At 68.8% G+C, this 104,324-nt stretch carries 102 protein-coding genes, 1 other RNA gene and 1 riboswitch (1 of these 104 only partly in view); of the genes, 51 read left to right on the top strand and 52 right to left on the bottom strand.

The genetic code is table 11. From position 1 onward, the window contains the following. From sucC to zapE, 6 genes are all read right to left on the bottom strand, one after another. On the bottom strand, positions 1 to 828 hold an 828-nt coding region (gene sucC / locus OZ671_RS04010; RefSeq protein ID WP_268859522.1), incomplete at its 3' end, for an ADP-forming succinate--CoA ligase subunit beta. Between the two features lie 113 nt (positions 829 to 941). Then, positions 942 to 1,907: a malate dehydrogenase gene (mdh, locus tag OZ671_RS04005; protein WP_038308681.1), complete on the bottom strand. Its 966-nt coding sequence runs from the start codon at positions 1,905 to 1,907 to the stop codon at positions 942 to 944. Positions 1,908 to 2,252: 345 nt separating this feature from the next. Then, positions 2,253 to 2,975, bottom strand: a complete 723-nt coding sequence (locus OZ671_RS04000) for a carbonic anhydrase (RefSeq protein ID WP_268859521.1) — start codon at positions 2,973 to 2,975, stop codon at positions 2,253 to 2,255. A gap of 230 nt (positions 2,976 to 3,205) precedes the next feature. After that, positions 3,206 to 3,844, bottom strand: coding sequence for a TetR/AcrR family transcriptional regulator (locus OZ671_RS03995; RefSeq protein WP_268859520.1), 639 nt, complete (start codon positions 3,842 to 3,844; stop codon positions 3,206 to 3,208). Continuing rightward, on the bottom strand, positions 3,828 to 4,556 hold the full coding sequence (locus OZ671_RS03990) for a DUF1003 domain-containing protein (protein WP_268859519.1): 729 nt from the start codon (positions 4,554 to 4,556) through the stop codon (positions 3,828 to 3,830). Before OZ671_RS03990 ends, OZ671_RS03995 begins: the two co-directional genes overlap by 17 nt. A 140-nt stretch (positions 4,557 to 4,696) precedes the next feature. Then, a complete protein-coding gene (gene zapE, locus OZ671_RS03985) occupies positions 4,697 to 5,872 on the bottom strand; it encodes a cell division protein ZapE (protein ID WP_268859518.1) in 1,176 nt (391 codons plus the stop codon). Positions 5,873 to 6,089: 217 nt separating this feature from the next. Between zapE and sdhC the strand changes: the two genes are divergently transcribed. The 4 genes from sdhC (at position 6,090) to OZ671_RS03965 (ending at position 9,550) form a co-directional block, all read left to right on the top strand. Next, complete coding sequence (gene sdhC, locus OZ671_RS03980) at positions 6,090 to 6,497, top strand: succinate dehydrogenase, cytochrome b556 subunit (protein WP_038308684.1); 408 nt, start codon at positions 6,090 to 6,092, stop codon at positions 6,495 to 6,497. A 26-nt stretch (positions 6,498 to 6,523) separates the two neighbouring features. Further along, on the top strand, positions 6,524 to 6,919 hold the full coding sequence (gene sdhD / locus OZ671_RS03975) for a succinate dehydrogenase, hydrophobic membrane anchor protein (protein ID WP_038308708.1): 396 nt from the start codon (positions 6,524 to 6,526) through the stop codon (positions 6,917 to 6,919). A gap of 81 nt (positions 6,920 to 7,000) precedes the next feature. Next, the gene (gene sdhA, locus OZ671_RS03970) at positions 7,001 to 8,821 is read left to right on the top strand and encodes a succinate dehydrogenase flavoprotein subunit (RefSeq protein ID WP_268859517.1); all 1,821 of its coding nucleotides are present in this window, start codon (positions 7,001 to 7,003) and stop codon (positions 8,819 to 8,821) included. A 174-nt stretch (positions 8,822 to 8,995) separates the two neighbouring features. Further along, on the top strand, positions 8,996 to 9,550 hold the full coding sequence (locus OZ671_RS03965) for a hypothetical protein (RefSeq protein ID WP_268859516.1): 555 nt from the start codon (positions 8,996 to 8,998) through the stop codon (positions 9,548 to 9,550). 7 nt (positions 9,551 to 9,557) lie between these two features. Here OZ671_RS03965 and OZ671_RS03960 read toward each other — a convergent pair whose 3' ends face one another. From OZ671_RS03960 to OZ671_RS03940, 5 genes are all read right to left on the bottom strand, one after another. Next, positions 9,558 to 10,727 carry an ABC transporter substrate-binding protein gene (locus OZ671_RS03960; RefSeq protein WP_268859515.1) on the bottom strand — a complete coding sequence of 390 codons (1,170 nt, stop codon included), beginning with the start codon at positions 10,725 to 10,727 and terminating at the stop codon, positions 9,558 to 9,560. Positions 10,728 to 10,773: 46 nt separating this feature from the next. Further along, positions 10,774 to 12,453, bottom strand: a complete 1,680-nt coding sequence (locus OZ671_RS03955) for a hydantoinase B/oxoprolinase family protein (protein WP_268859514.1) — start codon at positions 12,451 to 12,453, stop codon at positions 10,774 to 10,776. Between the two features lie 5 nt (positions 12,454 to 12,458). Then, positions 12,459 to 14,495, bottom strand: a complete 2,037-nt coding sequence (locus tag OZ671_RS03950; RefSeq protein ID WP_268859513.1) for a hydantoinase/oxoprolinase family protein — start codon at positions 14,493 to 14,495, stop codon at positions 12,459 to 12,461. Positions 14,496 to 14,615: 120 nt separating this feature from the next. After that, positions 14,616 to 16,085, bottom strand: coding sequence for an aldehyde dehydrogenase family protein (locus OZ671_RS03945; protein WP_268859512.1), 1,470 nt, complete (start codon positions 16,083 to 16,085; stop codon positions 14,616 to 14,618). Then, the gene (locus OZ671_RS03940; protein WP_268859511.1) at positions 16,082 to 17,302 is read right to left on the bottom strand and encodes a saccharopine dehydrogenase family protein; all 1,221 of its coding nucleotides are present in this window, start codon (positions 17,300 to 17,302) and stop codon (positions 16,082 to 16,084) included. The genes OZ671_RS03945 and OZ671_RS03940 overlap by 4 nt, the downstream gene beginning before the upstream one ends. 141 nt (positions 17,303 to 17,443) lie before the next feature. Between OZ671_RS03940 and OZ671_RS03935 the strand changes: the two genes are divergently transcribed. Then, positions 17,444 to 18,304, top strand: coding sequence for a LysR substrate-binding domain-containing protein (locus OZ671_RS03935; RefSeq protein ID WP_268859510.1), 861 nt, complete (start codon positions 17,444 to 17,446; stop codon positions 18,302 to 18,304). Positions 18,305 to 18,361: 57 nt separating this feature from the next. Here OZ671_RS03935 and OZ671_RS03930 read toward each other — a convergent pair whose 3' ends face one another. The 9 genes from OZ671_RS03930 to OZ671_RS03890 form a co-directional block, all read right to left on the bottom strand. Beyond that, complete coding sequence (locus tag OZ671_RS03930) at positions 18,362 to 19,618, bottom strand: M20/M25/M40 family metallo-hydrolase (protein ID WP_268859509.1); 1,257 nt, start codon at positions 19,616 to 19,618, stop codon at positions 18,362 to 18,364. After that, positions 19,615 to 20,652, bottom strand: coding sequence for an ABC transporter ATP-binding protein (locus OZ671_RS03925; protein ID WP_268859508.1), 1,038 nt, complete (start codon positions 20,650 to 20,652; stop codon positions 19,615 to 19,617). The genes OZ671_RS03930 and OZ671_RS03925 overlap by 4 nt, the downstream gene beginning before the upstream one ends. Continuing rightward, positions 20,649 to 21,665: an ABC transporter ATP-binding protein gene (locus OZ671_RS03920; protein WP_268859507.1), complete on the bottom strand. Its 1,017-nt coding sequence runs from the start codon at positions 21,663 to 21,665 to the stop codon at positions 20,649 to 20,651. The genes OZ671_RS03925 and OZ671_RS03920 overlap by 4 nt, the downstream gene beginning before the upstream one ends. 5 nt (positions 21,666 to 21,670) lie before the next feature. Further along, positions 21,671 to 22,561 carry an ABC transporter permease gene (locus tag OZ671_RS03915; RefSeq protein WP_268859506.1) on the bottom strand — a complete coding sequence of 297 codons (891 nt, stop codon included), beginning with the start codon at positions 22,559 to 22,561 and terminating at the stop codon, positions 21,671 to 21,673. Then, the gene (locus OZ671_RS03910) at positions 22,554 to 23,531 is read right to left on the bottom strand and encodes an ABC transporter permease (protein WP_103167827.1); all 978 of its coding nucleotides are present in this window, start codon (positions 23,529 to 23,531) and stop codon (positions 22,554 to 22,556) included. The genes OZ671_RS03915 and OZ671_RS03910 overlap by 8 nt, the downstream gene beginning before the upstream one ends. Positions 23,532 to 23,543: 12 nt before the next feature. Then, positions 23,544 to 25,184 (bottom strand): ABC transporter substrate-binding protein, encoded by a 1,641-nt coding sequence (locus OZ671_RS03905; protein ID WP_268859505.1) that lies wholly within the window; start codon positions 25,182 to 25,184, stop codon positions 23,544 to 23,546. Between the two features lie 406 nt (positions 25,185 to 25,590). Then, positions 25,591 to 26,574 carry a tyrosine recombinase XerC gene (locus OZ671_RS03900; protein ID WP_268859504.1) on the bottom strand — a complete coding sequence of 328 codons (984 nt, stop codon included), beginning with the start codon at positions 26,572 to 26,574 and terminating at the stop codon, positions 25,591 to 25,593. 76 nt (positions 26,575 to 26,650) lie between these two features. Next, positions 26,651 to 27,136 (bottom strand): bacterioferritin, encoded by a 486-nt coding sequence (gene bfr, locus OZ671_RS03895; protein WP_038308731.1) that lies wholly within the window; start codon positions 27,134 to 27,136, stop codon positions 26,651 to 26,653. A gap of 179 nt (positions 27,137 to 27,315) precedes the next feature. Then, a complete protein-coding gene (locus tag OZ671_RS03890) occupies positions 27,316 to 27,561 on the bottom strand; it encodes a (2Fe-2S)-binding protein (RefSeq protein ID WP_146052960.1) in 246 nt (81 codons plus the stop codon). A 240-nt stretch (positions 27,562 to 27,801) separates the two neighbouring features. Between OZ671_RS03890 and OZ671_RS03885 the strand changes: the two genes are divergently transcribed. Next, positions 27,802 to 29,979, top strand: a complete 2,178-nt coding sequence (locus tag OZ671_RS03885) for a primosomal protein N' (protein ID WP_268859503.1) — start codon at positions 27,802 to 27,804, stop codon at positions 29,977 to 29,979. A gap of 12 nt (positions 29,980 to 29,991) precedes the next feature. Here OZ671_RS03885 and ygfZ read toward each other — a convergent pair whose 3' ends face one another. After that, a complete protein-coding gene (gene ygfZ, locus OZ671_RS03880) occupies positions 29,992 to 30,852 on the bottom strand; it encodes a CAF17-like 4Fe-4S cluster assembly/insertion protein YgfZ (RefSeq protein ID WP_268859502.1) in 861 nt (286 codons plus the stop codon). Positions 30,853 to 31,013: 161 nt separating this feature from the next. Here ygfZ and OZ671_RS03875 point away from each other — a divergent pair, with 161 nt between their 5' ends. Together OZ671_RS03875 and OZ671_RS03870 are read left to right on the top strand one after the other, a co-directional pair. Next, positions 31,014 to 32,354: a dihydroorotase gene (locus tag OZ671_RS03875; protein WP_268859501.1), complete on the top strand. Its 1,341-nt coding sequence runs from the start codon at positions 31,014 to 31,016 to the stop codon at positions 32,352 to 32,354. After that, positions 32,351 to 32,965, top strand: a complete 615-nt coding sequence (locus OZ671_RS03870; protein WP_268859500.1) for a class I SAM-dependent methyltransferase — start codon at positions 32,351 to 32,353, stop codon at positions 32,963 to 32,965. The genes OZ671_RS03875 and OZ671_RS03870 overlap by 4 nt, the downstream gene beginning before the upstream one ends. Before the next feature lie 19 nt (positions 32,966 to 32,984). On the opposite strand, the gene OZ671_RS03865 is transcribed toward OZ671_RS03870, so the two are convergent. The 6 genes from OZ671_RS03865 to OZ671_RS03840 all read right to left on the bottom strand — a co-directional run bounded on the left by OZ671_RS03865 (position 32,985) and on the right by OZ671_RS03840 (position 36,109). Then, positions 32,985 to 33,317: a YegP family protein gene (locus tag OZ671_RS03865; RefSeq protein ID WP_268859499.1), complete on the bottom strand. Its 333-nt coding sequence runs from the start codon at positions 33,315 to 33,317 to the stop codon at positions 32,985 to 32,987. A gap of 105 nt (positions 33,318 to 33,422) precedes the next feature. Continuing rightward, positions 33,423 to 34,229 carry a hypothetical protein gene (locus tag OZ671_RS03860; RefSeq protein WP_268859498.1) on the bottom strand — a complete coding sequence of 269 codons (807 nt, stop codon included), beginning with the start codon at positions 34,227 to 34,229 and terminating at the stop codon, positions 33,423 to 33,425. Positions 34,230 to 34,255: 26 nt separating this feature from the next. Further along, a complete protein-coding gene (locus OZ671_RS03855) occupies positions 34,256 to 34,516 on the bottom strand; it encodes a hypothetical protein (protein ID WP_268859497.1) in 261 nt (86 codons plus the stop codon). A gap of 145 nt (positions 34,517 to 34,661) precedes the next feature. Continuing rightward, a complete protein-coding gene (locus OZ671_RS03850; protein ID WP_268859496.1) occupies positions 34,662 to 35,078 on the bottom strand; it encodes a TIGR02301 family protein in 417 nt (138 codons plus the stop codon). Positions 35,079 to 35,133: 55 nt separating this feature from the next. Then, entirely contained in the window at positions 35,134 to 35,583 is a 450-nt protein-coding gene (locus OZ671_RS03845) for an NUDIX hydrolase (protein WP_268859495.1), read from the bottom strand. Between the two features lie 13 nt (positions 35,584 to 35,596). Further along, the gene (locus tag OZ671_RS03840) at positions 35,597 to 36,109 is read right to left on the bottom strand and encodes a hypothetical protein (protein WP_103167822.1); all 513 of its coding nucleotides are present in this window, start codon (positions 36,107 to 36,109) and stop codon (positions 35,597 to 35,599) included. Between the two features lie 136 nt (positions 36,110 to 36,245). Between OZ671_RS03840 and OZ671_RS03835 the strand changes: the two genes are divergently transcribed. After that, positions 36,246 to 37,001 (top strand): SOS response-associated peptidase, encoded by a 756-nt coding sequence (locus OZ671_RS03835; RefSeq protein WP_268859494.1) that lies wholly within the window; start codon positions 36,246 to 36,248, stop codon positions 36,999 to 37,001. 67 nt (positions 37,002 to 37,068) lie between these two features. On the opposite strand, the gene OZ671_RS03830 is transcribed toward OZ671_RS03835, so the two are convergent. Beyond that, complete coding sequence (locus tag OZ671_RS03830) at positions 37,069 to 38,547, bottom strand: FAD-binding oxidoreductase (protein ID WP_268859493.1); 1,479 nt, start codon at positions 38,545 to 38,547, stop codon at positions 37,069 to 37,071. Between the two features lie 170 nt (positions 38,548 to 38,717). On the opposite strand from OZ671_RS03830, the gene ssrS reads away from it, so the two are divergent. From ssrS to ribB, 5 genes are all read left to right on the top strand, one after another. After that, positions 38,718 to 38,873, top strand: a non-coding RNA gene (ssrS, locus tag OZ671_RS03825) — 6S RNA. Positions 38,874 to 38,900: 27 nt separating this feature from the next. After that, positions 38,901 to 39,488, top strand: coding sequence for a 5-formyltetrahydrofolate cyclo-ligase (locus tag OZ671_RS03820; protein ID WP_268859492.1), 588 nt, complete (start codon positions 38,901 to 38,903; stop codon positions 39,486 to 39,488). Then, positions 39,488 to 40,297, top strand: a complete 810-nt coding sequence (locus OZ671_RS03815; RefSeq protein WP_268859491.1) for a TIGR00282 family metallophosphoesterase — start codon at positions 39,488 to 39,490, stop codon at positions 40,295 to 40,297. Before OZ671_RS03820 ends, OZ671_RS03815 begins: the two co-directional genes overlap by 1 nt. 52 nt (positions 40,298 to 40,349) lie before the next feature. Next, positions 40,350 to 41,435: a chorismate synthase gene (gene aroC / locus OZ671_RS03810; protein ID WP_268859490.1), complete on the top strand. Its 1,086-nt coding sequence runs from the start codon at positions 40,350 to 40,352 to the stop codon at positions 41,433 to 41,435. Positions 41,436 to 41,516: 81 nt separating this feature from the next. Further along, positions 41,517 to 42,842: a 3,4-dihydroxy-2-butanone-4-phosphate synthase gene (ribB, locus tag OZ671_RS03805; protein WP_268859489.1), complete on the top strand. Its 1,326-nt coding sequence runs from the start codon at positions 41,517 to 41,519 to the stop codon at positions 42,840 to 42,842. A gap of 95 nt (positions 42,843 to 42,937) precedes the next feature. Here ribB and OZ671_RS03800 read toward each other — a convergent pair whose 3' ends face one another. The 3 genes from OZ671_RS03800 to OZ671_RS03790 form a co-directional block, all read right to left on the bottom strand. After that, positions 42,938 to 43,819, bottom strand: a complete 882-nt coding sequence (locus OZ671_RS03800; RefSeq protein WP_268859488.1) for an SDR family oxidoreductase — start codon at positions 43,817 to 43,819, stop codon at positions 42,938 to 42,940. A gap of 68 nt (positions 43,820 to 43,887) precedes the next feature. Further along, positions 43,888 to 44,634 carry an enoyl-CoA hydratase-related protein gene (locus tag OZ671_RS03795; RefSeq protein WP_268859487.1) on the bottom strand — a complete coding sequence of 249 codons (747 nt, stop codon included), beginning with the start codon at positions 44,632 to 44,634 and terminating at the stop codon, positions 43,888 to 43,890. Between the two features lie 53 nt (positions 44,635 to 44,687). Continuing rightward, complete coding sequence (locus OZ671_RS03790) at positions 44,688 to 46,469, bottom strand: acyl-CoA dehydrogenase (protein WP_268859486.1); 1,782 nt, start codon at positions 46,467 to 46,469, stop codon at positions 44,688 to 44,690. 495 nt (positions 46,470 to 46,964) lie between these two features. Between OZ671_RS03790 and OZ671_RS03785 the strand changes: the two genes are divergently transcribed. Further along, on the top strand, positions 46,965 to 47,945 hold the full coding sequence (locus OZ671_RS03785; protein ID WP_268859485.1) for an L-threonylcarbamoyladenylate synthase: 981 nt from the start codon (positions 46,965 to 46,967) through the stop codon (positions 47,943 to 47,945). 36 nt (positions 47,946 to 47,981) lie between these two features. Here OZ671_RS03785 and OZ671_RS03780 read toward each other — a convergent pair whose 3' ends face one another. Then, positions 47,982 to 48,887, bottom strand: coding sequence for a LysR substrate-binding domain-containing protein (locus OZ671_RS03780; RefSeq protein ID WP_268859484.1), 906 nt, complete (start codon positions 48,885 to 48,887; stop codon positions 47,982 to 47,984). A 132-nt stretch (positions 48,888 to 49,019) separates the two neighbouring features. Here OZ671_RS03780 and OZ671_RS03775 point away from each other — a divergent pair, with 132 nt between their 5' ends. Then, entirely contained in the window at positions 49,020 to 50,267 is a 1,248-nt protein-coding gene (locus OZ671_RS03775; protein ID WP_268859483.1) for an MFS transporter, read from the top strand. After that, entirely contained in the window at positions 50,264 to 50,887 is a 624-nt protein-coding gene (locus OZ671_RS03770) for a glutathione S-transferase family protein (protein ID WP_268859482.1), read from the top strand. The genes OZ671_RS03775 and OZ671_RS03770 overlap by 4 nt, the downstream gene beginning before the upstream one ends. A gap of 17 nt (positions 50,888 to 50,904) precedes the next feature. Here the strand turns inward: OZ671_RS03770 and OZ671_RS03765 are convergent, their stop codons facing one another. Further along, positions 50,905 to 51,162 (bottom strand): winged helix-turn-helix transcriptional regulator, encoded by a 258-nt coding sequence (locus tag OZ671_RS03765; protein ID WP_268859481.1) that lies wholly within the window; start codon positions 51,160 to 51,162, stop codon positions 50,905 to 50,907. A 171-nt stretch (positions 51,163 to 51,333) separates the two neighbouring features. Here OZ671_RS03765 and OZ671_RS03760 point away from each other — a divergent pair, with 171 nt between their 5' ends. The 6 genes from OZ671_RS03760 (at position 51,334) to OZ671_RS03735 (ending at position 57,193) form a co-directional block, all read left to right on the top strand. Further along, the gene (locus OZ671_RS03760) at positions 51,334 to 51,987 is read left to right on the top strand and encodes a hydrolase (protein WP_268859480.1); all 654 of its coding nucleotides are present in this window, start codon (positions 51,334 to 51,336) and stop codon (positions 51,985 to 51,987) included. 2 nt (positions 51,988 to 51,989) lie between these two features. Further along, on the top strand, positions 51,990 to 52,826 hold the full coding sequence (locus OZ671_RS03755) for an alpha/beta fold hydrolase (RefSeq protein ID WP_268859479.1): 837 nt from the start codon (positions 51,990 to 51,992) through the stop codon (positions 52,824 to 52,826). Between the two features lie 69 nt (positions 52,827 to 52,895). Next, positions 52,896 to 53,174 (top strand): XapX domain-containing protein, encoded by a 279-nt coding sequence (locus OZ671_RS03750; RefSeq protein WP_268859478.1) that lies wholly within the window; start codon positions 52,896 to 52,898, stop codon positions 53,172 to 53,174. Further along, positions 53,174 to 55,150, top strand: a complete 1,977-nt coding sequence (locus OZ671_RS03745) for an amidohydrolase (protein WP_268859477.1) — start codon at positions 53,174 to 53,176, stop codon at positions 55,148 to 55,150. The genes OZ671_RS03750 and OZ671_RS03745 overlap by 1 nt, the downstream gene beginning before the upstream one ends. Positions 55,151 to 55,157: 7 nt before the next feature. Continuing rightward, positions 55,158 to 55,571 carry a DoxX family protein gene (locus OZ671_RS03740; RefSeq protein WP_328286338.1) on the top strand — a complete coding sequence of 138 codons (414 nt, stop codon included), beginning with the start codon at positions 55,158 to 55,160 and terminating at the stop codon, positions 55,569 to 55,571. Continuing rightward, the gene (locus OZ671_RS03735; RefSeq protein WP_268859475.1) at positions 55,568 to 57,193 is read left to right on the top strand and encodes an MFS transporter; all 1,626 of its coding nucleotides are present in this window, start codon (positions 55,568 to 55,570) and stop codon (positions 57,191 to 57,193) included. Before OZ671_RS03740 ends, OZ671_RS03735 begins: the two co-directional genes overlap by 4 nt. A gap of 51 nt (positions 57,194 to 57,244) precedes the next feature. Here the strand turns inward: OZ671_RS03735 and OZ671_RS03730 are convergent, their stop codons facing one another. The 7 genes from OZ671_RS03730 to OZ671_RS03700 form a co-directional block, all read right to left on the bottom strand. After that, the gene (locus OZ671_RS03730; protein ID WP_268859474.1) at positions 57,245 to 58,465 is read right to left on the bottom strand and encodes a class I SAM-dependent RNA methyltransferase; all 1,221 of its coding nucleotides are present in this window, start codon (positions 58,463 to 58,465) and stop codon (positions 57,245 to 57,247) included. Continuing rightward, positions 58,462 to 59,256, bottom strand: coding sequence for a TlyA family RNA methyltransferase (locus OZ671_RS03725; protein WP_268859473.1), 795 nt, complete (start codon positions 59,254 to 59,256; stop codon positions 58,462 to 58,464). The genes OZ671_RS03730 and OZ671_RS03725 overlap by 4 nt, the downstream gene beginning before the upstream one ends. After that, positions 59,253 to 61,187 carry a 1-deoxy-D-xylulose-5-phosphate synthase gene (gene dxs, locus OZ671_RS03720; RefSeq protein ID WP_268859472.1) on the bottom strand — a complete coding sequence of 645 codons (1,935 nt, stop codon included), beginning with the start codon at positions 61,185 to 61,187 and terminating at the stop codon, positions 59,253 to 59,255. Before dxs ends, OZ671_RS03725 begins: the two co-directional genes overlap by 4 nt. Positions 61,188 to 61,432: 245 nt before the next feature. After that, positions 61,433 to 62,350, bottom strand: coding sequence for a pirin family protein (locus OZ671_RS03715; protein WP_268859471.1), 918 nt, complete (start codon positions 62,348 to 62,350; stop codon positions 61,433 to 61,435). A gap of 66 nt (positions 62,351 to 62,416) precedes the next feature. Then, positions 62,417 to 63,205: an SDR family oxidoreductase gene (locus OZ671_RS03710; protein WP_268859470.1), complete on the bottom strand. Its 789-nt coding sequence runs from the start codon at positions 63,203 to 63,205 to the stop codon at positions 62,417 to 62,419. A gap of 105 nt (positions 63,206 to 63,310) precedes the next feature. After that, the gene (locus tag OZ671_RS03705; protein WP_268859531.1) at positions 63,311 to 63,928 is read right to left on the bottom strand and encodes a LysE family translocator; all 618 of its coding nucleotides are present in this window, start codon (positions 63,926 to 63,928) and stop codon (positions 63,311 to 63,313) included. A 129-nt stretch (positions 63,929 to 64,057) separates the two neighbouring features. Continuing rightward, positions 64,058 to 64,897, bottom strand: coding sequence for a DUF1194 domain-containing protein (locus OZ671_RS03700; protein WP_268859469.1), 840 nt, complete (start codon positions 64,895 to 64,897; stop codon positions 64,058 to 64,060). Positions 64,898 to 65,112: 215 nt separating this feature from the next. Here OZ671_RS03700 and OZ671_RS03695 point away from each other — a divergent pair, with 215 nt between their 5' ends. Next, the gene (locus OZ671_RS03695) at positions 65,113 to 66,042 is read left to right on the top strand and encodes a histone deacetylase family protein (protein WP_268859468.1); all 930 of its coding nucleotides are present in this window, start codon (positions 65,113 to 65,115) and stop codon (positions 66,040 to 66,042) included. A gap of 110 nt (positions 66,043 to 66,152) precedes the next feature. Then, positions 66,153 to 66,401 (top strand): exodeoxyribonuclease VII small subunit, encoded by a 249-nt coding sequence (locus OZ671_RS03690; protein WP_038308810.1) that lies wholly within the window; start codon positions 66,153 to 66,155, stop codon positions 66,399 to 66,401. A 15-nt stretch (positions 66,402 to 66,416) separates the two neighbouring features. On the opposite strand, the gene OZ671_RS03685 is transcribed toward OZ671_RS03690, so the two are convergent. Continuing rightward, positions 66,417 to 66,824, bottom strand: coding sequence for a type II toxin-antitoxin system VapC family toxin (locus tag OZ671_RS03685; RefSeq protein WP_268859467.1), 408 nt, complete (start codon positions 66,822 to 66,824; stop codon positions 66,417 to 66,419). A gap of 332 nt (positions 66,825 to 67,156) precedes the next feature. Next, positions 67,157 to 67,717 (bottom strand): carboxymuconolactone decarboxylase family protein, encoded by a 561-nt coding sequence (locus tag OZ671_RS03675; protein ID WP_268859466.1) that lies wholly within the window; start codon positions 67,715 to 67,717, stop codon positions 67,157 to 67,159. 66 nt (positions 67,718 to 67,783) lie between these two features. On the opposite strand from OZ671_RS03675, the gene OZ671_RS03670 reads away from it, so the two are divergent. After that, entirely contained in the window at positions 67,784 to 68,131 is a 348-nt protein-coding gene (locus tag OZ671_RS03670; protein ID WP_268859465.1) for a winged helix-turn-helix transcriptional regulator, read from the top strand. A 25-nt stretch (positions 68,132 to 68,156) separates the two neighbouring features. Here the strand turns inward: OZ671_RS03670 and OZ671_RS03665 are convergent, their stop codons facing one another. Beyond that, positions 68,157 to 68,840: a DUF3060 domain-containing protein gene (locus OZ671_RS03665; RefSeq protein WP_268859464.1), complete on the bottom strand. Its 684-nt coding sequence runs from the start codon at positions 68,838 to 68,840 to the stop codon at positions 68,157 to 68,159. 273 nt (positions 68,841 to 69,113) lie between these two features. Between OZ671_RS03665 and OZ671_RS03660 the strand changes: the two genes are divergently transcribed. The 3 genes from OZ671_RS03660 to OZ671_RS03650 all read left to right on the top strand — a co-directional run bounded on the left by OZ671_RS03660 (position 69,114) and on the right by OZ671_RS03650 (position 72,767). Further along, complete coding sequence (locus OZ671_RS03660; RefSeq protein WP_268859463.1) at positions 69,114 to 70,721, top strand: ABC transporter substrate-binding protein; 1,608 nt, start codon at positions 69,114 to 69,116, stop codon at positions 70,719 to 70,721. Positions 70,722 to 70,817: 96 nt separating this feature from the next. Next, positions 70,818 to 71,795 carry an ABC transporter permease gene (locus OZ671_RS03655; protein ID WP_038308820.1) on the top strand — a complete coding sequence of 326 codons (978 nt, stop codon included), beginning with the start codon at positions 70,818 to 70,820 and terminating at the stop codon, positions 71,793 to 71,795. A gap of 12 nt (positions 71,796 to 71,807) precedes the next feature. Further along, positions 71,808 to 72,767, top strand: coding sequence for an ABC transporter permease (locus OZ671_RS03650; RefSeq protein ID WP_268859462.1), 960 nt, complete (start codon positions 71,808 to 71,810; stop codon positions 72,765 to 72,767). 10 nt (positions 72,768 to 72,777) lie between these two features. Here OZ671_RS03650 and OZ671_RS03645 read toward each other — a convergent pair whose 3' ends face one another. After that, positions 72,778 to 73,674, bottom strand: coding sequence for a LysR family transcriptional regulator (locus OZ671_RS03645; RefSeq protein ID WP_268859461.1), 897 nt, complete (start codon positions 73,672 to 73,674; stop codon positions 72,778 to 72,780). Positions 73,675 to 73,800: 126 nt separating this feature from the next. Here OZ671_RS03645 and OZ671_RS03640 point away from each other — a divergent pair, with 126 nt between their 5' ends. Further along, positions 73,801 to 74,142: an Atu4866 domain-containing protein gene (locus tag OZ671_RS03640; protein WP_268859460.1), complete on the top strand. Its 342-nt coding sequence runs from the start codon at positions 73,801 to 73,803 to the stop codon at positions 74,140 to 74,142. 52 nt (positions 74,143 to 74,194) lie between these two features. Further along, a complete protein-coding gene (locus OZ671_RS03635) occupies positions 74,195 to 74,935 on the top strand; it encodes an SDR family oxidoreductase (RefSeq protein ID WP_268859459.1) in 741 nt (246 codons plus the stop codon). Between the two features lie 36 nt (positions 74,936 to 74,971). Here OZ671_RS03635 and OZ671_RS03630 read toward each other — a convergent pair whose 3' ends face one another. Continuing rightward, positions 74,972 to 75,397, bottom strand: coding sequence for a hypothetical protein (locus OZ671_RS03630; protein ID WP_268859458.1), 426 nt, complete (start codon positions 75,395 to 75,397; stop codon positions 74,972 to 74,974). A 189-nt stretch (positions 75,398 to 75,586) separates the two neighbouring features. Between OZ671_RS03630 and miaB the strand changes: the two genes are divergently transcribed. The 12 genes from miaB (at position 75,587) to OZ671_RS03570 (ending at position 88,764) form a co-directional block, all read left to right on the top strand. Further along, complete coding sequence (gene miaB, locus OZ671_RS03625; protein WP_268859457.1) at positions 75,587 to 77,032, top strand: tRNA (N6-isopentenyl adenosine(37)-C2)-methylthiotransferase MiaB; 1,446 nt, start codon at positions 75,587 to 75,589, stop codon at positions 77,030 to 77,032. Between the two features lie 25 nt (positions 77,033 to 77,057). Beyond that, positions 77,058 to 78,143 (top strand): PhoH family protein, encoded by a 1,086-nt coding sequence (locus OZ671_RS03620; protein WP_442957051.1) that lies wholly within the window; start codon positions 77,058 to 77,060, stop codon positions 78,141 to 78,143. A gap of 24 nt (positions 78,144 to 78,167) precedes the next feature. Then, positions 78,168 to 78,677, top strand: coding sequence for an rRNA maturation RNase YbeY (gene ybeY / locus OZ671_RS03615; RefSeq protein ID WP_268859456.1), 510 nt, complete (start codon positions 78,168 to 78,170; stop codon positions 78,675 to 78,677). After that, positions 78,670 to 79,932 (top strand): hemolysin family protein, encoded by a 1,263-nt coding sequence (locus OZ671_RS03610; protein WP_268859455.1) that lies wholly within the window; start codon positions 78,670 to 78,672, stop codon positions 79,930 to 79,932. The genes ybeY and OZ671_RS03610 overlap by 8 nt, the downstream gene beginning before the upstream one ends. 123 nt (positions 79,933 to 80,055) lie before the next feature. Beyond that, positions 80,056 to 81,657: an apolipoprotein N-acyltransferase gene (lnt, locus tag OZ671_RS03605; protein WP_268859454.1), complete on the top strand. Its 1,602-nt coding sequence runs from the start codon at positions 80,056 to 80,058 to the stop codon at positions 81,655 to 81,657. Positions 81,658 to 81,869: 212 nt separating this feature from the next. Then, on the top strand, positions 81,870 to 82,286 hold the full coding sequence (locus OZ671_RS03600) for a helix-turn-helix domain-containing protein (protein WP_103167815.1): 417 nt from the start codon (positions 81,870 to 81,872) through the stop codon (positions 82,284 to 82,286). A gap of 280 nt (positions 82,287 to 82,566) precedes the next feature. Then, positions 82,567 to 83,778, top strand: a complete 1,212-nt coding sequence (metK, locus tag OZ671_RS03595; RefSeq protein WP_268859453.1) for a methionine adenosyltransferase — start codon at positions 82,567 to 82,569, stop codon at positions 83,776 to 83,778. Positions 83,779 to 83,928: 150 nt separating this feature from the next. Then, the gene (gene trmB, locus OZ671_RS03590; RefSeq protein ID WP_268859452.1) at positions 83,929 to 84,624 is read left to right on the top strand and encodes a tRNA (guanosine(46)-N7)-methyltransferase TrmB; all 696 of its coding nucleotides are present in this window, start codon (positions 83,929 to 83,931) and stop codon (positions 84,622 to 84,624) included. A 259-nt stretch (positions 84,625 to 84,883) separates the two neighbouring features. Next, positions 84,884 to 85,861: a FecCD family ABC transporter permease gene (locus OZ671_RS03585; RefSeq protein ID WP_268859451.1), complete on the top strand. Its 978-nt coding sequence runs from the start codon at positions 84,884 to 84,886 to the stop codon at positions 85,859 to 85,861. Beyond that, entirely contained in the window at positions 85,858 to 86,634 is a 777-nt protein-coding gene (locus tag OZ671_RS03580) for an ABC transporter ATP-binding protein (protein WP_268859450.1), read from the top strand. The genes OZ671_RS03585 and OZ671_RS03580 overlap by 4 nt, the downstream gene beginning before the upstream one ends. Positions 86,635 to 86,726: 92 nt before the next feature. Then, positions 86,727 to 87,452 carry a helix-turn-helix transcriptional regulator gene (locus tag OZ671_RS03575; RefSeq protein ID WP_268859449.1) on the top strand — a complete coding sequence of 242 codons (726 nt, stop codon included), beginning with the start codon at positions 86,727 to 86,729 and terminating at the stop codon, positions 87,450 to 87,452. 139 nt (positions 87,453 to 87,591) lie between these two features. Beyond that, a complete protein-coding gene (locus OZ671_RS03570; RefSeq protein WP_268859448.1) occupies positions 87,592 to 88,764 on the top strand; it encodes a M20 aminoacylase family protein in 1,173 nt (390 codons plus the stop codon). Positions 88,765 to 88,773: 9 nt separating this feature from the next. Here OZ671_RS03570 and OZ671_RS03565 read toward each other — a convergent pair whose 3' ends face one another. Next, on the bottom strand, positions 88,774 to 89,160 hold the full coding sequence (locus tag OZ671_RS03565; RefSeq protein ID WP_268859447.1) for a RidA family protein: 387 nt from the start codon (positions 89,158 to 89,160) through the stop codon (positions 88,774 to 88,776). A gap of 198 nt (positions 89,161 to 89,358) precedes the next feature. On the opposite strand from OZ671_RS03565, the gene OZ671_RS03560 reads away from it, so the two are divergent. Continuing rightward, positions 89,359 to 92,100, top strand: a complete 2,742-nt coding sequence (locus tag OZ671_RS03560) for an autotransporter domain-containing protein (protein WP_268859446.1) — start codon at positions 89,359 to 89,361, stop codon at positions 92,098 to 92,100. A gap of 19 nt (positions 92,101 to 92,119) precedes the next feature. Here OZ671_RS03560 and OZ671_RS03555 read toward each other — a convergent pair whose 3' ends face one another. Further along, positions 92,120 to 93,214, bottom strand: a complete 1,095-nt coding sequence (locus tag OZ671_RS03555; protein ID WP_268859445.1) for a 2'-deoxycytidine 5'-triphosphate deaminase — start codon at positions 93,212 to 93,214, stop codon at positions 92,120 to 92,122. Between the two features lie 77 nt (positions 93,215 to 93,291). Beyond that, a riboswitch (SAM riboswitch) is annotated at positions 93,292 to 93,370 on the top strand. A 117-nt stretch (positions 93,371 to 93,487) separates the two neighbouring features. On the opposite strand from OZ671_RS03555, the gene OZ671_RS03550 reads away from it, so the two are divergent. Together OZ671_RS03550 and OZ671_RS03545 are read left to right on the top strand one after the other, a co-directional pair. Continuing rightward, positions 93,488 to 94,714, top strand: coding sequence for an O-succinylhomoserine sulfhydrylase (locus tag OZ671_RS03550; RefSeq protein WP_268859444.1), 1,227 nt, complete (start codon positions 93,488 to 93,490; stop codon positions 94,712 to 94,714). Positions 94,715 to 94,779: 65 nt separating this feature from the next. Beyond that, positions 94,780 to 95,853, top strand: a complete 1,074-nt coding sequence (locus tag OZ671_RS03545) for a quinone-dependent dihydroorotate dehydrogenase (protein ID WP_442957052.1) — start codon at positions 94,780 to 94,782, stop codon at positions 95,851 to 95,853. A gap of 49 nt (positions 95,854 to 95,902) precedes the next feature. On the opposite strand, the gene OZ671_RS03540 is transcribed toward OZ671_RS03545, so the two are convergent. Then, positions 95,903 to 97,246 (bottom strand): MATE family efflux transporter, encoded by a 1,344-nt coding sequence (locus OZ671_RS03540; protein WP_268859442.1) that lies wholly within the window; start codon positions 97,244 to 97,246, stop codon positions 95,903 to 95,905. Between the two features lie 57 nt (positions 97,247 to 97,303). Continuing rightward, positions 97,304 to 98,191 (bottom strand): bifunctional helix-turn-helix domain-containing protein/methylated-DNA--[protein]-cysteine S-methyltransferase, encoded by an 888-nt coding sequence (locus tag OZ671_RS03535; protein WP_268859441.1) that lies wholly within the window; start codon positions 98,189 to 98,191, stop codon positions 97,304 to 97,306. Positions 98,192 to 98,376: 185 nt separating this feature from the next. Here OZ671_RS03535 and OZ671_RS03530 point away from each other — a divergent pair, with 185 nt between their 5' ends. From OZ671_RS03530 to OZ671_RS03520, 3 genes are read left to right on the top strand one after another with little or no spacing between them, the layout of a single operon-like run. Further along, entirely contained in the window at positions 98,377 to 99,081 is a 705-nt protein-coding gene (locus tag OZ671_RS03530; protein WP_268859440.1) for a glutathione S-transferase N-terminal domain-containing protein, read from the top strand. Continuing rightward, positions 99,078 to 99,791, top strand: a complete 714-nt coding sequence (locus OZ671_RS03525; protein ID WP_328286337.1) for a glutathione S-transferase family protein — start codon at positions 99,078 to 99,080, stop codon at positions 99,789 to 99,791. Before OZ671_RS03530 ends, OZ671_RS03525 begins: the two co-directional genes overlap by 4 nt. A 16-nt stretch (positions 99,792 to 99,807) precedes the next feature. After that, entirely contained in the window at positions 99,808 to 100,239 is a 432-nt protein-coding gene (locus tag OZ671_RS03520; protein ID WP_268859439.1) for an acyl-CoA thioesterase, read from the top strand. A 9-nt stretch (positions 100,240 to 100,248) separates the two neighbouring features. Here the strand turns inward: OZ671_RS03520 and OZ671_RS03515 are convergent, their stop codons facing one another. Then, the gene (locus OZ671_RS03515; protein ID WP_268859438.1) at positions 100,249 to 100,626 is read right to left on the bottom strand and encodes a VOC family protein; all 378 of its coding nucleotides are present in this window, start codon (positions 100,624 to 100,626) and stop codon (positions 100,249 to 100,251) included. A gap of 291 nt (positions 100,627 to 100,917) precedes the next feature. Between OZ671_RS03515 and OZ671_RS03510 the strand changes: the two genes are divergently transcribed. Next, positions 100,918 to 102,369 (top strand): NAD-dependent succinate-semialdehyde dehydrogenase, encoded by a 1,452-nt coding sequence (locus OZ671_RS03510; RefSeq protein WP_103167811.1) that lies wholly within the window; start codon positions 100,918 to 100,920, stop codon positions 102,367 to 102,369. A gap of 293 nt (positions 102,370 to 102,662) precedes the next feature. Here OZ671_RS03510 and OZ671_RS03505 read toward each other — a convergent pair whose 3' ends face one another. Next, complete coding sequence (locus tag OZ671_RS03505) at positions 102,663 to 103,130, bottom strand: YbaK/EbsC family protein (RefSeq protein ID WP_268859437.1); 468 nt, start codon at positions 103,128 to 103,130, stop codon at positions 102,663 to 102,665. Positions 103,131 to 103,165: 35 nt separating this feature from the next. After that, positions 103,166 to 103,711 (bottom strand): DUF2244 domain-containing protein, encoded by a 546-nt coding sequence (locus OZ671_RS03500; RefSeq protein ID WP_268859436.1) that lies wholly within the window; start codon positions 103,709 to 103,711, stop codon positions 103,166 to 103,168. 22 nt (positions 103,712 to 103,733) lie between these two features. Here OZ671_RS03500 and nth point away from each other — a divergent pair, with 22 nt between their 5' ends. Continuing rightward, positions 103,734 to 104,324: the 5' portion of an endonuclease III gene (gene nth / locus OZ671_RS03495; protein WP_103167810.1), read on the top strand. The gene runs 201 nt beyond the window's last position; 591 of the gene's 792 nt are visible here — the first part of the coding sequence; it begins with the start codon at positions 103,734 to 103,736; the stop codon falls past the right edge of the window.

The raw sequence follows: 104,324 nt of genomic DNA, 5'->3' as shown, positions 1-104,324 counted from the left end.
AGCGCCGTTGACCATGCAGCCGATCGTGCCGTCGAGCGCGATATAGGCGAGGTCGTATTTCGACGCCTCGATCTCCTTCTCGTCCTCCTCGGTGATGTCGCGCAGTTCCATCACGTCGGGATGGCGGTAGAGCGCGTTGGAGTCGAACGACACCTTCGCGTCGAGCACCTTCAGCTTGTCGTCCTTGGTGACGATCAGCGGGTTGATCTCGAGCATCGCCATGTCCTTGGCGACGAAGGCCTTGTAGAGGATGCCCGCGACCGTCTCGGCTTGTCTTGCGAGGTCGCCGGACAGGCCGAGCGCCTTGGCCACGGTGCGGCCGTGATGCGGCATGAAGCCGGTCGCCGGGTCGATCGAGAAGGTCTTGATCTTCTCCGGCGTCTTGTGGGCGACCTCCTCGATGTCCATGCCGCCCTCGGTCGAGACGACGAAGGCGGTGCGGCCGGTCTCGCGGTCGACCAGCATCGACAGGTAGAATTCCTTGGCGATGTCCGAGCCGTCCTCGATGTAGAGACGGTTGACCTGTTTGCCGGCCGGGCCGGTCTGGATGGTCACGAGCGTTGCGCCCAGCATCTGCTTGGCGAAGGCCTCGACCTCCTCGATCGACTTGGCGAGCCGCACGCCGCCCTTGTCGCCCGCCGACTTCTCCTTGAACTTGCCCTTGCCGCGGCCGCCGGCATGGATCTGGGACTTCACCACCCAGAGCGGGCCGCCGAGCTTCTTGGCGGCGGCCTTGGCCTCCGACGGCTTGAAGATCGCAATGCCGTTGGAGACCGGCGCCCCGAACTCCTTCAGGAGCGCTTTCGCCTGGTATTCATGGATGTTCATCGCATCTCTCGCTTGGCGGTCCTGCCGCGTGGGTTTTTGAGGAGCCGGCCGCGGCAGCCCGAGCCGGCCGCCGCGTCATACCGAGGTCTTCAGTAACCGGCTTGCGTGACGTCTTATTTCGCCAGGTCCGGGGCGATGGTCTTGCAGGCCTCGACGAGGCCCTTCACCGAGGCGACCGACTTGGCGAACATCTCCTGCTCGCCCTTGTCGAGGTCGAACTCGACGATCTTCTCGACGCCGCCGGCGCCGATCAGCACGGGCACGCCGACATACATGTCCTTCACGCCATACTGGCCGGTGAGATAGGCGGCCGACGGCAGGACGCGCTTCTTGTCCTTCAGGTAGCTCTCGGCCATGGCGATGGCGGAGGCGGCCGGCGCATAGAAGGCCGAGCCGTTGCCGAGCAGGGCGACGATCTCGCCGCCGCCCTTGCGGGTGCGCTCGACGATGGCATCGAGCTTGTCCTGGGTCAGCCAGCCCGACTTGACGAGCTGCGGCAGCGGCACGCCGCCGACCGTCGAATGGCGCACCATCGGCACCATGTCGTCGCCGTGGCCGCCGAGCGTCCAGGCGTGGATGTCCTTGATCGACACGCCGGTCGCCTCGGCGAGGAACAGCTCGAAGCGCGAGGAGTCGAGCACGCCGGCCATGCCGACCACCTTGTTGGCCGGCAGGCCGGAGAACTTCTGCAGCGCCCAGACCATGGCGTCGAGCGGATTGGTGATGCAGACCACGAAGGCGTTCGGGGCATATTTCTTGATGCCGGCGCCGACCTGTTCCATGACCTTCAGGTTGATGCCGAGCAGGTCGTCGCGGCTCATGCCCGGCTTGCGCGGCACGCCGGCGGTGACGATGCAGACGTCGGCGCCCTCGATGGCCTCATAGGTGCCGGTGCCGGAGAGCTGGGCGTCGAAACCCTCCACCGCGGAAGCCTGCGCGATGTCGAGCGACTTGCCCTTCGCGGTGCCTTCGGCGATGTCGAACATCACGATGTCGCCGAGTTCCTTGATGCCGGCGAGAAGTGCCAGGGTGCCGCCGATCTGGCCGGAGCCGATCAGTGCGATTTTCTTGCGCGCCATGGGGAGGTCTTTCGATGGACTGGTTACCGGGGCGGGAGGTCCCGCATGACCGCTTCGATATCCACAATCTCAGGCCGGATTCAAGCTGGGTATCCGGATGATTTGCAGGATATTGCAGCGGCGGCGAAAGGCAGGTGCGGCGAACCGCGGCCGGGATGTGAAAGACCAAAGATGGCAATGATTTGGTGCGGCGCAGCGCGACCGCGCCGCACGCCTTGCGCATCGCAGGCGCGGCCGTCAAAAGATCGTGACGGCCGGTTGGTCGGCAGGATGTCTGCGGAAATGGCGTCTGACAAATTTCAAAAAATGTAAATTGTCAGAGACGAGACCGCCCGTTCGACGGGGTCAGGCCAGGAACTCGACCTCGCCCTTGGCCAGCCGGTAATAGGCGCCGACGATGGCCACGCGACCGGTCCGCACCAGTTCCGCGACGACCGGACCCGCGGTCCGGAGACGGTCGACGGTCCGGCGCACATTTTCGCGTCCGGCATTGTCGATGAAATCGCCGGCATGGCCGTGCGCGGCGATCGCCGCCGGCAGGATCGGCTCGATCATCCGGCCGATGGCGCCGGGAAAGGTGGCGTTCCGGGCGACGACGTCGCAGGCGGCGGCGACCGCGCCGCAGCGCTCGTGGCCGAGCACGACGATCAGCGGCGATTTCAGCACGGCCGCTCCATATTCGAGCGTTCCCATGGCCGCGGTGTCGACCATGTTGCCGGCGTTGCGGACCACGAAGAGTTCGCCGAGCCCGAGGCCGCCAAAGACGAGCTCGGGCGGCACGCGGCTGTCCGAACAGCTGAGGACCGTCGCCCAGGGGGCCTGCGCGGTGCTGAGCTCCTGCCGCCGCGTCGCAAGGTCAGCCACGCAGGACTGGGGCGTGTCGACGAAGCGGCGATTGCCGGCCTTCAGCTGATCCAGCGCCCGGTCGGGGGTGATGCCCGTTGCCGGTCCCTCGGCCGCCCTGGCCGCGGCCGGCGACAGGTGATGAAGTGCCGCCAGCGCGCCCAGGGCGCCGAGACCGAGGACGTTGCGGCGGGTCTGCCTGAAGGTGGCGCAGGTTTCGCACATGATGGTATCCGGGTTGCCCATGCGGGGCGGCGCGTCGACCGTCGAGCGCTGGCAAATTGTGGCGGATGCAACCTTACCGATAGGTGAGCGCGCACCGCATCCGATCAGCCCGGAACACCGGACTTGCCGCCGCCGCGCGCCGGCCGGATCGCGCGGCGTTCGGCGCCTGCCGGCCATCCCGCCGAGCCTGTTCTTGGGGCGGGATGTCGGCCGCGGCTGACAGCCTGGCCTCACACGGCGCCGGCGACGAGCGCGCGCACCACGACGCGGGCCATCAGCGCCGCCCGGGCCTCGACCTGGGCGCGGGTCAGGTCACGCGTCTCCATCACCAGGGCCGGGTGGATGAAGCGCTGCATGGCGTCGGCGACGAAGGCGACCGCCTTTTCCTCGTCGCGGATGCGGAACGGCCCGGGCTCCAGTCCCTCGTCGACGATGGCGGCCAGAAAGGCGCGCAGGCGCGCCCGGTGGGCCATGATGCTGTCGCGCCGGCCCTCCCAGAAGCTGGCATAGGCGCCATAGATGGCCGAGTCCCGGTCGAGGCCGTCGCGCTGGGCCTTGGCCCAGGCGGTCAGGAACCGTTCCAGCTTGTCGTCGGCAGGGTCTGGCGCATTGGCGATGTCGCCGAGCGTCAGTTCCACCGAACGCGCCCAGGCCACGACGACGGCCTCGACGAGGCCGGCTTTCGAGGGAAAGAACCGGTAGACGTTGGCATGGCTCATGCCGGCCTCGCGCGCGACCGCCACCACCGTCACCTTGTCCGGTCCGAACCTGCGGATGTGCTCGGCGGCAATGGCGATGAGCCGGGCCTCGACCCGGTCCTCGGCGGGCGGCGCGGCGGGGCGCCGGTAGCTGTCAGCGCGGCGTGCCACGGGCCGCCTTCAGGTCCTGGATGAGGTCGATCTGCATGGTCTGGATTTCGGCGAGCCGCTCCCATTGCCGGTTCAGGAGATGGTCGATCTTTTCGTGCAGGTTGCGGATTTCCAGCTCGGCCTTCAGGTTGACCCGATAGTCGTTTTCCGAGCGCTTGCGGTCCTTGGCCTCCTGCCGCTGCTGGCTCATCATGATGATCGGCGCCTGGACGGCTGCGACGCAGGACAGGACGAGGTTGAGGAGGATGAACGGGTAGGGATCGAAGGCGCCGGTGCCGATGGCGACATTGGTCGCCATCCAGATGCCGAGTACGGCGAAGAAGACGATGATGAAGGTCCACGAGCCGCCGAACGAGGCCACGTGATCGGCGACGCGCTCGCCGAAGGTGCGGCCGGCCTCGATGTCGGTCTCGACATTGACCGACAGGATGTCCTGGTTCTTCAGGCTCGCCACCACCTCGCTTTCGAGCCTGGTCAGTTCGTTCCGCTCGGCCCGCAGCAGATCCTCGACATAGCGGCCGCGATAGGCGGCGAGCGCGGTGCGGTCGACGAAATCGTCCGGCCTGATGCCGGGAAAGTCCTTCAGGATCCGCTCGGCCAGGCCCGGCCGGATCAGCGCGAAGCGAACGGCGTTGCCGCGCGCGATGCGGTGGCCGGTGATCGGGCAGACCTGGCCCGGGGGCGGTGCGTCCTGGTCGGTCGTGCGGCTCATGGATCCCCCGAATCGCGCGGGCGCCTGGCGACGGGTATAGCGCGCCGAGCATCCGTCGGCTGCAAGCCCCCCGGGACGGGCCCCGCGCAAGGACCGGCGGGCTCGGCGGGAAAAACGCCGCAGCCCGGGCATCGGATCCGTCAGGTCTCGACGAGACCGCCGGTATCGGCGGAGGGTTCGGCACGCCGGCCATGCGGCGCGGCGAGATAGTCGTCCGAGCGCATTTCGATGAGCCGCGAGGCGGTCCGGTTGAATTCGAACACCTCGAAGCCCTCGTCGGAGAGATAGAGGCCCGGCGGCTCGGCATCGGCGCTCGCCACCAGCTTGACGTGGTTGTCGTAGAGCGCGTCGATCAGGGTGATGAACCGTTTGGCTTCGTTGCGCCGGCCAAGGCCGCGCATGACCGGAATGCCGTCGATCAGCACCGTGTGATAGGCGTGGGCGATGGCGAGATAGTCGGAAGCGCCGAGCGGCTTCTCGCAGAGGTCGGAGAACGAGAAGCGGGCGACCCCGTGGGCCTGGCGCGGTACCGGAACGTGCCGGCCCTTGACGATCAGCTCGCCCGCCGTCGCGTCGGCGCCGCCGATCAGCTTGGTCCAGGCCTCGTCCATGGCCCGATCGGCCGCGGGCCCCGTCGGCACGGTCCAGACCGGCTGGCCGGCGAGCTTTTCCAGGCGGAAATCGGTGCGCGATTCCAGCTTGATCACCGCCATCTTCTGTTCGAGCAGGGCGATGAAGGGCAGGAACAGCGCCCGGTTCAGGCCGTCGCGGTAGAGCTCGGAGGGCACCACGTTGGAGGTTGCGACCACCACCACGCCCTCGGCGAAGAGGCGTGTGAACAGCCGGCCGAGGATCATCGCGTCGGCAATGTCGGTGACGGCGAATTCGTCGAAACAGAGGAGCCAGGCCTCTTCGGCCAGCTCGGCGGCGACCGGTCCGATCGGATCGTCGCCCTTGACCTCGCCCGTCTTCAGCTTCTGGCGATAGGCGTGGATGCGCTCGTGCACATCGGCCATGAATTCGTGGAAATGGGCGCGGCGCTTGCGGCGGACCGGGCTCGAGGCCATGAACAGGTCCATCAGCATGGTCTTGCCGCGGCCGACTTCGCCCCAGATGTAGAGGCCGGTCACCGGCTCGCGCTTTTCGCCGCGCGAGAACAGCCAGGCCAGCGCCGAGGACTTGCGGCGCGTCAGACGGTAGTCGGCAAGCTCTTCGTTGAGACGGTTGAGCCGCTTCGCCACCGCGGCCTGCGCTGCGTCGAACGAGATCTCACCGGCATCGACGAGCGCCTGGTAGCGGGACAGCGTATCGGCCATGGGCCCCAGCCAATAGCGGGCCGGGAAAAGCGCCGCAAGTCACGGCCGCGCGAAGCGCCAAATCATTGTGCTGCAGGGCAGGATTGCCTATTTAAGAAGTGTTCTACCTCTTTTGTCGGACACGGCCTCCGTTGCGTCGCGGCGCGCGGTTTCGTAAACAGGCGCCTGAATTCAGGTGGCCGTCCGATACGGCCAGCGATGAGGACCTTGAGCTGCCATGGCCGAACCGAAGCCGATCACCGTGCGCCCGCTGTCGCCGCACCTGCAGATCTACCGGCCGATGCTGACGATGATGATGTCGATCGTGCACCGCATCACCGGCGGCGCACTGTTCTTCGGCACGCTCATCCTGGTCTGGTGGCTGGTCGCCGCCGCCTCGGGTCCGGCGGCCTATGCCACCTTCCAGTGGTTCGCCGGCTCGTTCATCGGCCGCCTCGTGCTGTTCGGCTATACCTGGGCGCTGTTCCACCACATGCTGGGCGGCATCCGGCACTTCATCTGGGACACCGGTCGCGGCTTCGGCCCGCAGGAGCGCGAGTGGCTGGTGCGCGCCAACCTGATCGGTTCGGTGGTGCTGACGATCCTGACCTGGATCGTCGCCTATGCGGTGCGCGGCGGATTCTGAGGGAAAAAGCGATGTCCGACGAAATCATGTCGCAGCTCAAGCCGTCCATGCGCACTCCGCTCGGCCGCGTGCGCGGCCTCGGCTCGGCCCGGTCCGGCACCGAACATTTCTGGCTGCAGCGGGTCACCGCGGTCGCCAACATCCCACTCTCGCTGTTCGTCGTCGGCCTGATCATCGCGACGGCCGGCAGCAACTATTCGGCGGTGAAGGCGACGCTCGGCGCGCCGATCGTGGCGATCCCGCTGATCCTGTTCATCATTTCGGCCGCCTACCACATGCGCCTCGGCATGCAGATGATCATCGAGGACTATGTGCCGGCCGAGGGCCCGCGCATCGTCCTTCTGCTCGCCAACACCTTCTTCTCGGCGATCGTGGGGCTCGCTTCGATCTTTGCCGTGCTGAAACTGTCCTTCGGCGTCTGATCCGCCGCCGCATCTCTTCGTTATCAAGGGGCCGGGCGCCGCTCGCGCCGGCCCTTGTGCCGCCACCAGGAGCATCGTGCCATGGCCGAAGCCGCCGCAGCCGCCATCAATGGCCGCGCCTACGACATTACCGACCACACCTATGACGTCGTCATCGTGGGCGCCGGCGGCGCGGGCCTGCGTGCTGTCGTCGGCTGCGCCGAGGCCGGGCTGAAGACCGCCTGCATCTCCAAGGTGTTCCCGACCCGCTCGCACACGGTCGCGGCCCAGGGCGGCATTTCCGCCTCGCTCGGCAATATGGGCGAAGACGACTGGCGCTGGCACATGTACGACACCGTCAAGGGGTCGGACTGGCTCGGCGACCAGGACGCGATCGAATATCTGGTGCGCAACGCCCCGGCCGCGGTCTACGAGCTCGAGCACTGGGGCGTGCCGTTCTCGCGCACCGAGGCGGGCAAGATCTACCAGCGCCCGTTCGGCGGCATGACCACCCATTACGGCAAGGGCACGGCCCAGCGCACCTGCGCCGCCGCCGACCGCACCGGCCACGCCATCCTGCACACGCTCTACGGCCAGGCGCTGCGCCACAATGCCGAGTTCTTCATCGAATATTTCGCCATCGACCTGATGATGTCCGAGGACGGCCGCTGCCTCGGCGTCGTCGCGCTGAAGATGGACGACGGCACGCTGCACCGCTTCCGCGGCCGCCAGACGGTGCTCGCCACCGGCGGCTATGGCCGCGCCTATTTCTCGGCGACCTCGGCCCATACCTGCACCGGCGACGGCAATGCCATGGTGCTGCGTGCCGGCCTGCCGCTGCAGGACATGGAGTTCGTGCAGTTCCACCCGACCGGCATCTACGGCTCGGGCTGCCTGATCACCGAGGGGTCGCGCGGCGAGGGTGGCTATCTCACCAATTCCGAAGGCGAGCGCTTCATGGAGCGCTATGCCCCCTCGGCCAAGGACCTCGCCTCGCGCGACGTCGTCTCGCGCTCCATGACCATGGAGATCCGCGAGGGCCGGGGCGTCGGCAAGAACAAGGACCACATCTACCTGCACCTCGACCATCTCGACCCGAAGATCCTGCACGAACGCCTGCCGGGCATTTCGGAAAGCGCCAAGATCTTCGCCGGTGTCGACGTCACCAAGGAGCCGATCCCGGTCATCCCGACCGTCCACTACAATATGGGCGGCATCCCCACGAACTATCACGGCGAGGTCTATACCAAGAAGGGCGGCGATCCCGACGCCATCGTCCCCGGCCTGATGGCGATCGGCGAGGCGGCCTGTGTCTCCGTGCACGGCGCCAACCGGCTCGGCTCCAACTCGCTCATCGATCTCGTCGTGTTCGGCCGCGCCGCCGGCCTGCGCGCCGCCGAGACGGTGGTGGCGGGCGAGAAGCACCAGGACCTTCCGAAGGACGCCTCCGAGCTGGCGCTGTCGCGCCTCGACAAGCTGCGCCACGCCTCGGGCGGCACGCCGACGGCCCAGCTGCGCGCCCGCATGCAGGGCATCATGCAGTCGAACTGCGCGGTGTTCCGCACCGGCGAGGTGCTGGAAGAGGGCCAGAAGCTGATCCACGAGGTCTGGCAGGGGGCGTCCGACATCCGCACCACCGACCGGTCGCTGGTCTGGAATTCCGACCTGATCGAGACGCTCGAATTCGACAACCTGATCTCCCAGGCGGTCGTGACCATGGATTCGGCGGCCAACCGCAAGGAAAGCCGTGGCGCCCATGCGCGCGAGGACTATGCCGAGCGCAACGACAAGGAATGGATGAAGCACACCCTGGCCTTTGCCGACGACGCCGCCAAGACGGTGACGATCGACTATCGGCCGGTGCATACCTACACCATGACCAACGACATCCAGTACATCGAGCCCAAGGCCCGCGTGTACTGACATTCTCCGCATCCTGCGGCTTTGACGTTATCGGGCTGGCCGGATGGCCGGCCCGATGGCTTTCCGGGGCCGGCCCGCGGCATTGAAACAGCCCGGCCATGAGCGGCCCGCGCGCGTGCCGTCATTGGGACATATTGGCACGGCGAAATGGATGCGACCGACCTCGGAGCGCCCATGCGCCGTTTCGCCCGCCCCTTCATCGTCCTGGCCGCCCTCGTCATCCTGGTCGAGACCTGGCTCTGGGAGCGCATCGGACCCTGGCTCTGGCGCCTCGTCGCGCTCCTGCCCTTCGCCCGGCTGAAACAGGCCCTGCACGACTGGCTGACCCGGCTGCCTCCCTATGCGACGCTCGGCGTCTTCGTCGTGCCGGTCCTGGTGCTGATCCCGTTCAAGCTGGCGGGCCTCGCGTTGATCGCGCGCGACCATTTCATCCTCGGCTGCGGCGTGTTCTTCCTCGCCAAGGTGGTCGGGGTCGGCCTCGAAGCCTTCCTGTTCGAGGCCTGCAAGCCGAAGCTCCTGGAGATCCCGACCTTCGTGCGGCTCTACGACATGTGGAACCGCTGGGTGGTCTGGGCCCACGGGCTGGTCGACCCGGTGAAGCGCCGGCTGCAGGCCTATACCCGGGTGATCCGGGGCGGCCGCGGCGGGCGCGCGTTCCGTCTGCTCCTGCGCTTCCGCCGCATCCGCCGCGAGCGGGCTCACCTGGCCGGCGCGGCCGGCCAGGCTTGAGCCGGCTTTACCGGATCAGCGGGCAGCCGCCGTCGGCGGCGGGCCGGAAGGCATCGTCCGGCCGGATATGCTCGATCGGCTTGTAGTAGTCCCACGGACGGGTGCTCTCGCCGGGCGACTTCACCTGGAACAGGGTGAGCGGATAGAGCACGCGCCCGTCGGCACGGATCGAGCCGGTCTGTCCAAAATATTCGACCGGACGGGCGCGCATGCGCGCGGCGACCGCGTCGGCATCGAGCGAATCCTCGGCCTGGACGGCTTTCAGGTAATGCATGATCGACGCATAGACGCCGGCCTGTTCGGTGGTCGGCATGCGCTGCGTCCTGGCGAAGAAGCGCGCCGACCAGGCGCGCGTCGCCTCGTCCCGGTCCCAATAGAAGCTGTCGGCGAGCAGCATGCCCTGGGTCACGCCGAGCCCGATGGAATGGACGTCGGAGAGGTAGACGAGGAAGGCGACGAGCTTCTGCCCGCCTGAGACGATGCCGAACTCGTTGGCCTGCTTGATGGAATTGATCAGGTCCGAGCCGCTGTTGAGGAGTGCGACGACCTGTGCCTTGGCGCTCTGGGCGGCGAGCAGATAGGAGGCCATGTCGCCGGCATTGAGCGGATGGAAGGCGCTGCCGACGATCTGTCCGTCCGAGCCGGCGATGAAGGTCGTCGCGTCGCGCGCCAGCGCCCGTCCGAACGCATAGTCCGCCGCGATGAAAAACCAGGTCTTGCCGCCCGTGCCGGTGACGGCGCGCGCGATCGCCTTCGACAGGGCATAGGTGTCGGCGTGCCAGGCGGTGCTGTAGGGCGAGCAGGCCTTGCCGGTCAGGTCCGAGGTTGTGCCCTGCATCAGCGTGATGCGCCGGGCGCTGCGGCCGATCTCCTGGACGGCGAGGGCGACCGAGGAGACCGGCACGTCGGCGATCGCGTCGACGCCGTCCTCGTCGAACCAGCGCCGCGCCAGCGCCGCTCCGATATCGGGCTTGTTCTGGTGGTCGCCGGAGACGATCTCGATCCGCACGCCGTTGACGGCGCCGCCCATGTCCTCGACCGCAAGCTGCGCGGCGACCACCGATCCCCGGCCGCCGAGATCGGCGTAGGGGCCGCTCATGTCGTTCAGCACGCCGATGCGGATCGTCGGCTTGTCGATGCGCGCGGCGGCCGGCGCGGCCGCGGCCGCCGCCAGCATGAACGCGCATGCAACGAGAGATGCCAGTTTTCGCCTTCTCATGTCTTCAGTCCCCCTTGGCTTGGTTGGCTCTGTATTCGGCCGCCTGGCGCGCATCGATGAGGCCGTCGGCCAGCTCGCGCGCAACCAGGGCGGGGTCGCGCTTTGACGGATCGCCATAGCCGCCGCCGCCGGCCGTCTCGATGATCAGGCGGTCGCCGGCGCGAAGCGGGAAATTGCCTTTCGAGGGCAGGGAGAGAGACTCGCCGGCGCGCTCGACGGTGAACCGCGACGGCTCGCCCGGCTGGCCGCCGAACAGCCCCCAGGGCGCGATCTTGAAGCGGTCCGAATAGGAGTTGAACGAGACCTCGTCGTCGAGGATGCGGTAGACGCGGCGCGCGCCCATGCCGCCGCGGCGTTCGCCGGCGCCGGCGGAGCCGCGGCGCAGCGCATATTCCTCGACGCGCAGGAAGGGGTAGTCCAGCTCGAGCGACTCGACGGGCACGTTGGAGCAGTTGCCGACATAGCCGTCGACGACATCGGCGCCGTCCGCGCCGGCCGAGGCGCCCCAGCCGCCGCCCACCACCTCCATGTAGACGCGGTAGCGATCGGCGGACATGTGGCCCATGCCGATCGCGTTGGTCGTGTCGTGGCCCGAGCACAGCACGCGATCCGGCACCACCTCCGCCATGGCCCGCATGATGACGTTGTAGACCCGGTGGCAGGCATTGTTCCTGGCGCGCACCGCCCGCGGCTGGCTCGGATTGAGGAAGCTGCCATAGGGCACGTCGACCGTGCGGATCGGCCGATAGAGCCCGTCATTGACCGGGATGTCGCCGCCGCCGAGCAGGATGCCGATGGCGCCATAGGCGGCGGAGATCGTCGAGGCGAGAGGGGAATTGATGATCCCCTTGGTCTGGTCGGCGCTGCCGGCGAAGTCGAGCGTCAGGTTGTCGCCGTCGACGACGATCTTCACCGCGACCTTCAGCCGCTCGTCGGTGAAGCCGTTGTCGTCGACGAAATCCTCGGCCCGATAGGTGCCGTCGGGGATCGCCAGGATCGCCTGCCGGGCCAGCCGTTCCGAATAGTCCTGGAGCTCGCCGACGCCGGCGAGCACCATGTCCTCGCCGAAGCGCTCGATCATTTCGATGAAGCGCGCCTCACCGGTCCGGTTGGCGGCGATCTGGGCGTAGATGTCGCCCATGACGTCGTCGGGCGGGCGCACATTGATGCGGATGAACTGCTCGAGCAGACCGTCGCCGAGATCGCGGTCGAAGTCGAAGCGCGTCAGCGGAATCCGCAGCCCCTCGGAATAGACGTCGGTCGCACCGGCATTGGGGCCGGCGGCGCCGCCACCCACGTCGATATGGTGGCCGAGCGAGGCGCTGAAGGCGACCAGCCTGTCGCGATAGAAGATCGGCGTGAACAGGACGATGTCGTTGAGATGCTGCGCGCCGCTATAGGGATCGTTGGTGATCAGGCCTTCGTTCGGGCGGATCGTCGACAGGTCGAAGCGCCGGGCGAAGGCCTGGAACACCATGCCGAAGGAGTTCATGTGGATCGGGCAGAACTGCGCCTGCGCGACGATCCGCCCGTTGCGGTCGAGCAGCGAGGTGGAGCAGTCGCGCGCCTCGCGGATGATCGTCGAATAGGCCGATCGAACCAGCCTTTCTCCCATCTCCTGGGCGATGCCGTGCAGTCCGTTGCTGATGATGTTGAAGCTGGCCTGGTCGATGGATGCGGACATCGGCATCACCTTTCGTCGGCAAGAATGAGGGCGCCGCTGGCGTCCACCGTCGCCGTCCAGCCGGGCGGCACCAGGGTCGTGGCCGTGGGCTCTTCGATGATGGCCGGCCCCGCGACGGTCGCCTGTGGGCCGAGGTCCGCGCGCCAGAAGAACCGGCAATCGATGCTGGCGCCGCGGTAGTGAATGGTGCCGTTGTCGGCGCGGGATCCGGCCTCCCCCTGGCCCGGCGGCCGGGTGAGCAGCCCCATCACGCCGTTGCCGGTCGGCACCGTGCTGGTGAGCTGCAGCGTGACGATCTCCACCTTGCCGGAGGCCGCGGCCGTGCCGTAGCGCGCGGCATGGGCGGCCCTGAACAGGTCCAGCACATAGGCGTGCCCTTCCGTGGCGAGACGCTCGAGGTCGAGCACCGAGACGAGCTCGAAGCCCTGGCCGGTGAAACGCATTTCCAGCTCGTGCTGGAAGACGATCTCGTCCGTGCGGCGGCCAAAGCCGGCGAATTCGACGACCGCCTTGTCCTTCATCCGGGCGAAGGCGGCGGCGACATCCCGCGCGACGGTGTCGGTCACCGGGATGAGGTTGGTCTCGCGATAGACCCGCTTGAGATCCGCGACCAGCAGGCCGAGCGCGGAGAACAGGCCGGGATAGGGCGGCACGACGACGCGCCGGACCTTGAGCTCCTCGGCCGAGAGGGCGCCGATCATCGGTCCCATGCCGCCGAAGGCATAGATCGCATAGTCCTTGGGATCATGGCCGCGCTGCACCGAGACGAGCCGGATGCCGCGGCTGACATGTGCCACGCCGATGTCGATCATGGCCTGCGCCATGGCCTGGGGCGGGGTCGTCGTCGGTGCCCCCAATTCGCGCAAGGCTGCGCGCGCCCGGTCGGGATGCAGCGTCATGCGTCCGCCGAGGAACCGCTGCGGCCGGATCCAGCCGAGCTCGACCAGCGCGTCGGTCAGGGCGGGTACGGCGCCGCCATGGCCATAGCAGGCCGGTCCTGGCCGGGCGCCGGCCGACCGCGGGCCGACCTGCAGCATGCCGCCCGCGTCGATCCAGCCGAGGCTGCCGCCGCCGGCGCCGACATTGGCGATGTCGATTCCAGGCAGCCCGACCGGCAGGCCATCGACCGCCGTCTCCGTGGTCATGCCGGCGGTTCCGCCCGAAATCAGGCAGATGTCGGAGCTCGTGCCGCCGACATCGAGAGTGATGACGTTGCGGTCGCCGATCACCTCCGCCATGCGGACGGCACCGATCACGCCGGCCGCCGGTCCGGAATTCAGCATTTCCACACCGCGGGCGCGCGAGACCTTGCTCGGCAGGACGCCGCCCGAGGATTGCATGACGAAGAGGTTGCAGGCCGGCGCGCCGGTCGTCAGATGCCGCTCGAGCCGCTCCAGATAGCGCCCGACCAGCGGAACGAGATAGGCCGCCATGGCGGTGGTGGAGGCGCGCTCATATTCCCGGAAGGTCGGCAGGACCTCGGCGGACAGCACGACCGGCAGGTCCGGATAGCGCGCGGCGATGATGTCGCGGATCCGGGTCTCGTGGGTCGCCGAGCGATAGGCATGCAGCAGGCAGACCGCGAGCGCTTCCGGCCGTTCCTGCTCCATCAGCCGGTCGACCGTCGCGATCAGGGCGGCCTCGTCGAGCGGCTGGACGATGCTGCCGGTGTGGTCGATCCGCTCGACGGCCTCGATGGAGAGGTTCGGCGGAACCAGCGGCGTCGGCTTCCGGCAGGCGATCGCATAGACGTTCGGGCGCAATTGCCGCTGCAGCGCGAGCACGTCGCGGAAGCCGGCGGTGGTCATGAGCGCCGCCTTGCAGCCCTTGCGCTCGATCACCGCATTGGTCGCCACGGTCGAGCCGTGAAACAGCTCGTTCAACTGCGTCAGATCGGACTTCAGCGCCTCGCCGAGACCGTTGATGACGCCAGCCGAGGCGTCATGGGGCGTCGAGGGCACCTTGTGGCTGTGGACCACGCCGTCCTCTATCCAGATGAGATCGGTGAACGTTCCCCCGACCTCGATCGCCATCTTGACCATCGTTTGCCTTCCAGATTCTGGGCACTCAAAGGGATTGCGGCCGCGCGCGCTCGCGGCCGCTCGCTTCAGCCGATCGCGGTCGCGCCGAAGGCTCGTGCAGGCACTGCGTGATCCGCGCGGCTAGGACCGGTACCAGTCCCAGGCGGCGGCGGAGCGGTAGCGGGTGATCTGCTTGACATCGAGATAGCCGGCGAGGCCCCAGCGCCCGAGCTCGCGGCCGAAGCCGCTGTGCTTCCGGCCGCCCCAGGGCGCCTCGACGAAGGTCGGCTGCGAGCAGTTGATCCAGACGATGCCGGCATCCAGCGCCTCGGCGACGCGGTCGGCCCGGACGGTGTCGGCCGTCAGCACGGCGGCGGCCAGGCCGAAGCGGCTGTCATTGGCGAGCTGGATGGCTTCGCTCTCCGCCGCGAAGGTGCGCATCGCCAGGACCGGCCCGAAGATCTCCTCGATCCACACCTCGTGATCGACCGGCACGTCGGCGAAGATGGTCGGCTCCAGGAAGAAGCCGCGCGCGAGATGTGCGGGGCGCCCGCCGCCGGCCACCAGTGCCGCGCCGTTCCTGGCGCGCTCGATGAAGCCGAGCACCTTGCCATATTGCTCGCGGCTGACCAGCGGGCCGAGTCTGGTCGCCGGCTCGAGCCCGCTGCCGATCGGGATCGCGGACGCGGCCTCGATCAGCCGGTCCGTGAGGCGGGGGGCGATGCTGCGCTCGACGATCAGGCGCGACGTGGCCGAGCAGACCTGGCCCTGGTTCCAGAAGATGCCGAACATGATCCAGGCGATGGCATGGTCGATGTCGACATCGTCGAAGACGATGATGGCCGACTTGCCGCCGAGCTCGAGGCTGACCGGCCTGGTGCCTTCGGCGGCGGCGCGCATGACGCGCTGCCCCGTGGGCACGCTGCCGGTGAAGGCGATCTTGCGGATGTCCGGGTGCGCCACAAGGGCGGCGCCGGCCTCGTGGCCAAAACCGGTGACGACGTTCAGGACGCCGGGCGGCAGGCCGGCCTCGGCGCAGATCTCCGCCAGCCGGATCGCGGAAAAAGGCGTCACTTCCGATGGCTTGAGGACCGCGGTGCAGCCGGCGGCAAGGGCGGGGGCAACCTTCCAGGCGGCCATCAGCAGCGGATAGTTCCAGGGCACGATGAGGCCGCAGGGGCCGATCGGTTCCTGGCGGGCGCGGCTCTCGAAGCGCTGGTCGGGCAGGGCGATGTCCGTGCTGCGCGCGTCATCGAGCTCGTCGGCGAGATCGGCGTAGAACTGGAAGCAGGCGGCGGCATCGTCGACGTCCCACTGGGCTTCGGCGAGCGGCTTGCCGTTGTCCTGCACTTCGAGGCGCGCCAGCGCCTCGCGCTCGCTGGCGATCGCCGCCGCGATGCGGCGCAGCAAGACCGCCCGCTGGGCACCGGTGGTCCGCCGCCAGTCGCCGGCGAAGGCACGGACGGCGGCTGCGACCGCCCGGTCGATATCGGCCTTATCGCCGGCGGCGGCCATGCCGAGCACGGCTTCCGTCGCCGGATCGATGCTCGCCAGGGTCCGGCCCGCATGGGCGTCGACGAAACCGCCGTCGATGAAGAGTTGCGTCCTCATGCCGGCCTGCCCGTGCCGTCCGGCCGCCCGACGGGAATGTCGGTCGCGACGGTGAAATGGCGCGCCGTGAGCTCGCGCAGGAAGGCCTCGACGTCGAAATATTCCTCCGGCCCCCACACGCCGGGCTTGAGGGCGCGGTCGCCCATGAGCTGAACGCCGATCGACAGGCCCATCGATGTCGCCGGGTCGACATAGCCCTCATAGAGCGGATCCTCGCTCGAACCGAGCACGGCGCAGTTCACGGTGGCGGGCTTGCCGTGCCGCTCGCCGCGGCCGATGGCGAGATGGATGTCGCTGACCGTGGAGGCGGGAATGCGCGCGTGGTTGCGCTCGACGTTGCGGCGGATGAGCGCGTCGAGAAACCGGCCGGGCGTCAGCGCATGGCCGTCGACGACGAGCGGATCGTCGAACTCGCCGAATCCCGCCTTGACCAGGCCGATCCAGGCTTCGTGCTCGCGCTCGGGCAGGTGGAGTTTCCAGGTGAACTGCCGGATGCCCTTGTCGCGGATGCCGTCGGCGAAGGGAACGGTGAGCGGCTCGGAATGCTGGCTGAACATGAACTGCGTCGGCCCGAACGGCTCGGGCAGAACCAGCGTCTCGTGCCCGGACTGGGCGGCGACGTCGACCAGGGCGCCGTCGATGAACTGGCGCGAGGGATTGGCATATTCGGCCAGAACCGTCGAAACCGCATAGGGCGGCACCAGGACCGGGCTCTCCGGTCCGAACCGGCGCGCGGCCCAATAGAGGTTGATCGCGTCGATCCGGTCGAGCCGTTCGGCGACGGCCTTGCAGATGACGTTGGAAATGCCGGGATCGGCTCCCAGGCCGAGGATCGCGGTGAGCCCGGCCGCCTGCCAGCGCGCGTGATGCGCCTTCTGCTCGACGGTGACGACGCCCATGCCGCCGAAGTCGACATAGGCGACCCCGGCTTCGTAGCAGGCCTCGAAGATCGCCATCTGATGGCCGGCGAAGGTCGGGATGGCGTTGATGCAGAGATCGGCGCGGCGGAGCGCGGCGCCGAGGCTGGCCCTGTCGGTGATGTCGAGAACGGTGGCGCTGACGCGCGGATCGCCGATCGCCGCCGTCAGGCGCTGCAGCGGCTCGGCCGAAATGTCGGCCAGCACGATGTCGGTGACATTGCGCGAATAGCGCGCGGTCAGGTCCTTCACCGTCCCGCTAGCCATGGCTCCGGCCGCTCCAAGAACCAGGATCTTCACGCCGCATCCCTCCTCTGCCGTTGCTCTTCTGGCGGCTCGTTCGGGAGCCACAATCGGCAGAGGGAAGGATATGTGGGAGGTAGATTGACGCAAGCGAACAATATTCGCAGAGTTCGTCAATTCATTTGACGGAATCTGGCCATGCTCAACCTGACGGCCCTGCGGTCGTTCCATCAAGCCGCAAGCTCCGGCGGCATCGCCGCGGCCGCCCGGCAGCTCAACGTCACGCCGGGTGCCATCCGCTATCAGATCCGCCAGCTGGAGCAGGAGCTGGGTGAACGGCTGGTCGTCCGCAGCAAGCGCGTGCTGCAGCTCACCAAGGAGGGCTCCCTCCTGCACGACCGGCTGAGCCATGCCTTCCACGACATCCGCAATGCCTGCCGTTCGGTCGCCGCGGCGGAACAGATGGAAGGCGAGCTCTACGTCGCCTGCGCCCCCGCGCTCGCCGCCTCGCGCCTCAACGGCATCGTCAGGGCCTATTGCCGGAAATATCCGCGGATGACCGTCCGCCTGTTTCCGATCGACGCCGCGAATGAAACGATGGACGTCGTCATCTCCTATGGCGAACGCGCGATCCCGGGGGCGCGGGTCGCCATTCTCGGGGCCGAGACCTATTTCGCCGTCTGCGCGCCGGAGCTCAAATACGAGCTCTCGATCGAGGGCGTCGACGATCTCGAACGCTGCGTCGGCCTGCACGCCGATGCCGGTGGAGACTGGATGCGGGTTCTGAGCGCCGCCGCGCCGCGCGACATCCAGTTCGCCCAGCAGATCTATTTCCCGAATGCCGCGGCATCGCTGATGGCCGCGCGGGACGGCTGCGGCGTCGCCGTGGGCACGTCCATCCTGTGCGCCGAGGATCTCAGGCGCGGCACGCTGGTCAGGCTGTTCGACGTCTCGGTGCCCGCGCCGAACCCCTATTTCGTCATCTGTCCCGGGCCCTCGGCGCGTGCGAGCGCCGAGAGCTTCGTCGAGATGTTCGTCGCGCAGATCGGTGCAGCATAGGCAGACCTGCCCGACCGGACAGCGCCGGCACCGCGTCTCGGGGCTGGATCGCGGCCCCTATCGTGCGAGATAGCGCGCCGACGCAAGGGCGTGCGTGCGCACCATGTGCAGATATTCCTCGATGCTGACCGCTTCGTCCGCCTTGGCCATGCCGGTCGGCGTGCAGCCGTAATAATAGGCGGGGATGTTCGCCTTGCGCCAATAACGGGTATCGGTCGCCCCGAGGCTGACGGCCGGCACCGGCGCCGGCCAGCCGAGCGCGCCGACCACGTCCTTGAGGATCCCGACCATGCGGTCGTCGGGCGGGCTGGCGGTCGGATCGCTCGAATGCGCGTCGAGCCGGGTCACCTTGGCGGCGGGATAGCGTCCGAGGATCGTCTCGATCTCGGCCATCACGGCCGCTCCGGTCATGCCGACCGGCAGGCGGATGTCGACCTCGAATTCGCAGTGGCCGGGCAGCATGTTGACCTTCAGCCCGCCCTTGATCGTGCCGATCGATACGGTGACCCGGTTCAGGATGGTCGAGGTTCCCTGGCCGACCGCCTTGTCCATGGCCGGAAAGCTCGCTTCGATGGCGCGCGCGATCGCGTCCGGCTGCACCACCGGCATGTCGGTCAGGCGGTAGAGGTCGAGGATCAGTTCGCTCGCCACCCGGATCGCGTTGGGGCTCGCATGGGTATAGGCGCCGTGCGCGCCGGGCGTATCGACCTCGAAGCGCAGCCGCAGCGTGCCCTTCTCGCCGAAGCGGATGGTGGCGGGTGTCGACGGCTCGCCATTGAGGCAGCAGTCGCCGAGGAAGCGGTCGGGGAAACTGTCGAGCAGCCATTTGGTGCCCCATTGGCCGCCCGTCTCCTCGTCCGATACGCAGGTCAGGCTAAGCCGTCCGGCGAGCTGGTCGCGCAGGCGGTGCAGATAGATGAAGGTCCAGATCGAGGCGGCCGTGCCGCATTTCATGTCGACCGCGCCGCGGCCATGGATGCGACCGTCGGCGATCGTGCCGCTCCAGGGATCGCCCGAGGCCCAGATATGATCGGGGCCGGCGGGGAAGACGTCGATATGGCCGTTGAGCACCAGGTGCGGCGCGCCCGTGCCGAATTCACCGACGACGTTCGGCAGGTCCGCGCGGGCATGGAGCACCTCGCAGGGCGCGCCCTGGCCTCGCAGATGGTCGGCGACGAAGGCGGCGACCGCCCGTGTGTCGCCGGGCGGGTTGGGGCTCGGGATGCGGATGAACTCGGAGAGGAAGCGGACGAGCGCATCGCGGTCCTCCTCGATCCAGGCGAGGATCTGCTGTTCGATCGCTGATTGGGTCATCGCTGAAGGTCCATCATGTCGTCGATTGGCCGGGGCCGACCGGCCGTTCCGGCGGTCTCGGCATGGAAGCAGGCGACCGCATGCCCGGCCGGATCGGGCCGGAGCGCGGGCATCGAGGCCCGGCAGGGCGCGAAGGCGAGGTCGCAGCGCGGCGCGAAGCGGCAGCCGGTCTCCGGCGTTTCCTCCGATCCCGGCTTGAGCAGGAGCGGCGGTGGCTCCCAGTCGGGGTCGGGCACGGGCACGGCGTCGATCAGCTGGCGCGTATAGGGGTGGCGCGGTGCGCGCATCACCGCCTTGGCCTCGCCGCTTTCCACGACGCAGCCGCGATACATGATGATCACCCGGTCGCACATGGTGCCGATCAGCGAGAGGTCGTGGGTGATGAAGACCAGCGACATGCCGTGGCCGCTGACCAGCTTGCGCAGCAGGCGCAGGATGCCGGCGCGCACGGAGACGTCGAGCATCGACACCGGCTCGTCGGCGATCAGGATCGACGGCCGGAGGATCACCGCCCGGGCGATCGCGACGCGCTGGCGCTGGCCGCCCGAGAGCTCGTGCGGAAAGCGTTCGGCGAAATGCTCGGCGGGCTTCAGCTCGGCCTCTTCGAGCGCCGCGAGCATGCGCCGGCGCCGTTCGGCCGCGTCGCCGAGCCCGTGGATGACGAGCGGCTCCTCGACCGTCCGGCCGATGGTGAAGCGCGGGTTGAGCGAGCCCGACGGATCCTGGAAGATCATCTGCACGCGGCGGCGGAAGGCGAGGCGGTCGCCGCGCCTCAGGCCCTGGCCGGCCTTGCCGTCCACCAGCATGGTGCCGGTGGTCGGCTGTTCGAGGCCCAGGATGATGTTGCCGAGCGTCGACTTGCCGCTGCCGCTCTCGCCGACGACCCCCAGGATCTCGCCGGCGCCGAGCGCGAGCGACAGGTCCTTGAGCGCCGAGACCGGCCGCCCGCCGCCGCCGATCAGCGAGCGCAGGCCGCCGCTCGAGGCGAAGACCTTGGAGATGCCGCTGAGCTCCAGGACCTGCCGGGTGGTCATGCTGCCTCCATGGGATAGATGGCGGCGCCGGACATGATGCTGGCACGCATGGCCTCGGCCTGTTCGGCGAAATGGCAGGCGACGCGCCGGCCGTCGGGCATGGCGCGCGGCATCGGCTTCTCGGCCCGGCACCGCTCCCGCGCGAAGGGGCAGCGCGCGGCGAAGACGCAGGCGCGCGGCGGATCGGCGAGCGAGGGCGGCTGGCCGGGAATGCTGTGCAGCTCGTGGTCGGGATGGCGGATGTCGGGAAAGGCGCGCTTCAGCGCGATCGTATAGGGATGCCAGGGCTCCGGGATGATCGCGCGCGTCGCGCCGAATTCCACCAGTTCGCCGGCATACATGACGGCGAGGCGGCTGCAGAGCTCGGCGATGACGCCGATATCGTGGCTGACGAAGACCAGCGTGGTGCCATGCTGCCGCTGTACCTTCTTGATCACGTCGAGCACCTGGCGCTGGACGATCACGTCGAGGCCGGTGGTCGGCTCGTCGGCGACCAGGAGGCTTGGCTCGAACAGGAGAGCGAGGGCGATGATGGCCCGCTGGCGCATGCCGCCCGAGAACTGGTGCGGGTAGGCGTCGAGCCAGCGCGGCGACAGCTCGACGTCGCGGAACAGCTGCTCGGCGCGTTCGCGCAGGCGCTGCCGGTCGGGCTTGGCGTGAACGTTCCAGGCCTCGACGAACTGGGTGAACAGGGTCGTCACCGGCGACAGCGAGGTGGCCGCGCTCTGCGGTACGTAGGCGATCTCCTTCCAGCGCTTCAGCCGCATGGTCTCGGCGTCGACGCTTGCGATATCCGTGCCGTCGAGGCGGATCTCGCCCGAGGCGATCCGGCCATTGCCGGGCAGGAGGCGCAGGATGGCGGCGGCGAGCGTCGACTTGCCGCAGCCGGATTCGCCGACGAGGCCGAGCGATTGGCCGCGCTCGATGTCGAGGTCGATGCCGCGCAGCACCCTGAGCGTGGCGCCGCGCGTTGCATAGTGCACATCCAGTCCGCGGATGGAGAGAAAGGACACCGGGCTCACCTGATCTTCGGGTTGGCGTAGCGCTCGTATTCGCGGCCGATCAGGAACACCGCCATGACGAACAGGGTGATGCAGAGGCCGGGGGGCACGGTCCACCACCAGGCCGACCGGATCGAGGCCGAGGCATAGGCGTGGTTGAGCATCTGGCCCCAGCTGACCATGTCGGGGTCGCCGAAGCCGAGAAAGGCGAGGCTTGCTTCGGACAGGACGGCCCAGGACACGCCGAACACCACATAGAGCAGGGCGAGCGGCAGGACGTTCGGGAAGATGTGGAGATAGATGATGCGCGCATCGCTCGCGCCCGCGACGCGCGCCGCCTTGATGAAGGTGCGCTCCTTGATGCTCAGCACCTGGCTCCGGATGATCCGGGCGGTCGAGCGCCACATCAGGCAGGAGATGGTGAAGATGATGTTCCAGATCGAGGGCTGGAGCAGCGCCACCAGGATCACCGCGAAGGGCAGGAACGGCACCGCGAAGGCAAGGTCCGTGATGCGCATCAGGACGCGGTCGGCGCGCCCGCCGTAATAGGCCGAGACGAGGCCGATATTGGTGCCGACGATCGTCATGCACAGGGTGGAGATGGTGCTGACGATGATTGCCGTGCGGGTGCCGAAGACGAGCTGGGAGAAGATGTCGCGGCCGTAGAAGTCGGTGCCGAGCGGGGCGTGCTCGGCGGGCGAGAGCAGGCGCGCGACGCTGCCGTCGGCGAGATAGAGGATCTGGAACGGATCGGTCCGCGCGATCAGCGGCGCCAAGGCCGCGGCGAGGCTGAACAGCACGAGGATGATCGTGCCGACGATGCCGCCGGCAGAGCCGAGGGGCACGGCGAGGATCTCGGGCAGGACCAGGCGCCGGCCCGGGCGGTGGAGCGGGGCAGCGTCACTCATAGCGCACCCTCGGGTCGACCACGATGTAGATGAGATCGGTCAGGAAGTTCATGAAGATGACGACGAAGGCCATCAGGAAGAAGGCCGCCTGCGCGACCGGATAGTCGCGGTTGTTCACGGCATTGACCATCAGCTGGCCCATGCCGGGCCAGGAGAAGACATATTCGAGCAGCACCTGGCCGCCGAAGGCGAAGCCGATCATGATCGCCGAATAGGTGATGATCGGCATCAGCGCGTTGCGCTGGGCGACCGCTTGCACCTGGCGCTCGGTCAGCCCCTTGGCGCGGGCATAGGTCAGATAGTCCTCGTTGGCCACCTCGATCATGCTGGTGCGCATGACGAGCAGCGGGTCGGACACCGAGTTCAGCACGGCGACCATGAGCGGCAGCGCGAGATGCTGGGCGAGATCGAAGCCCGGGAGCTCCTCCCACCAGGTCTCGGGGATGAAGGCCATGGTGCGCATGCCGCCCATGGGGAACCATTCGAGCTGGTAGGAGAAGATCACCACGACGATGATCGCGAGCCAGAACACCGGCAGGGTGCGCGGCACGAGCAGCGCCAGGCTGATCCAGGATTCGGCGCGGGTGCCGCGCCGCCAGCCGAGCCAGGAGCCGCCCTTGACCGCCAGGCTGATCGACAGCGCCATGGCCGGCGCCATCAGGATGACGGTGTTCAGGAGCGGCTCGGCCAGGACCTCCAGGACCGGCCGCCGGAACGCGAAGGAGAGGCCGAGGTCGCCGGTCAGGAAATTGGCGATATAGGACAGGTATTGCTGCCAGAGCGGCCGGTCGAGCCCCCAGGCCCGGCGCAATTGCTCGAGCTGCTCGGGCCCGAGCTGGCCCTGGCCGAGAAACACCACGAGGGGGTCGCCCGGTACCAGGCGGAACAGCGCCCACATCATGGTCAGCACCAGGAACAGCGTGACCAGCATGTGCATCAGGCGCCGGGCGATGAGCCGCAGGCCGTCCACCGCGCTTGCCTCCTATTTGGGGTAGCAGAGCCGGCCTTCGCCGTCCCAGCTGTAGCCGGCCTTGGCGAGCACCTCGCGCGCTTCCTCGATGCTGAAGCGGGCCGGCGGGATCGCCGGGTCGGAAATGGCCAGCGCCGGCGAGATATAGCTGTCGTTGCCCGGCGTCGCGGCGCCGTCGAGCAGGGTGTTGACGAGCTGCGGTCGATCGGTCGCGAGTGCGATGGCGGTGCGCATCGCGGGATCGTCGAAGGGCGGTATTTCCAGGTTGAAGCGCAGCTCGCGCGGGGCATGGCTGCCCGATTTGCCCACTTTGATGTTCGGATTGGTCAGGCGCTTGGCCTGCGACGGCGTGATGTTCCAGGCCATCACGTCGGCCCGGCCGCTTTCGAGCATGCCGATCATGGTGTCGACGCTCGGCACGGCGAGCCAGTAGATCTCGCTGAAGTTCGACGGCTTGAACCAGGACGGATTGGCGGCGAGCCGGACATATTCGCCCTTGCGCCACTCCTTCAGGCTGAACGGCCCGCAGCCGACCGGCGTGTCGTTCGGCCAGTCGGCCGGCGAGCTCAGGCCCTGTCCGGGGCCGACCTTCTCCCAGATGTGCTTCGGCACGATGAAGGCGGCGGCGAGAATATTGCCGACGAAGGGTGCGAAGGGCTGCTTCAGCTTGAAGCGCAGCGTCCGTTCGCCGACCACTTCCGTCTCGACGATATTGTCGGTGAACCGTCCGAACAGCGGGAATTTCCACTTCGCGATATAGTCGAAGGTGAACTTGAAATCCTCGATGGTGACCGGCTTGCCGTCATGGAAGGTCATGCCGGCGCGCAGCGTCACGTCGGCCGTCTTCGGATCGGGGAAGGTCCAGCCCTCGGCCGCCCAGGGGATGAGGTTCAGGTTGCGGTCGCGGATCGCCAGCGGTGCGTAGAACCAGCGCAGGATGCCGGCATTCTGCACCTCGGTCGTGGCGAACGGATTGAGCGTCGCGATGTCGTACTGGAAGGTGACCTTGAGGATCTTCGAGCGGCCGGCCGGCTTGCCCTCCAGATAGGTCCAGGGCAGGTAGGAGAAGGCGACACCCGAGCCCATGACCGGCACGACATCAGTGATCTTGTCGGCCCGGTAGGGGTTGTTGAGGTCCATGTAGTAGAGCACGAGGCCCGGCCGGTCGTTCTGGATGATCCGCTGCGCCTGGTGGATCATGGCCGCGCGCTTGGCCTCGTCCATCTCGCCGCGCTGGGCATCGACCAGGGCGTCATAGGCGGGGTTGCGGTAGTTGCCGAAGTTCTGGCCGCCCTTGCGGGCCCGGCTCGAATGGAAGAACTCGGTGAGGAAGAAGTCGGGATCGATGCGGTCGGGCGCGCCGCCCCAGGCGCCGATCGACATGTCCGGCGCATTGTGCTCGCCGGTGGTCTGCGCGGTCATGCTGTTCTGCGAGGCCTGCTGCGGCATCACCTTCAGGCCGAGCTTCTCCCAGTTCGGCCTGAGGATGCGGAAGAGCTCGGTCATTTCCGGCCAGTCGCCCATCATCGCCTTGATCGGGCCGATCGGCTCGCCCGCCCGGCGTCCGGTCTGTGCGCCGGCCGGGCCGGACAGCAGGATGGCTGTGCTGGCGGCGCCCGCCAGAACGCTGCGGCGCGACAGTGTCGATACCATGGTCATCCTCACCTGTTGGTTCTGGTTTTTTCGGAAAAGGCATTTTTCAAAGCTATTGAAGAAAATTGGCAAACATCATCCATGCCACGTCTTGCGACGCGACATGGGTCTTCCGGGGTTTTTTTCGATATCTCCCGCTCAAGACTGGCGGCGACGAAGCGTCACGGGCGGCGTTGTTGTTATATCCGCCACACTGCCAGGGTTTCCTCTCGTCCTGATCTTGCCGGCGAGCGGCTGCATGTCAAGTCTGATATGTCAGGCCTCCTATACTGATATGTCAATCAGCCATAACCCCGGCGCATTGTGTGGCGCGGGGGGCATGCCGGCAGACGCGTCCGGCACGGCTCCGCATGGCTCGAGAAGACCTGCCATGCCGAATGCATGGCCGCTGCGGGGGGAGGCCGGCTCAGGCGCGCGGATGTGCGCTCTCATAGACCTTCATGAGCGCGGCCGTGTCGATCTCGGTATAGATCTGCGTCGTCGACAGCGAGGCGTGGCCGAGCAGTTCCTGGATCGAGCGCAAGTCGCCGCCCCGCCCGAGGAGATGGGTCGCGAAGGAATGGCGCAGCGCATGCGGCGTCGCGCTGTCGGGCAGGCCGAGCGCGCCGCGCAGCCGCTCCATGGTGAGCTGGATGATCCGCGGCGACAGCGGGCCGCCCTTGACCCCGACGAACAAGGGGTCGCCCGGACCGAGGCTCCACGGGCAGAGCCGGCGATACTCGGCGATCGCATCGGCGATCCTGGCGATGACCGGCACCTGGCGCACCTTGCTTCCCTTGCCGGTCACGGTCACCTCGCCATTGGTGCCGGGCGGTGGCGCGTCGGCCTGTTTCAGGCCCAGGGCTTCGGAAATGCGCAGGCCCGCGCCGTAGAGCAGCCCGAGCACCGCGGCATCGCGCGCCGCGACCCAGGGCGGCACGTCCTCATGGGCGCGGGCATCGGTCGAGGCGACCTTGCGCGCCTCAGCGACCGGCAGCGGCCGCGGCAGGCGGCGGCCGGCCTTGGGCGAGCGGATCGCGGCGAAGGCGGCCATCCGGCCCTGGCCGTCGCGTTCGAGGAAGCGGGTGAAGGAGCGGATCGCCGCCAGCGCCCGGCCGATCGAGCTCGGATCGAGATCGTCGGCGCGCCGGCGGGCCATGAAGGCGCGCACGTCGCGCGGCGCTATGGCGCCGAGCGTGTCGAGCGAGACGGCGCCGCCCATATGGTCGGAGAGGAAGGTGAGGAAGCCCCTGACGTCGCGCCCATAGGCTTCGAGGGTCTTCGGCGACAAGCGCCGCTCCGTGCGGAGATGGCGCAGCCAGCGCCCGACCGCGGCGACCGTGTCGGCCGCCGCGCCGGGCATCAGGAGATCGGCTGGACCATCGATGGCGGGCTGGGTCTTGGCGGACATGGCCTCATGTCCTGCCATGCCGCCCGTTCACATCGGGTGAACGCGCCGGGACGCGGACGGCCCCGGGCGCCGGCCGTCAGTGGCCCTCGTCCAGCTTGCCGATATGCTTCTGGGCGTAGAGCTGGATGCCGACGGTCTTGATCACGTCGAGCTGGGTTTCCAGGAAGTCGATATGGCCTTCCTCGTCGGTCATCAGTTCGATGAACAGGTCGCGCGAAGGATAGTCCTTCACGGTCTCGCAATAGGCTGCCGCTTCCTGATAGAGCGCGCGGGCGCCGATCTCGGCCTTCAGGTCGCAGCTGATGACCTCCTTGATGTCCTGGCCGATCTGCAGCGGATCCAGCACCTGCAGGTTCGGATGGCCCTCCAGGAACAGGATGCGGTCGATGAACTTGTCGGCATGGACCATCTCCTCGATGGACTCCTTGCGCCAGGTCTTGGCCAGCTCCTTGAAGCCCCAGTTGTCGAGCATGCGGTAGTGCAGCCAATATTGGCTGACCGCGGTCAGCTCGCTGCGCAGCCCCTTGTTGAGATACTCGATAACCTTCTTGTCGCCCTTCATGAGCCTCGTCCTTTTGCTGATCGGGTCCGCTGGCCGAACACGAGGCTAGTTTATAATCATTCCAGACAAGAGCGCAAGGCGTGCGCGGTCACGACGCGGCAAATGGTGCGCGGCGCAGCATGAAGCGCCCGCAACGGCGCAACCAGCCGGCAGGCACGGAGATCAGGAATGGAAAGAAGCTATTCGGCGGCGACGAGAGCGGGGGCGTCGTGGTGGCTGCACTGGCCCATCGGGCAGGCCGAGCAGCCCTGCTCGACACCGCTCTCGCGCATGATCGCGAGGATGGTGCGCGCGCAGCGGCCGCAATTGGGGCTGCAGCCGAGACAGGTATAGACTTCACCTACGGCCCGCGGACATTCCGGGCCGTCGCCGAGACAGGCACGAACGTCGTGGTCACTGAACACATTGCAATGGCAAATGATCACTGCCGGTCTCCGCCCGCCCCGCGAAAATCACGCCGCGAGGCCTCGTGGGCCCTTGCTTTCTATCGCGAAACGCATGTGTTTTCAATGACTTGTAATGAATTTAGCGGAATTCTAAAGAATCCGGCAAGTGGCAGAAGTGCTGACGTTTTTCGCGAAGAAACGAATCGTTCCAAACTGGCTTGGCGGGCTTGCGGGGCGTCGGCCTTCCCTTCCGGGCCGCCTTCGCGCTAGGGCTTCGCCATGTCCCCGCCGCGCTATGCCGACGTCCTGATTCCGGTCGCCGTCGACCGTCCCTACAGCTACCGCGTCCCCGATGGATTGGCGGTGGCTCCGGGCGATATCGTCGCCGTGCCGCTCGGCAACCGCGTGGCGATCGGCGCGGTCTGGCACCTGCGCGACGAGCCGGGCGGCATTTCGCACAACCGGCTGAAGGACATTGCCGGCCGCTACGACGTGGTGCCGGTGCCGCACGAGGTGCGGCGGCTGGTCGACTGGATCGCCGACTATACGCTCGCCCCCCGCGGCATGGTGCTGCGCATGGCGATGCGCGATCCCGAGCAGCTCGCGCCGCCGCGCCCGCGCATCGGCGTGCGCGTCACCGGCCAGCCGCCGAGCCGTCCGACGCCCTCGCGCGCCAAGGTGCTGGCGCTGATGGCCGACGGCCTCGCCCGGCCGAAATCGGAGGCCGCGCGCGAGGCCGGGGTGTCGGTCGGCGTCATCGACGGGCTCGTCGACGACGGCGCCCTGGAGGCCATCACGCTGGCGCCGGAGGCGGCCGGCCTGCCGCTCGACCCGGCCCACGCGCCGGCCGCGCTCAATCCGGCGCAGAAGGATGCCGCGCTCGCCATCGAGGACGCGGTGGCCGCCGGCGGCTTCGAGGTCTTCCTCGTCGACGGCGTCACCGGCTCCGGCAAGACCGAGGTCTATTTCGAGGCGGTCGCGGAGGCGCTGAGGCAGGGACGGCAGACGCTGATCCTGGTGCCCGAGATCGCGCTCACCACCCAGTTCCTCGACCGGTTCGCCGCGCGCTTCGGCCACCGCCCGGCAGCCTGGCATTCGGGCGTCGGCGCCACCCGCCGCGCCCGGGTCTGGACCGGGGTCGCGACCGGCGAGGTCAAGGTGGTGGTCGGCGCGCGCTCCGCCCTGTTCCTGCCCTTCGCCGCGCTCGGCCTCGTGGTCGTCGACGAGGAGCACGAGCAGGCCTACAAGCAGGATGACGGCGTGCACTACCATGCCCGCGACATGGCGGTGGTGCGTGCCAGGCTGCACGACATTCCGGTCGTGCTCGCCTCGGCGACGCCCTCGGTCGAATCGCGGGTCAACGCCGATCGCGGCCGCTACCGGCGGCTGATCCTGCCCGAGCGCTTCGGCGGCTTCGACATGCCGGCCATCAGCACGGTGGACCTCAAGACGCGCGGAGCGCCGACCGGCCGCTGGATCTCGCCCGCGCTGGAACTCGCCATGCGCGAGACGCTGGCCGCTGGCGACCAGTCGCTCCTGTTCCTCAACCGGCGCGGCTATGCCCCGCTCACGCTCTGCCGCACCTGCGGCGAGCGCGTGCAATGCCCGAACTGCACCGCCTGGCTGGTCGACCACCGCTTCCGGCGCCGGCTGATCTGCCACCATTGCGGTTTCTCGATGCCGCCGCCGACCGAGTGCCCGAAATGCGAGGCGGCCGATTCCTTCGTCGCCTGCGGTCCGGGCGTCGAGCGGCTCGCCGAGGAATGCGCCACGCTGTTTCCCGGCACGCGGCTGCTCATCCTGTCCTCCGACATGGCCGGCGGCGTCGAGCGCATCCGCCAGGAGATCGAGGCCGTGGCCAAGGGCGAGGCCGACATCGTCATCGGCACGCAGCTCGTCGCCAAGGGGCACAACTTTCCCCATCTCGCCCTGGTCGGCGTGATCGATGCCGATCTCGGCCTGTCCAACGGCGACCCGCGCGCCGGCGAACGCACCTTCCAGCTGCTGCAGCAGGTGGTCGGCCGTGCCGGCCGGGCCAAGGACGGCTCGCGCGCTCTGATCCAGACGCACCAGCCGGCGCATCCGATCATCGACGCGATCGTGCGCGGCGACCGCGAGGCCTTCTACGCTGCCGAAATCGCCATGCGCGAGGAGGCGGGCCTCCCGCCCTATGGGCGGCTGGCGGCCCTGGTGGTCTCGGCTGAAGCCCAGGCCGACGCCTTCGGTTATGCCCGCGCCATCATGCGTGCCGCGCCTGCCGGCACCGATGTCAGGCTGCTCGGCCCGGCCGAGGCGCCGCTCGCCCTGGTGCGCGGACGTCACCGCGTGCGGTTGCTGGCGCGGTCGGCTCGGGCTTTCGACATGTCCGGCTGGCTGCGCGCCTGGCTATCCTCGGTCGAGGCGCCGCGCGGCAATGTCCGGCTGGAGATCGACGTCGATCCGCAGAGCTTTCTCTGAGCGGGGCTTGGGTCAGGCCTGGCCGTCGCCCGGCCAGGCGAAGCGCGCCCAGTCGGGCCTGACCGGCGTCAGCACGATGCCGCCGGCGACCAGGGGCTCGCCCGCCGCCATGGCGTCGGCGATCCGGTCGAGGCGGAGCTTGGCGAGCCCGCGGCCGGGCAGACCCGAGCCCATCGTGCCGACCGGCTTGTCGCCTGCGGTCACCTCCGCGCCCGCCGGCGGCGGCGCGCCGTCGAAGGCGACCGGGACGATGCGGGTGCGTGCCGTGCCGCGATGCTGCATCCGGCTGACCACCTCCTGGCCGACGAAGCAGCCCTTGTCGAAGGCGACGCCGGCGAGTTGGTCCATATCGACCTCGTGCGGGAAGGCGTCGCCATAGGCGAAATCCTTGCCGCCCTCGGGAATGCCGAGCGAAATGCGCAGGGCCTCATAGGCGGCGGCATCGGCCGCGCGGCCCTCGGCGCGCGGGCCGATCGCCCGCCGGCCGAGGCCGGCATGGCGCGGATCGCGTGCGACCACGAGGCTCGCTTCCGGAGCCGGCGTGTCGTCCCACAGCGCGGTGACGCCGAGGCTCGCCGACAGGTCCTCGATCGCCACCTTGGCGCGCAGGCGATAGAAGGTGAGCTTGCGCGCAAGGTCGCCTGCCAGCTGCAGCGGCACATCGAGGACAAGGCCGCCGCCCGCCGCCTCCGGCAGGGCGATGATGAAAAAATCCGCGACGATCTTGCCCTGCGGCGTCAGCAGCGCCGCAAAGCCGGCGGCTGCGCCGGTGGCGACCGCGACGTCCTGCGTCACCAGCCCCTGCAGGAACCTTTCGGCATCCTCGCCGGTCAGCTTGATGACGCCGCGGTCGGGCAGCACGGCCGATCCCATGACTTCAGTCTCCTGCGCCTGTCGTCGCATGCGCATCGCCGCGGCCGCAGCATTGCGTCCGCGTCGATGCGGTTCTCTTGGCACTCCGGCCGTTCTCCGACATAAGCGTGTCGGCACGCGGCCGAAAGGCCGCGCCTCTCAGCACGCCGGAGATAGCAGCCATGTCCCAGACCTTCGATACGATCTTCAAGGGCGGCACGGTGGTCAACCAGGACGGCACCGGCCAGCGCGATATCGGCGTCGCGGGCGGCCGCATCGTCGCGATCGGCGATCTCTCGCGCCAGGCCGCCGGCGAGGTGGTGGATTGCACCGGCCTGCATGTCCTGCCCGGCGTCATCGACAGCCAGGTGCATTTCCGCGAGCCCGGCCCGGTGCACAAGGAGGATCTGGAGACCGGATCGCGCGCGGCCGTGATGGGCGGCGTCACCAGCGTCTTCGAAATGCCCAATACCGACCCTCAGACGACGAGCGAGGCGGCGCTCGCCGACAAGGTGGCCCGCGCCACCGGCCGCATGCATTGCGACTTTGCCTTCTGGGTCGGCGCGACGCACGGCAATGCCGCCGAGGTCGCCGAGCTCGAGCGCCTGCCGGGCGCGGCCGGCATCAAGGTGTTCATGGGCTCCTCCACCGGCTCGCTGCTGGTCGAGGACGACGAGGGCGTCGCCGCGGTCCTCCGGCGGACGCGCCGCCGGGCCGCCTTTCATTCCGAGGACGAGTACCGCCTGCGCGAGCGGGCCGGCCTCAGGATCCCGGGCGATCCGCGCTCGCATCCAGTCTGGCGCGACGAGATCGCCGCGCTCACCTGCACCGAGCGGCTGGTGGCGATCGCCCGGCGCTTCAACGCCAAGATCCACGTCCTGCACATTTCGACGGCCGAAGAGATCGACTTCCTGCAAGGCCACAAGGATGTCGCGACCTGCGAGGCGACGCCGCACCACCTGACGCTGGTCGCGCCCGACTGCTACGAGCGGCTCGGCACGCTCGCCCAGATGAACCCGCCGGTACGCGAGGTGCGCCATCGCGACCGCATCTGGCACGGCATCGGCCAGGGCATCGTCGACGTGCTCGGCTCCGATCATGCGCCGCACACCCTGGAGGAAAAGGCCAAGACCTATCCGGCCTCGCCCTCGGGAATGACCGGCGTCCAGACGCTGGTCCCGACCATGCTCGACCACGTCAATGCCGGCCGCCTGAGCCTGGAGCGCCTGGTCGATCTCACCAGCCACGGTCCGGCGCGGATTTTCGGCATTGCCGGCAAGGGCCGGATCGCCGCCGGCTACGATGCCGACCTCACCATCGTCGACCTGAAGCGCCGGCAGCGGATCACGGCGTCCTGGATCGCCTCGCGCAGCCAGTGGACGCCCTATGACGGCGTCGAGGTGACCGGCTGGCCGGTCGGCACCGTCATCCGCGGCCGGCGCGTCATGTGGGAGGGCGAACTTGCCACCCCATCGGGCGGCGCGCCGGTGCGCTTCCAGGACGCCGCGGGGCCGGGGCTGTGACGGGCCGGGCCCGTTCGACCGACGGCTATGCCGCCGAGGCGGCGACCCTGGCGGTTCGCTACGAGAGCATCCGGTTCGAGGATGTCCATGCCGATATCCTCCACCTCGTTCCGGCCGCGCCAAAGCGGGTCATCGATATCGGCGCCGGCACGGGCCGGGATGCCGCGGCGCTCGCCGGCCGCGGCCATCGCGTGCTGGCCGTGGAGCCGACGGCCGAGCTGCGCGCCGCGGGCGAGCGCCTGCATCCGGAGGCTGGCATCACCTGGCTCGACGACGGCCTGCCCGATCTCGCGCGGGTGCGTGCCGCGCCCGACCGGTTCGATCTCGCCTTCCTGACCGCCGTCTGGATGCATCTCGACAGGGCCGAGCGGCAGGTGGCGATGCGGGCGCTGGACGATCTGGTGGTTCCCGGCGGCCGTGTCTTCATGACGCTGCGCCACGGGCCGGTGCCGCCGGGCCGGCGCATGTTTCAGGTAACGGCCGGGGAGACGGTCACGCTCGCGGCCGCCAGCGGTTTCGCGCCGGTCCATGAAAGCCGCCGCGGCGACATGCTGGATCGCGACGCCGTGACCTGGACCATGCTCGTTCTCGAAAAGGCCGAGGCGGCCTGAGCACGTCCGCCGCGCGCGCTCAGCTCTTGTCGTCGAGCTTGGCGTCCGGCGCATTGGCCTTGACGCTGGCGATGCCGGCGTCGCGCGCGCTCGCCGAGGAATAGGTCTCGCTCGTGCCGATCACCTGGCCGTTGGCGGCCTTGAGATTGAACATGGGCTGGCCGTTCTTGGCCTCCTTGCGCTCGTAGCGCGCGTCGTTGGGCGCATTGGTCCGCACCGAGGCAATGCCGTTCTCGGCCGCTGCCTTGGTCGTGTAGAGCTCGCTCGTCAGGATGGTCTGGCCGTTGCCGGCCTTGAGCACGAAGCGGAACTGGCCATTCGTCGCCTTGGACAACACGAATGTTCCGGCCATGAGCTGTCTCCGAGGTTCGCTGCGAATCGGTGCGGATCGCTTGCCGGCAAAGGTTAGCGTGGCGGATCGCCGGTTCAACCCGGAGCCGTCCGGCCCGGCGCCGGATCATTCGCCGGCGAGGAAATAGTGCAGCGTGCCGTCGGGCCCGATGCCGAGGCGCCAGAACACCCAGGCGTTGAGCGCGCGCATGTCGCGCACGTCCTGCGCGGTCATCAGCCGGTAGAGATCGACCGACTGGCGCGGCGTGAGCCGGTCCAGCGGCACATGGGCCAGATAGGGCCAGACCGTCATTTCCTGCGGCGTGCCCTTGTTGATGACGGCCGGCGGCAGGTCGAGAATGTTGAGGAGGATGGCGAGGATCTCATGGCCCTGGCCGTCGCCAGAGGCCTGTTTCCAGAAGGCGATCGGGTCGCGCTCGCCGCCGCGGCTGAACACCGGCATGGTCTCGTTCATCTGGAACACCACGCCGAGGCGCTCGATATCGCCCGAGCGGGCGGCGAGGATGAGCTTCTCGCGCATATGGCCGACCCGATCCTTCAGGTCCTCGTTGTCGGGCAGGATCTCGACCGAGACAGGCGCGGGCCGGCGCGGACCGGCTGGCCGCGCCGGAGCGGCGGGGCCCGGGGCCGCGGAACGGGATGGCGGCGTCGCCCCTGCGGGCGCGGGAGCCGGCGGAGTTGCGGGAGCGGATGCCGCCGGCGGGGCGGTTTCGGCCGCTGCCGGGGGTGTTTCCCGGGCCTGGGGCGTGACGTCGCGAATGGTCGGGCGCAGCGGCGTCGCATTGTCCTGCGCGGGCGGCACCGTGCCGGCCGGCAGGCGCGCGCGATCGGCGGGCATGATCTGGGCGAGGGCGACGCCGAGAACGGTCACCGAGATGACGGCTGAGACGATGGCGACGGTCCGTGGGGTCAACAGGATCACCCTCGCAGCCGGCCCCGTCAGTGCGCCGAGCGGTCCACCGTGAATTCTCCGGCGCGTACGCGCTCGGCCAGCCGCTCGGCAAAGCCGGCGGCGGCTTCCTCGCCATAGGTCGCGACCATCTCGACGAAGGAGGCGAAGACCGCGGCCTGTGCGATGCAGTCGACGTCGAGCCCGTCGAGGCGGGCCTCGGCAAAGGCTTCCGACACATAGCCCATGGCGGCCTGCCGCTGGTCTTCGGCTTCGACGGCACGGGCTGAAATCGCGGGAGCAAACTGCATCGTCATGTCCTGAAGGGGGACCGGTCGACCCGATTTGCCCCATGAAGGGACACTAGCACGTGAGTCGGCCGAGGGCAGCCAATTCTCACCGGAAGGTTAACACCTGTGAATTAATCTTCAGTGATCCCAAAATGACACGCAGGATCTAGTTTACGAAACGGCTGGTGATGTCGGCGACGATGCGCTGGCCCTCGTCCAGATAGCGGCGGGTGGCGACCTGCGCGGCCGGCGTGCAGGAGCGATGGGTCTGCTCGAAACCGGCATAGCCGCGGTTGAAGCGCTGGATCAGCCGTTCGCGCCGCTCGGCGCTGCCGGCCTCGGCATCGATCAGGGCCTGCATCTCGCGCCGCCAGGCGCCCGTGTCCGGCGCGGTGCAGACCGTGCGCAGATAGTGCAGCGCCCCCATGATCTCGGCGAGCCGCAGGAGCTGAGGTTCATAGGGCGCCTGCATCAGCGCTTCGGGCACGGCCGGCGGGGCCGGCGGTGCCGTGGCACGCTGCGCTGCCGCCGGCCCGGCAAGGGCGACCTGCACAGCGAGGACCGGGATCAGCGCGCGAACCATGGTGAAGCTATGCGCCAGCCGGCCCGCCGCCGCAACCGGCGGGTCGCGACAGGGTTTATGCCGGCCCCGGAGTGCCGCGGGCGAGCGCGAACGCCGCCCGCGCCACCTCGGTGAGGCCCTCGGTCGTGGCAAGGCCCGCCATCTCGTCGAGATCGACCCAGCGGATGTCGGAGGCTTCCGGCGTCAGCTCGCCGTCACCGGCGAGCCAGCGGGCGGCATAGGTGACGACGACGAAATGACGCTCGACCCGGCCCTCGCCGTCGCGGCCGATAATGTCGCGGGCGCCGACGAGGCCGATCGGCTCGGCCTTGACGCCGACCTCCTCCATGAGTTCGCGCGCGGCCGCTTGGCCGAGCGTCTCGCCGACCTCGACGAGGCCGCCGGGCAGGCTGTAGAGCCCGCGTCCGGGCGGATTGGCGCGCTGGGCGACCAGCATCTTGCCGGCGCGGATCACCGCGGTCGAGACGGCGAGGATCGGCCGGAGCGGGTAGGAGCGATCGGACATGGACGGAAGGCTATCAGCGCCGCATCAGGGCGTCGATGGCGTCCTGGGCGGAGGCGGGCAGGGCGAGATCCTCTTCCGTTTCGGTCGCGGCGTTCATGATGCCGGCGGCGCGCGCGGCGAGCCGCTTCAGGATCAGCCCGGCCTCCTCCGCGACAATGGCCGTGGCAGGTCCCGGCCCGACCACCTTCAGGCTGTCGATGGCGGCGGTCATGAGCTGGTTCATCTGGTCGATCACGGCATGGAAGCGCGCGAGGACCTCGGGCGGCACATGCCGGTAGACGGCGAGCACCAGCTCCTTGTCGCGATAGCTGGAGGCGAGGAAATGTTCCTCGTAGGTGCGCGGCTGCCAGGCGAGCACGTCCTCCATGCAGTCGGGCATGGACGGGATCAGCTCCAGAAGCATGATCGCTTCGTTGAAATGGTTGAGATAGTCGGTCGCCAGCCGCGTTTCCGGATGAATATTGGCCGCGCGCAGACGCTCCGGCGTCAGCGTCAGTTCCGCGTTCTGTAGCTCCGCTGCGAACATCGGCTATGATCGTGTCCTTCTGGGCCCGGCCAACAAGCCATGCCCAGCGTGAAGGAAGACTTAAAAGCTCATGGACCAGGCGGGTTTCGACATCTTCGCGGCGGCCACCACGACGTTGCGGCAGCCGGGCTGAGCCATGTGCGGCCGCTTCGCCATCACCCTGGCGCCGGAACTGCTGCGCGAAGAGTTCGGTTATTCCGACCGGCCGAACTTTCCGCCGCGTTTCAACATCGCGCCGACCCAGCCGGTGCCGGTCGTCACCATCATCAACGGCGCGCGGCGTTTCGTGCTGATGCGCTGGGGTTTTCTGCCCGGCTGGGTCAAGGATCCCGCCGACTATCCGCTGGTCATCAATATCCGGGCCGAAACCGTGCGCGAGAAGGCCTCGTTCCGGGCGGCGTTCCAGCGCCGGCGCGGGCTGATGCCGGTCGACGGCTTCTACGAATGGCGGCGCGAGGGCCGCGTCTCGACGCCGCATCTGATCCGCCGCCCGGACGGGGCGCCCTTCGCCTTTCCCGCCCTGTGGGAGACCTGGGCCTCGCCCGACGGCTCGGAGGTCGACACGGTGGCGCTGATGACGACGGCGGCGCAGCCGCCGCTCGATGCCATCCATCCGCGCGCACCGATCATCCTCGACCCGCAATCCTGGGAGGAATGGCTCGATCCGGCGACGCCGCCCGATCGGGCCGAGGCGCTGATCGCGGCACCGCTGCAGGGCGAGCTCGAGCTCAGGCGCATCGGCCCGGCGGTGAACAAGGTCACCAATGACGGGCCGGAGATCCAGGACGAGGCGACCGATGCGCCGGCCGAGCCGGCACGGCCGGCGCGGGCGCCGCGGCAGAAGCCGGCGCCGAAGCCGCCGGACGACGGCGGGCAGGGGAGCCTGTTCTGAGCGGCAGGTGGGTCTTGCGGCAAGCGCCGTCGTGGTTCGCGGCCCGCCGCGGCGCAATGGGCGGGCGTCAGCGATCGGCCTCGACGCCATGCGCCGGCATCGACAGGACCTTGCCCGGATTGAGGATGCCCTTCGGGTCGAGCAGGGCCTTCACGCTGCGCATCAGGTCGAGCTCCACCGGGTCCTTCACCGCCGGCAGCAGGTCGCGCTTCATCCGGCCGATGCCGTGCTCGGCCGAGATGGAGCCGCCGAAACGGGCGACGATGCCGTGCACCAGTGCGTTCACCTCGTCATAGCGGGCAAGGAAGCCGTCCTTGTCGGCACCGACCGGCTGGCTGACGTTGAAGTGGATATTGCCGTCGCCGAGATGGCCGAACGGCACTGGCCGGCAGCCGGGGATCAGCGCCTCGCAGGCCGCCGAGGCCTCGGCGATGAAGGCCGGCACGGAGGCGACCGGCACCGAGACGTCGTGCTTGATCGATCCGCCTTCCGGTTTCTGCATCTCGCTCATGCCTTCGCGCCAGCGCCAGAAGGCCTCGCGCTGGGCGCTGCTGTCGGCGACCGCCGCATCCGCGACGAGACCGTCCTCCAGCGCCGAGGCGAGGATGTCCTCGAGCATGTCGCGCAGGCCCGCCGCCGCGGGCGAGGCGAGTTCGACGAGGCAGTACCAGGGCGCGGGCGCGCCCAGGGGATCGCGCGCGCCGGGCATGTGACGCAGCACGAATTCGAAGAGGTTGCGCGGCATCAGTTCGAAACCGGTCACCGCGAGGCCGGCACGCTCCTGCGCGCGGGCGAGCAGGGCCAGCGCCGCGGCGGGCGAAACGAGGCCGACCCAGGCGGCCTCCACCGCCCGTGGCGCCGCGACCAGCTTCAGCGATGCCGCGGTGATGATGCCGAGCGTCCCCTCCGCGCCGATGAACAGGTGCTTCAGGTCGTAGCCGGTATTGTCCTTCTTCAGCGTCCTCAAGCCGTGCCAGATCCGTCCATCGGCGAGCACCACTTCGAGGCCCAGCACCTGGTCGCGGGCGAGCCCATAGGCGACCGCCTGGGTGCCGCCCGCATTGGTGGCGAGATTGCCGCCGATGGTGCAGGAGCCTTTCGAGCCGATATTCAGGGGGAACAGCCGGCCGACCGCCGCGGCGGCATCCTGCGCCTCCTGCAGCGTCACGCCGGCTTCGGCGATCAGGGTGTTGCCGGCGGGGTCGACGGCCCGGATCGCCTTCATGCGGGTCAGCGAGACGATGATCTCGCCGCCTTCCGCGAAGGGCAGGTGGCCGCCGACGAGGCCGGTGGCGCCGCCCTGCGGCACCACCCGCGTTCCGGTTTCGCTGGCGAGCCTGAGGATCGCCGCGACCTCCTCGGTCGCCGCCGGCCGCAGCACGAGCTGCGTGCGCGCCGGATAGAGGTCGCGCCAGTCCTTCAGATAGGGCGCCTGGTCGGCGGGGTCGGTCAGGGCATGGCGCGCGCCGACGATCGAGGCGAAGCGCTCGATCAGCGCGGGCGCGAGCGGCGGGACGGGCGGCGGCGGGAGCGGCGAATGCGGCATGGCGGGCGCTGTCGGCTGGAGGGCGGCCGGCCATCTTTCCGCCGGGCCGCGTTGTCCTGTCAAATGGCGTGGCGGCAGCGCTCTGCGCGGGCCGTCCGGCGGACGCGAATTTCCGGTCGGGCAGGCCTGCGAACCCCTTCCTCTCGGGCGGCGCAGAGCCTATGTTCGTGACAGAGCTGCGACGCCCGTCAGGACCATAATTCCCCGGGGCCTTATCGATCTCAACGGGAGCTGTCCCTGACCCGGTCCCTGGACTGGGACATATGGCGCCCACCTACTTAGGTAGGTTCCCGGGATCGAGCGTCCAACGGCGGAGCGGCTCTACCGTTTCATTCGCTCGCCTTGCGGGGCCGATGCAGACATTGTCCGAAGCCGCGGCCTTATCCAAAGCTGCCCTGCGCGATGCGGCGCTTGGCCGCCGCGACGCCCTGTCCGTCGAAGCCCGCATCGAGGCATCTCTCGCGGTCGCGGCCCTGTTCCCGCTCGACCGGATCGCGGTTGCCGGCAAGGTCGTTTCCGGTTTCCTGCCGATCCAGTCCGAAATCGACGTCCGGCCGCTGATGGACCGGCTGCGCGCCGCAGGCGCCCGGCTGGCGCTGCCGGCCTTTCCCTCGCGCTCCACGCCCATGGTGTTCCGCCTGATGGAGCGCGGCGCGCCGCTGGTTCCGATGGGCTTCGGCACGTTCGGGCCGGATGCGCGCGCGCCGGAGGTCGAGCCCGACATCCTGATCACGCCGCTCGCCGCCTTCGACGCCGCCTTCAACCGCATCGGCTACGGCAAGGGCCATTACGACCGGGCCTTCGCCAGGCTCGACGCGACGGTTCGCCGGCTCGCCATCGGGGTTGCTTTTTCCGTCCAGCAGGTCGAAGTCATTCCGGTGGAGCCGCACGACCGCAGGCTCGACGCCATCCTGACCGAGACCGGATATAGGGCCCCCTGATGCGCCTCCTGTTCCTCGGTGACGTCGTCGGCAAGGCCGGCCGGGTCGCCGTCACCGAAAAGCTGCCGGGCCTCGTCGCCGCCTTGAAGCTCGATTGCGTCGTGATCAACGGCGAGAACGCCGCCCATGGTTTCGGCATCACCGAAGCCATCTACCAGGAACTGCTCGACGCCGGCGCCGACTGCGTCACGCTCGGCAATCATTCCTGGGACCAGCGCGAGGCGCTGGTCTTCATCGACCGGGCGCCGCGCCTCGTCCGGCCGGTCAACTATCCCTCCGGCACGCCCGGCCGGGGCGCCGCGCTGATCGAGACGCGCAAGGGGGCGCGCGTGCTGGTCGTCAATGCCATGGGCCGGGTGTTCATGGACGCGATGGACGACCCTTTCGCGGCGGTGGAGCGCGAGCTCGACGCCGCCCCGCTCGGCCGGGTCGCCGATGCCGCGGTCATCGACATCCATGCCGAGGCGACCAGCGAGAAGCAGGTCTTCGGCCATCTCTTCGACGGGCGTGCCTCGCTCGTCATCGGCACCCACACCCATGTACCGACCTCCGACCACCGGGTGCTGCCGGGCGGCACAGCCTACATGACCGATGTCGGCATGTGCGGCGATTACGATTCGGTCATCGGCATGGACAAGGCCGAGCCGCTGCGCCGCATGCGCGAGAAGACGCCGGGCGGCAAGTTCGAGCCGGCCGGCGGCCCGGCGACCTTGTCGGGCCTGGTGGTCGACATCGCCGATGGCGGGCTTGCGACGCGCTGCCAGCCGCTGCGCCTCGGCGGCCGGCTCGACCAGGTCATGCCGGAGTGACGGGCGCCCGCCGCCCTTGACCGCATCGGGGCTTTGCGCCTAACGAACCGCCATGTCGCACAATACTTTCGGCCATCTGTTCCGCGTCACCACCTTCGGCGAGAGCCACGGGGTGGCGCTCGGCTGCGTGGTCGACGGCTGCCCGCCGCGCATTCCGCTCACCGCCGAGGAGATCCAGGCCGATCTCGACCGCCGCCGGCCGGGCCAGTCGCGGTTCACCACCCAGCGGCGCGAGCCCGACGCGGTGAAGATCCTCTCCGGGGTCATGGTCGACGATGACGGCGTCCAGGTCACGACCGGCACGCCGATCGCGCTGCTGATCGAGAACACCGACCAGCGCTCCAAGGACTATTCCGACATCAAGGACAAGTTCCGGCCGGGCCATGCCGATTTCACCTATGAGATGAAATACGGCATTCGCGACTATCGCGGCGGCGGCCGGTCCTCCGCGCGCGAGACGGCGGCGCGGGTCGCGGCCGGCGCCATCGCCCGCAAGATCGTGCCCGGGCTGGACGTGCGCGGTGCCCTCGTCCAGATGGGCCCGCATGCCATCGACCGCGACAAGTGGGACTGGGACGAGATCGGCAACAACCCGTTCTTCTGCCCGGACCGGGACAAGGCCGCCTTCTACGAGACCTATCTCGACGGCATCCGCAAGGCCGGCTCGTCGATCGGCGCGGTCCTGGAGATCGTCGCCGAAGGCGTCCCGGCCGGCCTCGGCGCCCCCATCTATGCCAAGCTCGATGCCGACATTGCCGCCGCCCTCATGGGCATCAATGCGGTCAAGGGCGTCGAGATCGGCGCCGGCTTCGGCGCCGCCGCGCTGTCGGGCGAAGAGAATGCCGACGAGATGCGCATGGGCAATGACGGCGAGCCGCTGTTCCTCGCCAACCATGCCGGCGGCATTCTGGGCGGCATTTCCACCGGCCAGCCGATCATCGCGCGCTTCGCGGTCAAACCGACGTCCTCGATCCTCAATCCGCGCCTGACCATCGACAAGCATGGCGGCGAGGCCGATATTCTGACCAAGGGGCGGCACGATCCCTGCGTCGGCATCCGCGCCGTGCCGGTGGGCGAGGCGATGGTCGCCTGCGTCATTGCCGACCATTACCTGCGGCACCGCGCCCAGAACGGCTGATTTCAGTCCTGCTGAAAGACAGATCTGGAATGTGTGGATTTCAGTTTGACTGAAGGCCTCGGCTTCCCCATTTTGGGGAACATGAAGCTCGACATCTGGCTCTCCCGCGCCGGCATCACCCGGCAGGCCTTCGCCCGCAGCCTCGGCGTTTCGCCCGCGACGATCACCGCGCTGTGCAACGGCGAGGCGCCCTGGATGTCGCGCGAAACCGCGGCGCGCATTGCCGAACTGACCGCCGGCGCCGTCACCCCCAACGATTTCATCGGCCTCAAGGGGCCGCGCGATGAGGAAAATGCCATGCTGGAAGCCACCGAGCGCGTGAAGGCGGCCCTCGACGCCTTCGCCAGGGGTGAGATCGTCGTGGTCACCGACGACGACGACCGCGAGAACGAAGGCGACCTGATCGTCGCCGCCTCGCTCTGCACGCCGGAGCAGATGGCCTTCATCGTCCGCCACACCTCCGGCATCGTCTGCACGCCCCTGTCGATCGAGGAGGCGCGGCGGCTCCGGCTCGATCCGATGGTGTCCTCGAACGACAGTCCGCACGGCACGGCCTTCACCGTCTCGGTCGACTACCGCCATGGCACGACCACCGGCATTTCGGCCGACGACCGCACCGCGACCGTCCGGGCGCTCGCCAATCCCAATGCCGGCGCCGTCGATTTCGTGCGCCCGGGCCACATCTTCCCGCTGATCGCCAAGGACGGCGGCGTGCTGATGCGCTCCGGCCATACCGAGGCGGCGGTCGATCTCTGCAAGCTCGCCGGTCTGCCGCCGGTCGGCGTCATCTGCGAGCTGGTCAATGACGACGGCACGGTGACGCGCGGCCCGCAGGTGACGGCCTTCGCCGAGAAGCATGGTCTCGCCAAGGTATCGGTCGCCGATCTCATCAAATACCGCCAGGCGCGCGACCGTCTGGTCGAGCGTGCCGGCGAGTTCGCGATCGAGACGCCCTATGGGCCCGCCCGCGGCATTGCCTATCGCACGCCCTACGACAAGGTGGAGCACCTCGCCGTGGTGTTCGGCGAGGTCGAGGACGGCGCCACGACGCTGGTCAGGCTGCACCGCGAGACCGTGCTGCGCGACGTCTTCGGCAAGAACCCGGTGCTCGACTGCGCCATGAAGCGCCTCGCGGAGCGCGGCGGCGTGATGATCTATCTGCGCGACGGCACCGCCGGCGTGCCCAGCCAGTCGCTCGCCGCGACCGCCCCGCCGCCCGACATTCACGAGAGCCACGGCTCGGCGCGCCTGCGCGACGAGCAGTGGCGCGAGATCGGCCTCGGTGCGCAGATCCTGCGCGATCTCGGCGTCAACTCGATCTCCCTGCTCGCCTTCAAGAACCGCCGTTATGTCGGCCTCGGCGGCTTCGGCATCGAGATCAAGGAAACCGAAATGCTCGACGGCTGAGCGCGGCCCTCGGCCCGCTGCTTCAGGGCCGATCTGCGGCGGCGCAGGCGATGCAGCGGCGCGCATGACATGCAGGGCGGAGCGGCCGGGCGGGGTCAGCCTTTCGGCGTCAGTGGCCCGTAGCTTGCCGTCGCCGGCGGCTTGATCGCTTCGGGCACGAAGAAATCCGGTGCCAGAGCCTGGCTCGGATCCATCCGGTAGACGTCGAAATCGGTGACGCCCTCGCCGGCCAGGAACGTGTCGTCGACGAGGAAATGGCCGGTGAAATCGGACGGCTTGTTGAAGATGCGCCAGGCCGCGTCGGCAAGGATCTCCGGCGACCGGCTCTGGCGCATCAGGCTGTCGCCGCCGAGCAGATTCTTGATCGCCGAGGTTGCGATGGTGGTGCGCGGCCAGAGCGCGTTGACGCCGACCTCGCCCTTCAATTCGCCCGACAGGCCGAGCACGACGAGGCTCATGCCGAACTTGGCCATGGAATAGCCGGTGGTGCCGGCGAACCATTTGACGTTCATGTCGAGCGGCGGCGACAGCGCCAGGATATGCGGGTTGCGGCCGGCCGCCGCGCTCTCCCGCAGATGCGGGATAGCGTATTTCGAGACGAGATAGGTGCCGCGGGCATTGACCTGGTGCATCAGGTCGAACCGCTTCATGTCGAGCTTGTCGACCGGCGCGAGGTTGATCGCCGAGGCGTTGTTGACGACGATGTCGAGGCCGCCGAAATGCTCGACCGTCCTGGCGATGGCGCCGGCGACGCTCTCCTCCTCGCGCACGTCGACCACCAGCGGCAGGGCATTGCCGCCGGCGGCCTTCAGTTCCTCGGCTGCGGTATGGATGGTGCCGGGCAGCTTCGGGTGGGCGGTCTCGGTCTTGGCGGCGACCACCACATTCGCGCCGTCGCGCGCCGCTCTGAGGCCGATTGCAAGGCCGATGCCGCGCGAGGCGCCGGTGATGAACAGCGTCTTGCCTTTCAGGCTCATGATCTCCTCCCCTGGATCGCGATCACCGAGCCTGGCATCGGCGCGGCTTCAGGTCTTGCGTCCTGTCGTCATTTGCGGGTCATGAAGGCGGCGAAGGCCTTGCGCGCCTCGTCCGACATCAGCTGCTGGCCGAACAGCACGCCTTCCTCGTCCATCCGCCGGCGCAGCGCCTCGGCGCCGCCCCGGATCAGCCGGCGGGTATGGGCGAGAGCCTGGGGCGGCTTGGCGGCGAGGCGCGCCGCCGCGTCGAGAGCCTTCGCCTCCAGTTCGGCTTCCGGCACTTCGGCATTGATCATGCCCATCTCGACCGCTTCGCGCGCGCCGAAGCCGTCGGCGAGCATCAGATATTCGCTCGCCTTCTTGAAGCCGGCGAGCTGCGGCAGGAGGAGCGAGGACGCCGCTTCCGGCACCAGGCCGAGGTCGACGAAGGGCATGCGGAACTGCGCCCTGGGGCTCGCATAGGCAAGGTCCATGTGCAGCACCATGGTCGTGCCGACGCCGATCGCCAGGCCGTCGATGGCGGCGATCATCGGCACTTCGACAGTGGCGAGCGCCTTGATGAAACGAAAGGCCGGCGAGGCGCCGTCGCCGCCCGAGGAGCGCGCCATGAAGTCGGCAATGTCGTTGCCGGAGGTGAAGACGCCGGGACCGCCGGCGAAGACCACGGCTCGCGTGCCCTCGGCCGGCGCATTCTCGATCACGCCGCGCATCCGGTCGTACATGTCGCCGGTCAGCGCGTTCTTCTTGTCGAGCCGGTTCATGCGAACCAGCACGACGCCATTGTCGTGCCTTGCGATGGAAACGTGATCGGTCATGCCAGGTCCTCGGCCTCATCTCGACAAGGTTGGGGCCGCGCCGCCGGCTGGACTCATCCAGCAGGCTGCAGGGCCAGATCGTTGACGCTCTCCGCGCCCTCCGTCACCGCGGCTTCGAGGCCCGGGGCGGCGGGGCTCAGGTTCTCGGCGAAGAAGCGCGCCATGGCGGTGGCGGCCTGCGCCGCTTCGCCGCCGCCGTCCTCGCGCTCGGCCAGGGCCTTCTCGGCGAGCGCGGCGCCGCCGAGGGCGAGGCCGAACAGCCGGGCATAGGGCGTCGCGCCGGCCAGCGCGTCGGCCGGATCGGATTTCAGCGCGGCGAGCAGATGCGCCGTCGCCCGTTCCAGGCTGTCGATCGCTTCTGTCAGACGCGAGGCGGTGCGGCCGAAGCCGGAGGCGTTGGTGCCGACCACCTTGGCGACGATCGCCCGCATGCGGGCGATCTCGTCGGCGACCAGCTTGCCGCCTTCGAGGCCGATCTTGCGGGTGACGAGATCGATCGCCTGGATGCCATTGGTGCCTTCATAGATGGCGAAGATGCGGGCATCGCGCATGTGCTGGGCGGCACCCGTCTCCTCGACGAAACCCATGCCGCCATGCACCTGCACGCCGAGGGAGGCGACCTCGTTGCCGATGTCGGTGGAGAAGGCCTTGGCGATCGGGGTGAGCAGCGAGGCGCGCGCCTGGCCGGCCGCGCGCTCGGCCTCGGTCCGGCCGAGATGGGCCCGGTCGATCTCGGCGGCCAGCATGTAGCAGATGGCGCGGGCGCCCTGCGTGTAGCCGCGCATCGTCGCCAGCATGCGCCTGACGTCGGGATGCAGGATGATCGGGCTCATGCCTTCGCCGGCATAGCCGGGCGCGCGGCCCTGGCGCCGCTCCTCGGCATAGGCGAGCGCCTGCTGGGTGGCGCGCTCGGCAATGGCGACGCCCTGCAGCGCCACCGCGAGGCGGGCATTGTTCATCATGGTGAACATGGCGGCGAGGCCGCGGTTCTCCTCGCCGACGAGATAGCCCACCGCGCCGCCGGCATCGCCATAGACCATGGTGCAGGTCGGCGAGCCGTGGACGCCGAGCTTGTGCTCGATCGAATGGCAGCGCACGTCGTTGCGCGCGCCGAGCGAGCCGTCGGCATTGACCAGGAACTTCGGCACGATGAACAGCGAGATGCCCTTGGTGCCGCCGGGCGCATCCGGCAGCCTGGCGAGGACCAGGTGCACGATATTCTCGGTCAGGTCGTGCTCGCCATAGGTGATGAAGATCTTCGAGCCGGTGATCCGGTAGGTGCCGTCGGCGGCGCGGGTCGCGCGCGTCCTCAGGCCCGCGAGATCCGAGCCGGCCGACGGCTCGGTGAGGTTCATCGTGCCGGTCCACTCGCCCGACACCATTTTCGGCAGGTAGATTGCCTTCAGCTCGTCCGAGGCATGGGCCGATATCGCTTCGATCGCGCCCTGGGTCAGGAGCGGGCCGAGGCCGAAGGCGCTCGAAGCCGCGTTCCACATTTCGAGGCAGGCCGCGTTGATGACGCAGGGCAGGCCCTGGCCGCCGAAGGCAGCGTCCGCCATCAGGCCGTTCCAGCCGGCGGCCGCCCAGTCGGTATAGGTCTCCTTCCAGCCGGCCGGCATGGTCACCTTGCCGTCCTTGAAGGGCGTGCCGGTCCTGTCGCCGACCGTGTTCAGCGGTGCGATGCGGTCGGCGGCGAATTTGGCGGCCTCTTCGAGCACGGCATCGACGAGATCCGGCGTCAGCTCGCCATAGAGGCCGTCGGCCAGGGCGCGATCGAGGCCCGCGACGTGTTTCAGTGTCTTGGCGATGTCGGTGACGGGCGCGCGATAGCTCATTGGTCTCCTCCGCGCGGCCGTCCTCGGTCCAGTCGCCTGTGGCCGCGAGAATGCCCGGCACCATGGCGAAGCCGCGTCCGTCGTGCAACGGCACGGCGCGCGATCTGGACGAACGAGGGATAGAATCGTTTGACGTTTACGTCAACGGAAGATGGTGCTGATGCCGTGCCGGTGACCAGTTGTATCCGGTGTCTTCTATTGTCCGCCGTTTTTGGGATACAGGTGGGATACACGCCTTGCATGACGCTTGGCCGTGGTTCGAGGCTGGCTCCGCTCGCACCTCACCGCGAGGGTGGCTGGTGAGTGGCGGCAGCGGGCTTCACGAAGCTCTGCGGGCGTTGCAGCACGGGCAGTGCGAAGTGCTCGCAATGCGCAAGGCATCGTGAGCGACGCTGATGCGGTCCACGTCCCTCCCTCATGGTGAGGTGCGAGCGGAGCCAGCCTCGAACCACGGCCGTCCCTGATGCAGGGTTCAAACAACGCAAGTTCGCCGCCATGACCTCGCGCCAGACGTTACGCCTCGCTCCCGACGCCGCCGGGCTCGCCGAAGCCGGCCGGCTGCTGCGCGCGGGCGGTCTCGTCGCCTTCCCGACCGAGACCGTCTATGGCCTTGGCGCGGACGCGACCGACGGCCGGGCGGTTGCCGGGATCTACGAGGCCAAGGGACGGCCGAGCTTCAATCCGCTGATCGCCCATGTCGCGACGCGCGAGGCGGCGCTCGCGCTCGGCCGGTTCGATGCGGCCGCCGAAGCGCTCGCCGAGGCGTTCTGGCCGGGACCGCTGACCCTGGTCGTGCCGCTCGCCGCCGGCAGCCCGATCTCCGAGCTCGCCCGCGCCGGGCTCGACACGGTCGGCCTGCGCGTACCCGACCATCCGGTGGCGCATGCCCTGCTGGAGGCGGCCGGCAGGCCGATCGCCGGGCCCTCGGCCAACCGGTCGGGCCATGTCAGCCCGACCGATGCGGATCATGTCCTCGCCGATCTCGACGGCCGGATCGACGCGGTCCTCGATGCCGGCCCGACCCTGGTCGGGGTCGAATCGACCATCGTCGCCTGCCTCGACGGCGGGCCGGTCCTGCTGCGTCCGGGCGGAGTGTCGCGGGCCGCTCTCGCCAAGGTCCTCGGCCGGCCGCCGGGAACGGCGGCCAAGGCGGCGCGGGCCGAGGCGGCGCCGCTCGCGCCGGGCATGCTCGCTTCGCATTATGCGCCGCGTGCCCATGTCCGGCTCGACGCGGTCTCGGTCGCGCCGGGCGAGGCCCTGCTCGCCTTCGGCGCCGCGATGCCGCCGCATGACGGACCGGTTCTGAACCTTTCGGCTGCCGGCGACCTCGCCGAGGCCGCGGCCAATCTCTTCGGCCACCTGCGCGCCCTGGACGCGGCCGGGGCGACAGGCATCGCGGTCATGCCGGTGCCCCATGACGGGCTCGGCGAAGCCATCCGCGATCGCCTCGCTCGCGCCGCGGCGCCGCGCGACTGACCGGCAGAGGGCGCCGGTCGCGTCTCGGGGCCGGCATCAAGCCGCCTCCTCCTCTTGAGACTTCGCCTCGCGCTGCAGCCAGGCGCTGAAGGCGGCGACCGCCGGCCGGTTCGCCGCCTCCGGCGCGGTCACGATGTAATAGGCGAAGGCGGTCGGCCAGGGCCGGTCCAGCGCCAGGGCAAGGCGCCCGGCGGCAATCTCGCCGGCAGCATAGATGTCGCGCACCAGCGCCAGCCCCTGACCCGCTTCCGCGGCGCGGATCAGGAGGAAGTCGTCGTCGAAGCTCGGCCCGCGCGTCGCCCGGCCGCCGGGCTCGACATCCCCGCCGGTCATGCCGTGGGCCCTCAGCCAGAGCGGCCAGTCGGCGCGGTCATTGTCCTGCAGCAGGGGATAGGCGAGGCAGTCGCCAGGGGTGGCGATCGGCGGGCCGGCGGCGATGAGGCCCGGGCTGCCGACCGGCACCATTGCCGGCGCCATCAGGTGCACCGCCTCGAGCCCTGGATAGCGGCCGAGGCCATGGCGGATTGCCATGTCGACGCGGCCGCTGCGCAGGTCGACCACCTCCTGCGCCGCCTCCACCCGGACCTCGATCTCTGGATGCGCGGCGGTGAAGCGGCCGAGCCGCGGGATCAGCCATGAGGCCGCGAAGGATGGGGCCGTGGTCACCGTCAGCGTCCTGCGCGCTGCGGACGCTTCCAGCGTGCCGAGCGCTTCGGCAAGCTGGTCGAAGGCGCGCAGCACCTGGCCATGGACCCTGGCTCCGGCCTCGGTCAACTGCATGCCGTAGCGGGTTCGGCTGAACAGGGCCGTGCCGGTCCGTGCCTCCAGCAGCCGGATCTGCTGGCTGACCGCCCCCGAGGTCACGCCCATCGTTTCGGCGGCCTGTTTGATGCTGCCGCGCCGGCCGGTCTCGGCGAAGGCGCGGAGCGCGAGCAGGGGCATGACCGGACTCATCAGAATTTAGCCTACCTAATGCCAGAGGGGAGAATGAATCGTTTCTGCAATGCAGTGTAAGTCACTATTGTACTGCACTGTATCTGTTTAGGAAATCTCCCTTCATTCGTGAGGCGCGATATGCAGGTTGCGACGCGATCGGGGCCCTGGCTCCTGGTGCTGGTGGGGTTTGCGGCGCTCGCCATCGCCTTTTCCGTGCGGGCGGTGCTCGGCCTCGCCATGCCGGTCATCGAGGCCGAGTTCGGCTGGTCGCGCTCGTTCATCTCCGGCATCGGCGCGCTGGCCCTGCTGGTCATGGCGACGGCGGCTCCCTTTGCCGGCGGCCTCACCGATGCGCGCGGGCCGCGCCTGCTGCTGACCGGCGGACTGACGGCGATCGGGCTCGGTGCCGGCCTCGTCGCGGTCACCGGCTCTGCAGCGCTGTTCATCCTCGGTTTCGGCGTCGTCGCCGCCCTCGGCTTCACCGCGGTGGCCACCAATGTCGTGGCGGCGGCGATCGCCAAGACCTTTGAGGCCGGGCGGGGGCTGGCGACCGGGATCGGCACGTCGGGCGCGACCGCCGGCCAGCTGCTCGTTGTGCCGATGGTCGCGCTGCTGATGCAGAGCGCGAGCTGGCGCTATGGCTTCGCGGCGCTTGCCGTGCTCGCCTTCGTCCTGGCGATCGCGGCCTTCCGTCTGCTGCCCAAGAACCAGCCGCGCACGGTGGGCACGGCCGCCGCGGGCGACTGGCGCCAGGATGTCCGGCTGCTCGTCCGCGCACCGGTCTTCCATGTCCTGTTCTGGAGCTTCCTCGTCTGCGGCTTCACCGCCACCGGCGCGATCGAGACCCATCTTCTGCCCTATGCGGCCTTCTGCGGGTTTCCGCCGCTGCCGAGCGCTGCGGCCTATGGCGTGCTCTCGGCGGTCAATTTCGCCGGCATGGTGGTGTCGGGCTATCTCTCCGACCGCGTGCACCGCCCGACGCTGCTCGGCACCATCTATGTGGTGCGCGCCGCAAGCTTCGTGCTGCTGCTCTACGTCGCCCCCGACATCCGCCTGCTCTATGTGTTCGTCGTGCTGTTCGGCCTGGTCGACTATTCGACCATTCCGGTCACGGTCGGCCTTGCCGCCAGCCATTTCGGGGTCCGGCGCATCGGCCTCGCCATGGGGCTCATTTCCAGCGGCCATGCCCTCGGTGGCGCGCTCGGCGCCCTCTCCGGCGGGCTTCTGTTCGATCTCGGCCGATCCTATGGCGCGCTCTGGATCGGTTCCTTCGTTCTCTCGCTCTTGGCCGGGCTCGTCGTCCTGACGCTGAAGGACCGGCCCGGCGAGACGGACGATGCCAAGGAGGCCGGGGCGCCGGCCAAGGTCAGCGAGGCCCTGTCATGATCCGTCTCTATACCGACGCGTCGCCAAACGGCTTCAAGGCGACGATCGCGCTCGAGGAGCTGGAGCTCGCCTATGAGCTGCACCATGTCCGCATCGGCGCGGGTGAGGCCCGACGGCCCGACTTCCTGGCGCTCAATCCCCATGGCCGCATCCCTGTCATCGTCGATACCGAGGCCGACGTCACGCTGTTCGAATCCGCGGCGATCCTGCTCTATCTCGCCGAGCGCGGCGGCCGGCTCCTGCCGTCGGCGACGAGGGCCCGCTGGCAGGCGATCCAGTGGCTCGCCTTCCATGCCGCGAGCGTCGGGCCGCTGCTCGGCCAGCGCGTGCATTTCGAAATGTTCGAGAAGCAGCCCCTGCCGCCGGCGATCGCGCGCTACAGGCGTCTCACCGAGGAGGCCTTCGCCACCATGGACGGTCACCTGCAGGCGAACCGCTATTTCGCCGGCGCTGACTATTCCATCGCCGATATCGCGACCTTCGGCTGGATGCATATCGCCGCCATCTGCGGCTTCGATATCAGCGCCTTCGCCCATCTGAGCCGTTGGTACGCCGAAGTGGCGGCGCGGCCGGCCGTCCAGCGCGGCATTGCCCTGCCGGAGCCGGCCCCGGGACCGTAGGGCGGATCAGCGGGCCGCTAGCCCCGGCTGTCGGGCGCGTGCAGCGCCTCCGTGCGCGCGAGCGCGGCATCGACCTCGCGCCCCCGCGGCGTCAGCGCATATTCGACATGGCGGATGCGCCCGCTCAAGTCGCGCCGCGCGACATAGCCGGCCGCCTCCAGGGCCTTCAACCGGGCGGACAGGACGCGAGCGGAAATACCCGGCGGCAGGGCGCGGCGCAGCGCGCCGAAACGCAAAGTCTCGTGACGGGCGAGCGCCAGGACGACATGGCTCATCCATTCCTGCGCGAAAAACTTGAGGAACGGCTCCGCTAAACAGGAATCGTCTTGGATTTTATTGGCCTGAACAAGATCGTGCATGGTTCTGGGTAGTATCCCGCGCGTAACTAATGGCTATCGCCCTTGAGCGGCATTAGCTTGCCGGTATTCTAACCGGAGAGCTTCCTCATGTCCCAGGCCGCCGCGACGCCCGGCAAACTTTTGCTGACCCCGAAAGACCACGCGCTGATCCTCATCGATTTCCAGTCACAGATGGCTTTTGCGACGAAATCGATCGATGCGGTCGCGCTGCGCAACAACGCGGCCCTCATCTCCCATGCGGCGGCCGGTTTCGGAGTCTCGACCATTCTCACCACCGTCGCCGAGAAGAGCTTTTCCGGCCCCATGTTCGACGAGATCAGCGCCGCTTTCCCGGGGCAGGCGATGCTCGACCGAACGTCGATGAACACCTGGGAAGACGCGGGCGTCATCGCCAAAGTCAATGCGATCGGCAAGAAGCGTCTGGTCATGGCCGGCCTGTGGACCAGCGTCTGCATCGTCGGCCCGGCTCTTTCGGCGCTCGACCAGGGCTTCGAGGTCTATGTCGTCACCGATGCCTGCGGCGATGTCTCCGAGGAGGCCCACCGCAGCGCGGTCGACCGCATGGTCCAGGCTGGCGTGCGCCCCCTGACGTCGCTGCAATATCTTCTCGAGTTGCAGCGCGATTGGGCGCGGACCGACACCTATGAACTGACGACCGGCATCGCGCGCAAGTTCGGCGGGGCCTATGGCCTCGGCATCGTCTACGCCAAGACGATGTTCGGCGCGCAGGAAGGTCACTGACCATGCCCACCGTCACGACCAGGGACGGGGTCGAGATCTTCTACAAGGATTGGGGGCCCCGTGATGCGCAGCCCGTCATGTTCCACCATGGCTGGCCGCTGTCGTCGGACGACTGGGACGCCCAGTTGCTCTTCTTCCTGTCGAAAGGCTATCGCGTCGTCGCCCACGACCGGCGGGGGCATGGGCGCTCGACGCAGGTTGCCGACGGCCACACCATGGACAATTACGCCGCGGACGCGGCGGCGGTGGTGCAGCATCTCGACTTGCGCAACGCGGTCCATATCGGCCACTCGACCGGCGGCGGCGAAGTCGCGCGTTACGTCGCCCGGCACGGCGAGCCGCAGGGGCGCGTGGCCAAGGCCGTTCTGGTCAGCGCCGTGCCGCCGCTGATGCTCAGGACCGCGGGCAATCCCGGCGGCCTGCCGATCGAGACCTTCGACGGCCTCCGCAAGGCGCTCGCCGGCAACCGGGCCCAGTTCTTCCTCGACCTGCCGGCCGGGCCGTTCTACGGCTTCAATCGGCCCGGTGCGAAGGTCGACCAGGGTGTCATCTGGAACTGGTGGCGCCAGGGCATGATGGGCGGCGCGAAAGCGCACTACGATGGCATCGCGGCCTTCTCTGAGACCGACCAGAGCGAGGACCTCGAGGCCATCGGCGTGCCGACCCTGGTCCTGCATGGCGAGGACGATCAGATCGTGCCGATCGACGCCAGCGCCAGGCTGTCGGCAAGGCTCCTGAAGCAAGGGAGGCTGAAGACCTATCCCGGTCTGTCGCACGGCATGCTGACGGTCAATGCCGACCAGCTCAACGCCGATCTCTTCGCTTTCGTCAAAGGCTGACGGCGGCCCCGGCGGCCGGCCGCCATGCCGGCTGCCTCCTCCATTCAAGGCGATCATGGAACACGCGCGATGAAACCCTATCTCGTCTCGCTGGCCGCCGGCCTCCTGGTCGGCGTCATTTACGGGCTCATGAATGTCCGCTCGCCGGCGCCGCCGGTGATCGCGCTGGTCGGCCTGCTCGGCATTCTCGTCGGCGAGCAGATCGTGCCGATCGCCAAGCGGCTGGTGGCGCGCGAGAGTCTGACCCTCGGCTGGCTGCAGCGCGAATGCGGCGAGCACGTCTTTGGCCATCTGCCGCGCGGCGGCGGAGCCATGCGCGGCGAGGCTGCGAACCGGGAGCAGGTGTAATGCCGACTCGTCGTACCGTCGTCGGCGGACTTGCCCTGCCTGGTCTCGCCTTTCCTTCCTTCGCCCAGGGCCAGCCGCGGCCATCCGGAGACACGTCCATGACCGCCGATCTCATCCTCCACAACGGCCTCGTCACCACGCTCGACCGGACCAAGCCGGTGGCGAGCGCGGTCGCGATCAAGGACGGCAAGTTCCTGGCTGTCGGCGGGCAGGCGGAGGTGATGGCTCATGCCGGCCCGGCCACGAAGGTCGTCGATCTCGAGGGCAGGCGGGTTCTTCCCGGCCTCATCGACAACCACCTGCACATCATCCGCGGCGGCTTGAACTTCAACATGGAGCTGCGCTGGGACGGCGTGCGCTCGCTGGCCGACGCGATGGACATGCTCAAGCGCCAGGTCGCGGTGACGCCACCGCCGCAATGGGTGCGCGTCGTCGGCGGCTTCACCGAGCACCAGTTCGCCGAGAAGCGCCTGCCGACGATCGAGGAGCTCAATGCGGCGGCGCCGGATACGCCGGTCTTCATTCTGCATCTCTACGACCGCGCCCTGCTGAATGCCGCCGCCCTGCGGGCCGTCGGCTACACGAAGGACACGCCCCAGCCGCCCGGCGGCGAGATCACCCGCGACGCCGGAGGCCAACCGACCGGCCTGCTGCTGGCGCGACCGAACGCCAATATCCTCTATGCGACCCTGGCCAAAGGGCCCAAGCTGCCCTTCGACTATCAGCTCAATTCGACCCGCCATTTCATGCGCGAGCTCAACCGGCTCGGCGTCACCGGCGCCATCGATGCCGGCGGCGGCTTTCAGAACTATCCCGACGACTACGCCGTCATCCAGAAGCTCGCCGACGACAATCTTCTGACCATCCGCCTTGCCTACAACCTGTTCACGCAGAAGCCGAAGCAGGAGAAGGAGGACTTCCTCAACTGGACGCGGACCTCGCAATACCGGCAGGGCACCGACTATTTCCGCCACAACGGTGCAGGAGAGATGCTGGTCTTCTCGGCCGCCGATTTCGAGGATTTCCGCGAGCCGCGCCCGGACATGCCGGCCGAGATGGAGAGCGATCTCGAGGGTGTTGTGCGGATCCTCGCCGAGAACCGCTGGCCCTGGCGCCTGCACGCCACCTATGACGAGACGATCTCGCGGGCTCTCGACGTGTTCGAGAAGGTCCATCGCGAGATCCCGCTCGACGGCCTGAACTGGTTCTTCGATCATGCCGAGACGATCTCGGAGCGCTCGATCGATCGCATCGCGGCGCTCGGCGGCGGTGTCGCCGTGCAGCATCGCATGGCCTATCAGGGCGAATATTTCGTCGAGCGCTACGGCCCAAACGCGGCGGAGGCCACGCCCCCGGTCGCGCGCATGCTGGACAAGGGAGTGAAGACCTCCGCCGGCACCGATGCGACGCGGGTTGCCTCCTACAACCCTTGGGTTTCTCTGGCCTGGCTGATTACCGGCCGCACGGTCGGCGGCCTGCGCCTCACGCCGCAGCGCAACTGCCTCGATCGCGAGACCGCACTTCGGATGTGGACCGAGAAGGTCACCTGGTTCTCGAACGAGGAGGGCCGCAAGGGCCAGATTGTGGCCGGTCAGTTCGCCGATCTGATCGTGCCCGATCGCGACTTTTTCGCTTGTCCCGACGACGAGATCTCCCACATCACCGCCGACCTGACGGTCGTCGGCGGCAGGATCGTCTATGGCGCGGGAGCTTTTTCCAGCCTCGACGAGAGCGCTCCGCCGCCGGCCATGCCGGACTGGTCGCCGGTCAGGACCTTCCGTGGCTATGCCGCCTGGGGCGAGCCGGAGGGCGCGGGGCGGAACGCGTTGCGCCGGGCTGCCATGGCCACCTGCGGCTGCGCCAGCTCCTGCAACGTCCATGGCCATGACCATGCGGGAGCCTGGTCGGGCAGGATACCCGTGGCAGACCTCAAAAGCTTCTGGGGCGCGCTCGGCTGCGCCTGCTGGGCGGTGTGAGATGGCGGTGAACGACAGTCTCCGCGCCGGGCCGGCGTGGCCGGCCGCGCGGTTCCTTGGCCTGCTCCTGCTCTGCGCCGCCTATATCCAGGGGCCGATAACCAAGATCCTCGATTTTCCGGGCGCCATTGCCGAGATGAACCATTTCGGCCTGGCGCCGGCGCCGCTCTTCGCCGTCGCCGTCATCGTGTTCGAATTGACGGCGAGCGCCATGATCCTCGCCGGCATCAAGCGCTGGCTGGCCGCGCTCGCGCTCGCCATTTTCACTTTGGCTGCGACCGTCATTGCCCTACGCTATTGGGACATGCCGGCCGGCCAGGGGCGGATGATGGCGATGAATGCCTTCTACGAACATCTCGGCCTGATCGGAGCCTTCCTGCTGGTCGCCCTCGACGACCTCGCGCGACCGAGGCCGACGTGAGCGAAAATCCACGGGTCGATTCGACGTCCGGTTTCGCGCCCCTGCGCCAGAAGGTTTTCGCCGTCCTCTGGACGGCGACCATCATCGGCAATATCGGCAGTTTCATTCGCGACGTCGCCAGTGCCTGGCTCGTTGCCGATCTCTCCAATGCGCCCGCGGCCGTGGCGCTCGTCCAGGCGGCCGCGACCTTGCCGATCTTCCTGCTCGCCATTCCCGCCGGCGTGCTGTCGGACATTCTCGACCGGCGCAAATTCCTCATTGCCATCCAGGTGCTGCTCGGCTGCGTCAGCCTCAGCCTGATGGCCCTGTCGATCAGCGGATGGCTCAGCGTCGGCTCGCTGGTGGCCCTGACCTTCCTCGGCGGCGTCGGCGCCGCGCTGATGGCGCCGACCTGGCAGGCGATCGTCCCCGAGCTCGTCTCAAGATCCGACCTGAAAAGCGCGGTTGCGCTCAATTCCCTCGGCATCAACATTGCGCGCGCCATCGGACCGGCGCTCGGCGGGCTGATCCTCGCCGCCTTCGGCGCGGGCGTGACTTATGGAGCCGATGTCGCGAGCTATGTCGTCGTCATCGCCGCGCTGTTCTGGTGGCGCCGTCCACTGGGCGCCGACGATGCCCTGAGCGAGCGTTTCGCCGGTGCCTTCCGTGCGGGACTGCGCTATGCCAAGGCGAGCCGAGAATTGCATGTCGTGCTGCTGCGCGCGGCGATCTTCTTCGCCTGTGCGAGCGCGGTCTGGGCGCTGCTCCCGCTGGTCGCACGCAACCTGCTCGGCGGTGGCGCCGGCTTCTATGGCATTCTGCTCGGGGCGGTCGGCGCCGGCGCGATTGTCGGCGCGGTCCTGCTGCCACGTCTGCGTGCGCGGTTCGATCCGGACAGGCTGCTGCTGCTGTCGGCGGTCATCACGGCACTCGTCATGGCGGCGCTCGCGCTTGGGCCGCCTCAGGCTGCCGGCGTCGCGATCCTGTTGGTGCTCGGCGTTGCCTGGATCATCGCGCTGACCACGCTCAACGGTGTCGCCCAGGCCATCCTGCCGAACTGGGTGCGCGGCCGGGCGCTCGCCGTCTATCTCACCGTGTTCAACGGCGCGATGACCGCCGGCAGCCTCGGCTGGGGAGCGGTCGCCGAAGCCGCCGGCATCCGCGGCACGCTGCTCATCGCGGCGCTGGTCCTCGCAGTCGCGGGCTTCGTCATGCACCGGGTCAGGCTGCCGGCGGGGGAGGCGGATCTCGCCCCGTCCAACCACTGGCCCGAACCTCTGGTCGCAGCCCCCATCGACAACGACCGCGGCCCGGTGCTGATTCTGATCGAATATCGGGTACCTGCGGCCCAGCGCGATGATTTCCTGCGCCTCGCTCACGCGCTGTCCATCGAGCGCCGGCGGGACGGCGCCTATGGCTGGGGCATGACCGAGGACACCGCCGATCCAGAAAAGCTGGTCGAGTGGTTCATGGTCTCGTCCTGGGCCGAGCATCTCAGGCAGCATCGGCGCGTTTCGAAGGCCGATGCCGATCTCCAGAAGGAGCTGGCCCGCTTCCACAGCGGCCAGGGCGAGCCGGTGGTCCGGCATTTCCTTCATGTCGAGCCACCGACGCAGGCGCCCGGCCGCGCCGGTCCGGCGTAACCAAGGCTCGGCGGTCGCGCGTCGGCCGGCCGGCACCGCTCGGCACACCGCTCAGCGGGTGAAGCGCGCGACCAGCTCGACATGGGCGGACCAGCGGAACTGGTCGACCGGCGTCACATCGGTCAGTCGCCAGCCGCCGCCCGCGAGGATCGCGGCATCGCGCGCGAAGGTCGCGGGGTTGCAGGACACGGCGACGATCCGGCCGACATCGGCTTTCGCCAGCACCTTGGCCTGGGCCTCGGCGCCGGCGCGCGGCGGATCGAACACCACCGCGTCCAGGCCCTTGAGATCGGCGGCCGTCAGCGGCCGGCGGAACAGGTCGCGGGTTTCCGCCGTGACCGGCTTCAGGCCGGAGCCATGGCGCAGTGCCGCGGTGAGCGAGGCGACCGCGCCGGCATCGGCGTCGGCCGCGCGCACCTTCATCCGCTGGGCGAGCCTCAGCGCGAAGGGGCCGACGCCGCAGAAGAGATCGGCCGCGCTCTTCGCCTTGCCGACACCGTCGAGCACGAGGCGCCCGAGGGCCTCCTCGCCGGCAGCGGTCGCCTGCAGGAAGGCGCCGGGCGGCAGTTGGACCCTGAGGCCGGCCATGCGGACCGAGGGCGGCTCGCGCTGCATGACGAGATCGCCGTGATTGGTGAGACGGACGAGATGCGCGGCGCCCGCGGCGGCGATCAGCTCCTGGCGCAGGCGCTCGGCGAGCCGCCCGGCGCCACGCAGTTCCATGTCCAGGCCCTGGTCGGTCAGCGTCACCTGGATGTCGAGCGGCTTGCCCGCGGGTTCGAGCGCCCGGGCGATGGCGCGGGCCGCCGGCAGGGCGGCCTCGAGCGCGGGCTCGAGCACCGGGCAGGCGTCGATCGCCACGATGGCATGGCTGCGCGCTGCCGCGAAGCCGACCGCCAGCTTCGGCCCGTCGCCGCGCCGCGCATGCAGCGTCACCCGGCGGCGGCCGGTGCCATGGGCATCGATCGTGTCGGCGATCTCGGGCTGCAGGCCGCGGGCGGACAGCGCGGTGGCCACCAGGTCGCGTTTCCAGCGCAGATAGGAGGGCGGCGCCCAATGCTGCAGGGCGCAGCCACCGCAAGTGCCGAAATAGCCGCAGGCGGGAGCCACGCGCTCCGCGCTCGGGGTGACGATCGCGGTCGGCAGCACGCGCTCGCCGTCGCCCTCGATCTCGACCACCTCGCCGGCCAGCGTGAACGGCACGAAACGGCCATCCGCGACCCCGTCGCCACGGTGCCCGACATGACTGATGGTCAACCGCTCGGCGCTCATGGCATCGCTCCCGGCCCAGGCGACGGCGCGCCGCCGCGGCGGGCGTACATCAGGAATTCGCGGTTGCCTTCGCCGCCGGCGATCGGGCTGTCGATGACGCCGACGACCTGCCAGCCGAGAGCCTCCGTCGCCGCCTTGATCCGCTCGACGGCGGCGGCCTGAGCCGCGGCATCACGCACCACGCCGTTCTTACCGACGGCGGCGCGGCCGACCTCGAACTGCGGCTTGATCAGTGCGATCAGGTCGGCGGTCGGTGCGGCGAGCGCCGTCATGGCCGGCAGCACCAGTGCGAGCGAAATGAAGCTGACATCGGTGACGACGAGGTCGGGGGCGGGGGCCGGTGCCTCCAGCGTCCTGATGTCGGTCGCCTCGAACAGGCTGACGCGCGGATCGGCGCGCAGGCTCCGGTGCAGCTGGTCGCGGCCGGTATCGACCGCGGTGACCCGGGCCGCACCGCGTGCCAGCAGCACCTCGGTGAAGCCGCCGGTGGATGAGCCGACGTCGAGGCCGATGCGGCCGCCGGCATCGATGCCGAAGCGGTCGAGGGCATGGGCGAGCTTGACGCCGCCGCGCGACACCCAGGGATGTTCGGGGCTTGCTTCCAGCGTCGCATCGGCGCGGATCTCGTCGGAGGCCTTCCGCACCGGCTGTCCGTCGGCGCTGACCAGGCCGGCGGCGATCGCCGCCTGCGCCTTGGCGCGGCTGTCGAACAAGCCGCGCGCGACGAGCAGGACATCGGCCCGGCGCCGGCCCCCGGCGCGCGGCGAAGCAGGCTGATCGGGACCGGTCACGCCCTCAGCGCACCCGCACCGTGCTCGGCGCCGATGGCGCCGCGGCCGAGCGCCTCGAACACCTTGGCGACGATGCCCTTGGCGTCGAGGCCGGCACGGGCATACATGGCTTCGGGCTTGTCGTGGTCGACATAGGCGTCGGGCAGCACCATCGGGCGCACCTTGCAGCCCTGGTCGAGCAGGCCGGCATCGGCGAGCGCGTGCAGCACGAACGAGCCGAAGCCGCCGATCGAGCCTTCCTCGATGGTGATGAGCACTTCGTGGTTGCGGGCGAGCCGCGCCACGAGGTCGACGTCGAGCGGCCGGGCGAAGCGGGCATCGGCGACCGTCGTCGAGAGGCCGAGCGCCCCGAGCTCTTCCGCCGCCTTCAGGCATTCGCCGAGCCGCGTGCCGAACGACAGGAGCGCGATGCGCGTGCCTTCCCTGACGATCCGGCCCTTGCCGATGGCAAGCGGCACGCCCTCGGCGGGCAGATCGACGCCGACGCCTTCGCCGCGCGGATAGCGGAAGGCGATCGGGCCTTCGTCATGGGCCGCGGCGGTCGCCACCATGTGGACGAGCTCGGCCTCGTCGGCGGCCGCCATCACCACGAAGCCGGGCAGGCAGCCGAGATAGGCGACGTCGAACGAGCCGGCATGGGTGGGCCCGTCGGCGCCGACGAAGCCGGCACGGTCGATCGGGAAGCGCACCGGCAGGCCCTGGATCGAGACGTCGTGGACCACCTGGTCGTAGGCGCGCTGCAGGAAGGTGGAATAGATCGCGCAGAACGGCTTGTAGCCCTCGCTGGCGAGGCCCGCGGCGAAGGTCACGGCATGCTGCTCGGCAATGCCGACATCGAAGGTGCGCTCAGGGAATGCCTTGCCGAACAGGTCGACGCCGGTGCCGGACGGCATGGCCGCGGTGATCGCGACGATCCGGTCGTCCTTCGCCGCCTCCTTCACCAGGCTCTCGCCGAACACCTTGGTGTAGGACGGCGCATTGGCCTTGGACTGCACCTGGGTGCCGGTGATCACGTCGAAGCGGGCAACCGCATGCAGCTTGTCGGCCGTCGCCTCGGCCGGGGCGTAGCCCTTGCCTTTCTGGGTGACGACATGAACCAGGATCGGCCCGAGGTCGGCGTCGCGGACGTTCTTCAGCACCGGCAGCAGGTGGTCGAGATTGTGTCCGTCGATCGGCCCGACATAATAGAAGCCGAGCTCCTCGAACAGCGTGCCGCCGGTGACGAAGCCGCGGGCGTGCTCGACCGCCCGCGTCACCGTGCGGTCGATGGTTGCGCCGAGCCGGCGGGTCAGCTGCTTGCCGATGTCGCGCAGCTTCAGATAGGTCTTGCCGGAGGCGAGCCGGGCGAGATAGGCCGACATGGCGCCGACCGGCGGGGCGATCGACATGTCGTTGTCGTTGAGGATGACGATCAGCCGTTCGCCGCGTGCGCCGGCATTGTTCATGGCCTCGAAGGCCATGCCGGCCGACATGGCGCCGTCGCCGATCACCGCGATGACATGGTTCTTGCCGCCCTTCAGGTCGCGCGCCACGGCCATGCCGAGGCCGGCGGAGATCGAGGTCGAGGAATGGGCCGCCCCGAACGGGTCGTAATCGCTTTCCGAGCGCTTGGTGAAGCCGGAAAGCCCGTCCCGCTGGCGCAGCGTGCGGATGCGGTCGCGCCGGCCGGTCAGGATCTTGTGCGGATAGGCCTGGTGGCCGACGTCCCAGATCACCCGGTCGCGCGGCGTATCGAAGACATAGTGCAGCGCCGTGGTCAGCTCGACCACGCCGAGGCCGGCGCCGAGATGCCCGCCGGTGACGGAGACGGCCGAGATGGTCTCGGCCCTCAGCTCGTCGGCGACCTGTCGCACAAGATGTTCCGGAACCTTGCGCAGGTCCTCGGGTGTCTTGATCGTGTCGAGTAGGGGCGTTGCGGGGCGATCTGTCACGATGTCACCGGCTGGCGCGGGCGGTGGAAAGGGCGAAAAGGCGGTTTCCGGCCGGCCCGCGCGAGTGCAGGAATGATCCAGTCAGGTGCGGCAGGATAGCCGACACCAAGGTGTGAGCGTTACACCAGGGATCTGATGCGTGCAATGCAGTAAAGCCAGGGCCAACCCTGGGCGACCGATTGGCGCAGGCGCGGCGAAATCACGTAAAATTGTCGATGGAACGCCGCCCGCCGGGCACCGGGCGACTATTCCGGCAGCGGGATATAGTCCTGTTCGTCGCCGGGAACGATGTCGAAGCGGCGCTGGCGCCAATTGTCCTTGGCCTGTTCGATCCGCTCCTTGGAGGACGAGACGAAGTTCCACCAGATGAAGCGCGGGCCGTCCATGACGGCGCCGCCGCACAGAATGATCCGGGCCGGCCGCGTCGCGGTGAGCGTGATCCGGTCGCCGGGTCTGAGCACCAGCATCTTGCCTTCGCCGAACAGGTCGCCCTGCACGTCGATCTCGCCGCTCGCGACATAGATCGCCCGTTCCTCGGTTTCCGGGTCGACCGGCAGCCTGGCGCCGGCTGCCAGCGCGACATCGGCGTAGATCGTGTCCCAGGTGGTCGGCACCGGCGAGGTCTTGCCGTAGAGCGAGCCGATGACCAGCCGGATCGTCTTGCCCTCCGCCTCGATGACCGGCAGCCCGTCGCGGTCGACATGGTCGAAGCCCGGCGCGGTCTCCTCGTGTTCCCTGGGCAGGGCGAGCCAGCTCTGGATGCCGTGCAGCTCCTGGCCCTGCGCCTTCAGCACCGGATCGGTCCGTTCGGAATGGACGATGCCGCGTCCGGCGGTCATCAGGTTCACCTCGCCCGGATTGATCGGCACATAGGTGCCGAGCGAGTCGCGGTGCTGGATCTGGCCGGCGAACAGATAGGTGACGGTGGCAAGGCCGATATGGGGATGCGGCCTGACGTCGATGCCGTTGCCGTCACGGAAGACGGCCGGCCCCATATGGTCGAAGAAGATGAACGGCCCCACCATCCGCCGCTTGGCGAAGGGCAGGGCGCGCCGGACGGTGAAGCCGCCGAGATCGTGCGTGCGCGGCACGATCACCATTTCGATGGCGTCGCAGGCGAGCTTGTCGCCGAGTTCCGGGTCGGGCGTGGGCGAAAACGACATGGCCGAACTCCTTGATCGTCGATGGCGACAGGGCCGGCCCGGGCATCGCTCCCACGCCCGCCTTGCTCAGACGTTGCGGGTGGCGCCGCCGTCGACCCGGATCTTCGAGCCGGTAATATAGCCTGCCTGGTCCGAGCACAGGAAGGCGGCCGTCGCGCCGAATTCCTGGGCGGTACCGAGCCGGCCGGCAGGGATGCTGGCGACCGACGCCGCCTCGATCTCGGCGAGCGACTTGCCGCTGCGCTGAGCATTGGCGCTGTCGAGTTCCTTGATCCGGTCGGTGGCGATGCGGCCCGGCAGGATCATGTTGACGGTCACGCCGTCCTTGGCGACTTCCGAGGACAGCGTCTTGGACCAGCCGACGATCGACGAGCGCAGTGCGTTCGACAGGGCAAGGTTCGGAATCGGCTGCTCGACGCCGGACGAGGCCACCGTGACGATGCGGCCCCATTTGCGCTGGCGCATGCCGGGCAGAAGCTTCGCGGTCATGGCGAAGACCGGCTCGACCATCGTCTTGAAATATTTCGCCCATTCGTCCTCGCCGACCTCGGTCGCCGGCTTTGCCGGCGGGCCGCCGGTATTGTTCACGAGAATGTCGATCTGGCCGAGCGTCTGCTCGGCGATCGCCACGATCTCGTCCACCGCCCCGGGCGCGGCGAGATCGGCGGCAATGCCATAGGCCTTGCCCTTGCCGCGCGCGGTGATCTGCTCGGCATTGGCCTTGATGCGCTCGGCGGTGCGGCCGACCAGCATGACGGTGGCGCCTTCGGCGGCCAGCGCCTCGGCAATGCCGAGGCCCAGGCCGCGGCTCGATGCCAAGACCAGGGCTTTCTTGTTGGAAAGGCCGAAATCCATCTGTGTTCTCCTTGAGTGCCCGGGCTTAGGGCTCGGGCGCGTGAGACAAGCCCGAAGCCGCCGCGGGCGCAAGAGGCTGGCCTGCGGGACAGCCCGGCTTTTTGCTCATCTGGCCCGCGACACGGCGAGCCAGACGCCGCCGCCGATCAGGAAGCCGCCGCCGATGCGCGACATCAGCCGCGCGCGGGCTTCCGACAGGCTGTGTCCGCTGCGCCCGCCGATCAGCGCATAGGCGCTGTCGGAGACGGCCGCGCAGGCGAGCGCGGTGGCGCCCATGATGACGATCTGCAGGGCATAGGGCCGGTTGGCGTCGATGAACTGCGGGAAGAAGGCGCCGAAGAAGATCAGCGTCTTGGGATTGGACAGGGCGACGATGACCCCCTGCAGCACGAAGCCGCCGCGCGGCCGGCTCGACGCCGATCCGGCCTCGGCAACGGCGCGGCTGTCGCGGATCATCTTGCAGCCGAGCCAGATGAGATAGGCGGCGCCGGCAAGCCGCAGCCATTCGAACCAATGTCCCATGGCGGCGATGGCGGTGGTCAGGCCGATGCCGGCAATGGCGATCAGGACAGCGAGGCCGATCTGCGTGCCCAGCACATTGGCGAGCCCGGCGCGGGTGCCGTGCCGGAGGCTGTTGGCGACGATCAGCGTGACGGTCGGGCCGGGCACCAGCACGATCACGATGCAGGCGATGAAATAGGCGAGAAAGACATCGGGCGACATGCGGGCTGACCTCTCGTGCAGCGGGTTCGACATCCGTGCCGCTCCCGGCGCCGGTCCGGACAAGCGGATGCCGGCGCAAGGCTCCAACAGAAAGCGCGAAATTGCTAGTGGCGCGCAGCTCGCGCCGTCCTAGTTGCGGTCCCAGCGCTCGCGCCACATGCGTTCGCCGATCAGGCAGTCGACCCTTTCGCTCTGGGCGGGCACGAAAGTCGCCCCCGGCAGAGGGATGGAGGGGCCGGGAGCTGCCACTTCCAGGATGAGCTTGCGGCGGGTTGCGGGGGAGAATTCCTCCGGCGCCTTGATCGGGATGACGAAGGCGCCGGGGCCGCCGATGACGCAGTCGTGGTAATAGGCGTCGAGATTGTCGATATCCATCGTGCGGGCGTCGGGCCGCTTCAGCATGATCGGCAGGCCGTTGATGGTGATGCCGCGGGCGAGCGCCGCATCGCGCGCCGGCTCGACCAGGTCGCCGTTGTTGTTGGCGCCGTCGCCCGAGACGTCGATGACCCGCCGGTGCGATCTCAGGTTCGAGGTCTCGAACAGGGCTGCGCCTGCGGTGATCGCCCCGGATATCGAGGTGCGGAAGGCGCGACGGATCGGCTTCGACTGCAGTTCCGCGGCGAAGGCCTCGGCACTGGCTGGGCTGTCGATGATGCGCCAGCCGACCACAACCTGCTGGTCATGGGCGCCGGCCCATTCGAGATAGGTGACGGCGATCTTGCCGAGCAGGCCGCGCCTGATGGCATCCATCACCTCGGGCGCGACGATCGCCTGGATATAGCCTTCGCGCTGCAGGCGCTGCTCTTCCGGATCCATGGAGTAGGAAATGTCGACCGCCAGGACGAGCTGCAGGTCGACCTCGTCGCCGCCGGGGCGGCCCTGCGGCGCCAGCGAACCGGTTCCGGCGAGCATGGCCGCGAACGCCAGCGCCAAAGCGCGGATCAGGGTGCGGATCGAGGCATGGACCATGGTCATCCCCCGGACGATGCCAGAGCCTGACACAGCATCGCGGCGCGGGAAACCGTCATTTCCCTGACCAGCCCGCGCATGCCGCGGCGGCGTGGCGCGCGGGGCTTGGTCCGCGGCGGGGATCCAGGTTAGGGTTGGCCGGCAGGAACCATGGGCCCGGACCATGGACGGCGGGCCGCACGAGCCCGCGCGAGGCGGGGAAGGAATGGCTTGAATTGACCACGCTTGTGCTGTCGCATCCCAAATGCCTCGATCACCTCACGCCCTTCGGCCACCCGGAGCGCCCGGACCGCCTGCGCATGGTCACCCATGTGCTGGAGCACGAGCGCTTTGCCGACCTCGCCCGCGACGAGGCGCCGCTTGCCAGCATCGAGGCGGTTGCGCGCGTGCATCCGCCCGAATTCATCGAGCGCATCGAGAACGCCACCCCGATGGTCAATTTTGTCCATCTGGATGCCGATACCACCCTGTCGCCCGGCTCCTACGAAGCGGCGCTCAGGGCGGCAGGCGGCGCCGTCTTCGCCGTCGACGAGGTGATGGCCGGCAAGGCCGCCAATGCCTTCGTCGCCACCCGCCCGCCCGGCCACCATGCCGAGACGGCCACCGCCATGGGCTTCTGCCTGTTCAACAATGCCGCGATCGCCGCCCGTCACGCCCGCGCCGTTCACGGCGTCGACCGCGTGGCGATCATCGATTTCGACGTCCACCACGGCAATGGCACGCAGGAGATCTTCTGGTCCGATCCGAGCGTGATGTATCTGTCCACCCACGAGATGCCGCTCTATCCCGGCACAGGGGCCGCACGCGAGCGTGGCGCCTACGATCAGGTGGTCAACGCGCCGCTGCCGCCGGGGGCCGGGTCCAGGGAGTTCCGCGAGGCCTTCGACCTCGCCATCCTGCCCCGCATGCGCGACTTCAACGCCGATCTCGTCATCATTTCCGCCGGCTTCGACGCCCATGAGCGCGATCCGCTCGCCAATCTCAACCTGACCGAGGCCGATTTCAGCTGGGCGACCAAGGAGATCATGGCGATCGCCGACAGGAGCGCCGGCGGCCGCCTCGTTTCGGTTCTCGAAGGCGGCTACGACCTCGAAGGCCTCGGCCGCTCGGTGGCGGCCCATGTTCTCGCGCTCATGCGCGGCTGAGACGGGACCCCGGGGCTTTTTGCGCCGCAATGGGCTATGAGAGGGGCGCCGTGATTCCTTGGGTCCCGGGTCACGGCCCTGACAGCAGCACCGCATCCGGAGGGCATTCCATGGCTGACAAACATGCCGACGTGGCGGCGCTTCCCTTCGAGAAGGCGCTGGCCGAGCTCGAATCGATCGTCCAGAAGCTGGAGGGCGGCAACGTGCCGCTCGAGGATTCGATCGCCATCTACGAGCGCGGCGAGGCCCTGAAGAAGCGCTGTGAGGCGCTCCTGCGCGATGCCGAGGCGCGCGTCCAGAAGATCACGCTCGCCGCCGATGGCACGCCCGCGGGGACGGCTCCGCTCGATCCGCGCTGACCCCGATGGAGGGCGTCAAGGTCTGGTCTTGAGAAGGTGCGTCGCGAAGCCCTCGGCCTTGATCCTGGCGACCGCCCTTTTGTCGAATGTCACAAAAATCTCGCTGCCGAGGCCGCGCCCCTGATGGGCGATGACACCATCGGCGAAATCGCCGCCGGTCTGCAGAGTGCGGAGGCCGGCTTCGACGGCCCTGTGATCGGCTTGAACGGCAGGATTGTCGGTCAGGCGCCGGATCGCCCCGGCGATTTCGGGCGCGGTCTTCTTGTAGCCGCTGCTCAGGACCCAGGCGAATTCGCACAGGACCGGCAGGGTCACGGCGATGAGCTCCGCCTTCTGCAAGGCCGCCTGCGCCACCTGGGCTTCGTCCGGATCGTCGAGCGTTGCGAGGCGGACCAGGACATTGGTGTCGACGGTGACTTTCATTTGCGGCCGGCCCATGCCCGGCGGCCGCTTCGCTGATTTCCTCGATCGAGAGCCGCTTCGGGGCCGGAGCCAGGCAGCCGGCGAAGTCGGCAATGGAATTTGCAGGTTTGGCCGCCCGTATCGCTGCCTTGCCGTCCGGCAGGATATCGACGGCGAGCTTGTCGCCGGGCCGGACGCGGAGATGGTCCAGCAGCTCCTTGCGCAATGTCACCTGGCCCTTGGCGGTCACGGTCAGGAGGCTCGTCATAGGTCACCTGTCCGGATTACGGCTCCTCCAATGTAAGGCATCTAAGCCTTACCAACACTATCCGCAGCGGGACCGGCACGGGGCCTCAGGCCGGAAACCGGGCTGCGAAAGCCTCTGGCGCGAGCCTCAGGGCATTGGTGAGATAGCTCACCATCCGGTAGAAACCGGCCAGCATCAGGATTTCGAGGATCGCTGCCGCGCCGAAATGGGCCGACAGCGCCTGCCAGGCGGCCTCGTCGAGGTCGCAGTGCGCATGCAGCTGGTCGACCGCCGCCACCAGGGCCTGCTCGTCGGCGCTCCAGACCGGATCGTCGGCGCCGCCGGTGACCGTCGCCGCGATTTCGGCCGGCCCGAGACTGGCCCGCGCGGCAAACAGGGCGACATGCACGCCCCACTCATATTCCGAACCTGCCCGCGCGGTGACCCGGTCGATGACGATTTCGCGCTGGCGCAAGGTCAGGTGGCCGCGGTCGAGCAGGCTGGCATTCATGAAGCGTTCGAACAGCCGCTCGTCGCGGGCAAGGGTGGTGAACAGCGTGAGCGGCGGCACGCCCGGCGGCATGATGCGGGCCAGCCGCTCGGCGATGGCGGCGGGGTAGGGTGCCTCGGCCGGCGTCACGCGCGCGGCAGGATGGGGCATCGGCATCGACGGTCTCCTTGCTATGGATTAGATAGCAATAGATCAACCCCTGCGCTATGGAAAGTATAGCAAATGGTCCCAGCTCCCGGTGAACCCGCGCGGGGCTCGCGTTCCGGCCGGCCGATCATGGTCCTGCTCGACCTGCTCGGGCGGCGCATGGCCCTGCGCATTCTCTGGGAGCTCAAGGAGGCCGGCCGGCCCCTGACCTTCCGGGCGCTGGCGGCCGCGGCGGAGACCAATCCGAGCGTGCTCAACGCGCGGCTGAAGGAGCTGCGAGCCGCCGGCCTCGTGGCGCATGGCGCGGAAGGCTACCGGCTCGGCGCCGATGGCCTTGCGCTCGTCGCGCTGGTCCTGCCGCTGCACCAATGGGCGGAGGATTGGGCGGCGCGCCGTCCGGCGGCCGGCGGCGAGCCGGCTTAGGGACCGGCGGTCGGCGAAGCCGCCTTCAGCGCGGCGCCGGAGGGGCCGGCGTCACCGCGCTGCCGCTGCCGCTGACCCTGACGGACGGCGCCGGGCCCTCGCCCTTGACCGAATAGGTGATGGCCACATTGTCGCCGCTGACCAGGATCGAGCTGCCCGGCGACATCTCCGCCTGGATCACGTTGGAATCGCCGCTCACCACCAGCGTCCGGCAGCCGCCGGCGAGGCGCAGCCGGTTCGAATCGCCGCGCACCGCGACGCCGCGGCCGGCGCAGTCGACCTGCCGGTCCTCGCCGTCGTCGGCCACCTCGATCGTGTCGATGGCGGCCGCATCATTGGCCGTCGTCCGGTCGGCCTCGACCTTGTTGTCCGCGCCGATCAGGTTGACGACCGGTGGCGTGCGGCCATCGACCAGCCGGTAGACGATCTGGTTGGCACTGCCCATCACGTTGATCGGCTGGCCGGCCTGCAATTCGACCTCGACCCGGTTGCCGTCGCCCGAGACGTTGAGGATATGGCACCGGCCGGTCAGGACGATGCGGTTGTTGGCGCCCGAGACATTGGCGACACCGCCGGCGCAGTCGAAGGATCTTTCGAGGCCGTCGCCGATCGCCGCCGCGCCGGCCGCCGCGCGTGCGGGCGGCGCGGCCGGGACGGCTCCGGCCAGGATCGTCGCGGCGAGACCGAGCAGGCGAATGGTCGGAAACATGCGTGCGGCTCCTGTGGCCAGAGATGAATCGGGAGCGGCGGAACCTCCACGGCGAAAGTGACGACCTTGTGTCGCCCCGGCGGCCTGTTCAGCGCGACGGCGGCCGAGAACCGGTCCGATCGTTGCGCACGGGCCGGTGCACAATCGCTGTGCACCCCTCTTTCCCGATCGCGACTCTCCTGTCTAAGGTAGCCCCCGGCCGGCCGGGGGGAGAAACCCCTCACAGCAACAATGCATGGCCGCGGGATACCTCGACAGAGGGGGACAAACAGGATGAAGCTGAAGCTTGCGCTCATCGCCGGCGCATTGGCCCTTGCTTTGGGAGCCGCCAGCGCGAGCGCCCAGACGCTGCGCTATGCGTTCCAGGGCAATCTGAACACGCTCGACCCTTACGGGATCAACGAGACCACGACGCTGGCCCTGCAGGGCAACGTCTACGAGGGACTGACCAAGCGCGACCGTGACCTGAAGATCATTCCGGGTCTCGCCGAGCGCTGGGAGGTCCTCGACAACGGCCTGACCTGGCGCTTCCACCTGCGCCGTGGCGTCAAGTTCCACAACGGCGAGGATTTCACCGCCGATGACGTGGTCTTCTCGGCCAACCGCGTGCGCGCCGAAACCTCGGACCTGCGCTCGCGCATCGACGCCAACGTCCAGGTCGTCGCGGTCGATCCCTACACGGTCGACTTCAAGCTGAAGACGCCGAACCCGATCCTGCATTACGAGTGGGATACGTGGTACATCATGTCGAAGAAGTGGGCGGAGGCGAACAACGCCGTGGCGCCCAGCGCTCCGGCGGCGACGACGCCCGGCTATGCCGTTCTCAATGCCAACGGCACCGGCCCCTTCAGGATCACCCAGCACCAGATCGGCGTGCGCACGGTCTTTGCGAAGAACCCGGCCTGGTGGGGCAAGGTCGAGCATAACCTCCAGGAGGTGATCTTCACGCCGATCACCTCCGCGCCGACGCGCGTCGCCGCGCTCCTCTCCGGCGAGGTCGACGTGATCGACCCGGTGCCGCTGCAGGACATTCCGCGCATCAATGCCAGCCCCAATGCCCGCGTCATGGAAGGGCCCGAGCTGCGCACCATCTTCATGCAGGTCGACCAGCGCCGCGACGAGCTGCTCGGCTCGTCGGTGAAGGGACGCAATCCGTTCAAGGACGTCCGCGTCCGCCGCGCCTTCTACCAGGCGATCGACATCGAGGCGATCCGCCGCCAGGTGATGCGCGGCGCCGCCGCGCCGACGGCGCTGCTGATCTCGCCGCTCCTGTTCGAGCGGTCGAACGAGTTCCAGCGTCCGCCGGTCGATCTCGCCGCGGCCAACCGGCTGATGGACGAGGCCGGCTATCCGCGCGGCGCCGACAACACCCGCTTCGAGGTGACGCTCGACTGCCCGAACGACCGCTACGTCAATGACGGCGCGATCTGCCAGGCTGTCGTCGCGATGCTCGCCCGCATCGGCGTGAAGATCAACCTGCAGGCCGTGCCGCGCGCCCAGTTCTTCGCCAAGGTGCTGGCCTCGGGCGGCTACCAGAGCTCGTTCTACCTGCTCGGCTGGACGCCCGGCTCGTTCGACTCCTGGAACATCCTGCAGAACCTCGTCCGCTGCCGCGACGACACCGGTTCGGGTGGCAATGGCGCCACCAATCTCGGCGGCTACTGCAATCCGCGCGTCGACGCCCTGACCGACCAGATCCTGGTGGAAGCCGACACGGCCAAGCGCAACGACCTGATCGCCCAGGCCTATCGGATCATCACCGACGAGGTCAGCCATTTCCCGCTGCACCAGCAGACGCTGGCCTGGGGGGTCGCCAAGAATGTCGAGCTCGTTCAGCGCGCCGACAACCAGTTCCTGTTCCACTGGGTGACCAAGCGCTGATCACCTGTCCGGCCGGACGTTCCCTCGTCCGGCCCGCCAGGGCTCCCCGAGGAAGCGGCTCCCTGGCCGCTTCCCTCATCGTTCCGAGGGAATGTGATGCTCGCGTTCATTCTGCGCCGGCTGGCCCAGGCCGTCGTCGTCCTTCTGGCCGTCTCGCTGATCGCCTTCTCGCTGTTTCGCTTCGTCGGCGATCCCGTGAACCAGATGGTCGGCCAGGACACCACCGTCGAGCAGCGCGCGGAGATCCGCAAGCAGCTCGGTCTCGACGATCCCGTGCCGGTGCAGTTCCTGCGCTTCGTCTGGAACGCGGCCAAGTTCGATTTCGGCACCAGCTACCAGAACAAGCAGAAGGTCTCCAAGCTGATCGGCGAGCGCTTTCCGGCCACCATGGAACTGGCGTTGGTCTCGGCGCTGTTCGCGCTGCTGGCCGGCATTCCCATGGGCGTCTATTCCGGCCTGAAGCCCCATTCCATCCTGTCGAAACTGTTCCAGACCGTCTCGCTCATCGGCATTTCCCTGCCGACCTTCCTGATCGGCATCCTGCTCATCTTCATCTTTCCGGTGACGCTCGGCGTCCTGAAGTCGTTCGGCCGCCAGGGCGTCGTCGATCTCGGCTGGTGGTCGACCGGCTTCCTGACCGCCCAGGGCTGGAGCTCGCTCATCCTGCCGGCCATCACGCTCGGCCTGTTCCAGATGACGCTGATCATGCGCCTCGTGCGCTCGGAGATGATGGAGGTGCTGCGCACCGACTACATCAAGTTCGCGCGCGCCCGCGGCCTGACCAACCGGGCGATCAATTTCGGCCACGCCCTGAAGAACACGCTGATCCCGGTCATCACCATCACCGGCCTGCAGATCGGCTCGATCATCGCCTTCGCCATCATCACCGAGACGGTGTTCCAGTGGCCCGGCATGGGCCTTCTGTTCCTGCAGGCGGTGCAGAACGTCGACATTCCCATCATGTCGGCCTACCTGCTCCTGGTCGCGAGCCTGTTCGTCGTGATCAACCTGATCGTCGATCTCCTCTATGTCGCCGTCGATCCGCGCATCCGGATCGCCGGCCGGGCGTCGTGAGGCTCAAAACCCATGTCCGTGACCTCTGACACGCCACAGCCCTCCGCCCGCCCGGCCCGCCGTTCGGTTCTCGCGCGCATCGTCGATTCCGACATCTTCTATTCGTTCACCCGCTCCTGGGTGACCATGCTCGCCGCGCTGGTCGCACTGATACTGGTGGTCAGCGCCCTGCTGGCGCCCTGGATCGCGCCGAACGATCCGTTCAATCCGGAGACGCTCAGCCTGCTCGACGGGTCCAAGCCGCCGGTCTGGGCGGCGGACGGGGAGTGGCGCTTTCCGCTCGGCACCGACCAGCAGGGCCGCTGCGTCTTCTCCTCCGTGCTGTTCGGCATGCGCGTCTCGATCGTCATCGGCTTTCTCGGCGTGCTGGTGGCGGCCACCATCGGCATCGTGCTGGGGCTCGTGGCCGGCTATTTCGGCGGCACGGTCGACAGCATCATCATGCGCGTCGCCGACGTGCAGCTGACCTTCCCGGCCATTCTCACCGCGCTGCTCATCGACGGCACGATGCATGCGCTGGTCGGCGGCAGGCGCTCCGACGTCCTGATCTTCTGGGTGCTGGTGCTCTCCATCGGCCTGTCCTTCTGGGTGCAATATGCCCGCACCGTCCGCGGCTCGACGCTGGTCGAGCGCAACAAGGAATATGTCCAGGCCGCCCGCCTGATCGGCCTGTCGCGGCCCACCATCCTGTTCCGCCACGTCCTGCCGAACGTCACCGGCCCGGTCCTGGTGATCGCCACCATCAACCTGGCGCTCGCCGTCATCACCGAGGCGACCCTGTCCTTCCTCGGCGTCGGCCTGCCGCCGACCACGCCATCGCTCGGCACGCTGATCCAGATCGGCAACGAGTTCCTGTTCTCGGGCGAATGGTGGGTCGTGATCTTCCCGGGCATCGCGCTCGCGGCCCTTGTCCTGTCGGTCAACCTGCTCGGCGACTGGCTGCGCGACGCGCTCAATCCGCGGCTGCGCTGACCGGCGGGCCTCAGACGATCTCCGCGAGAAAGTCGATGAAGGCGCGCAGGCGCGCCGTCGGCAGGCCCTGGGCGCGGTGATAGAGATAGGCGGGAAAGGTCTCGTCGGCCCAGTCCGGCAGAACCTGGACGAGGCTGCCGTCGGCCAGCATGTCGGTGGCCATGAAGTCGAGCAGCTGTGCGATGCCCTGGCCGCCGAGGCAGGAGGCGATCAGGCTGCGGCCGTCATTGACCATCAGACGGCCGCGCACCGCGACCGGCACGGCCTCGGTGCCGCGATGCAGCTCCCAGGCGAAGGGCCGCCCCGTCGCCGGGTCGCGGATCAGCACGCATTCGTGGTCGGCGAGCTCGCGCGGATGGCCCGGCGCGCCGCGGCGGGCGATATAGGCCGGCGCGGCGCAGGTCACGACGCGCGCCCGCATCAGCAGCCGGCAGGTCAGGCCCGAGGGTTCGGGCTCGCCGAAACGCACCGCGACGTCGAAACCGTCGCCGACGAAATCGCCGAGCTGGTCGCGCACGAACAGATCGACCGTGAGCTCCGGATGCCGGGCAAGGAATTCCGGCAGCCGCGGCGTCAGCAGGAAGTGGCCGAAGGGCGGATCGGCATTCACCCGGAGCCGGCCGCGGACCTGGCTGCCGGCACCGGCAGCCGCGGTGGCGGCCGCTTCGATGCCCTGAAGGAGCGGCAGCACCTCGGCATGGAACAGCCGGCCTTCCTCGGTCAGCGACACCGCCCGCGCGGTGCGGTGCAGGAGGCGCGTGCCGATGCGCTTTTCGAGCCGTGCTATGGCGCGGCTCACGCCCGACTGGGTGAGGCCCAGCGCGTCGGCGGCGCGCACGAAGCTGCCGGTCTCGACCACCGCCATCAGCACGCCGATGCCGCCGAGCAGCCGGCCGTCGAAACTCATGAATGACTCCTGATCATTCTTATTCTGACATCTATGCGCTCGTGTCCTTTTCGGTCAAGGACTAGGGTCCCGGCATCCGCAACGACCCGGCCGCTGAGGCCGCGGCCAGAACCGAAGGATCGCCCGATGGCCCTATCCCTGAGACGCACTTCCATGATGGCGGCGAGCGTCGCCAGCCTGATCGCGGCCGGCCCCGAGCTGGCCGTCGCCAAGGAGCCCGCGGCTGCCCGGCCGGCGGGCGATGCCGTCGTCGGCATGTGGGTGACCGCCAACGGCTTCATCCGCCTCGAGCTCATGGCCGACGGCCGCTACGACGAGGCGCGCGGCCAGCGCCGCAGCGCCTATCGCGGCCGCTACGAGGTGCGCGGGCCGCAGCTCGTCTTCTTCGACGATTCCGGCTTCACCGCCACCGGCATCGTCACGGACGGCGTGCTGCGCGTCGGCGGCGATGCGTTCCGGCGCGAATGATCTGGCCGGCCAGGTCGCCCATCGTCCGTTTTCGAGAACCGGAATGTCCGTGATGCAGGATCTGAATGGAAAAGTCGTTGCCGTTACCGGCGCCTCCAGCGGCATCGGCGAGGCCGTCGCCCGGCGTCTTGCCGGCAGCGGGGCCAGGGTGGTGCTCGGCGCCCGCAGGACCGAGCGGCTCGCAGCGCTCGCCGCGGACATCGAAGCCGCCGGGGGCGCGGTCGCCTGGACGCGGCTCGACGTCACCGACCGGGCCGACGTCGCAGCGTTCGTCGGCTTCGCGTGCCGGCGCTTTGGTCGCCTCGACGTCATGGTCGGCAATGCCGGTTTGATGCCGCTGTCGCCGATGACGGCTCTCAAGGTGGAGGAATGGGACCGGATGATCGACGTCAATCTGAAGGGCGTGCTGCATGGCATCGCGGCCGCCCTGCCGGTGTTCCAGGCCCAGGGCGGCGGTCATTTCGTCCATGTCAGCTCGATCGCCGACCGGCGCATCGTGCCGACGGCTGCGGTCTATTCGGCCAGCAAATACGGGGTGAGGGCGGTGTCGGAGGGGCTGCGCCAGGAGGCGGGGCCGGGCATTCGTGTCACCCTGGTCGCGCCGGGCGCGACGGTTTCGGAGCTCGCCGACACGATTTCCGATCCCGATCTGCGCCGGGCTGCCATCGAGGACTACCGGCGCGATCTCCTGCCGGCCGATGCCATCGCCCGGGCCGTCGCCTATGCGGTCGGCGAGCCCGGCGACGTCGACGTCAACGAGATCGTGGTGCGGCCGACCGCCCAGCTCTATTGACCCGCGTTCCATGCCGGTGCGGCCTGCCGTACGGGATCAGGGCGCCCGCGGGCCGGGGAAGATCCGTGATGGCGCCGCCGCATAGATGAGCGTATTGTCCCTGATCACCAGTTCGCGCTTGCGGCGGAACAGGCCGGGCTCCTTGATCGCGAAGCGATAGGCCATGACGGTCGCGTCCGGCTGCCTGTCGTCGCCCATTTCGGCGAAGATGGCGCGGTCGCCGTCTGCACCCGGCCGGTCCGGATGGAACTCCGCCATCACGCCGTCCCAGATCAGCACGTAGCCGGTCGTGCCGGGGCGCGGCCGGATCGCCTGGCGAAAGAAGACGAGGGCGTCCGCGGCCTCGCGCTGGCTGGTGAGATGGACGGCCTTGCCGTTGTCGACGAGCAGCACGAAGGGCGTCATCCGCCGCTGCGGGCTGGCCGCGATGCTGGCCATGGCCTCGCGGACGCCTTGTTCCATCAATGCGACGCCTTGCATGGTCGCGCTCCCGCCCGCGCGGGCATTGTCGAACGACGACCCGGCTCGCGCAATGTGTGGCTGGGTCGCCGCGGGCGGGCTGCGGCAGGGATCGGACCGCGCCCGGACCTTGACGACTCCCGGCCGGGCCGGAAATCCGCTATACCGCGCGTCCTGAACCATGAGCAGGCGATGAGCGAGACTTTGAACGGCCCGACCGACAAGACCACCGACGATGCTGCCCGGCCGGCCGAGGCCGCCGCCCGGAAGGCGGTCTATGTGAAGTCCTATGGCTGTCAGATGAATGTCTATGACAGCCAGCGGATGGCCGACGTCATGGGCGCGGAGGGCTATCGCGAGGTGGCGAGCCCGGAAGAGGCCGACCTGATCCTGCTCAACACCTGCCATATCCGCGAAAAGGCCGCCGAGAAGGTCTATTCCGAGCTCGGTCGCATGCGCGTCATCAAGGATGCCGCGAGAGCGGACGGCCGCCAGGTGCTGATCGGGGTTGCCGGCTGCGTCGCCCAGGCGGAGGGCGAGGAGATCGTCCGCCGGGCGCGCACCGTCGATCTCGTGGTCGGGCCGCAGAGCTATCACCGCCTGCCCGACCTCGTCGCCCGCGCCGCGGCCAGGCCCGGTGTCGTCGATACCGAGTTCCCGGTCGAGGACAAGTTCCGCCACCTGCCCGATGCGGCGGAGGCCGCGACGCGCGCGCGCGGCCTGTCGGCTTTCGTCACGGTCCAGGAGGGCTGCGACAAGTTCTGCACCTTCTGCGTGGTGCCCTATACGCGCGGCGCGGAAGTATCCCGGCCGGTCGCCCAGGTCCTGGACGACGTCGAGAAGCTGGCGCGCGCCGGTGTGCGCGAGGTGTCGCTGCTCGGCCAGAACGTCAATGCCTATCACGGCGAGGGGCCCGATGGCCTGGACTGGGATCTGCCGCGGCTGCTGCGCCGGCTCGTCGAAGTGCCCGGCATTGCCCGGCTGCGCTACACCACCAGCCATCCGCGCGAGATGACCGACGCGCTGATCGCGGCGCACCGCGATCTGCCGGAACTGATGCCCTACCTGCATCTGCCGGTGCAGTCGGGCTCGACCCGCGTGCTCGCCGCGATGAACCGCAAGCACTCGCGCGAGGACTATTTCCGCATCATCGACAGGGTGCGCGCGGCCCGGCCCGACATTGCGCTGTCCTCCGACTTCATCGTCGGCTTCCCCGGCGAGACCGACGCCGATTTCGAGGACACGATGGACCTCATCCGGCGGGTCGGCTTTGCCGCCGCCTATTCGTTCAAATATTCGCCGAGGCCCGGCACCCCGGCCGCCGGCGAGGAGGACCAGCTGCCGGAAACGCTCAAGACCGAGCGCCTGCACGCCCTTCAGGCCTTGATCACCGAGCAGCAGCGCGCCTTCCAGGACAGCCTGGTCGGCCGGGTCATGGACGTCCTGTTCGAAAAACCCGGCCGCAAGCCGGGCCAGATGGTCGGGCGCTCGCCCTATCTCTCGCCGGTGCAGGTCATCGCACCGTCGTCTGTCGCTGGGACAATCGTATCTGTCCGAATCACCGGCACGCAGACAAACTCCTTGAATGGCGTTCTGGCGGACGCTCCCCATATGAACGCAGTGCAGGCGGCGGAGTGAACCTTTCCACGGAAGGATCGATGGTTTGAAAAATTCGGGTGCGGGTGGCTTCGGGCCGGACAGCGGCCAAAACATTCCCTGGCTTGCGACGCACGACTCCAACACCGAAGCCGAGATCACGCTGGCTTTCGACGACAATCGCCTCGCCAGCCGCCTGTTCGGCCAATATGACCAGAACCTCGCCTTCATCGAGAAGCGCCTGAGGATCCAGGCCACCGCTCGCGGCAATCACGTGACCCTCGCCGGCCCGCCGGACCTGTGCGAGCAGGCCAAGGCCGTGCTCGAAAGCCTCTACCAGCGCCTGCAGGCGGGCCATGACATCACCCTCGGCGATGTCGACGGCGCCGTCCGCATGACCACCTCCCAGGGGTCGCTGTTCGAGGCCGACGGCGCGCCGCGCATCGGCCACGAGGAGATCGTCACGCGCAAGCGCACCGTGCGTGCCCGCACGCCCGCGCAGGATGCCTATATCCGCGCCCTGAAGCGCAACGAACTGGTCTTCGGCATCGGTCCGGCCGGCACCGGCAAGACCTGGCTCGCGGTCGCCCAGGCCGTGGCGCTGCTCGACAAGGGGCTGGTCGACCGGCTGATCCTGACCCGTCCGGCCGTGGAAGCCGGCGAGCGGCTCGGCTTCCTGCCCGGCGACATGAAGGAAAAGGTCGATCCCTATCTGCGGCCGATCTACGACGCGCTCTACGACCTGATGGACGCGCCGCGGGTCGAGCGCGGCATCCAGTCGACCATGATCGAGATCGCGCCGCTCGCCTTCATGCGCGGACGCACGCTGACCAATGCCGTGGTGATCCTGGACGAAGCCCAGAACACCACGTCCATGCAGATGAAGATGTTCCTCACCCGGCTCGGCGAGAATTCGCGGATGATCATCACGGGCGATCCGACCCAGGTCGACCTGCCGCCCGGCATGACCTCCGGCCTCACCGAGGCGCTCGACCTTCTCGACGGCGTTCCCGGCATTGCCCAGGCCTATTTCACCGAGGATGACGTGGTTCGCCACGAACTGGTCGGGCGCATCGTCAAGGCCTACGAGGCGGCGACGCGCACCGGCGAGCACCGTGCGCCGCACGCCTCGCGCCGGATGCGCCAGGAATAGTATCAGGAACAGTACAAGAGTATTATGAGTTACGATCCGCTGATCGAGAGTCCCGTCTCGACCGATATCGCCATTCTCTCGGACCGCTGGCAGGACCTGCCCGATGCCGAGGTTCTGGTGCGCCGGGCGGTGGCGGCGGCCACCCATCACCCGGATGTGAAGGTGCCGGCCGATGCGGAATTGTCCGTCGCCCTCGCCGATGATGGCGAGGTGCAGCGGCTCAACCGCGACTATCGGGCCAAGGACAAGCCGACCAATGTCCTGTCGTTTCCGGCGCCGCACGGACCGATCCTGGGCGATGTGATCATCGCCTATGAGACGCTCGTCCGGGAGGCGGCCGAGGAAGGTATTGCGCCCGGCGAGCACCTCACCCACTTGACGATCCACGGTCTCTTGCATCTTCTGGGCTTCGATCACGAAACGGAAGCCGAAGCGCTGACAATGGAACGGATCGAAACCGAAGTCCTTGCCGGCCTCGGCATCAAGGACCCCCACGCGGCCGGGCGCACCATGCCCGATGAACCCAATGCCTGACCCTAGCGACAGTCGATACCGAAGCACCGCGGCCGAGGCCGCAACACCACTACCGCCGAACAGCGCGCCTGCCGAAACCGACCGGTCGGCCGAGCGCCACGAACGCTGGATCGATCGCCTGCGCCTCAGGCTCGGCCTCAGGGCCAATGCTTCGATCCGCCGCAACCTCGAGGAAGTGCTCGAGGAAGACGCGCCCGCCGGCGCCGGCTTCACGCCGGAAGAGCGCGCGATGCTCAAGAACATCCTGGAACTCAGGGAGAGCGGGGTCGGCGACCTCGCCCAGCCGCGCGCCGACATCATCGCGGTCCAGAAGGACATTTCGCTCGGCGCGCTGATGCAGGCGTTCGAGGATGCCGGCCACACCCGGCTCGTCGTGTTCGACGACACGCTCGATGATCCCGTCGGCATGGTCCACATCAAGGATCTGGTCACCCACCTGTTCAACGAGGCCAGGACGGCAACGCGCCGGCGCCGCGCCGGCCGTGTCGTCGACGCCAAGGCCGATGTCGAAGCCGGGGCGAAAGCCGACAACACGCCCGAGCTCGACCTCGGCGCCGTCGACCTGTCCGTCGCCCTCTCGGCGAGCCGGCTGATCCGGCCGATCCTGTTCGTGCCGCCGTCCATGCCGGCCATCGACCTGCTCGCGCGCATGCAGGCGACGCGCATCCAGCTCGCGCTCGTCGTCGACGAATATGGCGGCACCGACGGGCTCATCGCGATGGAGGACATCGTCGAGAGCATCGTCGGCGACATCGAGGACGAGCACGACGTCGACGACAACCGGGCGATCATCCCGATCGGCGAGGGCGCCTATATGGCCGATGCCCGGGCCACCCTCGAGGACGTGCGCGAGACGCTCGGGCGGGATTTCGATCCGGGCGAGGAGGTCAGCGACGAGGTCGACACGCTCGGCGGCTATCTGACCGTTCTGGCCGGCCACGTGCCGGTGCGCGGCGAGGTGGTTGCCGGCCGCGACGACTTCGAGTTCGAGGTGGTCGATGCCGATCCGCGCCGGGTCAAGCGTGTCAAGATCACGCGCGGCAGCGGGCTGATCGCCCGTCCTTCCCGTCTCGCCCGGCGCAAGGACGAGGAGGAGGAGATCGCGCCGCAGGTCGACGGACCGGCGCCGGCCGCCCTTGAGCCGGCGGCCGCGACCCTTCCGGCGCAGGCGGTGCAGGCCGTCCCCGATCCGATACCCCTGCCGCAGTCGGTGTCGGCGCCCGCGCCGGCGGCCGACACGCGCAAGGCCTCGTGACGGCACCGGCCGTGTTCTCCTGGCAGGCCGGTGCTTGACCCGCGCGCCGGCCTGGCCGACACGGGGGACACGCCCCCGTCGCCCGGCCGAATCACGTCGGCCTCCCCTGGAGACCCCGCCTGGATGATCCCGCGTATGGCCCGCTCGATCATCCTGTCCTGGGGTTGGCGCCGCGCGGCGCTGGCCTTCGGCGCGGGCGCCCTTGGTGCGCTCGCCATGCCGCCCTTCGGCGTGTTTCCGGTGCTGGGCTTGAGCTTTCCCGTGCTGGTCTGGCTGATCGACGGCGCGGCCGCGGGCGGTCGCGCGCGCACGCTGCTGGCAGCCGCGGTCATCGGCTGGTGGTTCGGCTTCGGTTACCACCTTGCCGGCCTCTGGTGGATCGGTTCGGCCTTCCTGGTCGAGGCCGACCGTTTCGCCTGGTTGATGCCGGCGGCGGTGGTGGCGCTGCCGGCCGGCCTTGCCCTGTTCACCGCGCTCGGCACAGCCTTCGCGCGCCTCGTCTGGCGGCCCGGGGCCGGCCGCCTCCTCGCCCTCGGGCTCGGCCTTGCCGGTGCGGAATATCTGCGCGGCACGGTGCTGACCGGGTTTCCCTGGAATCTCTATGGCGCGGCGCTGACCCAATATCTCTGGCTCGCCCAGGCCGTTTCGCTCGTCGGCATCCACGGCCTGACCCTCGTCACGGTGCTGATCTTCGCAAGCCCCTGCATGCTCGGCGACGGGCCGAGCGAAAGCCGCGGCCGTCTCGCCGTCCCGGCCGTCGCGGTCCTGGCGCTCGCCGGTCTGGCCGTCTTCGGCGCCTGGCGCGTGGCGACGACCGAGATCGCGACGGTCGACGGCGTCAGGCTGCGGATCGTCCAGCCCGACATTCCCCAGGACGAGCGGTTTCGTCCGCAGGCGCGCGACTGGATCCTCGACCGCTACGCCCAGCTCTCCGACAAGGCGGCCTCGCCCGAGCGCAACGGCATCAAGGACATCACGCATCTGATCTGGCCGGAATCGGCCTTTCCGTTCTTCCTGATGCAGGATCGCGAGGCGCTGACCCGCATCGCCAATCTCATTCCCGAGGGCACGACGCTGATCACCGGTGCGGCGCGTCTCGAGGCTCCCTTGCCGGGCCGGCGCCTGCCACGGGTGTTCAATTCAGCCTATGTCATCGATCATCAGGGCGCGATCACCAGCACCTATGACAAGGTGCACCTCGTGCCGTTCGGAGAATATTTACCATTCCACGAACGCCTCGAGGCGATGGGCCTCGAGGCGATCACCCGCGTCCAGGGCGGTTTTTCCGCGGGCGACCGGCGCTATACGATCGACGTTCCCGGGGCGCCGCCGGTCGGCATCCTGATCTGCTACGAGATCATCTTTCCCGGCGAGGTCACCGCGCCCGACCGCCGCCCCGGCTGGCTCCTGAACGTCACCAACGACGCCTGGTTCGGCTTCACGCCCGGGCCCTACCAGCATCTGCACCAGACCGCCGTGCGTGCCATCGAGGAGGGGTTGCCGGTCGTACGCGCCGCCAATAACGGCATTTCCGCCGTCATCGACCCGCTCGGGCGGGTCGTTCGCTCGCTGCCGCTCGGGGCCCGCGACGCCCTGGACGCCAGCCTGCCGGCCGCGCTGCCGGCGACCGTCTTCGCGCGCGCCGGCCATATGCCATTTGCCGTCACGTGGCTCGGGCTGCTGCTGGTTGTGCTGGGCCGGCGGCGGAAGATGCCGAGAAGATAGGCGACTGGCGGCCATGCATAAGCGCGGCAGCGCCTTGTACGGCCATGGATAATTGGCCATAACCCGTTTGTGGATAGCAGCGGTTGTGTTTGGTCCCCACCCGGGCAGGTGGTATCATCGTCCCTCTCACAGCACCTCTGCATGCCATTTCATTCCACGTCGAGGGGGCGACGTGTCCTGCATCAGGTCATGGGGGCTACGGAGTTCCACGAATGATCAAGAAGGCACCGAACCCGATCGACAAACATGTCGGTAGCCGCGTTCGCATGCGTCGCATGATGCTCGGAATGAGCCAGGAGAAGCTCGGCGAGCGCCTCAGCCTGACCTTCCAGCAAGTCCAGAAATACGAAAAAGGCACCAACCGGATCGGCGCGAGCCGGCTTCAGCAGATCGCGGCCATCCTGTCGGTGCCGGTGTCCTTCTTCTTCGAGGGAGCTCCTTCGGGCGAGCCGGCGCCGCAGGGCGGTTTCGAGGACGGCGGCGGCGCCTCCTACGTTGCTGATTTCCTGTCGACCAGCGAAGGCCTGGCGCTGAACCGCGCCTTCATCCGAATCAAGGATGCCAAGGTGCGCCGCAAGGTCGTCGACCTCGTCAACGCCATCGCCGGCGAGGATCAGACCACGCCCTGACCGTTCGACGGCGGGACGCAGCATACCGCCGCAAGGGCGATCGGGACGCCACGTTCGTTCTTTTTTGCGAACGAATCGGCCTTTTTGCCGTTTTCGGACTTGACCACCGGACGCGCTATTGCCAGAACCTCGCCCGCTCGGGGTCTGACGCCATGGCCATGTCCCGGGCTGGCCTGCCGCAGCGGCGGCGGGTCGTCGAGGATCCCGGTTCACGGCGCCACCGACGCGACGGCGCCTCGCCCCGCTGAAAATCGCGGGCTATTGTCTCTGGAGGACTTTCGTGTCCCGCAGCTCCTACCTCTTCACGTCGGAATCCGTTTCCGAAGGCCATCCGGACAAGGTGTGCGACCGGATCTCCGACGAGATCGTCGACCTGTTCTTCAAGGAAGCCGCCAAGGCGGGCCTGCCGGCCGGCCAGGTGCGTGTCGCCGCCGAGACGCTCGCCACGACCAACCGTGTCGTCATCGCCGGCGAGGTGCGCACCAACCTGACCGAGAAGCAGATCAAGTCGAAGGTCAAGTCGGCGGCGCGCAAGGCGATCCGCAATATCGGCTACGAGCAGGACGGCTTCCACTGGAAGAAGTGCAAGATCGACGTTCTCCTGCACCCGCAATCGGCCGACATCGCCCAGGGCGTCGACGAGTCCGGCAACAAGGATGTCGGTGCCGGCGACCAGGGCATCATGTTCGGCTATGCCAGCCGCGAGACGCCCGAACTGCTGCCGGCGCCGATCTATTATGCCCACAAGATCCTCGAGGACCTGACCGTCGCCCGCAAGAAGGGCGAGGGCGCGGCCGCCAAGCTCGGCCCCGACGCCAAGAGCCAGGTCACCGTCAAATATGTCGACGGCAAGCCGGTCGGCGTCACCCAGATCGTGCTGTCGACCCAGCATCTCGACGAGAAGCTGACCTCGGCCGACGTGCGCAAGATCGTCGAGCCCTATATCCGCCAGACCCTGCCGGAAGGCTGGATCACCAAGGACACGATCTGGCACGTCAATCCGACCGGCAAGTTCGTCATCGGCGGCCCGGACGGTGACGCTGGCCTCACCGGCCGCAAGATCATCGTCGACACCTATGGCGGCGCGGCGCCCCATGGCGGCGGTGCCTTCTCCGGCAAGGATCCGACCAAGGTCGACCGGTCGGCCGCTTATGCCGCGCGCTATCTCGCCAAGAACGTCGTGGCCGCCAAGCTCGCCGACCGCTGCACCATTCAGCTGTCCTACGCCATCGGCGTCGCCAAGCCGCTGTCGATCTATGTCGACCTGCACGGCACCGCCAAGAACGGCGTCGACGAGGCCAAGCTCGAGAAGGTGCTCGGCGAAGTGCTCGATCTGTCGCCGCGCGGCATCCGCGAGCATCTCGGCCTCAACAAGGCGATCTACGCCAAGACCTCGGCCTATGGCCATTTCGGCCGCAAGCCCGGCCGTGACGGCTCCTTCTCCTGGGAGAAGACCGATCTCGTGCCGAAGCTGAAGGAAGCGCTCGCCTGATCCGGCGAGGCGCCACACATATGAAGCGAAGGGGGCCCCTGAGGCCCCCTTCGTCTTATCCGGGGGCGACATGGGCGTGCGCCCCCTGTTCAGGCCGGCGCCGGCATTTGTTATGAGGCGCGACGAGCAACCGACGCGACGATATCAGTGATGGCGAGCGAACCGATACGACTGGCAGGGCAGGGCTCGTTTTTCGGCCGGCGCAAGGGCAAGGGCCTGAGGGGCCATCAGACCGATCTCATCGAGACCCTGCTGCCCCGGCTTCAGGTCGACCTCGACAGGCCGGCCGACGCCGGGCGCCTGTTCGCCGGCCCGGTCGACGGCCTCGTCCTGGAAATCGGCTTCGGCGGCGGCGAACACCTGGTGCGCGAAGCGCTCGCCCATCCGCGCCTCGGCTTCATCGGCGTCGAGCCCTTCGTCAACGGCATGGCCAAGATGCTCGCCGAGATCGAGCGCAAGGCCATCGGCAATGTCCGCCTTTACACCGGCGACGGCGCGGATGTGCTCGCCTGGCTGCCGGAAGCGGCGCTCGACCTCGTCTATCTGCTCTACCCCGATCCCTGGCCGAAGACCCGCCATCACAAGCGGCGCTTCGTTTCGGACAGGACGGTCAGGGCGATCGCCCGGGTGTTGAAGCCCGGCGGCGAGTTCCGTTTCGCCACCGACATCGACCACTATGCCGCCTGGACGCTGGAGCGGCTCCTGCGCGCGCCCGACTTCGTCTTTGCGGCCCGGACGGCGCGCGACTGGACGACGCCCTGGACCGGCTGGGAATCGACGCGCTACGAGGCCAAGGCGCTGCGCGAGGGCCGCAGGCCGTGCTATCTGACGTTCCGCAGGATCTAGCATCCTGGATCGGCTCCGCTGGCCCCTGCATGTCGGGTCGCCGTGGTTCGAGGCCCGCGCCCAGGCATGGGCATCTCGCCATGAGGATGGGAGAGCATGGCAGTGAGACCTCTCATGACGCGTTTCGCGGCGCGAGCGCGCTTCCGCCGCTTCCGCTGCAGGACACTTTCTCCCGCGTGGCGGGCCTCGAGCAACGGCAGATCCTGATGCGGCGTGGCTCGGTGCCGTTTCGTGACGCACCTTTTCGCCGGGGCGACCTGTGACAGCTCTGCTCGTTCTCGTCTGCCTGGTTCTCGCCGGACTGTCGCTGCTGGCAGGCCCTGTGCCCCTGTCGCCGGCCGATGTCGCCGGCGGGCTGTTCGGCGGCGACAGCACCGCGGCGGTCATCGTCACCGAGATCCGCCTGCCGCGCACGCTGCTCGCCTTGATGATCGGCGGGATTCTCGGTCTTTCGGGCGCCGCGCTGCAGGGGCTGGTGCGCAATCCGCTCGCCGAGCCGACGCTGTTCGGCGCGCCTTCGGCCGCAGCCTTTGCCTCCGCAGCCATGCTGGCGCTCGGGGGCACCTCGGCCCTGTCCGTCTGGCTGCCGGTCGCCGGCATGACCGGCGCCTTCGTGTCGGTCGCGGCCCTCCTGCTGGTCGCGGGTCCCCATGCCGGCCTTACCGTGCTGCTGCTGGCCGGCATCGCGCTGGCAAGCCTGTTCGGCGCCGGCACGGCGCTGGTCCTGAACCTCGCCCCCAATCCGTTCGCGGCCCTGGAAATCGCCTTCTGGCTGCTCGGCTCGCTCGAGGACCGCTCGTTCGTGCACATAGCGATCGCCGGTCCCTTCATGGCCGTCGGCGCGCTGCTGCTGGTCTCGCAGGCCAAGGTCTACCGGGCGCTGACGCTCGGCGAGGAGGTGGCGGCCAGCCTCGGCGCCCGTCTCGGCCGGGCGCGCATCGCAGTGACCCTGGGCCTGGCCTTCGGCGTGGGGGCGGCGGTGTCGATCGCCGGCGCCATCGGCTTCGTCGGGCTGGTCGCGCCGCATCTCGTTCGCAGCTCCGTCCGCGCCGATCCCGGCCGCATCCTGTTGCCGGCGGCGCTGGCGGGCGCCGCCCTGCTCACCGCCGCCGACAGCCTGGCGCGGCTCATCCCGGCCACCACCGAGATCAAGACCGGCGTCATCACTGCGCTGGTCGGCGTGCCCTTCCTGCTCTGGCGTATTTTTGGCGAAAGGCGGCTGGAGGCCGGCGCATGAGCGGCCGCGGCCTCGAACTGTCCGGCGTAGCCGTCCGCCTGGGACTGACCCAGGTTGTCGACGGCGTGTCGTTGAGCGTCCCGCCGAACACCTTCCTGGCGGTGGTCGGTCCGAATGGCGTCGGCAAGACGAGCCTTGTCAAGGCGGTCGCCGGCCTTGTCCGCGCCGCGGGTGAGATCCGGTTCGACGGCACGATGCTCGCCGGGTTGTCTCCGGAAGCCCGCGCCCGTCGCCTGGCCTATCTGCCGCAGCGGGCGGAGGCGGCCTGGGCCCTGCCGGTGCGCGATGCCGTGGCTCTCGGCCGTCTGCCGCACGGGGATCCCTTCGGCCGGCCGACGGCGGCCGATGCCGAGGCCGTGCAGCGGGCGCTCGACCGCCTCGATCTCTCAGGCTTTGCCGCCCGGCCGGTGACGGCGCTGTCGGGCGGCGAGCGCGCCCGGGTCATGCTGGCCCGGGTGCTGGCGACCGAGGCGCGTCTGATCCTCGCGGACGAACCGACAGCGGCCCTCGATCCGGCGCAGCAACTCGGTGTCCTCGATCTTCTGCGCGGCCTCGGCGAGGCCGGCCATGTCGTGGTGGCGGTGCTGCACGACCTGACTCTCGCTGCACGCTTCGCCCACCGCGTCGCCGTCATGCAGGCTGGCCGGATCGTCGCCGAGGGCCCGCCGGGCGAGGTCTTCACCGATCGCCTCCTGGCCGACGTGTTCGGCCTTGCCTGCACCTTCGTCGAGATCGACGGCCGGCGGGTGCCGGTACCACAGCGGCGGCTTTGACGGGTGCCGGCCGCGCGGCGCGCTTGATGACCTTGGGTCAGCCGTGCGAAAGCTTGCTGCAGCGCCGCCGCGGGGCGGCCGGGACCTGCGCCATGACCTCGGCTTTCGTTCGCGCGCTCGATCTTGCGTCCGGCTTCGAGACCGCCGCGACAGCCGAAGCTGTCGGGCGACAGTTCATCGCGGCCATCAGGCCGCTCGGCGCCCGTACGCTGTTCGCCGGCTCCTTTCCGATTCTGCCGGAATGGCGGCTGGACGACATCGTCGCGGGCCGGCGGGTGCTCGCCCAGTTCGCCGCGCCGGGCTGGATCGAAGGTTATTCGCAGCGGGGCCTCGATCGGAAAAACCCGGTCATCTTCGCGCCGTTGCGGCGGACCGGCAGCTTTCGCTGGAGCGCGCCCGGCTTTGCCGATCTCGACAATTGGGCGGGCCTCGGCCTGTGCCGCGAGATGGGCATCGAGGATGGCCTCGCGGTGCCCTGCCATGGTCCTGGCGGGCGGGTCGGCGTCATCAGCATCGGCTTCGAACGGTTCGACCTCGACCCGCCCGACCGGCGGGCCGTCGGGCTCGCAGCCGGCATGGCCTTCGAGCGGATGCAGGCGCTGGCGCCGCCGGCGGCCGCCGCGCGTGCTGGCCTGACCCCGCGCGAGCGGGACTGTCTCGCCTTCGTGGCCGAAGGTCTGTCGGATGCCGACATCGCCGGGCGTCTCGGCATTTCGCCGGTCACCGCCCATGCCCATGTCGAGAACGCCAAGCGCAAGCTCGGCGCGCGGACCAGGGCCCAGGCGGTGGCGAGGCTCCATATCGGCCGATGGCTCTGAGCCGGTCCCGAGCCGCCGGCGCGATCCTGCCGTCGGCCATGCCGACCCGCCGGCAGGGGGCAGGAGCCATTCGCGCAAGACCGATTGGCAAGCGGCGCGGCGCGGGTGAGACTTCCGGCGTCATTCCCGGAGTTCGTTCATGCCGACCATCGATGCCATTGCCGCCCTCAGCCCCGACATGACCGCGTGGCGACGCGATTTTCATGCCCATCCGGAGATCGGCTTTCAGGAGGTGCGGACCAGCGGCATCGTCGCCGAGAAGCTGGAGGCCTGGGGGTTGGAGGTTCACCGTGGCATTGGCCGCACCGGCGTCGTCGGCGTGCTGCGCGGCCGGCCGGGCAACCGCAGCCTCGGCCTGCGCGCCGACATGGACGCTCTGCCCATGCCCGAGCTCAACGATTTCGAGCACCGCAGCACCCATGACGGGGCGATGCACGCCTGCGGCCATGACGGCCACACCACCATGCTGCTCGGCGCGGCGAAATATCTCGCCGAGACGCGCAACTTCTCCGGCACGGTCAACTTCATCTTCCAGCCGGCCGAGGAGGGCCTGACCGGCGCCGCCGAAATGGTCAAGGACGGCCTGTTCACGCGCTTTCCCTGCGATGCCGTCTACGGCATCCACAACCTGCCGGGCCTGCCGCTCGGCACCGTCGCCGTGCGTGAAGGCACCGTGCTCGCGGCGGTCGACTATTTCTCGATCACGCTGCACGGCAAGAGCAGCCATGGCGCGGAACCCCATGCCGGCCTCGACCCGCTGCCCGGCGCCATGCAGCTCTATGCGGCGCTGCAGTCGCTGGTCAGCCGCCGCGTCGATCCGCACGACACCGCCGTTCTCAGCGTCGCCCAGATCCATGCCGGCACGTCCGACATCGTCATCCCGGAAACGGTGGAGCTGCGCGGCACGATCCGGACGCTGAAGCCCGCGACGCGCAAGCGCATGGACGACCTGTTCCATCAGGTGGTCGAGGGCACGGCCGCGGCCCATGGGCTGAAGGTGACGCTCGACTACAAGCGCTCCTATCCGCCGACCATCAACACTTCGGAGGAGGCGGCGGCGGCCGCCCAGGCCGCCATCGACGTGGTCGGCCCGGAGCTGATCCGTGGCGACTTCCCCTCGCTGACCGCCGGCGAGGACTTTTCCTACATGCTGCAGGAGGCGCCCGGCGCCTTCCTCCTGTTCGGCCAGGCGACGCCGGAACACGGCAATGTTCCCGTCCACAACGGCCGCTACGACTTCAACGACGAACTGCTGCCGATCGGCGCGAGCTTCTTCGCGCGGCTCGTGGAACGGGAGCTCGCCGGCGGCTAGGCTGGACGGTCAGGCTGCGGCGATCACCTCGATCTCCACCAGCCAATCCTTCGAGAGGGTTGCGGCCACGATCGCCGTGGTCGGCACCCGCCGCGCGCCGAGGGCCGCGACGCGCGCCCGCGCATTGGCCTCGGCATAGGCGGCGTCGCGCAGATAGCTCGTCAGCCGCACGATATTGGCCGTCGTCATGTTGGCGCTCTTCAGGATCGTCCGGATGTTGGACCAGATCAGCGCGAGCTGTTCGTCCAGCGTCCTGCCGGCGACACCGTTCTCGTCGAGCCCCATCGTGCCGGCGACGAACAGGATGCGGGCCGGCGCCTGCACCTCGATGGCGTGGACATAGTCTTCGGTGGCCGGATAGATGCCGGCCGTCGGGTTGTGCACCACCGTCGTCATGACAATCTCCTTGCGGCCGCGGCGCGGCCGCTCCGATGTTCCGGTCGATCTCGCCCGCATGGGACTGCCGCGGCGGGCGCGACGCGGCCGGTCCGGCCATTGGCCGTCCGATCCGTCTTCCCCTCTGAACGGAGAATATCCGTGTCGGATCCGCGCCCGCATCCTCTTGCAGATTCGCAAGAGGGCAGTGGGGCAGGCATGCGGCTGGCAGTGTGGAGCGGGGCAGGGCGACGGCGCAAGGCGCGGCGTGCCGGCCGGGCGATGGTCCGCGAATTGGGGCTCGCTGCCTGCGTGCTGGCCCTGCCGGCGGCGGCCATGGCGCAGTCGTCCGGCACGGCCACGGTCCTGCCGCTGCCGGCCGGAGCCGCCGGCGGTTCGGCCAGCCTCGTCAACGGCGATGGCACGGTGGTCGTCGGCAATGCCGGCTACCCGAGCGTGATTTTCACGCCGCCGCCACCTTTCACGCCTGGCACCCATACACCCAACCGGCCGTGGCGCTGGACCGGCGGCATCGGCTCGGCCGATCTCGGCCCTGCCATGGCACACCTGTTCAATGGTGCGGCCGGCATCAGTCTCGACGGCACGGTGCTCGCCGGGACCTCGTCAAGCCCGTTCTCCGCGGGCATCGGCTGGCGCTGGACGGCGGGCGGCGGCTACGAAGTCATGCCGCTGCCCGGCACTGCCGCGTTCGGTGGCGTGGTAACCGGCATCTCGGTGCGCGGATTGAGCGGCGATGGCCTCACCGTGGTCGGCGGCACGGAGGGCGTAGTAGCCAGGGGCTTCCGCTGGACCGCGGCCGGCGGCTACGAGAATATCGGCCTGCCCGGAGGCAATGCCGCCAACGGCCTGCCCTGGGCGAGCTCCGTTGCCATCGCGGCGAGCCAGGACGGTTCGGTTCTGGCGGCGACGCTCTCCGGCAGCTCCGTCACGACCACGCAGCGGGCTGCCCGCTGGACGGCTGCCGGCGGCTTCGAGGTCATCGAGCCGGTCGCCGGCTTCGAGCGGAGCAGGTCCCACGGCATCAGCCGCGACGGCATGGTCGTCGCAGGCGATCTCCTCGGCAGCGGCGGCGCGCAGCAGGCGTTCCGATGGACTTCCGCCGGCGGGGTCCAACCGCTCGGCTACGTGCCGAACGGCACGTTCAGCTTCTTCACCGGCATGTCGGGCGACGGCAGCCGCATCGTCGGCAACAGCGGCCGGGACGGCGCCGGCGCGTTCCAGGTGCCGTTCCTCTGGAGTGTCGCGGACGGCATGCGCACCCTCGACGCGGTGGTGAGCGCGGCGGGCGTCGATCTCGGCGGGCTGACGCTCATCCGCGCCAACGGCATGTCCGACAGCGGCTCGGCGGTCGTCGGCGCGGCCCGCACGAGCGGCGGCCAGGCCATTCCCTTTCTCCTGCTGTTCGACGCGGCGGCAGAACCGGTTCTGTCCTCTTCGTTCTCCACCACCACGCGGCGTTCATTCGCCGAGGAAACGGCGGTCGCGCGCAGTTTCGCCACCACGGTGGTGGGCATCCTCGACGGCCGCCCGGTCTTTGCGCGGACGACGGCCGAAGCCATCGACGGCGGCGCCGGCATTGCGGCGGTCGCCGATGCGCGCCTCGCCCTGCAGGCGGCGGCCGGGCTCCGGCGCATCGCCGTCGACGAGCCGGTTCGCGTCGCCGCGCGGCTGGCGGTGACGGGCTTCAGCGAGACGACCCGGGACGTGGTCACCGCGACCACGGTGACCGTCAACAGCATCACCACCCACGGGCCGGCCGTGATCGCCACCGGCGATCTCGGCGAATGCGCGGTGCCGGGCACGGCAGCGAGCGGCCCCAGCGGCTGCTCGCGGCCGGGCACGGCGCTGATCATCGCGTCGAGCCGAACCAGCATCGCCACCCACACCAACACGCTCAACGACGTCACCACCATCCGCACGGTGACGACCAACGAGCGCCAGGACGAAACCTGGGAGGTGCGCGGCCGCGCGGGCAACCAGATCGGCACGGCGCATGCCCTTGCCGGTTTCGCCGCCCTCGACCAGGCCGATCGCTTCATCCGCCGTCTCGTCGATCTCGACGGCGCGCCGTCCGGCCTGCGCGAAATGGCTGCCGGGCCGGAGCAGGTGACTGCCGGCGGTGCGCGCTGGCAGGTGTTCGGAGAAGCCTTCGGCCGGCGCAGTGGCCTCGGCGCCGACGCCGCGCGCGGCATTGCCCGGTCGAGTGGCGACCTTGCCGGCCTTGCCGGCGGCATCGGCTATCGCGTCGCGCCGGGCCTGCTGATCGGCGCGGCCGTGCAGTGGGGCACTTCGACGCTGCGGGTCGAGGACCCGGTCGTGCCGGAGCGGCTCGCCGTCGACCTCACGCAGGTCGGCCTGTTCGGCAGCTACCGGGCCGGACCGGCGAGCCTTGCCGCCAGCCTGGCCTATGGTACCGGTCGCGCCCATACAGCGATCGGTGCGGCCGCGGCGGCGCGCGCCATTACCGCCTTCTCCGCTGCCGCGCGGCTCGGCTACGACCTGTCATTGGGTCTTTTGACGGTCACGCCGGAGCTCGGCCTGCGTTACGGGGCGGTGCGCGCCGGCGGCTTTGCCGAAACCGGCGGCAGCCTGCCGCTCGTCGGGGCCGGCGGCCCGATCGATGCGACGCGCGGCTGGCTGGGCGTCAGCTTCGCCGCGCCGTTCCGGCGTGACGGCATGGCCTTCTCGCCGCGCGCCTATCTGCGCCTGACCCATGATTTCGGCGTGACCGGCGGCCGTGCGGAGGTCGCCTTCGCCGCTCTGCCCGGGCTGCCGCTTACCGCGCTCGGCCCTGGCATCGGCCGGTCGGGCGTCGAGTTCGGCGGCTCGATCGAAGCGCGGCTGGCGCCGAAGGTCGGCCTGTTCGCCACCTATGACGGCCGCCTCGCCGCGCGTTTCCAGAGCCACACCGCATCCGCAGGCTTGAGGATCGTCTGGTAGGGTCGGTCCTGCCGGCGCTTCAGCGGAAGTGCTTCGACAGCTTCAGGCCCTGGGCCTGGTAGTTCGAGCCGAGCTCGCCATAGAGGCTGCGCGGCGTCTCGGTCATGCGCTCGTAGACGAGGCGGGCGACGATCTGGCCGTGCTCCAGGATGAACGGCACCTCGCGCGAGCGCACCTCCAATACGGCGCGCGCGCCACGGCCGCCCGCGGCGGCATGGCCGAAACCCGGGTCGAAAAAGCCGGCGTAGTGGGCGCGGAACTCGCCGACCAGCGGATCGAACGGCACCATTTCCGCGGCATAGGCCGGTGGCACAACCACGGCCTCCTTGGAGGCGAGGATATAGAATTCGTCGGGGTCGAGGATCATCTCGCCGCGGCCGCGCGCCTGGATCGGCTCCCAGAAATCCAGCACCTCGGCCGCCGCCTTGCGGTCGACGTCGATGACCGAGGAGTGGCGCTTGGCGCGATAGCCGAGCAGGCCGCCCCAGGCCTCGCCCATCAGGTCGATGGTCACCGCGATGCCGCCGAGGCCGACGATCGGCGAGGCCGTGTCGACCAGGCGCTCCGCGTCCTGCAGGGCGTGGATCTCCTCGGCGCTCAGCTCGGCGCGGCCCCGGCGGAAGCGGATCTGCGACAGCCGCGAACCGGTGCGCACCAGGACCGGGAAGGTCTGCGGCGAGATTTCGAGATAGAGCGGCCCTTCGTAATTGGCCGGAATGGTGTCGAAGGCCTGGACCCGGTCGAGGATGACGCGGGTGAAGACGTCGAGGCGGCCGGTCGAGCTCTTCGGGTTGGCGGTGGCGGAGATACCGCCTTTCAGCGCCAGGCCTTCCATCAGCTCGACCAGGTAGACGCAGCCGGTCTCCAGCACGGCGCCGCGCGTCAGGTCGATCTCGTGCAGGGCGAGCGACTGCAGGCGGTCGGCCACCGTATTGTCGGGGCCGGGCAGGAAGCTCGCGCGGATGCGATAGGCGCGTGTGCCGAGACGCAGGTCCAGCGAGGCCGGCTGGATCTGGTCGGCATCGAGCGCCCGCGCGATGCGGATCGTTCCCGTGCCGACCAGCGCCTCGATCGTCTGCGCCGGCAGGATGCCCGCGATAGTATCCTGATCCATGAGGCCAACTCCCGACGAACGAAACGTTCGTCAAAACGAACAAAATGCTTGACGCGCCGACCGTGCCTCTCTACCACGCTTGACCACGTGGAGATTTGGCCGGCCGGCTTGCGGACCACGTTAAACACTTCGCTAAAAGGCCGGGAGCGCGGGATCAACCCGGCCCTGGCTTCTGGCCTGGCCGGGTTTGGTTTTTTGAGGGGACAAGTCCCCTTCAACGACGGCGCCGCTCCGTTCAAGCGTTGCCGGCGAAGGCGCTAGAGGACGCTTGAGATGAAGAAACCGTTCGATCCCGCATCCGCCCGTCCTGCCACCCGCCTCGTCCATGGCGGCACGCTGCGCTCGGATTTCGGCGAGACCTCCGAAGGCCTGTTCCTCACCCAGGGCCATGTCTATGCGACCGCCGAGGAGGCCGAGGCGCGCTTCAAGGGGACCGAGCCAGGCTTCATCTATGCCCGCTTCTCCAATCCGACGGTTTCCATGTTCGAGGAGCGCATGGCGCTGCTGGAGGGGGCGGAAGCGGCCAAGGCGACCGCCACCGGCATGGCCGCGGTCAACGCCGCGCTGTTCGGCCTGCTGTCGGCGGGCGACCATATCGTCGCCGCCAAGGCCCTGTTCGGCTCCAACCGCTACATCATCGAGACGCTGCTGCCGCGCTTCGGCGTCACCTCGACGCTGATCGACGGCGCCGAACTTGACCAGTGGCAGGCGGCGGTCCGGCCGAACACCAAGGTGTTCTTCCTGGAAAGCCCGACCAATCCGACGCTCGAGGTCTACGACATTGCCGCGATCACCGCGATCGCCCGCAAGACCGGCATCCGCACGGTGGTCGACAACGTCTTCGCGACCCCGCTGCTGCAGAGCCCGCTCCAGCTTGGCGCCGACTGCGTCGTCTATTCCACCACCAAGCACATTGACGGCCAGGGCCGCTGCATGGGCGGCGCCATTCTCGGCTCCAGGCAGTTCATTGCCGACCACGTCTATCAATATCTGCGCCAGACCGGGCCGGCGATGAGCCCGTTCAACGCGTGGGTCATGCTGAAGGGTCTGGAGACGCTCGCCGTGCGCGTCGAGCGCCAGACGCAGAGCGCCGCGCGGATCGCCGATGCGCTGGCCGAGCTGCCGGGCGTGACGCGGGTGCTCTATCCCGGCCGTCCCGACCATCCGCAATATGAGCTGGCCAGGCGCCAGATGCGCGGCGGCTCGACGCTGATCGCCTTCGAGGTCGAAGGCGGCAAGCAGGGCGCCTTTCGGGTCGCCAACGCGCTGCAGATCATCCGCATCTCCAATAATCTGGGCGATGCCAAGAGCCTGATCACCCATCCGCCGACCACGACGCATGACCGCTTCACGCCGGAGGAAAAGGCCGAGATGGGCATCAACGATGGCCTGCTGCGCCTGTCGGTCGGCCTCGAGGACCCCGACGACCTGATCGAGGATCTCGCCCAGGCTGTTCACGCGCTGGCCTGGCCGAAAGAAGCCAAATACGTGCGGCTGTGACCGCTTGAGGAGGCGGGAGCCTCTTGCGATCAGCCGGCCGCTGGTGCCAAAGGAAACCCATGTCGCTGATCTCTCTCGCCTCCCGCCTCGCCCAGCCCATCCTGTTCGCCACCGATCCTGAGACGGGCCACAATCTCGCCGTCACGGCGCTGAAGACCTTGCCGGTGCCGCGCTGCGGCGCCGACGACGCACGGCTCAAGGTTTCGGCCTTCGGGCTCGACTTCGACAATCCCGTCGGCCTCGCCGCCGGTTTCGACAAGCACGCGGAAGTGCCCGACGCCTGCCTCAGGCTGGGTTTCGGTTTCGTCGAGGTCGGCGGGGTGACGCCGCTGCCGCAAGCGGGAAATCCGAAACCCAGACTGTTCCGCCTGATGCCCGACCAGGCGGTGATCAACCGCTACGGCCTCAATTCCGACGGCGTTGACAAGGTCGCCGCCCGCCTCCGGGCTCGCCGGGGCCGGCCGGGCATCGTCGGCGTCAATATCGGGCCGAACAAGGACACGGCCGACCGCATTGCCGACTATGCCAGGCTGGTCGAGAAGCTGAGCCCTGACGTCTCCTATCTCTCGGTCAATGTCTCCTCGCCCAACACGCCGGGTCTGCGCGACCTGCAGCAGGCCTCGTTCCTCGACGAGGTGCTGGCCCGCGCGCTCGACGCCCGCGACGTCGCCGCGCCCGGCCGGCCGGTGCTGGTCAAGATCGCTCCGGACCTGACGCTCGACGGTCTCGACGACATGGTCCAGGTCTGCCGGCGCCGGCGTGTCGACGGCATGATCGTTTCCAACACGACGATCGAGCGGCCGGCGAGCCTGATCGACCAGGCGACCGCCAGGGAGACCGGCGGGCTTTCCGGCGCGCCGCTGTTCGACCGCTCGACGCGCATGCTGGCCGAGACCTGGCGCCGCGTCGAAGGCCAGTTCCCGCTCATCGGCGTCGGCGGCATTGCCTCGGCCGGCGATGCCTATGCCAAGATCGCCGCCGGCGCGACGCTGGTGCAGCTCTATTCGGCGCTGGTGTTCAAGGGGTTCGGCCTCGTCGGCGACATCAAGGCCGGCCTTCTCGCGCAGCTTAGGCGCGAGGGGCACGCTTCCGTCGCGGCGGTGGTCGGCAGCCGCGCCGACGACTGGCGGCTTGGCTGACGGGCTCAGGCTGGCAGGTCCTGCACGGCCCTTGGCCGCGCAGGATCCTTCAGGCCGCGGGTTCGAAGGTCCGCCTGACCATGCCGGGATAGGCTAAGCCCTGATAGACCCCGCGGCAGAGCTGGAAGGCGAGGAAGGCGATCCAGAGACCGGTATTGCCATAGCTGGAGAGCAGCCACCAGACGGCGATGAAGGTGAAGAAGGCCGCCACCATGCAGTTGCGCATGGCGGTGGTCCAGGTCGAGCCGATGAACACGCCGTCGAACAGGAAGGCCATGACGCCGGTGAACGGCGTCAATGCTGCGAAGACGAGATAGTTGCGCGCCTCCGCCCGCACCGCCTCGGCGCTGGTGATGAAGTCGATGGCGGCCGGGCCGCCGGCATAGAACAGTGCCGAAGCACCGGTGCCGAAGGTGATGGCCCAGAGCGCCGCGAGCCGCACCGCGCGGCGGAAGGCGGTTTCGTCGCGGGCGCCGACCGCCTGGCCGCAGAGCTGCTCGGCGGCGGTGGCGAAGCCGTCGAGGAAGAAGGCGACGACGCCGACGAGGTTCATCAGGATGGCATTGGCGGCAAGCACGGTCTCGCCGCCGACCGCGCCCTGGCGCGTGAAGAAGGCGAAGCCGGTGACCAGGGCGGCCGTGCGGATCATGATGTCGCGGTTGATCGCGATGGTGCGGACGAGCTTGGCCTTGTCGAAGACGACCTGGCGGCTGACGCCGAAGCGCCCGCCGAGCAGAACCAGCACGACGACGAGGCCGGCCGCCGCGCCGGAATATTCGGCCATCGTATTGGCGGTGGCGGCGCCCGCGACGCCATAGCCCCAGAGGCTGACGAAGCAGATGGTCAGCACCATGTTGACGAGATTGATCGCCACCTGGAGGACGAGGCCGACGACGGTGCGGGCCTGGCCGATCAGCCAGCCGAGCACGGCATAGTTCACGAAGGTCGCGGGGGCCGACCAGATGCGGACGGAGAAGTAGGTGTCGGCTGCGGCGTTGACGTCAGACGAGGCGCCCATCAGCTGGAAGGCGGCGACTGCGATCGGCCGCTGCAGCAGGACGAGCGCGCCGCCGCAGATGAGCGCCATGACCAGCGCCCGCGCGATCACCGCGCGCCGCTCGACGTCGTCGCGCGCGCCGACGGCCTGCGCGGTGAGGCCGATCGTGCCCATGCGCAGGAACACGAAGGCCCAGAACAGGAAGTCGAAAATGACCGCCCCGAGCGCGACGGCCGCGAGCAGCCGCGCCTCGCCGAGCTGGCCGATGGCGGTCGCGCTGACGATGCCGAGCAGTGGCGTCGTCACATGCGCGAAGATCATCGGCACGGCGATCGCCAGCACGCGGGCGTGGGTGACGGCGGGGCTCGGCTGGGGGGCGGGCGAGGGGGCGTGCATGGCGCCCCGTTCTAGCCGAATGTCGGCCCGTGTCGACAGCCGCCTGCGCGGATGAGATCAGCTCGTCTTGCCGGCCTCCCAGCCGAGCATGGCCTGCTTGCGCGTCAGTCCCCAGTGATAGCCGGTGAGCGCTCCCGAGCGGCCGATGACGCGGTGGCAGGGCACGACGAAGGAGACCGGGTTCCGGCCGACCGCCGCGCCGACCGCGCGCGCCGCGCCCGGCTTGCCGATATGGCTGGCAATGCTGGAATAGGTGGTCGCCCGGCCCATCGGGATGCGCAGCAGCGTTTCCCAGACGCGCACCTCGAAATCGGTGCCGATCAGCACCACGCGCAACGGCCGGCCGCCGGCCCAGGCGCCGGGATCGAAGATCCGTTCGGCATAGGGCGAGGTCAGACGCGGGTCCTCCCGGAAGCTGGCGCGCGGCCAGCGGCCGGTCATGTCGGCGAGCGCCGTCGGTTCGCCACCGGCATCGCAGAAGCCGAGCCCGGCGAGCCCGCGGTCGGTGGCGAGCACCAGCGCCTTGCCGAAAGGCGAGGGGTGGAAGCCGTAGGCCATGGCAAGGCCGGCGCCGCCGGCCTTGTAGTCGCCCGGCGACATCGCCTCATGCGTCACGAACAGGTCGTGCAGCCGGCCGGGGCCGGAATAGCCGACCTCATAGGCCGTATCGAGCACGGTCGCCTCGTCGCGCAGCAGCCGGCGCGCGGCGTCGAGGGTGATCGCCTGCAGGAAGTCCTTCGGCGTCAGTCCGGCCCAGCGGCGGAACAGGTGGTGGAGGTGGCCGGCCGACAGGCCGACATGCTCGGCCATCTCCTCGACGCTCGGCTGGCGCCGCCAATGGTCGGAAATGAAGGCGAGCGTCCGGCGCACCACCTCGTAGTCGTCGGCGGCGTCGCGCAGGCGGATCGGCACGGCGTGCTGGTCGAGCTGGACGACATTGAGCATGCGGCACTCCCGGAAATCGCGACTCGGCCCCAATGTGGGGTGAAGCCGGCCGGCGGACCACCCGTTTCCTCAGGCCGGACCCGGCCGATGGCGTGTCCGGTCCGCCAGCCGTTCCCGGGCCTTTCGAATATTGACACAACTGTCAAAATTGACAATCATGTCAAAAATATCGACGGAACGAGGCGATGATCGACCTGCATTACTGGACGACGCCCAATGGCCATAAGATCACCATTGCGCTGGAGGAATTGGGGCTCGCCTACCGGATCGTGCCGGTCAACATCTCGGCCGGCGAGCAGTTTCGGCCCGGCTTCCTGGCGATCAGTCCGAACAACCGGATCCCGGCCATCGTCGATCAGGCGCCCCAGGATGGCGGCGCCCCGCTCGCCCTCTTCGAATCCGGCGCCATCCTCGAATATCTCGCCGACAAGACGGGCAGGCTTCTGCCGGCCGACGCCCGGCCGCGCTTCGAGGCGCTGCAATGGCTCTACTGGCAGATGGCCGGCCTCGGCCCGATGGCCGGGCAGAACCATCACTTCGCCCATTACGCGCCGGAGCGCATTGCCTATGCCACCGACCGCTATGTGAAGGAGACCGGCCGCCTCTACGGCGTGCTCGACCGGCGCCTCGCCGGCCGCGCCTTCGTCGCCGGCGATTTTTCCATTGCCGATATCGCCTGCTACCCCTGGATCCGGCTGCACGGGCGCCAGAGCCAGGACCTCTCGGCATTTCCGAACCTTGCGCGATGGTTCGAGGCGCTCTCCCGCCGCCCGTCGGTGGTCAGGGCCTATGAGATCGCCGATCGGATCAACGTCGCGCCCACCGTCACCGAGGCGGCCCGGCGCCATCTCTTCGGGCAGACCGCCGGCGATATCGGGGGCCGGGCATGACCATGCAGCCGTCTCTGACACTCTACGAACTCGCCGGCATGGACCCGGCGCTGCGCTTCAGCCCGCATTGCTGGAAGGTGCGCATGGCACTCGCCCACAAGGGCCTGGCGGCCGAGGGCCTGCCGTGGCGTTTCACCGACAAGGAGGCGATCGCCTTTTCCGGCCAGGGGCTCGTGCCGGTCCTGGTCGACGGCGGCACGGCGGTCGCCGATTCCTGGCGCATCGCCCTTCACCTCGAAACGCGTTTTGCCGACCGGCCCTCCCTGTTCGGCGCCCCGGAGGCGGTGCCGCTTGCCCGTTTCGTCAATGGCTGGTCCGACGTCGTCCTGATACCGGCGATCGCCCGGCTGATCCTGACCGATATTGCCCGCCTGCTCGGTCCGGCTGACGAGGCCTATTTCCGGCAGACGCGGGAGCGCCGCTTCGGCGCCGCGCTGGAAACCGTCGTCGCCGACCGGCCGGCCCATCTGAAGGCGCTGTCGCAGACGCTGGCGCCGCTGCGGGCGCTGCTGCAGGGCCAGGATTTCATTGCCGGCGGCGCCCCGGCCTATGCCGACTATTGCGTGTTCGGCATGTTCATGTGGGCGCGCTGCGCCAGTCCTTCCGACATTCTCGAGGGCGGCGGCGACGATCCGGTCGTCGCCTGGCGTGAGCGGCTGCTTGATGCCTTCGACGGGCTCGCGCGGCGTGCCCCCGCGCTTGCCGCGTGATCGCCGGATCATGCCGATGCAGGACGATGTCGTGATCGACGCCTATCCGCTGCGCAGCGTCGACAAGATCCGCTACGCCGACACCGACCGGCAGGGTCATGTCAACAATGCCGCCTTTTCGACCTTTCTCGAAACCGGCCGGGTCGAGCTGCTCTACGACGCGGGCGAACCGCTGGCGGAGCCGGGGGCAGCCTTCGTCATCGCGCGCCTCGTGCTCGATTTTCGCGCCGAGATCCGCTGGCCGGGCGAGGTGGTGATCGGAACGCGCGTCGCGAAGGTCGGCCGCAGCGCGGTGACCCTCGAACAGGGCCTGTTCCAGGGCGGGGCGTGCGTTGCGACCGCCGAGACGGTGATCGTCCAGATGGACGAGACGACGCGCCGGTCGCGGCCCCTGTCGCCGGCCGCCGCGGCGAAATTTTCAGCGGTGGGAGCGGTCGGCCGCGCCTGATCCCGTGCCTCAGGCCGCCGGAAAGGTCACTGCCTCGATCTTGTTGCCGTCGAGGTCGAGGATGAAGGCACCGAAATAGGTGGTCATCGCCGCCTGGCGCGGACCGGGTGCGCCGGAATCGCGTCCGCCACCGGCCAGGGCGACGGCATGGAACGACCTGACGGCCTCCTCGTCGGCGGCGCGCAGGCAGATATGCGCGCCGGGATCGCCCGGCGCCGCATGATGATGGTCGCGCAGGTTGAGCCAGAATTCGGGATAACGCTTGCCGAAGCCGACGGTACGCTCGCGGGTGACCAGCCGTGTGAGACCGAGCGGCGCCAGCACGGCCTCGTAGAAGGCCGCGGCACGGGCGAGATCGCCCACCGCGATGGATACATGATCGATCATGGTTGCAGCCATGTTTGCCGGTTGACGAGCGAGCATGGCGGGTTTGGCCTGTCCGGCGCAATCGGCCGGCCGGCGGAGGCTCGGGTTCCGGAACCGGCATGGCTGCCTCCCGTTCCATGATGAGGAGACTGGCCGATATGCGGGCCGGTGACGATATCGCCATTGACGTTGACGGCGATGCCTGCGCTTGTGTGCGCCGGCATTGCAGTCTTGCCGCATTGCAGCGTCCGCAAAGACTTTCGGGGGCGGGCGCGAGGCGATTTTGGCGGCTGAACCCGAGGAGACGACCCCATGACAGCGAAGATCGCGTTCCTGCACGAGGCGGCCTATGTCGACGGCCGCTGGATCGGCGCCGACGACGGCAAGACCGTGACGGTTCAGGACCCGGCGACCGGTGAAACGCTCGGCACCGTGCCGAACTGCGGCCAGGCCGAGACCGCGCGGGCCATCGCGGCGGCCGAGGCCGCGCTGCCGGCCTGGCGGGCGCGCACCGCCAAGGACCGCGCGCAGATCCTGCATCGCCTCGCCAATATCATCGAGGAGAATGCCGAGGCGCTCGGCACGCTGCTGACCCGCGAGCAGGGCAAGTCGCTCGCCGAAGCCAAGGGCGAGGTCAACTTTTCCGCCGCCTACGTCCGCTGGTTCGCCGAGGAGGCCCAGCGCATCTATGGCGACGTCATTCCCTCGCCCTGGGCCGGACGGCGCATCCTGGTCACCAAGGAGCCGGTCGGTGTGGTCGGCGCCATCACGCCGTGGAACTTCCCGTCCTCGATGATCGCGCGCAAGCTCGGCCCGGCGCTCGCCGCCGGCTGCACCATCGTCATCAAGCCGGCTTCGCAGACGCCCTATTCGGGCCTGGTCTGGGGTGATCTCTGCGAAAAGGCCGGCATTCCCGCCGGTGTCGTCAATGTTCTCACCGGTTCGGCCAGCGCCATCGGCGGCGAGCTGATGGACAATCCGGCCGTCCGCAAGATCACCTTCACCGGCTCCACGCCGATCGGCAAGAAACTGGTCGAGCAGTCCGCCAAGACACTGAAGAAGGTGTCGATGGAGCTCGGCGGCAATGCGCCGTTCATCGTCTTCGACGACGCCGACATCGATCGCGCCATCGAAGGCGCGATGATCGCCAAATACCGCAATTCCGGCCAGACCTGCGTCTGCACCAACCGCTTCCTGGTGCAGTCGGGCATTCACGACGCCTTCGTCGCCAAGCTCGCCGCCGCATCCGAGGCGCTGAAGGTCGGCAACGGCCTCGAGGCGGGCGTGCAGCAGGGCCCGCTGATCGACGTCAAGGCGGTGGAGAAGGTCGAGGAGCATATCAAGGACGCGGTCGCCAAGGGCGCCAAGATCGTCACCGGCGGCCATCGCCACAAGCTCGGCGGTTCGTTCTTCGAGCCGACCGTGCTCGCCGGCGTGACGCCCGACATGGTGGTCGCGCGCGACGAGACCTTCGGCCCGCTGTCGCCGGTGTTCAAGTTCGACACCGAGGAGCAGGCGGTGCAGATGGCGAACGATACCGAGTTCGGTCTCGCCTCCTACTTCTACACCCGTGATCTCGCCCGTGCCTTCCGCGTCTCCGAGGCGCTGAAATACGGCATGGTCGGCATCAACGAGGGCCTGATCACCACCGAAGTCGCGCCGTTCGGCGGCGTCAAGGAATCGGGCATGGGCAAGGAAGGCTCGAAATACGGCATCGAGGACTATCTCGACGTCAAATATGTCTGCGTCGGCGGCCTGAGCTGACGACGCCGGAGCCGGGGCGCGCTTCGGCGCGCCCTGGTTTTTTGACCGCATGAATCCAAGCACGGTCGGCAGGGCCCGGCATGGAGGTTGGCCGTGGTTCGAGGCTCGCCTTCGGCTCACACCTCACCATGAGGAATGGCGGGGAATGGCATGAGGGTTGCTCATGAAGTGGCACGTGTGGCGAGCATCCGGCACCGTCCTTGCTGCAATATTCTCCATTGCTCATGGTGAGGTGCGAGCGTAGCGGGCCTCGAACCACGGCTGAGTTCCGCGCAGAGCGTCGCCTGAGCCCCTCAGCCCTCTTTTACATCCGCGATCTGTCCGCCGCTGAGCGCGACGAGATCTGCGAAGCCGGTCGAGAACACTTCGTTCGGCGAACCGGCGGCCGCCCAGATCGGGTCGAGCGCGCTCAGCGACTGGTCGATCAGCACGATCGGCTGGGTCAGATGGCCGACCGGCGCGACGCCGCCGATGGCGAAACCGGTCACCTCGCGCACCCAGGCCGCGTCGGCGCGCTTGACCGGTCCGCCGACGAGGCCGGCGACTTTGGCCGGATCGACCCGGTTGACGCCGGAGGCGACCACCAGGACCGGCCGGTCGCCGGCCCGCAGCACGATCGACTTGGCGATCTGCGCGACCGTGCAGCCGATCGCCGCCGCGGCCTCCTCGGCCGTGCGCGTGCTTTCGGGAAAGCGGCGCCGCGCGCCGTCGTGGCCATGCCGCTCAAGGGCCGCTCTCACGCGGTCGACCGAACTCGCCATTGTCGAAATCCTTCATGCAGGGGGAAAGGCGCGGCTCACACGAAGGTGGTGCGCGTCGGACCGCGCTTGGCTTCTGCGATCGCCCGCGCCAGCGCCTTGCCGAAGCCGGTCCGCTCCACCGGCGGCAGGAATGTCGCGATGTCGAGCTTGCGCCGGCCTGAATCGAGGGTGAGCACCGTCACCTGGCCATCGTCCTCGTCGACCTCTTCGGTCAGCCGGGTCCAGGCGGTGTTGAATGCCCATTCGCGGCTCCGGCCGTGATAGCTCACCTTGCGCACCCGGATCTCGGCCGGCGTCACGACCACCTCCTCGAAGGCGCGGGCCTGGGCGAAGCTTGCGCGGAAGGCGAAATAGACGATCGCCACGTCCAGTCCGAAGAAGGGCAGGACCGGCCAGGCACCGGCCAGCGTGAAGACCAGGGCCGCGGCGGCATTGAGCGCGCCGACCAGGATCATCACGGCCAGGAAGCCGCGGGGAGTGAGAGACCGGTGCGGCGTCAGAATGGCCGCAAACACCGGCGCGTCGGCATCGGCTGGAGCCGGGCCGTGAGCGCCATCGAATGTCGGGTTGCCGCTCGTCATGACGGCGCATTATAGGACTGGCATGGCCAAGCTTTCCACTCCCAAGCCTTCAACGCGCAAGCCGTCCGCATCAGGGTCGCAAGAGCCGGGATTGCTCACGGCGCGCAAGCGCGCGTCGAAGGCGATCGCCAATACCGTGGCGGCCAAGGCCGCCGCCAAGCGCCGCAAGCGCGACGGCCTCAGCCCGGCCGAGATCGAGGCGATCTTCTTCCGTTTCCATGCCATCGATCCCGAGCCGAAGGGCGAGCTTGAGAGCGTCAACGCCTATACGCTGCTGGTAGCGGTGGCATTGTCGGCCCAGGCGACCGATGTCGGCGTCAACAAGGCCACGCGCGCCCTGTTCAAGGTCGCCGATACGCCGGCCAAGATGCTGGCGCTCGGCGAGGAGAAGCTGATCTCCTACATCAAGACGATCGGCCTCTATCGCAACAAGGCGAAGAACGTCATCGCGCTCTCGCAAAAGCTGATCGACGACCACGGCGGCGAGGTGCCGGCCGACCGGGCGGCGCTCGAGGCCCTGCCCGGTGTCGGCCGCAAGACCGCCAATGTCGTGCTCAACATGGCCTTCGGCATACCGACCATCGCGGTGGACACCCATCTCTTCCGCGTCGCC

It is taken from the genome of Phreatobacter sp. AB_2022a (assembly GCF_026847585.1).
Taxonomy (GTDB): domain Bacteria; phylum Pseudomonadota; class Alphaproteobacteria; order Rhizobiales; family Phreatobacteraceae; genus Phreatobacter.
The sequence above is the reverse complement of the archived record's forward strand: the minus strand, read 5'-3'. Positions and strand labels throughout refer to the sequence as shown.

Coding starts and splice junctions, on each gene's coding strand:
- mdh (WP_038308681.1), bottom strand. CDS start 1,907: ATGGCGCGCAAGAAAATCGCACTGATCGGCTCCGGCCAGATCGGCGGC.
- OZ671_RS04000 (WP_268859521.1), bottom strand. CDS start 2,975: ATGTGCGAAACCTGCGCCACCTTCAGGCAGACCCGCCGCAACGTCCTC.
- OZ671_RS03990 (WP_268859519.1), bottom strand. CDS start 4,556: ATGAGCCGCACGACCGACCAGGACGCACCGCCCCCGGGCCAGGTCTGC.
- zapE (WP_268859518.1), bottom strand. CDS start 5,872: ATGGCCGATACGCTGTCCCGCTACCAGGCGCTCGTCGATGCCGGTGAG.
- sdhC (WP_038308684.1), top strand. CDS start 6,090: ATGGCCGAACCGAAGCCGATCACCGTGCGCCCGCTGTCGCCGCACCTG.
- sdhD (WP_038308708.1), top strand. CDS start 6,524: ATGTCGCAGCTCAAGCCGTCCATGCGCACTCCGCTCGGCCGCGTGCGC.
- sdhA (WP_268859517.1), top strand. CDS start 7,001: ATGGCCGAAGCCGCCGCAGCCGCCATCAATGGCCGCGCCTACGACATT.
- OZ671_RS03965 (WP_268859516.1), top strand. CDS start 8,996: ATGCGCCGTTTCGCCCGCCCCTTCATCGTCCTGGCCGCCCTCGTCATC.
- OZ671_RS03960 (WP_268859515.1), bottom strand. CDS start 10,727: ATGCTGGCGGCGGCCGCGGCCGCGCCGGCCGCCGCGCGCATCGACAAG.
- OZ671_RS03955 (WP_268859514.1), bottom strand. CDS start 12,453: ATGTCCGCATCCATCGACCAGGCCAGCTTCAACATCATCAGCAACGGA.
- OZ671_RS03950 (WP_268859513.1), bottom strand. CDS start 14,495: ATGGTCAAGATGGCGATCGAGGTCGGGGGAACGTTCACCGATCTCATC.
- OZ671_RS03945 (WP_268859512.1), bottom strand. CDS start 16,085: ATGAGGACGCAACTCTTCATCGACGGCGGTTTCGTCGACGCCCATGCG.
- OZ671_RS03935 (WP_268859510.1), top strand. CDS start 17,444: ATGCTCAACCTGACGGCCCTGCGGTCGTTCCATCAAGCCGCAAGCTCC.
- OZ671_RS03930 (WP_268859509.1), bottom strand. CDS start 19,618: ATGACCCAATCAGCGATCGAACAGCAGATCCTCGCCTGGATCGAGGAG.
- OZ671_RS03925 (WP_268859508.1), bottom strand. CDS start 20,652: ATGACCACCCGGCAGGTCCTGGAGCTCAGCGGCATCTCCAAGGTCTTC.
- OZ671_RS03915 (WP_268859506.1), bottom strand. CDS start 22,561: ATGAGTGACGCTGCCCCGCTCCACCGCCCGGGCCGGCGCCTGGTCCTG.
- OZ671_RS03905 (WP_268859505.1), bottom strand. CDS start 25,184: ATGGTATCGACACTGTCGCGCCGCAGCGTTCTGGCGGGCGCCGCCAGC.
- OZ671_RS03900 (WP_268859504.1), bottom strand. CDS start 26,574: ATGTCCGCCAAGACCCAGCCCGCCATCGATGGTCCAGCCGATCTCCTG.
- bfr (WP_038308731.1), bottom strand. CDS start 27,136: ATGAAGGGCGACAAGAAGGTTATCGAGTATCTCAACAAGGGGCTGCGC.
- OZ671_RS03885 (WP_268859503.1), top strand. CDS start 27,802: ATGTCCCCGCCGCGCTATGCCGACGTCCTGATTCCGGTCGCCGTCGAC.
- ygfZ (WP_268859502.1), bottom strand. CDS start 30,852: ATGGGATCGGCCGTGCTGCCCGACCGCGGCGTCATCAAGCTGACCGGC.
- OZ671_RS03875 (WP_268859501.1), top strand. CDS start 31,014: ATGTCCCAGACCTTCGATACGATCTTCAAGGGCGGCACGGTGGTCAAC.
- OZ671_RS03865 (WP_268859499.1), bottom strand. CDS start 33,317: ATGGCCGGAACATTCGTGTTGTCCAAGGCGACGAATGGCCAGTTCCGC.
- OZ671_RS03855 (WP_268859497.1), bottom strand. CDS start 34,516: ATGCAGTTTGCTCCCGCGATTTCAGCCCGTGCCGTCGAAGCCGAAGAC.
- OZ671_RS03850 (WP_268859496.1), bottom strand. CDS start 35,078: ATGGTTCGCGCGCTGATCCCGGTCCTCGCTGTGCAGGTCGCCCTTGCC.
- OZ671_RS03845 (WP_268859495.1), bottom strand. CDS start 35,583: ATGTCCGATCGCTCCTACCCGCTCCGGCCGATCCTCGCCGTCTCGACC.
- OZ671_RS03840 (WP_103167822.1), bottom strand. CDS start 36,109: ATGTTCGCAGCGGAGCTACAGAACGCGGAACTGACGCTGACGCCGGAG.
- OZ671_RS03835 (WP_268859494.1), top strand. CDS start 36,246: ATGTGCGGCCGCTTCGCCATCACCCTGGCGCCGGAACTGCTGCGCGAA.
- OZ671_RS03830 (WP_268859493.1), bottom strand. CDS start 38,547: ATGCCGCATTCGCCGCTCCCGCCGCCGCCCGTCCCGCCGCTCGCGCCC.
- OZ671_RS03820 (WP_268859492.1), top strand. CDS start 38,901: ATGCAGACATTGTCCGAAGCCGCGGCCTTATCCAAAGCTGCCCTGCGC.
- OZ671_RS03815 (WP_268859491.1), top strand. CDS start 39,488: ATGCGCCTCCTGTTCCTCGGTGACGTCGTCGGCAAGGCCGGCCGGGTC.
- aroC (WP_268859490.1), top strand. CDS start 40,350: ATGTCGCACAATACTTTCGGCCATCTGTTCCGCGTCACCACCTTCGGC.
- ribB (WP_268859489.1), top strand. CDS start 41,517: ATGAAGCTCGACATCTGGCTCTCCCGCGCCGGCATCACCCGGCAGGCC.
- OZ671_RS03800 (WP_268859488.1), bottom strand. CDS start 43,819: ATGAGCCTGAAAGGCAAGACGCTGTTCATCACCGGCGCCTCGCGCGGC.
- OZ671_RS03795 (WP_268859487.1), bottom strand. CDS start 44,634: ATGACCGATCACGTTTCCATCGCAAGGCACGACAATGGCGTCGTGCTG.
- OZ671_RS03790 (WP_268859486.1), bottom strand. CDS start 46,469: ATGAGCTATCGCGCGCCCGTCACCGACATCGCCAAGACACTGAAACAC.
- OZ671_RS03785 (WP_268859485.1), top strand. CDS start 46,965: ATGACCTCGCGCCAGACGTTACGCCTCGCTCCCGACGCCGCCGGGCTC.
- OZ671_RS03780 (WP_268859484.1), bottom strand. CDS start 48,887: ATGCCCCTGCTCGCGCTCCGCGCCTTCGCCGAGACCGGCCGGCGCGGC.
- OZ671_RS03775 (WP_268859483.1), top strand. CDS start 49,020: ATGCAGGTTGCGACGCGATCGGGGCCCTGGCTCCTGGTGCTGGTGGGG.
- OZ671_RS03770 (WP_268859482.1), top strand. CDS start 50,264: ATGATCCGTCTCTATACCGACGCGTCGCCAAACGGCTTCAAGGCGACG.
- OZ671_RS03765 (WP_268859481.1), bottom strand. CDS start 51,162: ATGAGCCATGTCGTCCTGGCGCTCGCCCGTCACGAGACTTTGCGTTTC.
- OZ671_RS03760 (WP_268859480.1), top strand. CDS start 51,334: ATGTCCCAGGCCGCCGCGACGCCCGGCAAACTTTTGCTGACCCCGAAA.
- OZ671_RS03755 (WP_268859479.1), top strand. CDS start 51,990: ATGCCCACCGTCACGACCAGGGACGGGGTCGAGATCTTCTACAAGGAT.
- OZ671_RS03750 (WP_268859478.1), top strand. CDS start 52,896: ATGAAACCCTATCTCGTCTCGCTGGCCGCCGGCCTCCTGGTCGGCGTC.
- OZ671_RS03745 (WP_268859477.1), top strand. CDS start 53,174: ATGCCGACTCGTCGTACCGTCGTCGGCGGACTTGCCCTGCCTGGTCTC.
- OZ671_RS03730 (WP_268859474.1), bottom strand. CDS start 58,465: ATGAGCGCCGAGCGGTTGACCATCAGTCATGTCGGGCACCGTGGCGAC.
- OZ671_RS03715 (WP_268859471.1), bottom strand. CDS start 62,350: ATGTCGTTTTCGCCCACGCCCGACCCGGAACTCGGCGACAAGCTCGCC.
- OZ671_RS03710 (WP_268859470.1), bottom strand. CDS start 63,205: ATGGATTTCGGCCTTTCCAACAAGAAAGCCCTGGTCTTGGCATCGAGC.
- OZ671_RS03705 (WP_268859531.1), bottom strand. CDS start 63,928: ATGTCGCCCGATGTCTTTCTCGCCTATTTCATCGCCTGCATCGTGATC.
- OZ671_RS03700 (WP_268859469.1), bottom strand. CDS start 64,897: ATGGTCCATGCCTCGATCCGCACCCTGATCCGCGCTTTGGCGCTGGCG.
- OZ671_RS03690 (WP_038308810.1), top strand. CDS start 66,153: ATGGCTGACAAACATGCCGACGTGGCGGCGCTTCCCTTCGAGAAGGCG.
- OZ671_RS03685 (WP_268859467.1), bottom strand. CDS start 66,824: ATGAAAGTCACCGTCGACACCAATGTCCTGGTCCGCCTCGCAACGCTC.
- OZ671_RS03675 (WP_268859466.1), bottom strand. CDS start 67,717: ATGCCGATGCCCCATCCTGCCGCGCGCGTGACGCCGGCCGAGGCACCC.
- OZ671_RS03670 (WP_268859465.1), top strand. CDS start 67,784: ATGGTCCCAGCTCCCGGTGAACCCGCGCGGGGCTCGCGTTCCGGCCGG.
- OZ671_RS03665 (WP_268859464.1), bottom strand. CDS start 68,840: ATGTTTCCGACCATTCGCCTGCTCGGTCTCGCCGCGACGATCCTGGCC.
- OZ671_RS03660 (WP_268859463.1), top strand. CDS start 69,114: ATGAAGCTGAAGCTTGCGCTCATCGCCGGCGCATTGGCCCTTGCTTTG.
- OZ671_RS03655 (WP_038308820.1), top strand. CDS start 70,818: ATGCTCGCGTTCATTCTGCGCCGGCTGGCCCAGGCCGTCGTCGTCCTT.
- OZ671_RS03650 (WP_268859462.1), top strand. CDS start 71,808: ATGTCCGTGACCTCTGACACGCCACAGCCCTCCGCCCGCCCGGCCCGC.
- OZ671_RS03645 (WP_268859461.1), bottom strand. CDS start 73,674: ATGAGTTTCGACGGCCGGCTGCTCGGCGGCATCGGCGTGCTGATGGCG.
- OZ671_RS03640 (WP_268859460.1), top strand. CDS start 73,801: ATGGCCCTATCCCTGAGACGCACTTCCATGATGGCGGCGAGCGTCGCC.
- OZ671_RS03635 (WP_268859459.1), top strand. CDS start 74,195: ATGCAGGATCTGAATGGAAAAGTCGTTGCCGTTACCGGCGCCTCCAGC.
- OZ671_RS03630 (WP_268859458.1), bottom strand. CDS start 75,397: ATGGAACAAGGCGTCCGCGAGGCCATGGCCAGCATCGCGGCCAGCCCG.
- miaB (WP_268859457.1), top strand. CDS start 75,587: ATGAGCGAGACTTTGAACGGCCCGACCGACAAGACCACCGACGATGCT.
- ybeY (WP_268859456.1), top strand. CDS start 78,168: ATGAGTTACGATCCGCTGATCGAGAGTCCCGTCTCGACCGATATCGCC.
- OZ671_RS03610 (WP_268859455.1), top strand. CDS start 78,670: ATGCCTGACCCTAGCGACAGTCGATACCGAAGCACCGCGGCCGAGGCC.
- lnt (WP_268859454.1), top strand. CDS start 80,056: ATGATCCCGCGTATGGCCCGCTCGATCATCCTGTCCTGGGGTTGGCGC.
- OZ671_RS03600 (WP_103167815.1), top strand. CDS start 81,870: ATGATCAAGAAGGCACCGAACCCGATCGACAAACATGTCGGTAGCCGC.
- trmB (WP_268859452.1), top strand. CDS start 83,929: ATGGCGAGCGAACCGATACGACTGGCAGGGCAGGGCTCGTTTTTCGGC.
- OZ671_RS03580 (WP_268859450.1), top strand. CDS start 85,858: ATGAGCGGCCGCGGCCTCGAACTGTCCGGCGTAGCCGTCCGCCTGGGA.
- OZ671_RS03575 (WP_268859449.1), top strand. CDS start 86,727: ATGACCTCGGCTTTCGTTCGCGCGCTCGATCTTGCGTCCGGCTTCGAG.
- OZ671_RS03570 (WP_268859448.1), top strand. CDS start 87,592: ATGCCGACCATCGATGCCATTGCCGCCCTCAGCCCCGACATGACCGCG.
- OZ671_RS03565 (WP_268859447.1), bottom strand. CDS start 89,160: ATGACGACGGTGGTGCACAACCCGACGGCCGGCATCTATCCGGCCACC.
- OZ671_RS03560 (WP_268859446.1), top strand. CDS start 89,359: ATGCGGCTGGCAGTGTGGAGCGGGGCAGGGCGACGGCGCAAGGCGCGG.
- OZ671_RS03555 (WP_268859445.1), bottom strand. CDS start 93,214: ATGGATCAGGATACTATCGCGGGCATCCTGCCGGCGCAGACGATCGAG.
- OZ671_RS03550 (WP_268859444.1), top strand. CDS start 93,488: ATGAAGAAACCGTTCGATCCCGCATCCGCCCGTCCTGCCACCCGCCTC.
- OZ671_RS03540 (WP_268859442.1), bottom strand. CDS start 97,246: ATGCACGCCCCCTCGCCCGCCCCCCAGCCGAGCCCCGCCGTCACCCAC.
- OZ671_RS03535 (WP_268859441.1), bottom strand. CDS start 98,191: ATGCTCAATGTCGTCCAGCTCGACCAGCACGCCGTGCCGATCCGCCTG.
- OZ671_RS03530 (WP_268859440.1), top strand. CDS start 98,377: ATGATCGACCTGCATTACTGGACGACGCCCAATGGCCATAAGATCACC.
- OZ671_RS03525 (WP_328286337.1), top strand. CDS start 99,078: ATGACCATGCAGCCGTCTCTGACACTCTACGAACTCGCCGGCATGGAC.
- OZ671_RS03520 (WP_268859439.1), top strand. CDS start 99,808: ATGCAGGACGATGTCGTGATCGACGCCTATCCGCTGCGCAGCGTCGAC.
- OZ671_RS03515 (WP_268859438.1), bottom strand. CDS start 100,626: ATGATCGATCATGTATCCATCGCGGTGGGCGATCTCGCCCGTGCCGCG.
- OZ671_RS03510 (WP_103167811.1), top strand. CDS start 100,918: ATGACAGCGAAGATCGCGTTCCTGCACGAGGCGGCCTATGTCGACGGC.
- OZ671_RS03505 (WP_268859437.1), bottom strand. CDS start 103,130: ATGGCGAGTTCGGTCGACCGCGTGAGAGCGGCCCTTGAGCGGCATGGC.
- OZ671_RS03500 (WP_268859436.1), bottom strand. CDS start 103,711: ATGACGAGCGGCAACCCGACATTCGATGGCGCTCACGGCCCGGCTCCA.